Origin of the sequence: Paenibacillus oceani, from assembly GCF_014705615.1 — a bacterium.
Lineage (GTDB): Bacteria > Bacillota > Bacilli > Paenibacillales > NBRC-103111 > Paenibacillus_AB > Paenibacillus_AB oceani.
In genome coordinates, this window is record NZ_JACXJA010000026.1 from 1 (window position 1) to 115,343 (window position 115,343).

Genomic DNA, 115,343 nt, shown 5'->3' on the forward strand with positions numbered 1-115,343 from the left:
TACGGTCTACGTGCTGCAGGCCGCGATCACACCGGACGAAGCACGGTTTCAGGAAGCGCGAAGACGGGCGTCCCGCTTCGTGCTGGCCACCACCTTGCCATCCGAGTGGCGCGGCGAAACGATGGATGGGACGGCGCTTCTCGGTTTGTATAAAGGGCAGATTCACATCGAAATGAATTTCTCCTTTTTGAAGGATCCTGTATACACCGACGAAATTTACCTGAAGAAGCCGGAGCGCGTGAAGGTGCTGGAGTACTTGTTTTTGCTCGCGCTCACGGTTTACCGGGTGTTCCAGCGACGCATCAGGCTGCACATCACCGAGCAAAACCCGATGCACGGGTCGGGAGGCCGGATTCTGCGCAAGCCGACAGCCGCTGCCATCTTCCAAATCTTCAAGTACCGGAAGGTCGTCGTGTTTCGCCTGCCAGACGGGACCCGAACCCGACAATTCGCCCGCCCCTTGAGCAAAGAGGAGAAACGCGTGTTGACCAGTCTCGGTTTGGATGAATCGGTTTACCTCGGCTAATCGAATCGACTTGCTCCAGCGGTGGTTTGCTCCTTGAACCATCGCTACACCCGTTTAACGGCTGGTTGACCCCTAATAATTCCATTCGCTACCACGTGCTAGGGGTGCGGAATGTGAGGGGGTATTTATTGGCTTTCTCATTATTACATACCCGGAATATTGGTTATACGTTTGAATTTACAGAACTTGAGTATCACGATAATATTCTTGTTTCCTTTATTAGCGCTTTAAAATAATAGTGGAACAAAATGGAAGGATTGGAATCATTACTATCGAATATACATGAAGAAAAGGTACAGTCTTTTTCTCTTTCAGTATTGTCAGTAAATGTTCGCACACTTAGAACGAGGTGATGTTTTCGGATGTTTATGGATCTGGATGTACATCCACATTCCAACCGGATGGCGATTCTGCAGCTTCTACCAGACGGCAGTAAAAATATGGTAATATACGATATTTCTGCGAAAAGCACTATCGGCGATGTAGATTCGTATTTTATTCCACAAGGTCCGCGGTTTTCTCCTGACGGTCGTCGGATTTCGTTTTTTTGGAGACGGAAATATTTACATTCATGATATAGAAACGCGATCGACAACTAACATCATCGAGAACACTTCAAATCAACATGCCTCGTTTTGTGAGTGGTCGCCCGACGGGAGATCTCTTGTTTACAATGCGTATCCAGCGAATGATATCGATAAAAAAATACCTCCGAATATTTACTACATCGATCTTTTGAGAAATACAAGGCACCATGTAACCGATAATGATGTGCTCGATCGATTTCCACAATGGTCGCACAACGGTAGATTTGTCGCATTCAACAGGCAATATCTCGATTCTCCAAACCCGCCAAAACAAATAATCATTGCAGATCTTCAGGCCGGGACCGAGTTTGTCGTTCCAAAGGATCAGGGCTGCAGTCACGAAGCAGGGCGCTTTTGTTGGTCGGACGATTCCAGTTCGATTTTGATAAAAGAAGTACAAGCTGGTGGATCCATCGTTCTGAAGGTGCTGCGAGTTGAAGATATGAACCTGACGTGGTTGATCACATCTCCGGATATAATCGGCGGGGCATTTAGACCGGGGATGAATCAAGTGCTGTGCATGTCCAGACAGGAAATCGCTGTTTACTCCTTAAATGAAATGGCGGTGATCAATAGGGTACGCTTGATCGGGTGTTCTCCAACTATGCAAACCCTGCGGGGGCCGGCATGGTATGTGGAGAGGGAGCGCTTGTTTTTCATCGCAAATAGGGGGAATCAAGTGCACCAATGGGATTATGACGAGGACAGTCACTGTATCTTTCAAGCTCAAGAATTGCCAAGACTCGACTATCGGCGCGAAAAATACACGGTAATATCCCGAGACGGAAAAAAGGTACCAGTGCTTCGATTAATTCCCGAGAAGCCGAATCACCTTGCCGTAGAATTCATTTTTGGTGGACCCGCTGCACCGATTGATAGCGAAAACCCGATAATCAGGCAATTATTACATAGGGGGTACGAAATCATTTGTCCAGTGTATCGAGGGCAAATTGGAGCCGGTAAAGAACATCAGGAAGCCAATATAGGAGAAATGGGACGGGCGGATGTATGGGATGTGGTGGAGTGCGGATTGGATTGGAAACGAAGAACAGGGGATGCTCGTCCGATTGCTTTGATCGGTTTCAGCTATGGTGGATTGTTAACTCAATTGGCTCTAGCGGACAATTCAACGTTATGGGTTGCCGGAGTCACGTTATGGGGGGGCACAGGTCTGGATCATCTCGGCTTCTACAAGTCACGAGCGTATCCCTCTGATCCTGAACAGATGGAAGCCGAAAGAAAAAGGAGATCTCCACTTATACAAAGCGAGCAAATCCGAACCCCTTTATTTATGCTTCATGGAGGTCGGGATACCACTTCCACTAACGAGGAGGTTCGAAAGATCCAAAACTCGCTTCAGTCCAACGACATTCCCTGTGAACTTACGATCTTTCAGGACGATACCCATGGTTTGACGCGTCACCGACAGGAAATGTTTGCGAAGCTTTTTGAGTTTTTGCAAAAGTTTGAATGAGCAATCGTATACTAACGAGAGTTTAATAAACAAACCGTCAACCCTCCTACTTGGAGGGTTATTCCATTTATATCCATTCATTTGCACCTGATGTCAGCTACACTGGTACTACCCCAAAGAGTTTAGCATAAATGGTTTCATTGATTTATTGAGAAATTTTTTCGAAAGTGATTTCAGGATATATAAAGTAGAAAGTGAACCAAACTTTTATGCTGAAATATATTGGGATGATTTGATTTTTGTTTGCAACAATAAACAGTTCCTACTTCATTTTGGGAATTATGAATAAGCTATCGGGACACGATAGTGGAACAGGATCTCATGTATGGAGGATCTCGCAAGTATCTTTAAAAAGGTTAGGGAAGAACGGGATCTAAACCGAGTCAAAAGGCGGTACATGAAGCTAACGAAGTCAGAGCTTGTGGAATTGTTAATTCAATCAGAGCAATACATGGCGCAAAACAATAAACTCTTGTTGAAAGTAGAATTCGAAAAGTACCAGTAAACAGCATGATAATCAAAAAGGACCGCAATTCGGCGGTCTCGCTTTCGACGTTTGCGATGATCTCTGCAGCAGCTTGCTTCACTACATGGCTTGGAAAGAAGATGTCTTTTTCTCCCGATATCACAAGTGCAAGTGCATAGTACTGGTTCAATTCGGCTTTTCCGGTGAGCTTTGGCATTTCTTATTCCAGTTTGACATTCATGAAGATATCTCCTATGAGCCGTTTGTCCCTTTCGCTTATGCTGAAGTTTGACATTGTAGCTGCGTTTCGGACGAGGTCGTCTTGTAAAGGATCATAGGCAGAAGTATTTTGCGAATCATGGCGAATTTTGAACCTAACTTTAACCCAGCAGGTGTGGTCAGAACTGAACAAGCAATCTTTTCCGGGTAATAAGCGGCAAGCCTTAATATAATACCCCTGTCATAAGACGGCCCGATAAAGGAGCATTTATCGATTGGATAGTGATCTAATTGAAGGCTTTCCAAATAATCTTCGTAACGCTTTTGAATAATAGCTTTGCCAAATCGAAGTAGCAAGTGGAAGAATCACGAAAGCTGCCTTATATAAACCTCATTTGCAAGCCGATTCAAAAATCGACCAGCTCATTGATTGTTCCGCGAACAGGCTCGCGAACGAACGCCCGATCCTGCTTAACTATTCGCGCAGGCATGCCGTGTACGGGCCGCATCATCAAATTTGGGGATATTTTCGCATTACGGGTGATGCCAATCCGGTATCGTCGAAGAAGAATGGACAAAACGATTTTTAGCTCAACCATGGCAAAATACCAGCCGACACACATATGAGGCCCCGTGCTGAACGGCAAATATTCGAACGGGGAGGGCTTGAAATCGAGCCACCGTTCGGGCTTGAACCGATTCGGCTCGCTGTAAAGCTCAGGGATTCGATGCGTGATGAATTGGCTGAAAAACACATTTGTACTGGCTGGAATCGTAATTCCATTTAATTCACAAGGAACAGCGGTTACCCTGGTTCCTATGCTCGCGGGCGGCAGTAGCCGCAAGCTCTCTTTAATGACACCTTCAAGCAGTGGCAGCTTGTTGATTTTGTCCATCGACACCGTGCCTTGTTGAACCGCCCCGTCCAGCTCTTCTATAAGATTGGAGAGCACATTCGGATGCTGATTAAGCAGGAAAATAGTCCAGGTCAACGCATTGGCTGTCGTTTCATGTCCGGCGACAAACAGGGTAAACGTGTGACCGACCAGTTCCTCGTCGCTTAGCTTGGCGCCGTCTTCATCGTGGGCTTTGACAAGTGAAGCGAGTACATCGGCGGCGTGGGGCTCGGTTCGCTTTTGATCAATCATGGAACGGATATAATCATTTAATTGACCTGCTATACGCAACGCTCGGTGATACGGTGTATACGGAATATCGACAGGGGTCAGCGTGACCCATAACAAGGATTTGGTCAATTGTGAGATAAGCTCGCCAATTTGATCCAGATCCTTATCTTTATACGTGCCCATCAATGTTTTAACCGCTATGCGCTGAGTTATTTTTTTCATTTCCGCGTTCACGTCAATCTCTTGTTTGTGCTGCCATTCATCGCATAGCTGCTCGGTCAAGAGAATCATGTCTTTGCTGTACTGCACGATCTGTTCATGGTGAAAAGAAGGCTGTATAAGGCGCCGGTGCTGCTTATGCTTTTCTCCGGCCATTAAGATCAGGTTGTTATAAAACATTTGTCCCATAACCGTATCTTTAGGTATTTTGACAAGGGCCGTACTCATTTCAAAATAATCGGGATTTGCAACAACCTGGCGATTGAGCTCGGGTCCGAACGCAAAAATCGTTTTCGGCTTATCCGTTGTTCCAAGCGAAACAAGATCACCGTATTGTTCGTACAGCTGCCGCTGAAACCTGAAAGGGCTGCGAAAAAAATGAAGCATGTTCATCCTCCATCCCAGCGCAGGTCGCGGGCCTTGCAATTCAGCTAACGGGGATGCTCCTTTATTGTTGTTCATTTTGGTCCCCTCCACATTATTTATGTTTTAAAATAATATATTTCATATCATTCATAATATATGGTTTTTGCGGCAAATTCAATGTTTTTTTTGTAATTGATGAATTGATATGTTACAAATCATTTTATATAATGTGGTTTGAGGTGACAAAATGAACGGATACCAACAACGAACGGAAAAGAAAAAAGCGCAAATTATGAAAGTAACCTTCGAACTGCTCTGCAAATACGGCATCGACAAAATAAGCATCGCTGAAATATCGAAACTGGCTAACGTATCGCCTGTGACCATTTACAATTATTTCGGTAGCAAGGACGAGTTGGTCAGACAAACGTTTGCCGATTTCATGGACAAGACGTTGGATAAGTACGAGCAACTATTGGAACAGCCGATTCCGTTTCAGACGAAAATGGAACAAATATTGCGTGATCACGACGATATCGTGGATCATATGAATGTAAGCTCTATGGTTCAGGCCAATATTAACGATCCGGTTATTCGGGAGTATATGGAGGATTTTTATACGACCCGGACGCTGCCTTTTTTCGAAAAGCTGATCGATTTAGGCAAACGGGAAGGCTGTATCGAGCTGAGCTTATCCATGGAGGCGATTTTGTTTTATATACAAATGTATAAGGAAGCTTTGGCGCGACCTGCTTTTCTGGCGCAAGCAAGCCCTTCGATGCTGAAAGATTTGGATCGGTTAATGTATTATGGCTTGATGGGGAAGTAGCCATGTTTCGGTGAGGGAATTCCGTGAGGGAGATCTTTCCTCTTGATTGGTGTGGAACATAGCTCCCATATTTATAACGGGGAATCCATTCCGGTGGATCGGCGATACCGTATACGCGGTAATCATTAACGAACACGGTTCCCTAGAAATTACGTTACCAAGTGGGTCGAGGACACGACGATAGCTAAGATTATCCACCTTGTCGAGGAAGCACTGGAGAAAAAAGCGCCTAGGAAGCTTACGCCGATCGCTTCGCCCGGATCTACACGCCGATTGTCGTTCCGCTATAGGATAACGATAGTTAAATAAAGATAACACGACGGCAGCCGGCCAGAAATGACCGGCTGCCTTTGCTCAACTAACGGGCAGAAAAGTTTATTGATAACGATATATTCCCAAGAAAAATTTAGATTTCTATTGTAAGGTTGATGGTGAATTTAGGAAGGCGGGGAACCGTTTGATAGCCTTAAAAGAGATCGACCATCGGAATTGGCAAGAATGTATAAAATTAAAGGTTAAAAAAGAACAAGAGCATTTTGTACCTTCAAATCTTTATTCTCTTGTACAAGCCAAGTACCAAAATACTGAATATTATTCGTTTGTACCGTTTGCGAGTTATTTGGATGAGACTATGGTTGGATTTATAATGTGGGATGATGTTCCAAATAACGGGGTTTATGTAATACCACGATTGATGATCGATGAGCAATATCAAGGAAAAGGGATCGCAAAACGTGTGCTTCAAACAGCCATTGACATTATCAAACAAAAAAAAGATTGTAAGGGAATACAGGTTAGCTATGAACCGGATAATGTTGCTGCACAAAGGCTATACGCAAGTTTAGGGTTTAAGCGAAACGAACTAAAATCAAAGACCGATGGGCCTGTCGTCGAACTTAAGATAAAATAAATTCTTGATCGGGTACATAGAACATTAATTCACACCATGATAAGGCCGTGTGCTAAACGGCAGCTTGTTACGCTAACGGGCAGTAATGTGGAGTAAATTTCCCTTTACAACAGAACGTACATTCGCTATATTTTAGTTGGGTATATTTCCCAGATTAATGAAAGGCCATCTGCTAAGGATGCTTAAAAAAACTTTCCGTTAAAGACAGCGCTGTGAACACTGACACTTGAGGCTGCTACTGGAATAAAAAATACTTGAATGAAAGGTACTGATTAGATTGACACTTCAAAACGAAATTATGTGGGACTTGGTAGAATCGCATACTGGGCTATCCAGAAAGTCGGAAGAAGGTTTAGTATTATATGCGGGTCAGACAGATAATCAAAAAATGCTTTCAGAGGTTAGCTATGTAGTTCCAATAAAGATGGAGGCAGTTGTAAAGACGGACTCAACAAACATTCGGTTGTATTTCGCTCAAAAAGGACGACTGATCTTTAATTGGGATAGTAATCAAGATGAGGTGCGACTTCATAGTCCTATTAAGGGGTATACAGCGGTTAATTTTGAAAGGTTATCTGTTAATGAATGGGCGAAAATCACTTGGATTGTGAATCCGGATCATATGATTGTTCGAGCAAACGATAAGGAAGTTTGTAAGGTGACAGGGGCTTTCAGAGATTTAACAGGCAGAGTAGGAATCGGACCTGCATGGGGATCCCAATTGGTTGTTAAGTCATTCAGAGTTAACGGTGAGTATCGCAAAGCAAGGAAGCTGCCACAGAAAGTCGCAAGTTATGATGAACAAATAATAACCGAATTTATAACTTTAAGAAATCAAACTTTGAGCTTGATGGATCGTATCCCGGAAAATATCTCAGATATTATACCAGAAGGATTCGATTCGAATATTCATTATCACTTCGGTTTTATCTTAGTCGCATGGGATCATGGTATTTTTCCAAAACTTAAACAAAATTATCGCGTTCCCATTAAGTATCACCGGATGTTTCCAATTAGACTAAAACCTAAGGATTGGAAAGAAGCCCCCCCAGGTATGCTCGAGATTAGAAAACATTTGGAAAAACAAAGGGATGAAATTGCAACTATTTCTTCTGGGCAGTTAGATGTCCTAATTAAACATAAACAGACCTTACGAAGACTTTTAAAATATTTTATGCCCTTAGAACGTAGCCATTGTTTAATGATTAATGACATTATGAATTCGATATCCAATGGAGTTGACAAGGGCTGAGTATATACTCATCAGATCGTCCTTGTAGCTGGAGAATAGTATAAAGAGTAAAGTGTTGAGCATTCCGCTAACGGGTACGAGAGTACAGTAATACAACATGGTGAGGCTGCCGGTATGGATGGGCAGCCTCGCTGTGCTAACGGACAGAATAATTCAGTCAAACGACTGAAACTGATTAAGTTGTTTGCTTTTTTCACATGTCCTATTTATTCATGTAAATTTTCACTTCGAGTATTTCCGGAAGCCGAAAACAGAGCTTCGAACTCAGCAATTTCTTGGGGAGTCATACTCCTAACCGTAATGGACGTTCCGGGAGGGATCGACGGATCTTCTTTATGTGTTCTTGTAACGGATACTCCAGGAGGGTACTTTTCATAAGATTCTTTTAATTTCGCGATGCTCCCAGGTGAATAATACCCATCCTCTTTCGTGACCTGGCTTTGATCATCGGGTGTCAGATCTTCAAAAGATACCAGTTCCTTATAACCTTCAAGAGCATATAAGCCCATTACCCCTTTTTCGGTTACGAATTTTTGTTCGTCAGGCGTAAGCGCATTGTATTTCAAAAATTGTACGCCTGTATATAGTCCAGAATCTCCCGCACCTTCACTGGTTTGATGGGTCACCTTGGGTGTTGTTCTGGCTGCCCAGGCGGCTGTAGATGTACCCATTGCTCCAACAGCAAGGACTGCCGCTGCGGCCAGCATGATTGTATGTTTTTTTAGTTTTTGCACACTAAGCATGAGTGATAATCTCCTTTTCAATCGTTTTCCGTCGCCGGATAAGGAAGCGCAAAATCGAACAGGAATACCCCTTGAACCGATCATCACGTTCAGGATGGTTTCACCGTACCGTTTTCGCTCGACATGAGACATTTCTTTCACCACTTCTTCGTCACAAGACAGCTCGCTCCACGTGTGAATGTCATTTCGGAGAATGTGAACGAAGGGATTAAACCAATGCAGGCTGCTCGCTGCCAAGGTGATGGCCTTGACCCATAAGTCTTTTCGTTTCAGGTGAATCAACTCATGCTGCATCACCATGCTCATGTCGATATTTTCTAAATGTTCTATAGGAAGATAAATGGTCGGTTTCCATAGCCCGACAAGAACAGGACTCCGGATCGCTGAGCTATACGTAAGACGGATGTTGCTTCGCATGCCGAGAGCTTTCTTCATCAAGGTAAGCTGTTTGGCCGCTTCGTCGTTCACCGGCACGGGCGAGCGCGTAAACTGCAAATTCTTTATAAACCTCCGGTAACAATAAACCTGCCAGATGGCGAAAGCGATAGCCCCTGTTCCCCAAATACTCAGAAAGACAAGGGCTGCATCAACAGAAAGATTCAGTTCCGAAATGGACTTTTGTTGTATACTCGAAGGCTGACCGGAAATATGGACGGTTGACGTTTGGTATGGATTGAAGAGCGGCAAAAGCCATTGCATAACAAAGGCTACGGGCAGAAGATAAAACCCTATTGCATTTTTCCAATTGTATATAGCCACTGAGCAGGGAAGACTCCTGGTGAAAAGAGCCGTAACAGGAGAATGCAGATAACAACGGTACTTCCCGCAACGGAAAGGGAAACGAGCAGTTCCAGAAGTTTATTCATAGACTACACCTACTTTCCCGAAAACCATTGCTTCAGCTCTGCGATGTCTTCATCCGAAAGTTTGTCGCCGTCATACAAGGCAGCGATTAAGTTTTTAACCGATCCTTGGTATAATCCGTCCAGTACATGTTGCGCTTCCGCTAGTTTGTAATCTTTCGGCAATAGAACAGGGACATACTTGTTCGTTCGGCCGTCCCTTGTCGCTTCTAACACCCCTTTATCGATCAATCTCGATAAAAATGTAGAAATAGTTTGCGCCTTCCATTCTTTACCCCGCCCAGCGAAAATACGCAGTAGTTCGGTTGATGTGACGGGAGGGTCGCATTCCCAGATCACCTCCATGAGTTCCATTTCAGTATCAGACAATCTTTGAACATGTTTCACCGGTGTACACCTCTTTGCACCGTTATGCGTCCATAACAATTTATTACTACACCATGTAGTAATTATAATCTACTACACAGTGTAGTGGGATGTCAAATCAAATACGGTTGACCCTGCATACTTGTCGTTACGAACGGTACGATTGCTCAATTATCTACTCGAACAGAAGCTGATGTCATGGTTCGGCAGCTATGCTACGAACACGAGGATATATGTTCCATTAAGTGGTATGATAAAGGTAAAAAGTGATCGAGAGGAGTGAAAGGACACCATTGAGAAAAGCTGCGAATCCTTTATTATTAGGTGCTTTAACTGGGCTACTGACACTGCTTTGTACGTATATCTTTGGCACGATACATCGTGACTTTTACCTTGCAATTGTAAACTTATCCTGGTGGATAATGTGTTTATCTGTTATCCCCTCGTTATTATTATTGACAATTCTAGCATCTCGCCTTAATAAAAACTTTAGTTATATTCTTACATCGTCCATTACAAGTGGGATCGTATTTATGATAATCGGTTGGCTTGTTTTGGGTTATAAAAAACCTATAATGAAATTATTTTATAACTTCTTCCCCTCAGAAAAGTATCATTCTATGATAGGATATCCCTCCAACGTTTACATATTAAATGGGGGTATTTTTTTAGTAGTCATTATTTTGAGTTATTTGATTATTATTCAAAAAGTACGCTAAATTACTGCATAATTGCACTAACGGGGACGAGAGCTCAAAAAATACATGACGGCAGCCGGCCTGAACGATCGGCTGCCGTTTTCTAAACTAACGGGCAGGATAGTACACCTACTGAGCGGAATTATTAGAAAATGAATCCAATTCTAAGGGGCGATTCCATGAACAAAAATGAACGGTATGCGAACCTATTTCAAAACGCGACATGGGGCAAAATTGAATCGGAATTTATAATGGAGGTACCACACGAGAGTCTTATTTCAAATGTTAATGTCGTGCCGTTTATTAATAATGAATGTATTGTCATTCGTTTAGAAAATGGAGAATGGGAAATACCAGGTGGGACTTTGGAAAAAGATGAAAATTACTTTGCTACAATAAAACGGGAGCTAATAGAGGAAGCTGGAGCAATATTACATTCTTTTGAGCCATTTGGAGCTTGGAAGTGCTTCTCATACCATGCTCATGCATATAAACCACATTTACCACATCCAGAATTTTTTCGACTTGTTGGATATGGGGATGTGGAATTATTTTCGAAACCTCAAATTCCCGATGATGGTGAGAAAGTTGTTGCTGTAGAAAAAATGTCTGTAGAAGAAGCTGCTACTAAATTTTACGAAACTGGAAGACCCGATTTAGCAGAGCTGTACAAGTTAGCAGAAGAACTTCGTAATCAAAAATTACAATATTCGTCGCTACGCTAACGTGTACGATAGTTCAATTGTTGCCTGACGGCAGCCGGTCAATATGTTCGGCTGCCTTGTTATGCTAACGGTAGAATATTTTGATGAGGCAAAGAAAGTTGATAGTAACATGCCGGGACACATTTTTCGCCGATAGACCTGTTAAGCTGAACCATATCTCAAGTAACGTCAAGTTTTTCGGGAGTCGTCTACAGGCTCATCCATTCGTAGCTTGCGAGCATAGCTCCTGAAGATGGCGGGTGACGATCTGCTCAACGGTCACCGGTGTGTAGAGTTCCGGGCGGAGCAGTGCGAGGATCGTCAAGCCTTCGACAATCGCGGCTAATCTGAATGTTTCGAGTTGAATGTCCACCGAAGAGGGGAGAAGCCGCCCCTTAGCTAGAATTTCGAGGACGGCTTGAGTCAGGTAGTGGAGTCCGTCGGTGAGCTCGTCTTTTTTAACTTGTAATGCCAAACTGGTGAGGGATCGGATGGCGAAGATCCACCAGACGCCGACGGAAGTTCGTTTTTCCGCATCCAAAGGGAGCAGTTGTAACAAAATTTCCTTCGCAGCCTCCATCGGAATAGGGCTTATTTCCAGGCGCTCTTCTGCTCGGGCAACTCCTCTTGTCAAATAATAATCCACGATAAATAGCAACAGCTCGTCCTGTGTTGAAAAATAATGACGCAATGCGCCAGGCGACAACCCCGCCGCTGCTGCAACGGCCCGGATTGACGCATGTTCGATCCCTTTTTCTTCAATAATACTCCATGCTGATTCGGCGATCAGTTTTCTTTTTTGTTCGTGGTCCACGACCTTCGGCAACGGTAAACGCCCCTCTTGTCTTATTTAACACACTGTACTAAAATAAATAATACAGTGTGTTATTTAGATTTGATTCAGTTATATCGCGTCGCAGTTATCACGTCAATAGTTGGACTTTGTCGTGATTGACGGGAGGGGATGCAATACAAGAGCAAATCGATGGATTTTTTCGTTTTCACTCCATCTGTTCTAGTTGCAGAAGAGAGTTTTATGTTATTGAAGGGACTCAAGCTTACGACCATGTGAAACGAAATCTCAAAGGAATACATTGCTGCGAAGACTGCAAAACCAGGATCGAGCTTGAAGCACGACTACAGCTCGGAAGACGACTTTTGACCGGCAGAGATTAGGTTCCATGAGTGTGGAGGATATTGAGCGGATGCTTCTGGAAGACGGAGAAGAGCTGATGGCCGAGTTGTTCCGAAATCAGTATCCTCCTAGCCTTACACGCGAACCGAACCAAGTTATTCTTACCCTGAGAGATTCAGGATCAGAAGCGATAGTGGGAATCGCGTTTTATCGAGTTGGAGTGACCTATGGAGGAACACCCAATGAATTTCTTACTGCTTCAGCTATTGGTATCCATATCAGGCCTCAGTACCAGGTTAGTCGAAAAGAGATTAGGAGATTCGTTCAGGGATGCCTGGTAACGATGAAGCAATTGGATTTGCGTCATGTCCATACGAGGCTTACATTGAACCATTTTGATGTGTTTGCCGCTATGGTTTCCGAAGGGTTCCATAATACAAATGCCGAACGATCTAATGCGATTCGTCTTTCCAAGAGATTGTAATGGGAAAACGCCAATGAAGAAATATGTAAATGCTAAACAGATTTTGCCGGAAAGCTTAATTCAAGAAATTCAGAAGTATGTTAAAGGCCAACACATCTACATTCCTCAGACGGACCGCCAGGAGTGGGGCACTTCTACCGGAGTACGCGAAAATATGGAGTAGCGAAATACCGAGATATGCCGGAGCTATTATGGGGGGATAAGCATATCGCAGTTGGCGGAGACTTACAATTTAAGCGAGGAACGGATTCGAGGAATTATTATGAGAGACAGCGTAAGTAGGAGAAAATGTACAAATTCCCGTTAAAAACCTGGAACTCTCCATAGCATGGTACGAAGCCAATCTTGGCTGCCGGTGCAATATATAATAAGCGAAAAGGACACTGGCATCCCGTCAGTGTTCTTTCGTACCTCAACGGGTGATTTTTAACACTGCGGGCATCAAGATGGCCGGGTCCACCTTTCCCCATGGCGTAAACGTCGTTGACAGCACTTAGCGTTTGCCGGACTCTGCCGAACGGTATGCGCCGAACATAATTTCATGAACGTGCGGTTGCTTCCTGGCCGATTGTACAGGCTGCTTTCCAGCGCGAAGGCAGCGGACGAAATGAGTCGTCACGCCTTCATGCGGAAGGATGCGATTGAATCATGCGGTACATGACAATCGGCGGGGGCCGCGCGAGTCCGGTTCGACGGGCCAGATGGGGGCGACGTTAAGCTCCCATGAAAATTAAATCCGCAGTAGCAGGAAAAGGCCGCATTGAAGAAGACGCAGTTCATTCATTTTTTTTTGAAAAGCGTCTGAACGATGGGATATTGAGATGGTTTCGAATTACGAATTAGAAGCAATTGTCACGGAGTAACCTAAGCACTCCAGTCTTCGAACGGCATACTTTACAATAGATTGTTGTTTCTGCCTATCAAAATAGTCTTCACCTAAGTCCACGTACATTTCTTTACGAGTTAGGAGATAGTACGCAATCCTTAACATTGCATGAGCTACATTTATTGCTGCACGTTTTTTACCTTTTCGAGTTGCTGTACGTCTATACATCGCGCCGAGATAGTTCTTAGATGCTGCAACGGAATGGGCTGCTTCTACCAAAGCAGATTTCAAGTACTTGTTCCCATTAGTGGTTTTGGCAGATTTCTTTTTTCCTGCACTTTCATTGTGTCCAGGTACCAATCCAGCCCAAGAGCATAAATGAGCTGCACTGGGAAACTGTTTCTTAATATCTGTTCCGATTTCTGCTAGGATTTGTTCCGCCATTCGAGTGGCTATACCAGGGATTGAATCAAGACGTTCAATATCTTCTTGAACAGATTCTACCCGCGCAGCAACTTCTTGATCGAGGACCACAACTTGTTCGCTTAAAAAATCAATGTGAGTTAAAATGGTCTTGATCATCAGACGCTGGTGAGGGTTTACATAACCTTGAAGAGCCAGTTCGAGTTCATCCTTTTTTCGCTTCAGGGTGCGTCTAGCGAAGCTCGCTAGTTTTTCGGGATCATCTTCGCCATCTGCAATGGCGCGCAGCATGTCACGCGATGAAACACCCATAATGTCAGAGACAACAGAGCCAAGCTTAATATTCGCTCCTTCTAGTACCTTTTGGATGCGATTGTGCTGTCTAGATCTCTCCTCGATGATGCTGCGACGATACCGAACAAGCTCTCGAAGTTCCCGTTGATTTCGGTTTGGAATGAAACTTGCTTTAAGCAGTCCATGACGGAGAAGCTTGGCGATCCATTCCGAGTCCTTGACATCTGTTTTGCGTCCAGGCAATGCCTTCATATGCTGGGCATTCACCACTAAGAATTCAATGCTTTCAGCTTCAAGCAGGTTTACGATAGGTTTCCAAAATACTCCTGTGCTTTCCATTGCAACGTGAGTACATTCATGTTGTTTAATCCAATCAATGAGTTGTAATAGATGCACTGTTTTAGTTGAAAAAGATTGGATCTCCTTTCCCTTAGACGTTCTGCAGTAATATTGTCCTTATGAATGTCCATACCGCATGCTCGTTCAATGACAACTTCCACCTTACATATATCCTCTCTACGGCTAAATTAGGTAAGAGGCTGGTGCAACAATCAGAGTAGGATTAATCTCCCATGAGTGCTTCCCGTAAGGGAGCGACAATCTGTGATGCACCGTGATCGTTGGAGTCAGACTAACGGTTGGGCTCAATGGCACCATAGCTTATCGACCTTCCTCTCCCAGCCATGGTAGAAGTATTGACAGATTCCTCGTCCCATTTTCATCATCTGTGGTGCGGCGCTTGCGCTGCATGTATGGCTAACGGGAAATATAATTTGATAAATTAATACACATTTAGCTTCCTTTATTGTGGTAATATTTACCTAATTGAGGTGATATTCATGAGTCAGGTCACAAAAGAACAATCTGATGTAGAGGAAAGAATGGTTGGCGGGTACAAGCCCACCAGTATTCCAAGTGCATTAAAAGTTGTTAGCGGACAGACAAACCAACTGGAGGTTGTGATCATGTCGGAACAAAATGCGAGCAACAACACAGATGTGCCTGTGATAACGGAGAATAGTAACATTGAAAGAGGACAATTCTTGCTAACGTTTCCAGTACGTATGGTATTGGATGTACAAAAGTCTCAGGCGTGGTATCGGGATGTATTTGATTGTGATGATATTTCTGGTTATGGACATGCAGCACGAAAAGGGATGGGTCTAATATTAAAGAAGGCTGTTTCGGAAAAAGATATTCGTCCAAACGCCGTTTCAAAGAAGAGATCAGCTTATCCAACAGAATGGGATAGTCCAGATTATAGTTGGGATTCACTTATTTATGTGGATTGGAGTAACCTTGAATTTATTGTTGAAAAAGTACGGGAAAAGGGCGGAACAATTGCCGTTGAACCCTTTGAGTACTCACATGGAACTAGGATTTTCAAAAGAGCGCATATCCTAGATTTAGATGGATACAACATGGTTTTAAGTGCGAGAAAGGAAAAGTCAGACGAGCAGAAAGCAACACCTGAAAAACAAGAATTTACATTCAAAAAGACGATACAAGTACGTCTTGTCTCGGATCTGAAAAAGTCTTTGGAATGGTATCGCAATATATTGGGATGTGACGAAGTGAACGAAGAGGGCTATGTAAGACGCGGTGAAATGGAAGTTATCTTGCAAGAGGCGGTATCGCCAGATGAAGTACATCCCAATGCTGTGCCGGCAGACAATGAACAATGGGATACTTTTGTACACGTAGCTTGGGAGGATGTATGGCGCATCACTGAAGAGGTACGCGAAAAAGGCGGTAATATTGGTGTAGAACCGTTTGTGATTACAGCAGATCGTTGGGACTTCTCAAATGCACATATATTAGATCCGGATGGATATAACATCATTTTAGGAGGTATGCGGGATAAACATTAAGGCATTGTTGATTAAACAAACGGAGTACAAGAGCTCAATAAAAATTTTGTAGACGAGTGGCTTTTTACGATCAGCTCCTTGCTAGCAGACAGATTTCTTCTATAAGCAATTGCTATATCTCGATTGTTACCTGACGCAACTGGATAAATGTTCGCTGCCGTCGTTATCGTGGTGTTTTCAATCGATGGGGGCATCTTTTACCTATTTCAGGGTTTGAGTTCATTATAATTAATTCTTCCCTATATTGTGGATGATCTCTATGTTAGGATTGTGGTGCTGTAAAAAATAAATCGTAACGAGGTGAGGACAATGAAAACAAAAAAAACATATACGTCTTATCCTCATATTGCTTTTTAGTTAATTTTTACGAATCCATTAGGCTCTGAGGGTAGGACTCACTCTCAGGGCTTTTATATTTAGGCAGAAGGAACGTTTTTCGCTTTCTTGCCGGTCTATGACAGCCACTTACGGAGTGGCTGTTATTTTTTTAAGGACAAAAGGTTGGTCAAGGCAACAATAGTGGTTTTATTTTAAATTGGTTAGGATTTAATCGTTTGTGTTGCAAATGGATCTGAACTCTATTAGGGGGAATATGTATTGAACTTGAATGACTTAGGAAGGAATTCATTTTTCGAGGAACATTTCAAACCGTATCGGGTTATGTTTGAGCAGGCTCACACCTGGAGAGTAGGGGGCGATCCGTCTCGTCGTTACCTTGTTCCAAAGGATAAGGGGCCCCCCTTCTTGAGATATCGTTTCATTTTCGGCATCGTTTCCCGTTAATCACCGCTTTCCAAAGAAGAAAGGATGATCCTTTATTAAAAGACTCGCTCAATATTTTCGCTCCTTACAATCCGGACAGTCATCGTATAGTATGATTTATGAACCTGACCCAACCTATTGGAATAATGATGTTGCCTATTACATTGAACGAACACATAAACTCACACTGGATAAACCATGCATCACCATAAAAATACCTTTTGACCGTCTCGGCTTAGATGAAAATAGGGATCAAGTAGCTCTCTCCGATTTTGCATTAAGAGAATGGGGTAATCATATTAGGACATTAAATGAATTGATTTATAACCGGTCACGTCCTGATAAAGAAAATGGTGCTTATTATTGTTTTCGTCCAACGAATGTGGTGTTGCAACGTAATGCATCCTTTGTCGAAGTCATCTCGGAAGAATGGTATCTATGCTTAATGATTACAGTTCAACTTCCGTTCAGGAATAATGATAAAGCTATGCGCATGCTCTGCAAAATGCTTCCAAAAGAAGTGGAGAAGTTTATTGCTACGTTTGATCTCATCCAATTAAATGCAGCCTATGGATTGGTAAAAAAACAAAATAGGATTCGCGAATGGCTGAAATCCAGTGATTATTGTGCGTTTATTGCGAATGGCAGCATTTTGCCAAGAAATAAAGACAACAGCGGGCCACTGGAGGGTGCCTTGCCTTTTACATCCCCGGAAGATGTTGAAGTTGAAATTTGTGGTCTGCGAGGAATGGGAATTAAACAAGGTGTGACGGTCATCACCGGCGGTGGTTATTCGGGTAAAAGCACTTTGCTGGATGCACTAAATTCGGGGATTTACAATCACAGCATAGGCGACGGACGAGAATTTGTGATAACCGATCAAAGTGCAATGGAAATATCCGCAGAGGAAGGCCGTTCCATAAAAAATATCAATATTACGCCTTTCATAAAATGGATACCCAATGGTTCGGCTGAACAGTTTTCGACTGACTACGCCTCAGGTTCCACATCTCAAGCCGGAAATATTATGGAGGCAGTCAACGTCGGGTGTAAGCTTCTTCTTATTGATGAAGACAGAAGTGCGACGAATTTTATGATTCAAGACATCAAAATGCGTTCCTTAATCAAGCATGAACCCATTACACCTTTTACGGAACGTGTCAGGGAGCTTTATGAGGCTGCCCACGTATCTTCCGTTCTTGTTATTGGAGGTAGCGGTGAATTTTTAGCCGTTGCCGATCAAATCATCCTGATGGACAATTTTGTGCCAAAAAACGTAACCCAGGAAGCAAAAAAATTATGTGAACACGACAAACCACGCGAACGTATCCCCTTTACAAAATGGGAGATAGAAAGAAAAATAACCACCGATCACTTTTCGAGCTATCCACAGGGCAGTGGTACAGAAAAGCTGATGGTTTCAACCATGGGATACATGATGATAGGTGATGAACAAATTGATATCAGAGGGCTTTACAATATCACATCACACGCCCAGCTTGCAGCTATCGCCTTTTTAATTCGAAAAATCGCTGTAAGAAATCAGGATCGCCTCATCTTTCTTCATGAAAAGATCAAAAAAGCACTCGAAGATATGGAGAGAGAAGGAGTAGATATCGTATTTTCTTCCTTTTTCCCTGATTTCGATAGATGGCTTGAATTACCAAGAATTAATGAAGTGTTAGCTGTCATAAACCGAATGAAACATTTGAATTTTATTCAGCTCGATTCCTCTGAACACCTCTAATCACGACATGAAGAAGGACCGCGAGAGCGGTCCGTAGCTCGAACGCGATTCGCCGCGCGCTCCCTGGTTCCAGTACGCCGCGTACCGCATCTCTTCCGTAACCGGAAAGTGGCGGTGGTAATAGCTTCGCGCCAATTCGCGGAATTGCCGGGGAAGCAGCTAGATCCGATGCGCTTTTCTGAAGGCGGTCGGCGTGACTCCCATATGCTTCTTGAAGATGTAGCTTAAATAATAGGCGTTCTGGTAACCAATGTATTCCGAGATTTGATCAAGTGTCATGGTTGTTTCCAGCAGCAGCTGTCTCGCTTTTTCCAGACGCACTTCGGTCAAAAACCGGATCGGGGTTTGTCCGAAGCTAGCTTTAAACTTCTGGCATAGCCGTGCTGGACTTAGTCGCAATTGGGCAGCAATGTCCTTCAGATCAACAGTCTCAAAGGCATGTTTGCGAATGAGGGCGGAGGCTTCGTTCATGATCGGCTCTGGTTGTTTGCCAGCTTGCCATTCTGCCGGCCAAGGCCATTTGCTGCACTCCCTCCCATATGATAACCAGATGTCCAGCATATAGTGACCGCACAGCCACAGCTTCACTTCCTCACTGAGTCCTTCGGATTGCTTCATCAAGGAATAATTGCTTGCCAACCGCTTCGTGTCGGCGATACTCGTTTTGCCGACAAACCGGGACGGTTCCGCCTGTCCCACTCTCACCAAGTCGTTGATCCGCCATTGAACCCGAATCGCAAAAAAAGTAAGCGGCGAAATAACGACTCTGCGCAGAACCGTATTTGCCGGACAAATGATCAAATCTCCGAATGCGGCAATGCCTTTCTCCTGGTTAAATTCATACTGGAACGACCCGTCTATGACGGCGAAAATGGTCCACTCCTTGCAGGTATCCTCGTAAAACAAAAATTTGTCTTTTCGCTCCCAATATCTACAGTAGGTGAGCTGGGGAATCAGAACATTTCGACCCTCTTCGGTATGCAAGATCGGCTCCTCCGTTCTGCGAGAGTACTTCACTAGCCGTAACATGATCTGAGACTGATTGTATCATACGATTGATTTTTAAGGCAGGACCCAGGAAGATTATCCAGGCGTTGCCTGGCCGACATGTATCCCCTCCCTTCCCAGGAAGGGGACTTCTCTCGGAATTCCGTTAAAATTTATATATAGTCTGGTTTAATTCTCTTTATTTTAAAAGCAATCGGGTTCCACTATGCTGAAAGCAGGATCTGCTTGCTCGTATTGTGTAAACGCTTACCGGTTCTTGAAACCAAAAACCACAGATCGGAGGTCTACTATGAATCAAGAGAAAGAAATCGGCACAAAGGAAGAGGTTGACGATTCGGGAACGGTCAGCGGCAGCAGAAGAAAGCTGCTCGCATCGATTGGCTTGGCAGGCACGGCTTTGGTCGCGGGCAGTCTATGGAGTGCAGCGAATGTCCAGGGGAAACGTGTGACAGAAGCGGTATACGGGGCGGAAGAGGAGGGATGTTGTTGGCCCAAGGTGACGATTGCCGAGCTGCGCACCTTGTCGACGGCTCCTGCGGAACGGTATGAGGTGACAGACCCGGGCCAGGAGGGCGTCTTCCGTTTCGATCCGGCCGACGGGTCGAGCGCGGATGACACCGGTCTAGTAATCGTGTCGGCTACAGGAGCACGGTTCAAGCGCATTTTCCAAGGAGCGTTCAACGTAAAATGGTTTGGAGCGAAAGGCGACAACGCGTCCGACGATACACATTCCATACAAGCGGCTGTAGATGCCGCGCAGAACCGGGGGTCAGTCGTCTACTTTCCGTCTTCGGATTTTTATTTGATCTCAAGCCCGATCCTGATTGATTCCAGTAAGCGAGGGATTCGGCTGATCGGGGACGACTACAACCGACGGGTCCATTCTTCCGTCATTCGTCCGCATGCTTCCGTAACGGTGTCGGCTCCGCTCGAAGCAATCTTTAAGTTTACGGATACCGCGGTGGGGAATCAGTTCGAATTCTCGAATCTCGACATATCCGGGGACAACAAGACGAAGTACGGGATATATTCCAAAAAAATCGCGCATTCGCTGTTCCGCCGGATCTCCATCAAAGGAACGACTTTGGCCGCGCTTGCTATCGGCTACGGCTGGTGCAATGACGTCGAGACATGCGAAATATCTTACAACCGCGGCGATGGCATCCAATTGGTTGATGGTGAAGTGAACGTCTTCAATGTTGTGAATACGAAAATATTCACGAATGACGGCATCGGCATCTATTTGTCCAGAAAAGCGCTTGGCGTCCGGATCAACGGCTGCAATATCGAAGGAAACAAAATATGCGGCGTTTTCGCCCGCAATTCGATCATGCCCTTCGATCTGTCCGACAACTATTTCGAAAATAACGGCTCGGTCGGTTATTCGTTTGCGAATCCGGCGCGGTTGGTGAAAGCGCAGATCATTATAAACGGAACAGTCGCAGCGGCCACGGTCGGCAACACGCAGCCGGTCAGTTCCATCCGGATCGTCAATAATTTCGCCAGTCTACGGGATTCCGACTGTTTGGTAGCTTGCTATTCCGCCAAGCTGGGGCTGGAGATCGGTAACAACAGCATCTCCCGCTCGAGCGCTCCTTTCAAAGCCTACACGCTGCTAAGAACAGGGACGAGCAGGACCGGAATGGGAGCATGGGTCAACAATCTGAAGATATACGGGAACGGCGTCGCTTACGACGAAACGTACGCTTCGCTGGCGAATTTGCAAATCGAGGACTTGGCCGCATCGAAGACACACTTTCATAAGGCTGAAATTCAGGGTGTTACGAGGGTAAACTACTCGCCGGGTCTGGGACAATTCGTTCCCGTCACGACGGGAAGCGGAACGTTTGCTTTGTCGAGCGCCACCTACCGCACCTACGAGGCGTTTGAACTGTCCGGGGCTGCCAATACGAGCGACTGGGGGTTCACGATCGATTTGGCGTTGTACCCGGAGTTAGCGAGCAAGTACGTTTATTTTGCTTTTTATGCGAGAGCTTCGGAGGCTTTGGCGGGTGCTGCGGCCTATTCCAGTCAGTTAGGTCCGAGCACGACAGCCTATTTTGAGATTACGGATTGGCAGCTCGTCTCCTACGTAGACTTATTGCCGTCCTCGGGAACAGTTTCCTTCGGTATACGGAAACTGTCTGTCCATGCAACCAGTCTCGTATATGTCGCCCATCCGGTATTGAGCGAGGTTGGGGTACCGTACGACTGGTACTGAACACGGGATTGCGGGAACTGAAATAGGAGGGACGCGGAAGATGAAACTGGCCTGTATGACATTGCCTTATGCAACCTGTTCCATGGAAAGGGCTTTGGATGGAATCGCGCGCGCGGGGTATCGATATATCGGCATCGGGAATCCTCACGCGGGGATTGAATTACCGGATGCGGACGACATCCGTGCCATCGGCCGATTGACCGGACTGTTTGCCATGTACAACTTGCAGCCGCTGCAGCTCATGTCCAATGCTTTTTTTAAGATCGATCAGCCGATCGAGCGGGCGAGGCAGCGCATGCAACTAGCGAAAGCGCTGGGGATCAAGGAAATACTTACTATCGGGACGCAAAGCTATCGCTCCTTTCCGTCGGATCCTCTGACAGAGGAGGAAATGCAACCGATAAACCGGGCATACATCGAACGGTACAAACAAATTGCCGAGGAAGCGGCCCTACTCGACCTCATCATAACGATCAAACCCCATACCGGCAATACGGCAACCGCCGCGGATATGCAGGAGACTTTGCAGCAAATCGGTTCCCCGCATATTCGGGGGTGCTACGATCCCGGCAATGTGGAGTTTTACGAAGGAATTGATGCCTCTGACGATTTTCCCCAGGTGGCGGAGCACACGCATTCGCTTATCGCCAAAGACCACCGCGGGGAGCGGGGCGCACGCGATTTCCCGATACCCGGTACAGGAGATGTAGATTTCCCGGCTATTTTTACCGTTTTAAAGAGGGGTGGGTTCGAGGGCAATGTATTTTTGGAGCGGGTGGACGGACCGGCTGTACCCGAGCTGATCGATCAGCGAATCGCAGATGCTCGAATGCACCTGGTTCGCATGTTGCAGGAAGCGGGTTTTAGACCAGAATGATGGAAACGCGAGGGTGTCCATATGTTCAAGCAGAGAGCAAGATTGCTAATCCTGTTAGCCGGAATAACCGCTATTGTCGGAGCTTGCAGCGGAGGGGTAAAAGAGGGAGCCGATGTTCCTCAAACGGCTAAAGAAAATCCGGCCAAACGCGTTCCGCTAACCTTAGTGTCCATTTCTCCTATAGAGGAGATGGAAGTGGTTTATTTGGAGCCGCTGCGCAAAAAACACCCTCATCTCGATGTGCGGTACATTCAATCATCGAAGGCTAATGGCACGACGATTCCCGAACTGCTGGCAACCGGCGTCAAGTTCGATTTGTACACCAATTCACGGGGAGGATTCGAGGAGACGCTGCTCGATTACGATCTGAAGTACGATATGAGCGACTTGATCCGCAAGCACAACGTCGATATTGGCCATCTGGAGCCGACAGCCATCGAATCGATGCGGCAGATGTTCGATGGAAAGCTTTATGGCCTTCCGGTTAAGATGAACAGTTTGCTGCTCTACTACAACAAGACGCTTTTCGATACGTTCGGAGTGTCCTATCCGAAAGACGGGATGTCATGGGCGGAAACGCTCGATCTGGCGAACAGAATGACACGGTTTGACGGCAGCGTGCAATATTACGGGATCGGCAGCCATGGTACGGGTGCGATGATCGGCTGGAATCCCTATTCTTTGCCATTGGTGGACGGGACCAAGCGAATACCGACGGTTCATACGAACGCGCAATGGCAGACACTGGTCCAATCTGTGCTATTAAATCCCGTATTCACGAAAGCATACAAAGAAATAGGGAAAATACCGGATTGGTCAACGTTTAGCAAGGACCGCAGGGTTGCCATGCTTTTGTACACGGCGGCCGCTCCGCTTGCACTGACAAAAGAGTTTTCGTCGCTCGATTGGGACATGGTTTCATTTCCGGTATTGCCCGGCTTGGCTGAAGTTGGCTCGCAGGTTTCTCCGAATTATCTCGGCATCACTTCGCTTTCGGAGCATAAAGAGGCGGCCATGGAGGCAATCAAGTTTTGGACTTCGCTCGAATTTTTTGTCGAAAATTCGAAGGGCGGTACATTGATGGCTTCGAGAGCCAAGGAAGTGAGGGAGACGCTTGGATCGGAATCTCCTTTCCCGAGTAAAAATTGGCAGGCGGTCACCTATTATCCTTTCGCGCCGCTTGCAGCGACAACGAACGTCGATTCCAAAGCGAGGAGCATCTATGAGAAGCATCTGAATGCGTTGCTTGCGGGAACGGTCGATCTCAACACAGGCTTGCGTATGATGGCGGAAGAGACACAGAAAATGATAGACGAGCAGCCGAACCCATGAAGCGATTGTTAGTGGGATGCCGAAGTAAAATGAAGGTGGCTCGGCTAACGGAAACGATAGCTTAATCGTTACACCAACGGCAGCCGGCCAAAATGTTCGGCTGCCTCGTTGTGCTAACGGTATTCTTTCAATAAGTCCATTTTCATAAAACATCCCCTCCTCCTCCAAAATATTCAACAACTAAGCCTGCTCAAAAAACCGTTCCATCCAGAAACATACTGGAAGAAGAACGGTTTCTAAGCAGGTCGCTCGGGATGACCCAAATAAATATGCGATCGGTTTATTCGCCTGCCAGCATGAGCTTCTCCAGCTCAAGCGGTTCAACGTACACTCCGTCCTTGTAAGCTCTCATGTTCCCCCCGGAGATTTCATCGATAAGAACAACTTGCCCGTCCTTTTTCAATCGGCCAAATTCCAACTTGATATCATACAGCTCGATGCCCTTCAAGCTGAGCTCGTCCTTCACGACTTGACTGATTTGCTTCGTCAGTTTTTCCAGCGCTTCGTACTCTTCCGCCGACAAAATACGCAGCATTTCAAGAGCAGACTTGCTGATCGGCGGATCTTGACGCGCATCATCCTTTAACGTCACTTCCACAAATGCATCCAGTTGTTGCCCTTCTTCCGCATATAGACCATAACGACGAAGGAAGCTTCCTACCGCACGATAGCGGCATATGACCTCAAGCCCTTTGCCGAATACAGAGGCGGGAGCGACGGTCATCGTTGCTTTCTCGATATCCGCATCGATGTAATGGGTCGGAATGTTCGCAGCATTCAATTTTTCGAAAAAGAACTTCGTTAAGCGGAGTCCTGCCCGCCCGGCGCCTTCCATAACTAACCCGACTGTATTGGCGCCGGGATCGAATACGCCATTCTCTCCTGTTACATCATCCTTAAACTGCAACAGGTAATCCCCATTTTCCAGCTCATATACATCTTTTGTTTTCCCGGTGTACAAACGATTCACAATATGTTTCCCCCTTCTACGACAGTTAGATTTAGCAAATATTTTATATTATAGCATAAGCCCGGCAACTCTCTGTATCGCTATATACGTGAACTGTCGGAACTTGGGATTTACGCTGTTGTGGTTGGGTCTGGTTTGAGAGACTGAAGCGGATAGCCGGGCCAGGATTCTGCACATTAGCAATCTATAAGAAACCGGGCATGTTGTTCGATGATAAAATGTAGACATATAGGGGGCTGCATACGGAACGTGTAATCTTGATGATGAATGTGCAAGAAAACCAGAGAGGAGAGTCAGTGGCATGGCAAAGATCGTTTTCGCATTGAACCAGTCCCTGGACGGGTTTGTCGACCATATGGCATTCCAGCCCGACCCCGTGGTATTCCGTCATTTCATCGACGACATGCGTGGCCTGGCGGGAAGCCTGTACGGGCGCCGCATGTATGAGACCATGCGATATTGGGACGAGGACCATGTGGAATGGGATGCGCCGGAACGGGAATACGCGGCAGCGTGGCAAAGCAAACCGAAGTGGGTGGTGTCCAGGACGTTACAGTCCGTCGGTCCGAACGCTTCTCTGATCGAGGGCGACCTCGCAGCAGCCATACGTAGGCTGAAGGCTGAGCATGAAGGGGAGATTGAAGTTTCCGGGCCGGAGTTGGCGCACAGTCTAACGGAGCTCGGTCTCGTTGATGAGTATCGACTCTATCTCCATCCAGTCGTGCTGGGTCAGGGCAAGCCGTTCTTCGCCGGTCCGCGGCCGCCGCTGCGCCTCGTGGCAAGCGATCGAATTGGCGAGCAGGTGATCAGGTTGACCTATGTTCCCGTTTAGTTGTGCGGTTGACCTAACGGCCTAAAGGAACGTTGCTTTAGGGGATTCGAGGAACAAGAATAGAGGAGTTGCCTTGTTGAGGCGGCTTCTTTTTATTTTTCGGTGAAGTCACTGGCAGTAGAGATCAACTATAACCAATAAATCCCTGTATGCTGCCCCAATGCGATATATGATTAAGAAAACGAATCATTGGCGCCACAGCATGGGGAGCTTTACCTTGTACATAAGCGAGTTAACAAGTGGGGGGATGATCAATTATTTCATGGATAAACGGGCGGAGGCATAAGCCGATGGACAGGCAACATAAGGGTGAAAAAGGAGGGTGCAAGAAATGAGCAATCAGGATGAAAAGTTTGTAAAGCCCGAAATACTGGCGTTTGTTTTGAGTAAAATGCTCGACAAAACAATAATTCGCGCAGAATATCAACTCCAAGAGTTGCAAGGTGGGACAATAGGAAATGTCCGGCTTGTAACAGGCACGGTTGAAACTTCCGATGGTGCAATTTTGCCGTATAAAGTGGTTTGGAAAACACAGAGAAAATTTGACCGTTATGGTGATCCGGATTCATGGCGGAGGGAATACGACCTCTATGCATCGGACTTCAAAACGGTCTTCTTTGATTCGTTCCGTTGGCCGGAGTGTTATCACGCGGAAATAATTGGCGATGAGATTCAACTGTGGATGGAATATATCGAGGGTGTGTCAGGTTTGAATCTGACCTCGGAGATGTATGAACGTATAGCTGAGGAGCTGGGGCGATTTCAAGGCAAGTTGTACACGGAACGACCAAACGTACTGCAGAGTCTGCCCAATTTAAGCAAGGTTGAGTATTTGAAAAACTACTATCTGCGGTATCGGTCGTGGAATGTTCTATATGATTACATACGCTCCGACGACTGCGAAATTCCGAAGCACCTGTGTAAAATGCTCATAGACCTCGATAACAATGCGGACAAAATATTTAATCGCATTGAAAAGCTGCCAATCGTGCTTTGCCACAGAGATTTTTGGGTGGAAAACATATTCTTTTCGGACAGTAAGATCGTAGCTATTGATTGGGATACCGCCGGTTGGGGGTACCTGGGTGAAGATATCGCGAGTTTACTATCGGATGAAGCGGACGTTTGTCATATGATCGAATACTATCAAAAATGCATTCCGGCGTATTACAGGGGTTTTTCGGAATATGCCGATGGGTCTCATCTCTCCGATCTTTGTATCTATGAACTCATCCTTGTTATGTTCGGGTACAGGCTTGTGGAGTGGTATAAATTCGCTGAGTCGCCCGAAGATAAAGTAATGCACCTGAATACCTTGCAAAAAATCCATGAGATAGGCAGATTAACGGATTAAACATTGAATGAATATTTGTATATTATGGTAGAGTATCACAGTATTTAACGCCTAATTTGAAGGGGAATGCCGGTGGAACATCTGATAATGGAACCCTATAAACCCGAAAGGGATAACGCCTCAATTACAGCCATGTTGTGTGGAAATGAACAGTTTAACGTGTTTCAACAGAGTGACAAAATACTCTCTGATGGTATATTTGTTGCTCGTTACAATGACCTAACGGTAGCTTTTCTCTCATTTGATGGTTTTAGGAGAAGATCGTTGACGACAATATTTGTTAACCAAGAATACAGAAGAATGGGCATTGGTGCTGCCCTTATGGCAAAGGCGGATAAAATACTTTTTCAAAACGTGGCAGTAGAACGTTCGATAGGTGTCTGCATAGATGGCGACCGTTGTTCTCTGCAATTTGTATATAAGCATGGTTATTACATAAGTTATTCATCCTTTATGATGGAGCGTGAAGGTGTACCTCTTCCTGAAAGTAATATTTCTGTCAGGCCATATGAAGATGATGATTATGTAATATGCCATAACATTTGCGAAATAGCTTTTTACCAAATGCATGAACGCGTGGGGATTCTTCCGTCTTACTATTATCCTCCTAACGAAACGGAGCGGATGAGATTCGCCAAAGATAAAAACAATAGATTCGTGATGCTTATCGACGGTGAAATAATGGCAGTCGGAATTATTAACGGTTTTGAACTGAGTCATGTATCCGTTCGCCCAGATCTTCAATCACGAGGATACGGCAGAGCTTTTATTTCATTTCTTGTAAATGAAATTATGCGAAGGGGTGGGAAAATCGTGACGCTCGGGGTTGTAAAGGGTAATCCTGCGATAAAATTGTATAAGAGTCTTGGTTTCAAAGAAAAGTCATTAAACCATTGGGTAACAAAATATTACAAACCGGACACTCGATTGAGCAGACCACCAACCGATATTTGAGGGGCATAAAACAGGATGATAGACAATATAAAATGGTTACAGGAATGGTACTTTTCTCAATGCGATGGCGATTGGGAGCATATCCAAGGAGTTAAGATTACGACGATCGATAACCCGGGCTGGTACGTTGAACTGAATGTTACGGAAACGAATCTCGATCGCAAAGTTTTCGAAAACATAAAAATTGAACGTGATGATAGTGATTGGCTTTATTGTAAAGTAGAAAATAATATGTTTGTTGGAACTGGAGGACCATTAAATTTAGATGAGATTATCGTGATCTTTAGAGAATGGGCTTCCTCGTAAAGCATTGAACTAACGGAGAACGATAGTTCAATCACTGGTAGGCCGTCGATCAGTTCGACGGATTTTCTTAAATGCGCTCAGACAGAGCATACTTTTCTGCCGAAACACTTACAGAATGCCCCATCTGTAAAGTGTTTTTAGGATCTGCAAACTGTCCCCCTCCGTCTTGAGGAACGGTATCGTAACCCTTGCCAAAAGTGGTTGGCACATGCCGGCATCGGCGAGCCGGATCGGGAGATGGCGCGTAAGGGACAGGCAGATTTGCGCAGCAAGTACTCTATTATTTTTTGACAACTGCTACCCATAATTCATTTTTATTTTCTTCTGGTGGCAAATAACATTCAATGGCAGGTAAATAAGCGAGGTCATACGCTGAGGCTGGGACCCACTCTGTATACAAGCGTTTCCAAAGCTCGCCTATACCATCTGGCCCACCTTCCGCTTCGAATACAGCCCAAGCAGCTTCCGGAAAATTTCTTTTTATCATTCCTTCTGGTGGTAAATGCTCCGATACAATGGACATAATGTAATGGAACTTCTCATTTTTACCATGATCACCATCCGCGCATACTCCTAAAATCCCCTTCATTTTATGGTCGGTTTCCAGTATTTCCCACAGCTTCTCAAAGAGTCCTTCTTCCTTGGCATTGGCCCATATCCGAGGAACAATATTAAGGGCATCAGTTGTACTAACCTGTTCCTGCACTCCCACAATGGAAAATCCCTTTAATTCTTCAATCCTGTAATTCATTTCCGTGACTCCCTTAATTGAAATTTGGAAGGAGATTCGTGGATAAGTCTTGAGTTTTATACCGACGTTACGTGAGGCAGTCGGTGTGGTGCCATGTAAATTTTGAAATGCGCGGGTGAATGCTTCTGGCGAGTCGTATCCCAGCTTCAGTGCAAGATCAATAACTTTAATATTGCTGTTTTGAAGTTCAAAAGCCGCTAACGTTAATCGTCGACGTCTCACATATTCCGATAATGAAACATCCGTAATAAAAGAGAACATACGTTGAAAATGGTACACCGAGCAACACGCGACTTTTGCTACCTCTTCGTAATCGATATCTCCTGTAAGATGTTCTTCAATATAATTGATTGCTTTATTCATTCTTTCGGCCCAATCCATTCACGATCATCCCTTCCAATTTCAATATATATCAATAAGGATCTCGTGGCCGTGCATTCTGTGCACCAAAATGCAAGGGTGTTTAACCATTTTATCCAGCAACCATCCAAAAGACAAAAATAGCCTAATCCTCCGTCATTGTACAGAAGAAAAGGTTATGGTTTTGTCTGGTCAGCGAAGAGCTGTTCCAGCGCTATAGCGGGCAGCTTATGCAAGCTTGGAGCAAGATTCAGCCCCATATGGACCAACCGGATGTGGAGGATCTGCCTGAGTGGGAACGCTTTTCCGAGGCATTCCAGTGGCAGATTCCATGGGCGGATGCTGCAGAGCAGTTGCGCCTGAACTTACCCGGCACGCTGGACCATTTCCCATCGCTTGCCGCTCCCGTGCATGAGTGGCTAGAAACCTTATCGACTCATGTACAGCGGTATTCTGCTGCCGTTATTTATCTGGAGCTTTCGCAATATTTCTCGTTCACGGGCGATCCCGCTCTTTATCTGAAAGACATTCAAAAATACGTTACCCTCTGGCAGTCGCCGCATCCCTCGCAGGAGAAGGTCTGGCAGGGAGCAGGCGATAACTTCTATATGCTGAATGGGGAGCATTTGCCATGGAGAGAACGTACGGTAGCTCAACCGGAGCAAGCTCCGAAATTCAGCCAGCACAGTCCATTCCTCCAGCATCTGGGAAGCGCCAGCCCAAATGGCGGCAGGAGCTCTACATATGGTTGCTTGCGATTCTGTCCGCAGCCCTCTTTCTTACCGTCTATGTCAAGACCTCCAGTGGTTGGTTGGCGGTGCTCGCATTCCTCATCCCCTCTCTGTTTATCGTTTTGTGGAATGTGATTATCAGTCCTAAAAAAACCTCCCGCCATCGGCTGGAGGCTTGGAGAGGAACAGTACTCCCTCTTATGTTGTGCTCAGGATTGAGTATTTCGATGGGCATTCACCTATTAGGGTGGATGGCATGGAAACCGGCCCTTCGGAGGATAAATCAGTACCGGATCTTATCCCCTGGCTGCAAATCATGCAAGCGAAGGTGCTTTCATCTCATGAGGTTGAGCTCATGATTTCTACTAAAAATCCACCAGTCTCTACCTTACAACTTCATTTGAAGCTGGATGAGCAGCTGGCAGCCATGGATACCGTATCAGCGGTTAATGCCAATGTGTTGGCTCATAAAATGTCCGTTTAACTACAATGACTTCGACCTCAACCAGAAAGCCGTTCTTACGGTAATTGCACCAAGTAACGGGTACGAGAGTTCAAAGAGTTAGAAGGGGAATAATGTTCGAGTTTTCATGGATGGATTGTATTGAGATACCATACACATGATACAAATGGATTCCTTCAAGACCAGGTATACAATAGGTTCATTAACTATTTGAAGCATGTAAAATGAACAAGTACCTTTGGAGAGAGAGGCGGGTATCACTTAGCACGGAATCCCTTGCTTTCAGCGCGGAGAGGTCAATTGTATTCCATAACCCAATATTTTTCGTGCGGATCACCTTCTTCAATGACTTTCTTCCAGCCCTTACTCTCATAAAATTTCATCGCCGCATGATTTTCTGATACGCATTTCAATCTGATCGGTTTTTTCATTTTTTCTATAGAGGCATGGAGCAACAGACCGCCAACACCCTTACCGAAGAAATCGGGGTGGACGAATAAATTATGGATAAAGTTATCCGGCAAATACAGAGAAGCAAATCCAAGGATTTGATTATTCTCCTCTACTAAAAAGATATACTCTCCTTCTGTATGTTTATCAAAATCATCTAAAGCCATTGCTTCTATATCCGCCCAATGAAATTTTTTACGACGGGATTCCAAATATATCTTTCTTAAAACTGAGTAGTCAAATTCATTTGCTACTCTAATATTCACATCTTCACTCTCGCTTCTTTTATATGATATGCACCATGAAAAGAGAAGTGGGGGGATTCTTTTGAACGTAACCACTTTTCTGATTCACTGTGTCATTGTACATTTACGCCTTGTCCAACGAATATTATTATCATAGACGACAAAAGATAATTTGTTCAACTAACGGGTACAAGAGTTGAATAAGTCACCCCGAAGACAGCCGACCAGAACGACCAGCTACCGTTCCTCAACTAACGGGCAGGATAGTTGAATTGGTATGTTCGGTTATACAGCTGTAAAATGTAAATAACTACAACTAGAATGGCAATTGTTTGCCTATCCTCAAAGAATTTGATTACGATAAAATCCTCAATCTCGGAGGTAGCAAATGAGAACAGAATCCGAAGTTATCGATCAACTATTACAATTTGCTCATGCGGATGAGAAGGTAAGGGCCGTTCTTCTGAATGGGTCGCGAGTGAACCCGAATGTGATTAAGGACATCTTTTGCGATTATGATCTTAGATTTGTTGTTACCGAGCCTAGATATTATGTGGATCATCAGGAGTGGATTGGTACTTTTGGCGAACTGATTATGATGCAGCAGAATGATATTAAGACGGACGGTGAGGACGAATACATTTTTCTCATGCTTTTTACGGATGGGGTAAGAATCGATCTTTCATTCCGCAGAGCGGAGACCGTCAACGGGCGCATTGAAGATAGTCTTTCTAAAGTGCTTCTGGACAAGGATAATGTTCTGAAAAAGTTTGCTCCTCCCTCTGAAGCGTCCTATATAACCGTTAAACCTTCGGCCGATGAGTTCCATCGAAACATGAATAATCTCTTATGGTGCTCGACGAATGCGGCCAAAGGTTTGTGGAGAGATGAGCTACCTTACGCAAAGTTTATGCTGGATATCGTTGTCAGACAGAATTTGTTGAAGCTGTTATCCTGGTATGTTGGAGCGGAAAATAACTGGGGCGTCAATCTGGGGTCGGCCTCAAAATGGCTGAAAGACTATCTTCCTGAGCAACTATGGCACTCATTCGAGCGTACTTACAGTGGCCCAGCACTTTCGGAAGTATGGGAATCCCTTTTTGCGATGATTCGACTTGCCAAAGAAGTAGGACAGCCGCTTGCGGAAAAGCTTAACTATGAATACCCTGCTAGTGACCATTGCAACGTGCTAGCCTATTTGGAGAGAGTTCGGGTTCTTCCGAAAGACGCGACGGAAATCTAGAGAGCGAAAGAATGCATGTATCAGTAGTTACACTTGAACCGTGGGCCAAAAGCGGAAACAACGAAATCCAGGCTTATGCAGCGGTGCGAGGTGTGGAAAACCAAGTATTACAGCTTAAAATAACAGCACAGTCGATGCCTTTTGCTGATAATACATTTGATGCTATTATCAGTATTGGGTCGTTTGAGATGATCGGGGATGAGCGCCCGTTAGCGTTATCTGAAATGGTTCGGGTAGCCAAACCAGGTGCCAGAATCGGTATTGCTGAGCCGATGTGCCAGCCAATCCCGATGCCTGCTGAATTGGTTGAACTAGACAATCAATTCAGTTTGGGATTCCAAGCATGCTTTAAAACCTTAGATTGGAACTGCAATTTGTTCGCCGGACAGGGTTTACCGATTACGGACAGCTATTATTTCGATGAAGCCTATCAGTGGTGGTTGAATTATCGCGACCTACGGCGTATTTCGGAAGAAGAGCAACAATTGATAACACTTGATAATGGCCGATGGATTTCACCGGGTTTGGTCGTCGGGGAAAAAAAAGTATAGATCTATTGAATGGGATCACCTGCTAGGTGGTCCTTTTAATGTAATGGCATTGTATTAAAGAAGCATCTTTGTGTATTCGGCTAACGGAGAACGATAGCTCGATCGGTACGCGACGGCAGCCGGCTAAAATGTTTGGCTGCCGTCGTTGGGAACCGGGCAGGATAACGCAATAGCCACATAGAACATGTACAATACTGAAATGGTAGAAGATGGTTGGAAAGGTGAATGAAGAATGCACTCTCGTCAAATTGAGATTTTATGTAATAAATTAGGGCTTGGTGATATAACCGTTGCTCCTACTGCGTTATCAGGCGGCTTATTACATCGTATGTATGCAGTACAAACCACCTCAGGAAGATATGTAGTCAAAGTGTTAAACCCGGAAATTATGGGCAGACCAACGGCCATGCAAAACTTCATTACTTCAGAACTTATTGCGAGTCGTGCTGCAATCTATGTACCTGCTCTACCGGCTAAGAAGTTCAATGGTGCTTCTATCCAGCAAGTTGGAGAGCAATTCTGTCTTGTATTCGAATGGATTGATGGAAAGAGCCTAAATTCTAGCAGCATAAATACGGCTCATTGCAAAATAATGGGTAGCATTCTTTCGTCTCTACATAATGGGGATTTTTCAGACCTGGAGATAGCGAATAATTCTTCTGCTGATCGGCGACTAACTGATTGGAACTTCTATTTGAAAAAAGGGCAACAGAGTAATGCCGAATGGACAAGTTTATTATTTGAAAACAGTGAGATGCTTAACGATTGGAATGCCGAAGCAATTAATTCAGCCAATCCAATTTCTTCGGACATGGTTATCAGTCATGGCGACTTAGACCCCAAGAATGTTTTGTGGGATGTTGAACCAATCCTGATTGATTGGGAATGTTCCGGATATAGAAACCCTAAGCAAGACTTGATTGAAACGGCTATTTATTGGTCTGAAAATGAGTCTGGCGAGATTGACAAAGACAAATTCTTATCTTTCATAGATGGCTATAAGAGAACAACACAAGAACAAATCCATGCAAACTGGAGAATGATTTTGGCAAGTGGATTTTTAGGGAAGTTGGACTGGCTGGAATATAGTCTAAAGCGGTCTTTATGGATTGATTGTACGGATCAAGAAGAACAGAAAGCCGGGACGGAACAGGTTGCAGGAACCTTACTGGCTATCAAGCGTTATGCAGAGAAGATTACTGAAATTGAAGGCTGGCTAAAAGAAATCTAAATTTCTTTGTCGATTGCGCTAACGGAGACGATAGCTCAATCGTTAAACAACGGCAGACGGCTAAATGTTCGGCTGCCGTCGGTGCGAACGGGCAGTTTCGTTCCGAGTACAAGGTTGTTTCTGTCAGTTTGGTTCTTCCTCCCCCCAGCTCTTCGAACGTTACCGTAATCAGGCCGACGGCTGGAACGCCTTCGAATTCGTACGTTTGGACAAGTCGTTCAGGCGATGACACTTCGTGGAAACCCCATTATGTGCGTACTCGTTTCCGGCCGGATCTCGCTGAATGTATCTCCAAATGCCGCCTTTCTTTGCGTTCAAGCTGTCCACGATCTTAGTCATGACGCTAGGCCCCCACCAAAATGAAATGTTGTATCGACTTAAAGTCAACTTACAAAAGCGCACAATGGGACAAACAAAGCGGAAAGTTAACCTTTTACGCCTTTCGAGCATGCAAATGAGCCTTCGGAATGACTCCAAAGGCTGTTCGTTATGATGCTGTTTACTCTTACTCGCGTTTCGCTTTGAAACTTGCCGGAGGGATGCCCCAATATTTGCTGAACGCCTTGGAAAAATTTCCGGCATCCTTGAAGCCGCATCGGGAAGCGGTCTCGTATACTTTATGGCCGGCGCTCAGCAGTTTCTTGGCCTGCGTCATTCGAATCGCCATGACGTAGTCGGAATAGGCGGTTCCTGTTTCTTTCTTGAATAGGCGGCTCAAGTGAAACGGATGCAGGGCGAATCGCCACATCGGAATGATCGCCCCGGAGCGCACGAATAGAGGGCCGCCCGCCCCCGCAGGAACGGTATAGGTGATCCATTGCGAACCGCTGTAACGCTTCCCTGTCCAGTAATCGATCCAGTTCCCTTCAGGCAAGTATACTTGATCGGTGTACACGGCAACGAGCAGGAAATCCCCCAGCATGTATTGTCTGCTTAATTCCCGGCAATTCCGGTCATCGGGGTACAGAAGAGGCATGGCACGGGCAATCGGCATGCCGGTTCGGGCGGCGACATGCGCAGTGGCATACAAGTAGGGAAGGAGACGATAGCGCAGCCGGGCATACCTCTGGAATAGCTCGTGCAGCGGTTGCTCCAGAAAATCCGGATGATGAAAATGATCTTGGCTGTGGATCCGCGACCATGCGAGCAAATAATCGGCATGAATGCCCTCGCGGGTAATCAGGTGCATATTCGTCGACGTGTTGACGTGTCCGGATAGCCCGTAATTCAATACGGCCGTGATCGCATGTCTGGCGTTATAAAACGTACCTGCCGTACTGGCGACAAACTGCTGCATGCCCAAATAGCCTTTCTCCATATGGATGACAGGCCGGGTATTCGTCTGCTGGCGGAAGCCAACATGCATCTGTTTGCCGAGCAGAACCGGATACAAATTGTGAAGCTCCGCGCTCGTCATGCCGTTGCTCCATATCCGGTCGGGATGGCTAAACATCGGGTTTTTCAAGAACAGCACGAAGCCGGAGATGCCGTCATCGACAAACTTGCGCAAATGATCGTACCACACCTCTTCCGAATCGTTGCGCTCCCCGTCCACAATTCCCTCGCTCATCCGTTCTTCAAGCAGGGTTAGATCGTAATCGCAGCCTAGAGTCAGACTAAGCTTGAAACCCTGCTTTTGTAGGATGCCGATAAACGAGACTTGACGGAGAAGGTCGTTCGTGCTAATCGGGAACCGTTCCGGATGTCAGCGTTTGGCGGTCGAATAGACGTTGTCCGTCTCCATCCAATCCGCACTCAATCCGATCAGGTCGCAGGGAGTACCGGACCGGCGAAATTTGATGGCGTCGTCGAGCACATCCCGGGCGCTCGACTGTACTCGCGGGCAGAAATTCAGCCCGTACATCCAGATCGGCAGCAGTTGCGGTTTTCCCGCTACGTCCGTATAGGCTTCGAGCAGCTCGGCGTACCCGGTTCCGACGAAAAGAAACAGATCCAGTTCGCCCGACGGCCCTTCTATTAGAATGTCATCGGTCGCTGCACCGATGTCGAACGTATGCCGCCACGTTGTATTCACCATGACGGCCCATCCTCTGGAGCTCATCAGAAATGGAATGGGCGCGCTCGTCCACAGATCCTTCTGCGCCCACATCGGTACGCACAGGCCTCGTCGATCCAGCTTTTCGGGAACGACGTTGCCGAGCCCGTACAAGGATTCGTCGGCATCCAGCGAGAAGCGTGCTCCAAAACCCGATGCCGAGCCGGACCAGGGCGAGCAGCAGGTGTGCAGCCACTCTTTTCCGTCAGGACCGTACAGGCGAAGCTGCCCATCATTAACGTCGATTTGCAGCGTGGCTCTTCCGGCCCGAACGACCGTGACGTTGCCGACCTCCATAAAGCGGCTTTCGCCTCTCGGTTCGATGGTAGCGTTTACAATTCGGTACCGGATCAAAGGAGATTCCGGGAAATGCCCCGTTTCATTCATCCGAATCCGGAAGGTGGAGTCGGCTATCGCCTCCGCCAAGATCCATCCCCCGTTCCCCAGCGAAATCCGGGTATCCGTCACTCTATCCATCTCCACATCCCCCTGTGATATCCATTGCTTCCATGTAGAATCTCAAGGAATAAAGAAAAAGGGGGAGGAAGCAATGCTGCAGAATTGGGAGCAATTTCGAATCGCCTTTCATGATGTGAAGATCAATTGAGGGACTTCATGTACAGCTCTTACAGCCGTTACAGCGTTCTTTGAAAGCGCTCGCTATCGGAAATCAAGCTCGTGATGCGGTGGCGAATACGGAGCAGTTGGAAGCTCGTCGCCTGCATATGTGTGAGCTGCTGCCCGCCGGAATCGGCGGCCTGCCGCCCGGGACACGCCGCTTCGCCCGGTCGCGACCGGAATTGGCGAAACGACATGTTATTAAATTCCAACAGGGGGTATGTACTCATGTTCAAAAAAACGACGGGAAGTTTGGTTGCGGCTGCCGTGTTAGGTTTGTCTTTGGCAGCTTGCGGCGGCACTGCCGACAAAGGGGCGTCATCCGCCCCGAATAACGAGGCGACGACGCCTCCCAAGCAAGCGGAGCCGGTCAAGCTGGTCATGCTGCAGGACGGCGCAACGATTACGGACGACGAGTTCAAAAACTTGATCGCCGCGCCGATTCACGCCAAATATCCGAACATTACGGTCAAGATGCGCAGAAACACGGCGGGCGATAAAGGAATCCAGGACTTGATCGCGGGGGGAGATTTTCCGGATTTCATTTTTACGACCTACCCGAGAATTACGCTTCACCGGGATTTGGGAACTCCTCATGATTTGACAGAGCTGGTCAAGGCGCACAACATGGATCTCGGCAAATTCGATCCGGCGGCGATGGAAACGTCGAGGGTATACGGCGGCAAGGACAAGCTGTACGCGATTCCGTTCTCGCTTAATTTCTTTGCTCTGTTCTACAACAAGGATTTGTTCGATATGTTCGGCGTCACTTACCCGACAGATGGGATGACTTGGGACGATGTGTACGAAGTAGCCCGAAAATTTTCGCGCGTGGTGGACGGCGTCCAGTACAGGGGTGTGCATCTTCCGGGTCTGCTGGACATGAGCACGCAGCTTACGCTACCCTACGTGAGCCAAACGACTGGCAAAGCGAACGTGGAAACGGACGGCTGAAAATGGAGGAGGGAAAGGAATGGACGATTTAACGATTAGCAGAAGAAAACTGTTGGCTTCGATTGGAACAGCTGGAGCGGTGTTGGCGGCAAGTGGAATCGTAAATGCGGGTGCGCCGGTTGCTTTAGGGCAATCGGACGTGACGGAAAGCGTATACGGTAAAGTCAAAGATGACAAGGGTGACGGCAAGTTCCATTGGAAGGACCTGGACCCGATTGATTTTTGCGTCAAGGTTACGCTTGCAGAGCTTAGGGGCGGCGCCGATGCCCGTCCGGAGGACGCTTACTTTGTAGTTGATGCGGGCCAAGAGGGCTTTTTCCTATACGACGAGACAGACGGCTCTAGTCCGGACAATACCGGTACGATCGTCGTGACTACCGGCGGCAAACGGTTCAAACGGGTGCACGAAGCCGGCATGGTCAATGTAAAGTGGTTCGGGGCGAAGGGCGACGGGGTGACCGACGATACGCAGGCGATCAACAATGCGATCGCCGGCGGGAACGTCACGGCCTACATTCCGCAAGGCGTCTACCTGATCCATGCGGACGCATCGGGGATCGGGGATTTGTCCGCCGGCATCGAGGCGAAGGATAATACGACAATCGTTATAAGCCCGCAAGCCGTGTTAAAAGCAAAACCGACGTCCGCCGGACGGTATTATGTCATCAACATTTTCGGCAAGCAAAATGTAACCATAGAGGGCGGCGGGAAAATTATCGGCGAGCGGGAGGAGCATACAGGGACGACCGGCGAGCACGGGTACGCCATCGGTATCGGCGGCTCGACGCACGTGCGGATTCGCAACCTGTACCTGGCCAATTGCTGGGGGGACGGGGCGGTTGTCGGGCAGGACCACGTAAAAACGGGCAGCAGGGATGTCGCTTTCGTCAACGTACGCTGCGACAACAACCGCAGGCAGGGCGTCAGCGTGACATACGGCGAGGACGTGCTCTTCGACAGCTGCACGTTCGAGAATACGAGAGGTACGCTACCCCAATGCGGGATGGACATCGAGCCCGACACAGGCGGGATTTGCCGAAAAGTGACAATCGTGAACTGCCTGTTCCAAAACAACGCCAATTACGGCTTGAGCTTGAACGGGAGAGTCGGTACGATCGAAAACATCGTCGTTGATTCAAACCGGTTTGCCGGCACGGAAACGGGCGCATTTAACTCGGTTTGGAACGTCAATAACGTTACTTTCAAGAACAACATCGTTGACGTGCTGTATACGTATCAGGGGGCCGTTTACATGTCGATTATTAAAAATCATTTGGTGGAAGGGAATTTGATACGCAACCCGAACGGGGTCGCCATGGATGTGAAAATGTCCTCGGGTGTGCAGGTAGTCAACAACCTGTTTACGAATGTGAAATCGACCAGCGTGCGTATGGCGACGGTTACCCATTGGCAGGTCTTTGGTAACTGCATTGACGAAAGCGGCAATACCGGCGGGGCGGATATATCTTTCGCGACGGCGTCGAGCTTCAACAGCATCCAGGGCAACATCATCCGCAATCGGTTGAAAAATGCGGGCACTGCCACGGCGGGCGGCGTGAATTCGATTACGCTGGCGTCGACGGCGTCCGCGGGATCGGGCGAATATAACGGGATGCTGCTCTTTATCGTGGCGGGAACGGGGATCGGGCAGAAACGAAATGTTGCCTCGTATAACGGCACCACGAAAGTCGCTGTCGTGACTACAGCCTGGACGACCGTTCCGGACGCGACCTCGAAGTATGAAGTCCGCAACGGGTCGGACCATGCGATCAAAGTAAACGCAGCCGTAGACAGCTACAATCGGATTCACGGCAACCAACTGATCTTCGGGACGAGGTTGCAAAGCTCGACCGGCATTGTCGATTCGGGGACCGGCACGGTCGTAAACGACAATACGTATTTCGATCCCGTTTAAGCTTCGCGCGGCTATGAAAGATTTATTTGCGATCATGGAGGCCCCTCGAAAAGGGGGCTTGGTACTGGGACAAGATTATGGTATATGTAACATATTGGAATAAACTCAGCTTTCAGAGAAACAATTTGGAAGAATCGCTTCAAAGCAGGAGGTAACATATGAGTTCCATTCTAAAAGCTATAGAAAAGCTAAAGTTGAACGTCTTGAATATAGAAGATGTTCCAGAGTCCTTTAGTTCCGATGTATACAAACTTATTCTTGCCCGTGGAGAACACGTTTTTGTGAAAATTCCCTTTAACAAGGATAAACTATTCCGTGAATTTCAGATCCTTGAAACATTAAAAGATATAATACCTGTTCCTAAGGTATTGGACATTTGGTATGGGGATGAAACTATTACGGGAGCATTGCTTCTTTCAGCCATCCAAGGTGTGCCTTGTACAGGAGTCATTGATGAGAAACTCTCTTTTCAAATTGGCATGTATCATGCTATGCTCCATGAGGTTAAAGCTCCTGGGTATGGTTACCATCTAACCGATGGTTATCAGTTACTTGAGCAAAATAATTGGAGATTACATATCCAAAGTAATTTTGAAAAGTGGAAAGAGCCATGCAAAGAAATTCTCGACCCGGAATTGTATGAAAGATGTATTCTTCACTTTGATCGAGTGTTCTCTGCTTTACCGGACCCGGACGGACCCTGCATGGTTCACATGGATTTTAGGCCAGGCAATATATTGGTGAATGGTAACGAGGTTGCCGGCATTATTGATTTCGAGAGTGCCCGTGGCGGATCGTCGGAAATCGATTTTACGAAAGTCAATCGATATATTTGGGAAGTCAATCCGAGGACAAAGATACCGTTCATTGAAGGTTATCAATCGATTCGACCTATGTTGGCTCTGGAAAGAGCGCTGCCGCTTTATGATATTTACGATGCTTTCAGCTCCGTTGTTTGGTGTAAAAACAGAGGAATTGAAAAAAATCAGACGTTCCTTCAAGAAAATATCGCTATTTTGAGGAGTTCAGTAGGTTATTGAGCATAGTGGTTTAGAGCATATTAGCGTTTTTAGTATATTGTGAGACAGGAAGGAAGTCTCCACTACTGGATATTAGGCAAAGGGACATTTGTTTTTATCGTTCATTGTCGAGTAAGATGTAGATATATTTAATTTTTATAAATTGCATAATCGAGAACAGGTGTCTGACCGGCGAGCATGCTTGTCGTTCTGACTTAATAGGGAAGTCCGGTGCAATACCGACGCGGTCCCGCCACTGTAACGGAGGAGCAGGCAGCTCAACCAGCCACTGATCTACATGGATCGGGAAGGCCGCTGCCGAGTGACGATTCCGGAGCCAGGAGACCTGCCTGTTCTGACAGCACTGCTGTACCTACGGGAGATAGGGAGGTGTTAGATGAACCGTCATAATGTAGATTATGCAGGCGTCTTTCCCTATGTTTTTTTTCACAGGGAAGACGCCTTTTATTATCTCATTGTTTCTGAATGGATCAAGGAGCATCCGTATAGGGTCTGCCCATGCAGGACAGGTAGCGAGTGGAGTTGCGGATCGGGCAATTGCTCGAACGGGTGAAACGGAGCAAATTCTGGAGTGAAGGGGGATTCCAATGACCTTGCAGCAATTGAAATATATTCTGACCATCGTTAGTTGCGGCTCCATAAGCGAAGCGGCAAAGAGGCTGTTTATTTCGCAGCCGAGCTTGTCCAACGCGGTGAAAGAAATCGAGATGGAAGCGGGTATTGAGATTTTCCTTCGATCGTCCAAGGGAATCGTGCTATCAAGCGACGGAGCGGAGTTTTTATCCTACGCCAGGCAAGTCGTGGAGCAAGCCGAGCTTCTCGAGCAGCGGTATATGAATCGTAAGCCTTCGAAGAAACTGTTCTCGATCTCAACACAGCATTACGCCTTCTCGGTACAGGCTTTCGTCGGTCTGCTGAAGGAGCTTAACGTGGATGAGTACGAGTGTACGCTGCGCGAAACACGCACCTACGAGATTATCGAAGACGTACGGAATATGAAAAGCGAGCTCGGAATCATCTATATGAGCGAATTCAACCGAAAGGTGATTCAGAAGATATTAAAGGACAACGAGCTGCGATTTCATCCGCTGTTCCAAGCGGAAGCGCACGTATTCATCAGTGAGGAGCATCCGCTTGCCTCCAAGTCGCTGCTGGACATCGAAGATTTGGATGACTTCCCGTGCCTGGCCTTTGAGCAAGGCGAATATAATTCCTTTTACTTCGCGGAGGAAATACTCAGCACACGGACGTACAAGAAGAAAATATTGGTCAGTGACCGCGCCACGTTATTCAACCTGCTGATCGGGCTCAATGGTTATACCATTAGCTCGGGCGTACTGAACAAGGATCTGAACGGGGAGCAAATTAAATCCGTACGGCTGCGCACGGACGAGAGCATACAGGTAGGTTATATCGTGAATCCGAAGGCGAGCTTGAGCCAGCTGGCCGCCGCCTACGTTCTGAAGCTCAAAACAGTCATTACGGATTTCGGCTATCCGATCATCAACCAAGAGGATGAGCTCGCTTGAGCCCATCCTCTTGTCCGTTATTACAATGTTGCTCTTACTTCTTTGGCTGCTTGGACAAGGTTCTTCAAGCTGGCCCACGTTTCAGTGACACCGCGGGTTTTAAGTCCGCAGTCCGGGTTAACCCATAGCTTGGAGACCTCGATCTTGTCCAGCATGCGATCGAGTCCTTGTTTCAGCTCTTCGACGCTTGGAATCCGAGGGGAATGGATGTCGTATACGCCTGGGCCGACTTCAGTACGGAAGCCGCACTCGTTGATTGCGTCGATGATGGCCAAGTCGGAGCGCGATGCTTCGAACGTAATGACGTCGGCGTCCATCGCATCGATATCGCGAAGGATATCGTTGAACTGGCTGTAGCACATATGGGTATGAATTTGCGTTTCGGCTTTGACGCCGCTATGCACGAGTCTGAAGGCAGGAATCGCCCAGCTCAAGTACTCGCTCTGCCAGTCCGTATGACGCAGCGGCAGCTTCTCTCTTAATGCGGCTTCATCGATCTGGATAATCTCGATGCCGTTGGCTTCAAGATCGAGTACTTCGTCACGAATCGCAAGACCGATCTGAAGAGCGCTTTCCTTCAGGCTGATATCTTCGCGGGGGAACGACCAGTTCAGGATCGTAACTGGACCCGTCAGCATGCCTTTGACCGGCTTGTGGGTACGGCTCTTCGCGAACGCCGAGTATTCTACAGTAATCGGCTTGCTGCGACTAATGTCGCCCCACACGACCGGCGGTTTGACACAGCGTGTCCCGTAAGACTGCACCCAAGCGTTCTCAGTGAAGATGAAGCCGTCCAAGCATTCGCCAAAGTATTCGACCATGTCGTTGCGTTCGTATTCACCGTGAACAATGACATCAATCCCAATTTCTTCCTGTTGGACAATGCACTCTGCGATACGGTCAAAATTGAATTGCTTGTACTGTTCCTCGGTGATGTTGCCTTTCTTAAAGGCTGCTCGGTTTGCGCGGACGTCAGCTGTCTGAGGGAACGAACCAATCGTCGTCGTAGGTAACGGCGGCAGATTGAATTTCGCTTTCTGAATCGTTTCCCGCTCGGCGAAGGCAGGCAATCTCGTGAAGTCGGCGTCCGTCAACTCCGCCACTCTCTTCTGTACCGAGTTGTCGTTCGCGAGGCGGGATGCGCTGAACAGCTTCTCATTCTCTGTATACAAAGCGGAGGCTTCGGGATTTGCTTGCTCCAGAATCGACTTGAGTTCTGCAAGCTCGCGCAGCTTTTCTTCCGCGAACGCGAAATATTGCTTATTCGCCGCCGTCAGCTTCGTTTCGTGCTTAATCGTGTAGGGGACATGTAGCAGCGAGCATGAAGTGCCGAGCACGACTTGGCTTGCATGCTTGCTAATCTCGCGAACGAGGGCAATCGTCTGCTTGTATTGGTTTTTCCAGATGTTCTTGCCGTTGATTACGCCGGCGAATAGCACCTTGTCGCTTGCGAAGCCATGTTTGCGCACGAGGTCCAAAGACTGCTTGCCCTCGAGGAAATCGATGCCGATCCCGTCAAACGGCAGCGCTTGAAGCAGCTGATAGCAGTCGCGAACGTCTCCAAAATACGTCTGTGCGACAACTTTTACGCTGCCTTTGGCGGACAGAATACCGTTATAAAGCTCCGTGAACAGTGCGATATCTTCCGCAGTCAAGTCCGTTACCAATGCAGGCTCATCCAGTTGAAGCCATGCTGCGCCAAGCGTATTCAATTGGTTCAGGACAGCCGTATAAGCTTCGACAACCGCAGGCACGAAATCCTTCGCTTTCTTCGAGCCGGTGAATTTCGCGAGCTTGAGCAGGGTGAATGCTCCGATCAGCACAGGCTTGGTTGCGATGCCGAGCTGTTTGGCTTCCGTAAATTCGTCGAATAGCTTTGATCCGGCCAAACGGATGCTTGTCGTATCGTCGATTTCGGGCACCATGTAGTGATAATTCGTGTTGAACCATTTTTTCATCGCCAGCGCTTTAACGTCGCCTTTGTCGCCTTGATAGCCTCTCGCCATTGCGAAATACGTCTCCAGCGGGCTTAGGCCGAGCGCTTGGTATCTTTGCGGAACGATCCCGAGCAAGCAAGCTGTGTCGAGCAGTCCGTCGTAGAAGGAGAAATCGTTGGACGGAATGAAATCGATGCCATTCTCCTGCTGAAGCTTCCAGTTGGCCGATCTAAGCTGAACCGCCGTTTGTTGCAGTTCTTCGACGGGAAGCATGCCTTTGAAGTATTTTTCCGATGCGAATTTAAGCTCTCTTAGCGCTCCGACTCGCGGATAACCGATAATGGATGTTTTCAATTGTAACAGCTCCTTGCGTGAATGTTGGCTTTAGTATAGAGCGCGGAAGCTGCTATCGGGAAACACAAAAAAGCTATATCCAGGCATAGTTTTATTCTATGGTCCAAACGGGAAGCTTGTCATATCAATATATTGATGGAAAAGGATCAAAAGGACAATTAACATACTGTATATTGGAATATTGGCGTACGTATGCTATGATGATTGTACTTCATTTAAAATACGAATATCGGTCAGGTGCTGACGCCATGAAGACATAGGATTCTATGTTGGGGTGCGCCGATGGCACAAGGCTCGTTATCTAAAACTAGAGTCGAATGATGTCGGTGGCCGCGCTCTCATCCCCGAGGGTGCTTTTTTATTCGACCAAAACGAAACCGGAGGAGAATCGGTATGAAACTTTATACGAAAACGGTATGTCCGAAATGCATGTGGATCAAATCTGAAATTGCGCGTTCTGGTCTCGCAGTCGAGATCGTCAACATCGATCATGACGAAGAGGCGCGTGAAAGATTACTAGAAGCGGGAGTCACGAGCTTGCCGGTTATGGAAGCTGGCGGCGAGTTTATTTTCGATACGAGCGAAATGGTCAAACTTATGGAGCAGGTGAACGTATGATCGCTTTTGCGAGCCGTACAGGTAATGTCCGGTATATTGTTTCGCGGCTTCGGCTGCCTGCGATCGAAATCGAAGAAGACCGTATGCTTGCGGAGCCTTTTTTGCTGTTTACATATACGGACGGCCTAGGAGAGATCCCGGTTAAGGTGAAGCTGTTTCTCGAGAGGAACGGCAAGCTTTGCCGCGGCGTCATCGTGAGCGGTAACAGCAACTTCGGCCATAACGTGTTCGGCGGAGCCGGCGATTCGATCGCGCGGCAGCTGAATGTCCCGCTCGTGCGCAAGATCGACATGCGCGGCTTCGCGGAAGACTATGAGGCCATTCACGACTATTACGAGCAATGTTTCCGAGAGGAGCACGTCGGATGAAATCCTATTTGAAATTGAACAACGAGATGCTGAATCAATACAGCCGGACGGGAAAGCTGGATCTCGCCAAGGATAAAGAGGCAACGCGCCGCTACTTTTTAGAGCACGTCAACGCGAAGCTGCGTTACTTCATCGATACAAGAGAAAAAATACGTTATCTCGTCGACGAGGGCTATTATGAATCCGAATTTTTGGAGCAGTACGACATGTCGTTTATCGAGCAGCTTTACGACAAGGCTTACGCTTACGGATTTCGGTTTCCTTCGTTCATGAGCGCGAGCAAATTTTATGAAAGCTATGCGATGAAAAGCAGGAATGGCGAGGAAATTCTGGAGAAGTATGAGGATCGAATCGTCATTACCGCGTTGTACTTGGCGCAAGGGGACGAGCATCTGGCGGAGCGCGCGGTAGAGGTCATGATGTCGGCGTATCAGCCGGCAACGCCAACCGCACTCAACAGCGGCAAAAAAGCGCGCGGAGAGCTTGTCAGTTGCTTTAAGCTGACAATGGACGATTCGATGAACAGCATTGCCGAGAATATAGGCTATTGCCTGGAGCTGTCCCGCTTAGGCGGCGGTGTCGGGGTAAACGTGACCGACCTCAGACCTCTCGGCGATCCGATCAAAGAGATACTGAACCGCGCGAGCGGCGTCATGCCAGTCGCGAAGCTGCTCGAGAATTCGTTCTCCTATTCGAACCAATTGGGCCAGCGCAACGGCTCCGGTGTAATTTACCTGAACATTTTCCACGCTGATATCGAGAACTTCATTTCAGCCAAGAAGCCGAACGCCGACGAAAAAATCCGCCTTGCGACGTTGTCAACTGGAATCATCGTTCCAAGCATCTTTTTCGAGCTGATGAAGCGGGACAAGGACATCGTGCTTTTCAGCCCGTACGACATTTACAAGGAATACGGCAAAAGGATGTCCGAAATCAGCATTAGCGACATGTACTATGAGTTCTTAGACAATCCGAACATTCGTAAGATCAAGCGGATCAATGCGCGCAAATTGTACACAGAGGTCAAGAAAGCGCAGTTCGAATCGGGTTATCCGTTCGAGGTGTTCGACGATCATGTGAACGAGAAGCATCCGCTGCGCAATCTAGGACGGGTGAAGATGTCCAACTTGTGTACGGAAATTTTGCAGGTTCAATCGACGAGCGTTATTCATGACCACGGCACGGAGAATGAATACGGCTTAGACGTATCCTGCAACCTGGGTTCCCTTGACATTCATAAAGCGGTGAAAGAGAACGATTTCGAACAATTGATCGACACGTCGATGCGCCTATTGACGAATGTGTCCATGATGACGGAAATCAAGAACGTTCCGTCGGTCGCCAAAGCGAATCGCCTCATGCATTCGGTCGGCCTTGGGCTGATGAACCTGCATGGTCATCTGGTCTCTCAAGGAATATTGTATGGCTCGAAGGAGTCCGTTCAGTTCCTGGACGCATTCATGGAAGCCGTCAACTATTACACGCTGCTTGCGTCCATGCGGATTTCCCAGGAGAAGAAAGCAACGTTCCACGGTTTCGAACAGAGCGACTACGCGAACGGTACTTATTTCGATCCATACGTGTCCAAAGAGGTTATCGAGCTGCCGGAACAAGTGAGAAAGGCGCTTGGCAACGTTCCGGTGATTACGCAAGAGATGTGGTGCGCCTTGAAGGAACAGGTCATGGAACACGGCTTGTTTAATGCCTATCGCCTCGCGATCGCACCGACCGGAAGCATCTCTTACATCCGCAGCAGTACGGCTTCGATCGCGCCATGCACGGAGAAGGTGGAGATTCGCGATTACGCCGACAGCCGCACCATCTATCCGATGCCGTTCTTGAACAACGACAACATCTCCTTATATAAAGAAGCTTATGAGATCGACCAGTATCAAATGATAGACCTATACGCAGCTGCTCAGCGTCACATTGACCAAGGGATATCGATGACCTTATACGTGACCGACCAATGGACGACCGAGCAATTGGCCCGCCTGTACATCTATGCCTGGATGAAAGGGATCAAGACGGTGTACTACGTGCGTCAGCGCCTGCAAACGATCGAGGAGTGTGTTTCATGTTCGATTTAAAAGCATTCGAAGCCGTTAACTGGAACCGCAACCAGCATGAGCTGACCAAAGTGTTCTGGGACCAGCAATGGAAGCAGATCTGGTTCCCGGAAGAAATCGCGGTCAGCAAAGACATCAAGCAATGGCAGGATTTCGCGCATCAGGATACCTATAAGAAGGTGCTCGGCGGGTTAACGCTGCTCGACACCATTCAGACCAATATCGGAATGAACGAAATCGCCCGTTATGAGCCGAATTTGCAAGAGAAAGCTTTGTACACGGTGTTCGCTTCGTTCGAAGCCATTCATGCGAAATCCTACTCCTACATTTTCACAACCTTGTGCACGAACAGCGAGATCGACGCGATTTTCGACTGGGTCAAGCGCAACGAGTATTTGCAATATAAGGCGAAGCGAATCAGCGACGTCTATCTTTCGATCAAAGAAGGCGACGATGTCTCCTTGTGGAAGGCGATGTTCGCGTCGGTCATGCTCGAGTCCTTCTTGTTTTACTCCGGGTTTTTCTTCCCGCTGTACTTGGGTGGACAAGGCGTCCTGCGGAACAGCGCGGAAGTGATATCGCTCATTCTCCGGGACGAGTCCATTCACGGCGTTGCAATCGGGTATTTCGCCCAGCAGCGTTTCAAGCAGTTCACGGCGGAGCAGAAGGAGCAACTGACGGTATGGGCCTACGAGTTCCTGCTCGATCTCTACCACAACGAAGTAAGCTATACGAACGACTTGTACGCGGAAACGGGACTAAGTCCTGATGTCAAAAGCTACGTCCGCTATAATGCGAATAAAGCGCTTATGAATATCGGCTTTGAAGTCATGTTCCCGGACGAGGAAGTGAATCCGATTGTTATGAACGGAATTCGCAATGAGGGCTCGACATATGACTTCTTCTCACAGAAAGGCTCCACATACGCAGTAGCGAAGGTGGCTCCGATCACAGACGATACGTTTCGATTTTAATGCGGGGCACCCTTGTGATGAGGGTGCCTTTTCATTTCGCCGTTACTGCTGGCACAGAATAAATTGGGGCTGAATGTAAATTCAATATCAGGCCATATGAATTTGTCCAGACCTGCCGTATCCCTTCATTTAAAAGTATTGAAACAGTCCGGTTTTATTAAATCCGACAAAAAAGGCGTAGAAAACTACTATGTATTGACGATCCGTGAACCACTTGAACAACTCAAATCGTTAATTACAGCCGTTGAAGATGAATGCACGGGGCACCATGAATACATTTAAACCTGGAGATGAAGTGTACGGAAGACCCCGCAAAAATCGAATCGGCACATTAGCCGAATTTATTGCTGTTCATGAGGATGATATTTGGCTGAAACTAGAGAATCTAACCTTTGAAGAGGCGGCATCGATACCGCTGATCGGACTTACGACTTACCAGGCTTTTGTCGATCTGTTACATCTTCAAAAAGGCCAAAAAGTGTTGATTCACGCAGGCTCGGGAGGCGTAGGAACCTTCGCCATTCAACTGGCCAAGCAGATGGGCGCTTTTGTGGCCACAACCGCAAGTATCACTTCCTTTTTATGAAACCGAGCGGAGAACAATTGAGGGTCTTAAAGGAATTGATTGAAGGAGGTCTCATTAAGCCTATTATCGATAAGGTGTATCCTTTGAAAGACGCCGGGCAAGGATTCGATTACCTGGAAAGCGGAAGGGCCAAGGGAAAAGTAGTCATTAGAATAAAGTAAGAGCGGCCGCCGCGGACGCTCCTGCTTGAGCCGGATCATTTCAATATCTCAATATGTGGTATATTCGATTTATTGATATTCCTAATTGGAGGTGTCTATGAATCCTGCTTATGAAGCTTATATCCAATCGCTGACTGGTCGAGATGTAACTGTCATCGGCGTCGGGGTCAGCAACGCACCGCTGATCCGCATGCTTTGCTCGGCCGGGGCAATCGTCACCGCGCGGGACCGCGACCCGGACCTCCCCCGGGAGGAATGGGACGATCTGGGCGTCAGGCTGCACATAGGGGAAAATTACCTGGACCGCGTTGGCGGCGACCTGGTGTTCCGCACTCCCGGGATGCGGCCAAACCATCCGGCGCTGGAATCGGCCCGTGCGGGCGGCAGTCGGGTGACCAGTGAGATGGAGGAGTTCTTCGCGCTGTGTCCGTGTCCCATCTTCGGTGTGACCGGTTCGGACGGTAAGACTACCACGACTTCGTTGATTGCCGACATGCTGGCCAACGACGGGCGCACGGTGCATCTCGGCGGCAACATAGGCACACCGCTGCTGACGCGCGCTGCAGAGATGTCGCCGCAGGACGTATGCGCGGTCGAACTGTCCAGTTTCCAACTGATGGACATGACGCGCTCTCCCCATGTGGCGGTAATTACCAATCTCTCGCCCAATCATCTCGACTGGCATCACGACATGGATGAATATATCGCCGCCAAGAGCCGGCTGCTGGACTTTCAGAAGGCTGGCGATCTTGCCGTCCTGAACGGCGACAATCCTGCGACCGCCACGCTGCGAGGGCGGGGGCCGACCAAGTACTTCGGCAGACATATGATCCACGATGATGTGATCGACGGGCTGGTACCTGTTCGCGATATTCGTTTGCCAGGGTGGTATAACGTAGAGAACGTCATGGCTGCCATGGCCGCCGTGCGGGGAACCGTGTCGGACGAGGCCATTGTGGAGACGGTGCGCACCTTCGTCGGCGTGGAGCACCGAAACCAATGGGTGGCAACTGTAGACGGTGTACATTATTACAACAACTCCATCGGCTCCAGTCCTGCCCGTACCGTTGCCACGCTGCACGCGCACAGGGGCCGGGTGCTGCTGATCGCTGGCGGGCGAGATAAGAAGGTACCGTTTGATGAGATGGCACGTCTGTTTCCTAACCATGTCAAGGTGTTGCTGTTGATCGGCGAAGCGGCAAGTCAAATTGAGGCTGCCGCACGAGGAGTGCCGAACTGCCCGGCCATTGTTCACTGCGGGGACTTGACCGAGGCAGTGGCACAAGCGCACAAGCTGGCCGTACCGGGAGACACAGTGCTGCTGAGCCCTGCCTGCACCGCATATGACCAATACAGAAACTTTGAAGAGCGCGGACGTCACTTTGTAGAGCTGGTCGGGGCATTGCAGCGGTCAGAGGGGAAGGCTTGAGTAAGAAGAGGTGCTCCTCCAGAATACGTGAAGATACCGAAAAGCAGGGCACGTTGTTGAAATAGTAACGGAGGGTTCGTCGGTACAACAGAAAAGGCAGGGCAGCCTGCGGATTGGTTGTCCGTAATCTGCTCTACCTTTTGTTGAACGCGCTGGAGGCAGCGATATTAGGCTTTGGCAAGCAGCGGAAACAGCGGTCCGCGAATCGGCTCGCCGACAACCAGACCTTGCTCGTTCGTCATCACATGGCTGGCGCCGTTGTATGTCGTACCGTCTTTCATGTAAATGGTGGCGAGTACCCGGCGCGGCTTATCGGTCTGATTGGCGTGAGCATAGTGAAACGTCAATCCGTCGTGAAACGTGCAGCTCCCCGCTTTGAGCGGCACGATGACAGGCCGTTGATTCTCCAGTTCCGTTCCTTTGACATACTCGAAGATGTCGACAGGATCTACCAAGCTTATATTTTTCAGCTTGCCGGCCGTATGCGATTTCGGTATGAACATCATGCAGCCGTTTCGCTCGTCCACGTCGTCAAGGGTTAGCCATATCGAGAGCGCACCTGTTTCGTTCATCGGCCATTTGACCGTATCCTGATGCCAAGGAGTAGGCTTCGAGTCGCCTGGCATTTTCCAAAGCAAATGATCGTGGAACAAACGGATTCCGCTCGCCTCGGTCAAACGCATCGCGATCGACGCAAGCCGCGGGTGGAGCGAATATTTGGCCATTCCGCCGTGGTCCCGCCATACGTTTACTTTTTGGTTCAATACCTTATAGTAAGCGCCCCCATCCTGATCCGTCCTGACGGAATGCTTCGATTCCGTGGTCATCGCTTCAGTGGCATATTCCCGCAGTTCCTCGAGTTCCTCCGCCGTCAGTACGTTGTCGATCTGCACAAAGCCGTTTTCTTTGTAAAATTCCACTTTTTCCTGCGTTACCCACTGATCCGTCTTTTCCGCCAACACGATCGCATCCTTTCATCCATCAAGTCTGGTTTCTGAATCAAACATATCATGCGGCGAAGCGGGCGACTTGGCGAATTTGCTGCAAAACATGGGATATTTTCTACACTATTCCGCGATGCAGGGTGCTACAATAGGAACAAACTCCTTGAACGTTTCGCTGGCGGAGGGATCACGATGATTTACTACACGAAAGAGCATTTTCTGGAAAGCCCGGATTTTCCGTTTCATATTGCGCCTTACGAGTTTCACTCGAACGCAATTGCGCCGCATAAGCATGAATTCATTGAATGCGTTTTCGTTGCCGAAGGCGAGGGCGAGCATATTTACCAGGGGGAAACCTATCCGATCGCCAGAGGCGATTTTTTCGTCATCGAGCCGCAGGCGGAACACGGTTACCGGGTGACGGGCAGTGTGCCGATGGTAGTATACAATATATTGTTTCTGCCGGAGTTGCTTGAAGTTGAGCTTCGCCAGCTGTCGCAGGTCACTCCGTTTATCCGTTTTTTCTATCTGGAGCCGATGATTCGCGTTTCTTCGGAATTTCAATATCACTTGAAGCTGACGGTGAACGAAGGGCTGGAGACGAAGTTTGTGCTCGACAGGATCGTAGGCGAGTATGGAAAAAAAGAATTGGGTTACCGGTTGTGCGTCAAAGCGATGCTGATGGAGTTGTTCATCTCCTTAAGCCGATGGTACGAGAAACGGGTGTCCGAGCCTCTGTCTGCTGTGCGGGACGAAAAATCGGTGATGGCATGGGTGTGCGAGTTCACCAAGCTTCATTATGCGCAGCCGATTATGATGGAGCAAATCTACCAGATGTGCGGCATGAGCGCGGCGGCTTTTACCGCCAAGTTCAAGCAATATGCGGGGAAAACGTTCATGGAATACCGCAACGAGGTGCGAATCGGCATGGCGTGCGAGCTGCTTCGCAGCTCCGGCGATAAAATCATCCATATCGCGCAGGAGGTCGGCTTTAACGATTTGAGCCATTTTAATAAAGCGTTCAAGCAATTGACGGGTAAGACACCGGGGCAGTACCGCTCGAAGGCTCTGACCTCCGGGAACAGGTCTTCCTATCACAACTATTAATTGCCCTGATCGTGCTGTTCCCGCTCAAGTAATGGCAGATATGATTCAAGCAATAATGCGTGTCAGGCCAATATTCAGTTTAATCGGGAGGGGAGATTGTTTGAAAAGAGTTGATGTGGCGAGTGCCCTAATTTTTGACGAAACATCAGAAAGTGTTTTGATGGTACGGAATAAAAGGGGAAGTACCTCCGATTGGAGTTTGCCTGGTGGGGCGGTAGAACCTAGAGAAACATTGGAACATGCCGCTATTAGGGAGACAAAGGAAGAAGCTGGCGTCGATATAGAGGTAACAGGTCTTTACTCGGTAAGAGAAGCATTTTTTACTGGAGTTGGACATCACGCCTTACTATTCACCTTTACGGCATCAATCATTAATGGAGAACTAGGAAGTCTAGACCCCGATCATGAGATTGTAGAAGTAAGGTGGATTGATATTTCAACCGCAAATTTTATTTTTTCAAAGTTATCAGTCCCGATGTTAATTGTGCCCCAGAGTAAACTTCCTTCAATTTATTCTTTTCATGGAAATGTTTAAAGGTTCATATTTCGGCGACAAACAGCTTCACAAACGGGTACGATAACTTGATTGATCCCCGGCGGAAGCCGGTCAAAATTTCTGAATTTAAGGCGGCAGTTGCATCGGCTGGGGCAGTTTGCCCAACCTTAATGTCTTCAAAAAAGCCAGATTTCCACTTGAACCTTACGTAACGTAATGATTTATATTAAATGTAACACAAGAATGAAACGCGAGCCAACGGCTAAAAGAATCGACCCAAATCAATTCGAAATCGGAGGAGAAACGACATGAGAAAACTCGTATTGTTCATGCATGTGTCGCTGGACGGATATGCGTCGGATTCGAACGGAGGACTCGATTGGATTCCGTACAACGAGGAATTAGAGAAATACGCCGAGGAGATCGTAGCCGAAGTCGGAGCTCCCGTTTACGGACGCACGACGTATCACATGATGGAGAGCTACTGGCCCAAGGTGCTGGACAATCCGAATGCGTCGAGGCATGATATGGAGCATGCCAAATGGCTGCAGGATGTTAAGAAGATCGTCATTTCCGGCACGATGGACAAGGTGGAATGGAACAATACAATGCTGATCAAGGATAATATCGCCGAGGAAATCAAGGCACTCAAGGAGCAGCCTGGAAAAAATCTCGTTATCTTCGGCAGTCCGGGAGCGGCGAAGACGCTGCTTAAGCTCGGTCTGATCGACGAATTCCTGCTTACCATTTGTCCGGTCGTCCTGGGCGGAGGAAAATCGGTATTCGACGACGGCGGCGAGAAAATCAGGCTCAAGCTGCTGTCCAGCCGAACGCTCAAGTCGGGCATTATCGCGGCCCGCTATGAGTTGGAGAAATAGCCGCACACAAGGTGTTCCGCTCACGGAGGCTATAGTTAAAATTAAACGCAACGGCAGCCGGCCAGATGATCGGCTGCCGTTTTTATTAAGCTAACGGGTAGACTAGCGTATAAATCATACTTTTTTGGAAGGGGATTACTTTTTCGGAACGAATATAAACACTTGTTATCGTCATTTGGAAACAGGAGGGATAATGTGTATGAGAAGCAAGCCGATTGTGTTAGTGTTGGGTGTTTTCCATTTTCGCTATGTTGAAGACATCCTTGAACCCTATCGTCAGAAAGAAATTCAAGAATTGGTACAGCGAATCACGGAGTTCCGTCCGACGAAAGTTTGTGTGGAGAAAGTTGCCGAGCGAAACGATGAGCTAAATGTAGAATATCGGAAATATCTTTCAGGGGATTTAGAACTGCCAGCAAATGAGATTCAACAACTAGGGTTTCGCATTGCCCACAATCTCGGACACGAGAACATTTATGCAACGGATTGGATGCACCTTGAATAGGCTGATATTGATTTGTTGGAACGCGGCTTTGAAGAAGCAGAAATAAATCAACCTGAGTTAGCCAAAGAAGCAGAAGAACACACGGAACAACTGCGTAAGATGTACAAGCCTGGTACAGTGTTGGAAATGATTCGATCGCACAACGATGAGGAGCTAAATGCTTTTGATCATCAATATTATATTCGATATAGAGCACGCTTGGGTGATTATCCTGATTACATAGGTCCATTTTGGTTGCGTTGGTGGTATCGGAGAAACTTAATCATATTCTCCAACATTGCTAGATTGGCTACGGAAGATGATCGAATTTTGGTTATTTATGGAAGTGGTCATAATTATTTACTTAAGCAATTCATCCATGAGAGCGGATTGTTTGAAGTGGAACACATTGATAAGTATCTTGAATAAGAAAACAGCCTATCTGCCTTACAATTTCGGCATCAATACTTATTCAACTAACGGATACTATAGCTCAATTACACAAGACGGCAACCGGTACTCGATCGGCTGCCGTTTTCTGGTTGAAGTAACGGGCAAGGGATAATTCGAATCTCAGTATAAAAAAAATAAAATGATGTACTCCCTAATTATTGCAACACAACTATGGATATAATTGGCAAGGATGATTCAATGTGAGGAAGTATAGGGGATATCATGGCTTATTGTACAGGTAACCATGAGTCTTTAAAATCAATTACTCGAGGGGGCAGAGGTGAAATGATGATCGAACAATTGGAGAGGACTCTGACAGATTACGAAAAAGAGAGCTTCTTGTGCGGCAATATCCTTATTACACAAGGATATAAGGAATTATTGAATCGATCTTTCGGACAAGCGAGCGTTCAGCTAAGCGTTCCCAATACAGTTGATACCAAATTCCATATTGCATCCGTTACGAAAATGTTCATTTCCGCTGCATCTCTTATGTTAGTCGAGCAAGGGCTTATTGATCTAGATGAGCATCCCGGAACCTATTTCGAACGTTTCAAGGTACTTCATCCGAATATTCGAATCCGTCACTTGCTGAGCAATTCGTCCGGTCTGCATGATATCTATGCAGTCTCGGCTTTACGATTTGAGATGAGTCAATTAATCATAGAAAAAAAAGATTTTATCGATTACCTGGTTCATTTGCCTCAAAATTTTCAACCTGGTGAACGATGGAACTACAGCAGTACGGGATTTATAATGATGGGATATATCTTTGAGATAGTAACAGGAATGTCATTTGAGCAATTGCTTAGAACTCTCTTTTTCTCTCCATTAGGGATGAAAGCAACGGGTGTCGATTACCCCAGGAAGGTGAACCCAGGCCGTGCTTACGGGCATTCCATGGATAACGGCAAAATGATCAATGCCGAAAATGACCGTTTGAGTGAAATCGTAGATGCGCCGGGCGAATTGTATTCCACGACTCGTGATCTGGACAAGTGGTGCGACGCCTTATTCAAAGGAAAATTACTTTCGCAGGAATCATTGCGTAAGTTGTTTACCCCTTACTATACCACGACGTTTGATCCGAATTTACAATATGGACTCGGCTGGTTTCTGGGATCAGATTTTCAATCGATTAGGGGAGGGACACCGGGGTTTCGATCGGAAATCTGGTATTATCCTGCTCTAGATTTACGGATCATCATGCTCTGGAATTTTGAAAAAGTGAACTCTCAACATTTATTTCAAAAGCTAAAACCATCCCTGATAAATATTAAAGCTGTGAATTGAGGTTAGCATTGTATTGCGCCCTCCTACGACGGATACGATTGTGCAACGCTGAAAGGGCTACCGCATGGCGGCCCTTCGCTACGAACGAGTAGGATATTGGAGTAAATGTGTTGAAATACCTTTTACTGGTTATCTAGTATTTCAGCAACTTTATTGATCGATTATACGCGAATTATTCCCAGTCTTATAGGAGGTGATGTTTTCGGATGTTTATCGATCTGGATGTCCATCCCCACTCTAACAGGATGGCAATTTTGCAGCTTCTATCGAACGGCAGTAAAAATATGGTGATTCACGACATCTCTTCGAAAAGCATAGTCAGTGAGGTAGGCCCGCATTTTATTCCTCAAGGTCCACGGTTTTCTCCTGACGGTCATCGAATTTCGTTTTTTGGAGACGGAAATATCTATTTTCATGATGTTGTAATGCGATCGACAACTACTATCGAGAATACTTCAGGCCAACATGCCTCTTTTTGTGAATGGTCGCCTGACGGGAACTCTCTCGTTTACAATGCCTATCCAGCGAACAATACAGATAGAAAAATACCCCCAAATATTTACCACATCGATCTATTGAGAAATATTAGGCATCAGGTAACCGACAATGATGCGGTAGATCGTTTTCCGCAATGGTCGCCCAATGGTAGATTAGTTGTGTTCCACAGGCAATATCTCGACTCTCCAAACCCGCTTAAACAAATAATTATTGCAGACATTCAGAAGGGGACTGAATTTATCGTTCCAGGGGATAGTGGCTGCAGTCACGAATCAGGACGCTTTTGTTGGTCTGATGACTCTAACTCGTTTTTGATCAAAGAAGTGCAAGCTAATGGTTCCGTGGCTCTAAAGATATTACGAGTTGAAGATATGAACCTTTTGTGGTCGATCACATCTCCAGATATAATCGGCGGAGCATTTAGACCGGGGATGAATCAAGTGCTGTGCATGTTCAAGCACGAAATCGCCGTTTACTCCTTAAATGATCAGACGGCGATTCATAAGATAAGCTTGATCGGGTATTCTCCAATAATGCAAACCCTGCGGGGACCGGCATGGTATGTGGAAAGGGAGCGCTTATTTTACATAGCTCATAGAGGAAAGCAAGTGCACCAATGGGATTATGCCGACGACTGTCCCTGTATATTTCAAGCTGAAGAATGGCCAAGACTTAACTACCAGCGCGAAAAATACACGATATTATCCCGAGATGGAAAACAGGTACCAGTGCTTCGTTTAATCCCTGATGAGCCCAAACATCTTGCTGTGGAATTCATTTTTGGTGGTCCTTCTGCACCGATCGATGAGGGAAACCCAATAATCAGGCATCTATTACATAAGGGATACGAAGTCATTTGTCCAGTTTATCGTGGGCAGATTGGAGCTGGTAAAGAACATCAAGAAGCCAACATAGGAGAAATGGGGCGGGCTGATGTATGGGATGTGATGGAGAGCGGCTTGGATTGGAAACGAAGAACTGGGTATCTCCGTCCGCTTGCTCTGATCGGCTATAGCTATGGTGGATTGTTAACTCTATTGGCTCTTGCCGACAATGCAACGTTATGGGTTACAGGAATTACTTTATGGGGGGTCACGGATCTGGATCACCTCGGGTTTTACAAGTCTCGAGCCTATCCCTCTGATCCCGAACAGATGGAAACCGAAAAAAATAGAAGATCTCCACTTATACAAAGCAGCAGAATCCAAAGCCCTTTATTGATGTTTCACGGTGGACAGGATACAACATCCACGAATGAAGAGGTTCAAAAGATCCAAAACTTGATTCGGGCCAACGGCGTCCCCTGTGAGCTTACGATCTTTCATGACGATACCCATGGTTTGAAGCGTCACAGACAGGAAATGTTTTCTCAGTTATTTGAATATTTGCAGAAGTATGAATGAAGATCATTCTTCTTGTTTGGCTTTAAACTAAACATTCCTGTATAGCCTAAGAAATGGGCTTTGTCAAAAAAGCTGAGGAGCTTGCTACGGTTTGTCGCTATTGGTTTGGCTGAGTGAGCGGCGATTCGTGGATTGACGCTGCCGCCGCAGATTTGCAAATGGAGTTTGCAGAAAAGGGAAAATGTCCGTGCCGCTTACCCGTTATCATAAAAGGGAAAAACCTGCTGTATAAGTTCCGCAGGTCTTTTCCCTTTATACGTTATTTTCCAAGTGTGCTAATTTTCTGGTTTGCTGATTCCTCGGCTTCACGCAAAGCGGTATTAATGTCGCTCTTGCCGGCCACTACGTTATCTGAGAAAATGATCCACCTTGCAAAGAAACACCTAATGACTCTCTTTGTGGCTATACGGCTTTTCTTGATTGCTCCTTAAATGGATGATAAGAATACTTTTGAAATTATTGTTTCGCGACTCCAGTTCCCGATGCCTTCTCACGTTGCGCATTGCGATATTCGGTCGGAGTCTGGCCTTTAAGTTCCCGGAACACACGAGCGAATGTGCGGAAGGATTCGAAACCGACCTCGAAGGCAATCTCGGATACCGGCGTATCTGTTATTGCCAATAGATGGGCGGCGGTCTTGATTCTTAGTTTATGCACAAATTGCAGGAAATGCTCTCCGGTATACTCTTTGAACAAGCGGCTGACATACGGTGAACTGAGATGAAAATGCTGCGCAACGATTTCTCTCGTGATGGGCTCCTTATAGTAAACATGAATGTATCGAAGGATTTCCCAGAAAACGGAATTTCCTCTCGTTATCTGCTCTTCTTGCTCCGTGGTTTGTGCGGCTACTAGGCTGCGCAAGAAGATCAGCAAGGCTTCGGTCAGTTTGCATCGAATGTTCGTCTCTCTTCCAAACGTATCGGAAGGCTGTAGAAATTCACTTTGCAACTCATTCAGCAAAACCTGCATCCGGGTGAAGGACTTATCTTCCAGGTAAACATAGGAAGGGTAGCGACTGCCTACCTGATACAAAGTCTTTAGACATTCATCTTCCAGTGCGGAGCTCGTCAGCAATTGGAGATCGAACATGCAGCAATAGACCTTCGGCGGGTTGCGCCGATCATTCTGGCTCTCGTGCACATGATGCGGGAGATAAAGACAGGTCGCTCCGGGCTTCATTAAATGGGAATGTCCATTGATGGTCTTGAATCCGCTTCCACTCATTACAAAGGTAAACTCTGCAAATGCATGGTAGTGAGGTTTGACCCCCCCTGATGAGATACCGGAGCTACCAGTGATTCCGATATAGAACGGAAGCTGTCCACTAGTAAACGGGACAACAGGCTGCTCCTGATACTGTGGCAAGGGAATCTTCGACATGAATGGTGTCCTCCTGGTTTGAACCGGGTTACAAATTGGCAACGGGTAGCCCGTATTTGTCACGATCCTAATCTTAATCTATGTTACCATCTGTTATGCGGTATAACAACGACTTATTAAGGGGGCAGCAACATCCATGAAATTTCTGATCATGACAGATTTGGAAGGAATATGCGGCGTAGATTCCTTCAAGCAGACCCGTACGAATGATAATGCCGACAAGGGTCCGGCGATGAAACAACTGGCTCGGGAGACGAATGCTTGTATAGCTGGTATCCGCAGGGCGCATCCAAACGCAGAAGTAACCGTGATTGATGGACACGGCAGCGGCGGTCTTTTCCCGAAGGACCTGGAGGACGGGGAGTATGTAAGGTATGAGCAGTTTCAACATGATACACTCTCACAGTATAGATCCTTGTTCTATGTAGGCCAGCATGCGATGGAAGGGACAATCAACGCACCGCTGCGTCATACCTTTTCGTCAGTTCGTGTACAGTATTACCGTTTGAATGGGGTGAACATTGGGGAGTTCGGCGCTTTTGCCAATTGGGCAGGGTTGAATGGAGTCCCTACCATCTTCCTGGCTGGAGATGACAAAGCAACATTGGAAGCGCAGATGTTTGTACCCGGGATCGAGACGGTCGTAACCAAGTATGGCAAGGGGCTCGAAGCCGCCGTGCATAGACCATCCGACGAGGTGCTCAGCGACATCGAAGCGGGCGCAGCTCGAGCCATCGAGAGATTGAGCGAAATTCCGCCGTTCGTAGAATTCCAGCCGCCTTTTGTTTTTGAAGCGCGCTATTACAAACCGATTGATTTGGAAGTATGGTCCAAAAAACCGAACATAACCATTATCGACGAACGGACAATCCAGCTACAGACTGCAAGTTACAGGGAACTGCCGTTTTTAAATGTTTAATTTGTTCCTATGCATAATTCAGGGGGAAGATCAGAAGTGAAGATAAACTTCAAGAATACCATTCTAGTTATGATATGTTTGTTAATCCTTCTCAGCGGCTGCTCGTCGAATGGGAAGAAGCCGGATTCTTCATCGGGTAGCCCGGATCCGTCCGCAGGGTATAAAGGTGGTCCCGTAGAGTTGGTTGTCCATGGAAGCGGAATAACGGATGTGTTATTTGAGCAAGTAATAGTACCCGTCATTAGCGCGAAATATCCGGAGATTAAGTTGAAGTTAGTAAAGGGCAACCTTCAAGAATTAATTGCTTCCGGCGTTAAACCGGATTTGATCAGTACCGCGGGAATATCGCTTCTCGATATGGTCAGACTGGATATTCCCTCTGATCTCAGTCCGTTGATTAAACAATTCAATGTCGATCTAACCCGAATTGAACCTGTAATTGTAGAGGAAATGAAAGAAATAGGCGGAAGGCTGGAAAAAGAAGGATCCATTTTAGGCATGCCTTTTTGGATGAGTTACGGAGCTACCATTTATAATAAAGATCTTTTCGATAAGTTTGGCTATCCTTATCCTGATAACGTTTTATCCTGGGATGATATCTTAGATTATACAAAGAAAATGACGCGAGACGAGGGTGGAATCCAATACATCGGAGGCACCATCTGGAGTTCGGTCAATATGTTCAAGCAGTATGGCGCTCCCTATGTAAACTCCAAAAATGAGCCTTACCTCACATCCGATGCGCATGCCCAGGTTGCTCGACTGTTTGAGAAGTTTTTTGATATTCCAAGCTATATCAAAGGTAATACGTATATCCACAGCAGTTTTTTTGATAAGGGGAATATAGCGGTGTATCCGGGTTGGATCTCGGGAATGGCCACTGCATTGGCGAAACCGCCAGCTTTTCAATGGGATCTTACTTCTTTCCCTGTCTATAAGGAACGCCCTGGAATGGGAGCCCCTGTGGATTATCTTGTCCTTATGATCTCCAAGACGAGCAAGCATAAAGATGCTGCATTTTATGTAATTAACGAATTGTTAAAGGATGAGGTGCAAGCGAAAGTCAATCAGGTAGGGAGCTGGATGACGGTCTTAAAAGATGTCCAGATCAAACAATCCTATGCCAAGGAACTTAACGTTTTTGCAGGTAAGAATCTTAAGGCTGTATTCGGGGTAGCTCCAACACCTAATCCTCCATATACCGAATATCGCGTCGAGGTTACTCAAGCGATGAATGATTCTGCGAAAAAAATGGCGTTAGAGAAACTTGACATCAATACCGCTCTCAGAAAGGCCGAAGAAGAAGCAGTTCAGTTGATAAAAAATAATCCAAAGTAACATTCCGTGATTTCCAATGGGTTCTGCTGCTCTATAATGCTGATCTTATTATTCATAATGAATTCCACATTGAAACCACAAGCCATCTTGTTGCCGCAACAAAAGCAAACTCAATCGAATGTAAGCGCTGTTATTTAGATGCCCAATTATTGACAGCATCATTTTGTGAGGAGGATGTATATTTTGAAAAGAGGTTTGCTATTGGTCGGGATTTCAACACTTATGGCGGCGGTAGTCGTAGGTTGCGGCGGCAGTAAGTCCGGAGAAGAAACAGGCAATCAACCTGCCAAGCAGGAGGAACCCGCTGCGGCTGTCAAAGAGCCGGTCGAACTGACGATCCATAACCCTTCAAGCGGTAATACGACGGAATCGTTCATGGAACTATACGGCAATGCGATAGAGAAAAAGCTGCCCAATATCAAATTGAAATTCCTTGCTTCCAAAGACGGTTACAGCATGGATAAAATCCTGATCAATAAGGTCCCGCTCGATATTTTCTACGAGTCCGATTCCTTCTTGCCGGTACGGATCAATCAATACAATTTTCAATACGATATTTCCGATTTGATCAAAAAATACAACTACGACTTGAACCGGATCATACCGCAGAATCTGCAAGGGGTGAGACAGCTTGCCGGTGGCGGGCTCTACGGTTTGCCTGTCAGCACGACCTCGCTGGCTCTTTACTACAATAAGGAGCTGTTCGATAAATTCGGCGTCCCGTATCCGAAGGACGGCATGAACTGGGATGAAGTTTACGATTTGGCCGTGAAGATGACACGGAAGGATGGGGCAACCCAATATCGCGGCCTGATCTACATTTTACCGAACATCGGCAATATGAATCAGTTTTCCGCCAACTATGTCGACCCAAAAACGGGGAAAGCAAGCTTAAGCAACGATCAGTGGAAAAAAGTCCTCGACAACTTCGCCCGTTTCTATCGTATACCCGGAAACGAATTGGAGAGGGAAACGACGGTGAACAACACGGTGCTGCAAAATTACTTCGTCAAAGAACAGACTGCAGCAATGAAGATCGATTTAAGCACGTTGTTGAAATATCATGAGGACAGCGGCATGAACTGGGATATGGTCAGTCTTCCGACGTTCAAGGAATTGCCGGGCGTGGGCCCGCAACTGAGTACGAGCTTCTGGAATATTACGTCCATGAGCAAGCACAAGGATGAGGCTTTCCAGGTTTTGCAGTTTTTGACTTCCGACGAGTTTCAGCTGGAAATGACGAAGAAAAGGATGCTCGTGCCGATCTTGGCCGATCCCGAAATCCGTAGCCATTTCGGTGAAGACGTCGAGTTTACAAAGAAACGGAATGTGAAAGCGGTACTGCCGGAGAGGATAGCCAATCCGATGTACTTATCCATTCACAACGATGCGGTTTCCAAACAGTACATGGAAGCGTTCAAGGATGTCATAACGGGCGTGAAAGATTCGAATACGGCGCTACGGGATGCGGAAGAGAAGGCGAACCAGACGATCAAACAGGCCGAATTGCAGCAAGGCGCGCGAAAATAATCGGGCGTAAAACAGCAGGCTGGTGCATCCGCAATACGTAAAGAGCGCTTACGCAGGAGGTGGTAAGGTTTGGCGAAGTTAAAATACGATTCGTTTTATCGATACGAGGAGTGGACCGGAATCCTGAAACAAATCCAGTCGGAACATCCTTCATTTGTTCGGTTGATATCGCTCACGCAGACGAAACAAGGCAAGCAGCTATGGCTTGCGGAAGTTAACGATCCCTCGACGGGTCCAGCCGAAGCGAAGGGAGCCTATTACGTTCAGGCGGGTCTTCATGCCATCGAGGGAGCGGGAGTGACGGCAGCGCTGCACATCCTCCACTCGTTACTGACGGTGGACAGCTATCGCGATCTGCTGAAGCGTGTTGCTTTCTACATCGTGCCTTGTGTGGACCCAGATGGCACCGATTACGCTTTGTCAGCGCAAGTCGATATTCGCAACCGGTACGAGCCCACTTTCAAGAAGAACGAACTGATGCCCCAAGATATAAACGGGGACGGATACGTGCTGCAGATGCGGTGGCGCGATCCGCTCGGCCTCTACAAGGAGCACCCTGATGAGCCTCGGCTGATGATCCGAAGAGAACCGGGCGATGAGGAAGGGGTTTTCTACCACCTAGTGCAAGAGGGACTGATTCGCGACTACGACGGCACCCTTCCCGTAAACCCGAGGCGCGTCGATTTTAATCGCAGCTACCCGGTTGAATGGAAACCGAGCGCGGTCACATCCGCGTTTCCGTTTTCCGAGCCGGAAATGCGGGCGATCGCCGAATTCCAGGTCTCGCATCCGAATATTTTCGCCGGCGTCGATTTTCATTGCGGAACGCATGCTGTGCTGCGGACCGCGTATAAGCCGGATCAACAATTCCATGCAGGCGATCTGCGGACCACGCTGCAAATTGGCAAGCTGGCGGAGGAAATAATCGGATTCCCGCTCATGTCCACTGACCATTACAATTTTGGCGGCACGCCGGCCCGGTTGAACGGCAATTCGAACGACTGGGCCTATGCCAAGCTCGGAATATCCCATTATGTGATCGAAGTGGGCTTCGGATTGACGAGTATCGGACTGCAGTCGGACGAAATATTACGATCCGACGACAAGACGAGAGAGGAGTATACAAGACGTCTTCTCGCCTTTCATGACGAGCGCGGCAGCCGCATCTTCATGCCCTGGCGGACTTGCGACCATCCGCAGCTGGGCGAAGTGGAAGTCGGCGGAATGATGGTGGGTAACGCGCGGTTCATGTATCCACCCGATATGACGGAGGTCGTCCCCAGAACAACCGGGTTCGTGCTCAAGCACGCTTCAATGGGACCCCGATTGATCATTGCGAATGCGGAGGCTGTACATTTGGGGGCTCGTCTGTTCCGTATCCGCGCAACGATAGGCAATATTGGCGCGCTGTCCACGGATGTCATGCAGGAAGGCGGCAGCCCGGATATGAAACGGCCGGTTACGGTCAAGCTTGTTGCGGGAGGCATCGGCATATTGAACCGTAGCAGCGTGCATCAAACCGATTCGTTGGCGCCCGCAGGCGGCTCCCTGGCGGTGGAATGGTTTATCAGAGCGGAAGAGAGCCGGCATACCGTCGTAATCGAGGCCAGTCACCCGAGAACGGGGACCGTGCGGTGCGATGTCTCGTTGAAGGATAGCTAGAACTTCTTCCATCCGCGTCGTCCCGTTTCTAGCGGGACTAACGGTTCATGAAACGTTTGGCACAGTCGCCGTGTATAAATGCCAGCGTGTTTTCCATAGGCTCGATAGGGGGGAGCGAAGGGAGAGTTACTCCCTGCTGCAAGGCGATAACGAGCCAGCGGTTCAACGTTCCGGACAAAGAGAATCCGTACAAATCCAAAATGCCGTCCCCGTTCGTATCGACCGTAAGCTTCTGGGCGGCTCGGATAAAATCCTCTTTGACCCATTTGCCCTCCGGCTCGGGGACTCCGTATTTTTTGAAAAGAAGCGGGTTGTATACCAAATAAACCGGTGAAAAACCGGCGGGCAGCGCCTTCATGACTTCAAGCGGGGATTATCGAAGTTTCCTGCAATGCGAACATGGTATATCGATACATGTCCTATACTTGATTTGGATCTCTAAGTTCGGAGGAATTCCTATGGATGCCATAACGAACGCGAAAAAGCGAAGCACCCTCTACACAGAGGAAAAGATTGCCAACGCAAGAGCCAATATCCATAAGTTCGATTGGGCAAAGAAGCTTCGGGACGACGCTGTCGCGAAAGCGGACGAGTTCCTGGCGGCAGGCTACGATAATTTGTGGCGATCGGTTCCTCCCCAGACGCTCCCCCGAAGCTATGCCGTCAACCAACAAGCCGGCAGTCCCGTAACCGGCAATAAAATCGACGCCTTCGGAAACTATCCGTATTCGGCCGATCCGCTGACCACCCCTTGGAAAATAAAGGACCCCAGCAGCGGCTTCCTGTTTCCGGCGAACGATTTCGGCGCTTATTACGAAAGCGGACTGGACGTTAACGGCATTTTCAGACCGGAGTTGGCCGACCGCAGCCTGCTGGTGAACCGGCTTTACCCGGACAAGGGCCCGGACTGGTGCGTAGACGACGGGTACGGGTGGACGGATGAGAAGGGGAACCGATTTACGTTTATTGCGCACTATATCCACTGGTTTGTCTGGTACGGGCTGGGAAACAAGGGACTTATCGAAAATGCAATGACCTCGTTCCGCGATGCCTACGTGTTTACCGGCGAAACCAAATACGCGATAGCGGGCACGATCTTGCTTGACCGAATTGCAGACATTTACCCGAGTCTGGATATCGCCGCATTTGACGGGAGTGTATATTTGAACTCTCATGGCGGAACCGGCCAGGGAAAAGCGATTGGCTGCCTGTGGGAGCAGTGGGTCATCGACAACCTGATCATGTCGTATGATGCGTTCTATCCGGCGATGGACGACCCGGAGATTGTCGGCTACTTGAGCGCACAGGCGAGTCGCTTCCAATTGCCTAACCCGAAGACGTCCGGGGCCGCCATCAGAAGGAACATCGAGGACGGCATTGTCCGTCAGGCGTATGAAGGCGTGAAGAAAGCGCAAATTTTCAGCATAAACGGAAGGATCGCCAGCGTGCTTGCCAAGGCGGCCGTCGTGCTGGACTCGTTGCCGGAAACGAAAGAGTGGCTGGACTTCGCATTCCGTGCGGGAGGATTGGAGGTGGGGCCGTGCCGGATTACGGGCGGGAACCTGCTGCCCCGGCTAGTGAACACAGTGGATCGTGACGGCTTTCCGCCTTCGGCGGGAGCGGGCTATAACCGGCTGTGGTTAGAGCAACACCAGGATATCGCGGACGTGCTGGAAGCGTACGACAAGTATCCGACGGCTAATCTGTACCGGAACGTTAAGTTTCGGAAAATGTACGGACAATACCGGCTTATTATGATCGGAGCCTATACCCCTCAGATCGGGGACTCCGGTTCGACGGGAAAGCCCGGTTTCGCGCTAAAGCTGACGGATATGTTGAAAGCGTTTGAACGGTTCGGCGATCCGGTCTATGCGCAGACGGCTTATTTGCTGAACGATAGCAGACTGGAAGGCATCCGCGGGGACGTGTTCTCCGCTGACCCCGAGGTGTTGACCGAGAAGGTGCGATCGGTCATTACGCAATACGGACCGCTTCGGCTGGGAAGCGTCAATCTGACGGGTTACGGCTTCGCCGCCCTCCGGGACGGACAGGAGACTGGGGGACAAGCTTTGCGGGAGCTGTGGATGTATTATGGCCGAACGAGCGGGCACGGGCACCGCGATGCGTTGAACGTCGGGATGCATGCGTTCGGAATCGATCTGGCTCCCGATCTCGGGTATCCCGAATATACCGGCGCCAATCCGAATCGGGTAGAGTGGGTGAGCAACACGGTGAGCCACAACACCGTTGTGGTCGACAAGTCCAAGCAATGCGAGCAATGGGTGGGGATTCCGCGGCATTTCGATGATAGTGACCGGGTAAAGCTGATCGATGTGGAAGCCCCGGGCGTTTATCCGCAAACGGAGCGATACCGCCGGACAACCGTCTATATAAAGACTGACCGCTTACATTCCTACGTGGTCGATTTTTTTCGCGTGAAGGGCGGCTCCGATCATCATTTCAGCTTTCATGGAGCCGGGGAAACCGTATCGACGGAGGGACTGGCCCTCATCAGTCAGCCGATCGGTACGTATGCAGGCCCCCATGTAGCCTTCGGTGAGAAGGAGCGCGACCAGCCGGGCGGCGCAGGCTACAAGGGAAGCGGCTTTCATTATTTGCGTAGAGTGGAGCGGGACGTCAACCCTCCAAGCGCGTTCAGCGTCGAATGGGAAATACAGGACACTTGGAAGGTGCTGCCTGAGGTTGCGGATATACGGTTGCGCCTGACCATGCTGAGCGATGCAGACGAGGTCGCTTTGGCCGACGGGGAGCCTCCGCGCAACAAACCTGGCAATCCGAAGCGCTTGAAATATTTGATCGTCCGCCGGACCGGGGAGCTTCTGGACAGCCAATTCGTTTCGGTTCTCGAGGCGTACGACAGCAGCCGGTTTATCCGTTCCGTCAGCCGGGCGACGCTGAAAGTCGGCGGAAAACCTTTTACCGGAACCAGGGCCGCCGCAGTCCGGGTGGAACTGGGCAGCGGACGAACGGATTACATCGTCAATTCGCTCGATCCCGATACGACTTATATCATCGATGACAAGTATGCGTTCAAAGGCTTCTTCGGTGTAATCTCCGAAGAGAGCGGGATTCCGGCTTACGGTTATATGCATGACGGCACCATGCTAGGTGACATGATCGGGACGGAGCGGGGAGCGTTGACGGGAACCGTCGTCGATTTCACGAAAGAACTCGGCACGGAAAACCATATTATCGTGGAGCTGGATCAATCCTATACGGAGACAGCCTGCTTGACCGGCTCTTATCTGTACATTGAAACAGACGGAGAGCGCAACGGGAGCTACCGGATCGAACGCGTCGAAGAACGGCAGGGGAACCGGATCGTTTTCGGGATCGGGGACGTTACACCGGTACGCGGCTTTGCCGATCCGGAAGATTTCACCAAAGGCTTCGTTTATGATATCCGCGAGGGTGCGGCGTGCAGAATTCCGTTAGCCTTCGAAACCGTTCTCGAAAAATCCGAATGAAGGGAAGATATCTATGTCGGAGGATACCAACAACCACGCCATGAATCGGCCGGAGGACGAATCGCTTGCACTGAACAAACGTATGAGCAGAAGACATTTATTGGCTTCGATCGGAGCGGCAGGCGCGGCGGCCGCCGCAGGCGGGCTATTGGCCGGAGCGTCCAAATCGTACGGCCAGTCTATCCCGGTGGCGAATGCGGTTTACGGGAAAGTCAGGGCCCATTCGGCGATGATGAATACGATGAACGCCGTCGGCTGCGTGGTCGTGACGACTTATGTGCAGCTTCGGGCGAATACGTTGCCCGATGCGAACGTCATTTATTACGTCAAGGACGCCGGGTATGAGGGCCACTTTTATTACGATGCCTCGGACGTTACGGCTCCCGATAATACCGGTCTGGTGCTCGTTTCGACTTCGGGGGCCCGGTTCAAGCGGATTGTGGAGACGGAATCGATCAACGTCAAATGGTTCGGAGCTGCCGGTGATGACGCGACCGATGATGCTGCGGCCATTCAAAAGGCGATCGACCATATACCGGCGAGCGGGGGAGTTCTGTACTTCCCTCCTGGCATCTACCGGGTCGGAACATCGCTGTCGTTATCCTCCAATTTGACTTTGCAAGGCTCCGGCATGTCGGTTACGGTGATCAGGGAGCACAGCAGCTTGACCGCGCGCATTTTTTATATCCTCGGATCGAGTGGCAGCCGCAAATCGAACATCTCGTTTTTCGATCTGACCATCCGCAACGGCACCGCCATTACCTCGGGTAACCCGACGATATCGCGCGACGGCGTTCGGGCGGAATATGTGGACGGACTCACGTTCGTCCGGTGCATGTTTACCGAGATCCAAGGTTTGTACGCGCTGGTCGTCAAGTATTGCACGAACGTTCTTGTCGAAGACTGCACGTTCTATCGCTGGTCTTACGGCGCCATGATGGTCATGGTGGAATGCGAGAACATTATCGTAACCGGGAGCACCTTCGATACGGCCACGACCACTTCGGCCGGAAACGCCTATACGTTTGCGACAGGCGGAGAACGGACGAACGAAGGCTCGTTTCTCGTCAAAAATGTATGGGTGACGAACAATAAATTTTTGAACAATCCCGCCTGGGAAGGGCTGGATACGCATGGCGGGGAAAACATTTGGTTTCTCGACAATTACATCGAGAATTGCAAGACCGGCATCCTTGCTGCAATCGGTGGCAGCTATGTCGCCAACCCGGTGCTCAGAAACGTGGTGATCGAAGGCAACGTGGTCGTTCAGGGAACCGGGGGGAACGGGTATTACGGCATTGTCGTGCAGGGAAAAGATACGAGTCCGGCGGAAGGTATCATTATTAACGGAAACCGGATTACGGGCTTCGGCGGTACGGTGGAGTCGGGCGATACGATTGGAGCGATTTCACTCCATTCTGTCCGAAATTTCAGTATAACGAACAATACGGCCGATGAATACGCTCAAAATGGGATTAATCTATATTATTATACGAACGACGGCGTGATCAGCGGGAACACGCTGCGAAATTGCCGGGGCGGGAAAACCGTTTCGACCGCAGCTATACGTCTTGCCTCCTGGGGGATTTACAACTGCCTGATCGAGAACAATACCGTCAGCCCGACAGATGCTTCCAAAAGACCGAAATTCGGCATCAGAGCCGATTCCCGCTTCCTATCCGTGCAACTGCGGAACAATGCGATCAAGCATTTGGCCGCAGGCGGCTCCGCGTACCTCGGGGCTGCCAACTTGCCCGTACAGTGGTCGGCTGCGCCGACCGATAATTTGACGCAGAAATTCGGCGATATGATCTGCAATGCGTCGGGCAAGCCGGAATGGTATGTCAGCGGGCCTGCAATCGGCTTCGGATCTCTTTACACGGGAGTGGTCGTAACGGCATCAATCAATGCGGGAAGTGCTACTTTGACCGCTTTGAATACTGTCAATGCGGACTACAGGGGCTTGCCGGAAGGGATGAATATAACGGTGGCCGGGGCCGGTGAGGGGGGAGCAGCGTTAAACGCCAGAGTAATCAAAAACAGCAAAACGACGATTGAATTGGACACGGCGGCAAGCACGACCGTTGCCACCGCGAACGTGACCTACCAAGGACTTACCCTAACGAGCTGAGCGTAGAAGGGAAGATGCATCCAACATAATAAAGTATTAGACTGACATGGCCGAGCTAACGGGCAGATTAGCTTCATTTGATACATACGTAAATTGCAAAATATGGCATGATAGTCATGATAGAATTAAATATAGATCCTCCGTGGAATTAGAAGGTTGGTGTGTAAAATGCAACAATTTTTTATAGGCATCGTCCTACCCGACGAATATAAACAACAAGTTATTGTATTTCGAGACCGTTGGGCCAGCAATGGTCTTAGGGAGGTCGTAGAGCCTCATATCACAGTAAAAGCCCAGAGCGGTCTCACCATAGACTTAGCCTGGCTAGATAAAGTTAGACGCACATGTTCAATATTTCCGAGATTCAAACTTTCGCTATCAGAGCCAAAGACCTTTGGGACGGCTGTGGCTTTTCTCAGCGTTGAATCTAAAGAAATATATGATCTCCACAGGTGTCTAATGGATGCAGTCGCGCCTTCTCCAGAACTTGTATTACGTTATGAGTTAGATGGATTCCATCCTCATTTGACTTTGGGACAAACTTTGTTCGGAATGGAAGACTCAGAAATTGAAGAAATGAAGAATCAAGCGAATAATGTCTTAGCTCCTTTCCCAACATTCGATGTGACTTTTGTTCGAGTGTATAAAGAGATTCAACCGAACAAATACCTGCCGTATGAAGATATCCAACTTGCTACTTGATCGTTGTTCCAGCTACATCGCTACGTTAACGGGTAGACCAGTTGACTAAACGACGGGTACGAGAGCTTCATGATCAGGCTGCCATCATCGACAGCCTATTGAGCTATTGGGCAGTAGATAACCGAAGGGAGAGTATAAATGAAAAGAGGGATCCAGTTAGAGATACCGAACGAATGGGGTAGCCATCTTGGAGAGGTACTGGAGCCTTTCAACATAAGTCACTTCGATTGGTACATTGGTGGAGAAGAAGCATATCAGTACACTGAGGGAGACGATTTTAAACCCTTGTTCCAAGGTGAGATATATGGAATGAAGGGGCAGGACCTCAGCGAAATTCTGAAATCAACCAGATATTATATAATCTTCGCAAATTTTAAGGCATATCCAAGGGGTGAAAGTATTGAAGATGTACTCACCTATGAAGAATTCCTAAAAAGCCAATGCCAGTTGGTTCTGATAGTCATCGATTCCTCGTATCTTACAGTTTATTGTAAGGACAACAAAATGCTTGATGATTTATACCTGAATGCCATTAGAAAAGGCTTTGAGAAAGTTGAGTATATTACCGACGAAAATGATTTTAGAACAAGGCTATCTGTGTGGTAAGCATATACGATTTGTTTGAACTAGCGTAGACGATAGTTCAATTGTTACCCGACGGCAGCCGGCCAAAATGTTCGGCTGCCGTCGTTGCGCGTGCGCTTGACAGCGCAACGACTAAGGAGTGAAAGTCTCCAGCACACCGCAAGGTGGCGGAAGTGCATAGATGAAGCCTGAGTCTATTAACCGGCAGTAATATTCAATAAGGAGTAACTCTCCGTTATCATTTAATTATCAGGCAATTGATATTGGCCCTGATTCCAATTTTATGAAATAATTGGTCGTATGAGAGAAGGCTCTGTGCGAAGGGCAGGATAGCCGAACAGAAGAACAAATTTAAAAATAATTGGAGGATTCGATATGACGGCTTGGCTTAACCTGGGAAGCCTCGTGCTTGGAGTAATTGCTTGGATACTTCCAATTATTAGTATATCCAGAAGGGATAAGCGCTCTAGAAATTGGGTTGCTCTTCCTATGGGGAGTCTTAGTGCTTGTTCCATTTCGTTGTTTTTCCAGATTTGCAGTTTCTATGAGCGCGTAAAGGCAAAGGATTGGTCTGCTCTTATGGATACAGTAAGTGTTATCGCATCTGTTCCAGCAATCCTGCTCATCGGTACAATCGTTCTAAATGCAGTTACCTTGTATGTTTATCGTGACAGAGCAGCACAATAGGATGTCCATCTTAGTAGTTTGTAAATATTCCGGAAAAGCAGTCTGTCCCGACCGGGGCGGACTGCTTTTCCTTGTGTGCCGAGCACATTTTAATTATGAAATCCGGTAAAACGCTCTTGACAATATAGAGTAGGGGGGTATAGTATAAGTATCGAACTCCGGTATATTTTGGGTCTAAAACAACCTCGTCACTGGACGGCCGTCGCGAGCGTTTGTTTTGGATTCCGGTATAATCGGGTGATTCGTAATCTGAGGAGGTTTTTACGATGGGGACTCAAGCAGCTCTTTCGCAAGCCGATCCAAGGCGCTGGAAGGCGTTGGCCTTGTTATGTCTTGCGAATTTCATTGTCATTATGGATACATCCATTATCGGGGTGGCGTTGCCGGCCATCAAAGAAGCGCTCGGATACACGCAGGAAAACCTGCAATGGATATTTAATGCTTACGTTATTTTCTTTGGCGGTCTTCTGTTATTGGGTGGACGTTTGTCCGATCTTTTTGGTCAGCGGCGTATATTTATGTGGGGATTTTTGATATTAACTCTGGCTTCTTTACTTGCGGGCCTGGCTTGGAACGAGGAATCGCTGAACGTTGGCCGCGCCCTCCAAGGATTCGGTTCCGCCTTGATTGCACCTTCGGCACTAACGATCGTCATGATGTTGTTTAGCGGCAATCCTAGAGAGCTCGGAAAGGCATTGGGCTTCTGGGGGGCTTCAGCAGCTGCGGGCGGATCGGCGGGGGTGTTCCTCGGAGGTGTTATTACCGAGTGGTTAAGTTGGCAATGGACATTTCTGATCAATGTTCCGGTCGGGATTATTGCCTTGCTAGTGGCCCCCGGTCTTCTGGGTAAAGGGACGCGCAGAGAAGGCAGCATTGATGTTGCAGGCTCTATTTCCGTTACTGCGGCATTGGTTCTGGTTGTGTACGGCATCGTTACTGCAGAACACAACGGCTGGGGATCGCCTTCCACCGTATGGACGTTAGTTATGGGGGCCGCCTTGTTCCTCCTTTTCCTGATTATCCAGGCCGTAAAAAAAGAACCGCTTGTCCCATTACGAATCTTTAAAGCGCCAAACCTGGCTGCCGGCAATATCGCGCTCATCATGCTGTCCGGAGGATGGATACCTCTATGGTACTTCCTCAACCTCTACATGCAGCAAGTCCTGAAATTTTCCGCTTTCGCCGGAGGGGTTGGCTTGCTGCCGATGACGATATTAATTGCCATTTTCATGATATTCATTACAGGTAAATGGATCGGAAAGTTTGGTATTAAAGCAAACTTGGTTATAGGATTGATTGCGCTCGGGGGTTCGATGCTCCTGTTCTCCGGCAACACGCCTGCGGACGGCAATTTCGTCATGAATGTGCTCCCTGCTTCGCTTCTGGGCGCTCTCGGAATGTCTCTTGCCTACATCCCGGCTACAATGGCCGCTATGTCGGGCGTTAAGCCGGAAGAGGCGGGGCTCGCATCGGGGCTTGCTAATACGAGCTACCAGATCGGCTCGGCGATCAGTCTGGCCATCATGGTTGCGATCGCGGCCTCATCGACAGCCGCCCATACAGGAGGCGATCCTGTTGCAGCTCTAAATGATGGATTTCATCAAGCGTTCTTTTGGTCCGGCATCGTAGCTTTTGCCGGTGCGCTATTAGCGCTACTGTTTATCCATTCTCCCAAACAAGGGGCATCAAATGCTCCCACAGCCATGTAAATGGCAACCGGTCCGCAGCCAGACTCCTAGTTGGCTGGATCAGACGGCAGCCAGTAGAATGGCTGCGTTGTCACGGCGGGTACAGTGTCTCAAATCCAGGCAGGCTAGCCAGCATCGGATTGTGGCACCTGTTAAGCTTAACGTGGTCATGCGATTATTGGAGCCTACAGATGAATAACAGCAAGCTTGTTGCGAGTGCTGCATTGACTGCTTTCCTTAAACCTATTATTATGGTATCAAATAGGGAATGGTGGTATATATGCAGTGATGATGATGACTGTGTTCTTGACAGAGGTACAAGGTTAATACATTTAACTAATAACGTACGAGCGTGATTCAAGCACTCTACTATGGCTAGTAGGGATTGATTTGCTATGCAGACGTTCGTGCATACCTCACTTGAACACCATTATCATCACTGCTTCGTAAAGGATGTGCGGAACAAAGATGTATATTTTGTTTCAGCATTCTTGCGTCCAAAAAGTCGTGGGTGAACAATGTTCATCTGCGGCTTTTCTATATCCACTACCTATTTGATTGAGGAATCACGGGATCGAGATTAACTTAATGACATGAAGGGGGATGGAACCATGTCTGCCTATGAAAAACCGAGCTTGGCGATTAGCGAAATTGAAGAAGTGCTGCGGAATCATTTTGGACCGGGTGTGGCTGAAATTACTCCGCTGGCTGGCGGCAACTTGAGTAGCGTGTTTTCATTCGTTTACGAAGATAAAGGGTATTGTGTGAAATTCAGCGATCTGGCCGGCGCATACGAGACGGAATGTTACGTCTCCGACTTGCTATCGGGCCAAGGAATCCCTTTTCCGAAATGTATGGTGCTAGGGAACACCGGCCGATTGGCTTACGTGATCATGGAGCGGATAATCGGACTCAATCTAGGGGATTGCACGGAAGAGGAACAACTCCATCAATTGCCGGAGCTTATCGGCATCTTGGCGAGTCTGGCCGATGTGGAAGTCGGATCAACATCCGGCTACGGATGGATCAGGCCGGACGGTAACGGAACCTACGAATCTTGGAAAGATTTTGTCGTTGCATTCAATGCGGAAGATCAGACGGGGACGTTCTGGGAGAACTGGCACGATCTTTATCGCACGTCTTGCCTGGAGAGAGACGTATTCGAAGAGATCTATAACCGGTTGATGGCCTACGTACCGTATAACGAATCGTACAGAGGGTTTATCCACGGTGATTTTCACCAATGGAACATGTTGTCGGACGGCAAGCGGATTACCGGCATCATCGACGGCAATTGCATGTACGGAGATTGCCTCGTGGACCTTGCCATTCTCGATCGGCATATGCCGAGGAGCGGCGTCATTCAGAGGTATCAAGACTATCTAACGAAGGCCGGCAAGGTGATTCCGGATTTCAAGGAGCGGTTGCTCGGCGCCTATTATTTCAAGGGACTCGATGGACTTCGATTTTACGCGAAGATGGGATGGAAAGACGCCTATTTGGGCACGCGACAATTTCTTTTGAACCTGACTTAAGCGACAGGGAATGGATGGAGGAGTTGAAGGGTGGTCCTAGGTGTCCATTAACTGAAACGGATACCAGCCATCCATGTATTACATGTAGTGGACACTTCATTAAGGGATTGGTACATTATATACATACCCACGTTGTTGCGGCCAGCGTATTTATTCCAACTGTATAAGGAGAGATGATGATGTACACAAGCATGCATGCATTTCTGGAAGATTGCAAGCAAGAGGCAGAGCTAACATTGAAAGTATTGGACAAGCTGACGGACGAATCGTTGAAGCAAGCCGTTTCGGACGCTCAGCCGCGGACGCTGGGCGAACTGGCCTGGCATCTGGTGGGTAGCTACGGAGCTTTTCTTAATTCGGCAGGTCTGAAGATGGAAGGTCCGGACCTTTCGAAGCAACCCGCTTCCGCTGCCGATATCGCCAACAATTATCGCAAGGTTCATGACAGTGCTTTATCGGCATTGAAGGAGCAATGGACGGACGCCAAGCTTCCGGAGAAGGTGGTACTGTTCGGCTTTATCGATACGACACATGCCGGTGTGTTGCAATTTTTGATCCGCCATCAAATCCATCATCGCGGCCAGATGACGATTCTGATGCGTCAAGCGGGACTTGAAGCTCCCGGCATCTACGGACCGAACGAAGAGGAAACCGCAGCTATGCGTGCAGCCCGCGCGAACAAATGATAGATCTATTGAACAGGCAGCGGCGATCCAGACAGCTGTAACCAAGGGCATCGTTGCTGGATATGGAATGATGTAACCTCATAGTAGTAACAAATAAAAGAAGGCAACCTCTATCCAAAAAGGAACGGGGTTGCCTCTGATTGTGCGCCCAGCATAGGTGCTATCTGCAGAGTTCAAGTCTCGAAGCTGCCCCGGCACGTTCCTTCGCATCATTCACCGATAGACCCGTTAAGCTGAACCATACCCAGTTCCGGCAGCTTTTCTGTTCGGACAGTTTAACTTCAATGATACTTCCTCTCGCCTATTTATCCGTGGACGTATAAAGTGATTGTAAGAGCAGAAGAACGGAGAGATAACCGAACAAGGGAGGAGCCGAAGCCGATGAATGAAACAGAGATCCGGTATGAGCGCTTTAGGGAACAGGATGAACAGGCGGTCAGACAATTAATAAGTCTTGACGTCGACGCGGGTGAAGACATGCTTCGTGTGCTTGCCAAAGAACCGAAATGGTTTCTTACCGCACGCATAGGGGATCAGCTTGTTGCGCTGGGCCAAATGAACGAGCCTGCACCCCAGTCCTACATCACGGTGTTTGTTGATCCGCTGCTGCGCAGGCAAGGAATCGGTACGGCTATGGTGAAATATATGGAAAGCGAATTGCGGGCGGGCGGAACTGAGAAAGTCAGGAGTTCCTTTCGTGCTGGTCGTCCATCCTCACTTGCGTTTGCGCAAAAGCTTGGGTTTGACCCGTACTTTTCATCGGCATACATGCAGCGGACCGGCGAGCCCTTTCCCTTGGAGGATATTCCGGCGAGGGTGTACACGGACGAAGACTATATAGCCAGTCAGGCGTTTTATGCGGCAGCTTTCCATGACATGCGCGTCCGTGTCGGCCGCTTTCCCGATTCCGTCATTGCCCCGCCGAGTGAAAAGGAACGCAGACTCTGGAGGGAAGAGGCGGAAGACCGTTTTGTTTACGAAATCAACGGGGAGATCGTCGCGTATAGTCACATTTCCGGTAATGAGCTGAGCAGTATTTCCGTCCGTACGGATGTTCAAGGGCGCGGAATCGGAAGAACATTTACGAGGTATCTATGCAACGAGATCTACCGGCGTGGGCATACGAGTGTCAACTTGTGGTGTGTGGTCGGGAATTATGCGAGGAATCTGTACGACAGCCTGGGCTTTACAGAATCGTATACGATGGATCTGGTGCGGAAAACGCTATAAATCTGCCGGATTAGACGGCGAACTCGTTGGGTAATTCTGAAAATCGTCGGGAGTTGTAAATGGTGGAATCCCTTATTGCACAGGCTCGTGCATTTTTGGCCGACCCGGGTTTCGATTGGTACATCTGTGGTGGGGGCGCAATCGATGTGTTTCTCGGCAAGCCGACAAGAATTCATAAAGATTTGGATATTGCGGTATTTTGGGAGGATCGAAATGCAATCATTGCGTTCATGCTGGCTGCGGGCTGGAGGGTACTGGAAGCTTGTGGCAGGGGAGTAGTCCGCGAGTTGTTTGAGGTGCAGCCGCTTGCTGAGAAACGAAATCTCTTCTGTATTACGTCCAAGGAGGATCGTTGTACCTTAGAGCCGATTGGGGACGGAACGTATCGGTTTGGTTTGGAAAAGAAGGAGCAGCGAGATTTCACCTACATCGAATTTCTTTTTAATCAGAGGGATGATCACGATTTGTATTTGCCGGGAAACGCAAACTTAAAAAGAAAGCTGAATCAGGCTTTACTGGAGTCCGGCGAGGTCCCATATCTGGCTCCTGAAGTTGTACTGTATTATAAAGCGAGGTACTTTGAATATAGTCCGGAACCGTGTGATCATTACCAGGATTTCACTATTTCTTTACCGGTTCTTGATGAGGAGCAGAAGCAATGGTTAAGAAACTCTCTTGAAAGGGAGTATGTCGACGGACACGAATGGCTTGAAAGACTGTAGCCATTCTTTAAGCTAAAAGTGCGGCCGGTTGCTGCCTCTTAAAGGAAGCTCTCAGCCCTCTCGCTACGCTTATGAGTGGATGATAGATTAAAATAGCAATTTATAAGAAATCAGGCTGCCACGGGCATGCTATAATAGGTGCGGGTACAATGTGAGTATGATTTGAGAACATACCGATTAGGAGGTTAATCATGGGAACAAGTAATCCGGTAACGATAACCGTGGAAGCGATCGTTCATTCTCCCATCGAAAGCGTATGGACCAATTGGACGGAACCGAAGCACATCATGCAATGGAACAAAGCTTCAGATGACTGGCACACGCCACATGCCGAGAATGATCTGAGGGTCGGCGGTAAATTCCTCTCGAGGATGGAAGCCAAAGACGGGAGCTTCGGATTCGACTTCAGCGGCGTATACGACGAAGTAAACCTGCACGAGAACATCGCCTATACCATGCCTGACGGTCGTAAAGTGAAAAGTGTATTTACCCGCCAAGGCAACGACACGAAAATTACGACGTTGTTTGACGCCGAGCAGACCAACTCCGTCGAGATGCAGCAAGCCGGATGGCAAGCGATCTTGGACAATTTCAAAACCTATGCGGAAACTGCAAAAGCATAAATCCATAGATTGTCTTTGAAGCGCATGCCGATTGTCGGCATGCGCTTTGCTGTGTCCCGGCAAGGCGGATCCCCGTGGAATTAGTTTCCGGTTATACGGTCAAACAATAATCGAAATGTCAATATAAACAACAATAATATATTTAATATTAGTATTTATTTATTGAATTTCGATAAATTTAGTGGTAAATTCAAATTAATTTCAATGATAAGCGAGGGGCTTTTATGAAACGAGGAACCACATTATTTTTAAAGGCAGCGGTCATCCTTATTGGACTCCCGGTTCTAGTTTTGTGCATATTTGTCGTGCCTGAGATTGCGAATTACACAGCGGGATTGTATCCGGATATGGCTTTTTTGAAATATTTCCTTTTGACCGATTTGTATGCGTCGGCGATTCCTTTTTACTTTGCTCTGTATCAAGCGTTTAAGCTTTTAAATTACATTGACAAGAACAAAGCCTTCTCGGAACGGTCGGTGCAGGCGCTAAAGAATATTAAAAATTGTGCGATCGTAATCAGCGGCTTGTACGTGGCCGGCTTGCCGCTGTTCTTTCTCATGGCGGAGAGGGACGATGCCCCGGGAGTTATCCTAATCGGATTGGTCGTCATTTTTGCCTCCATGGTCATTGCCGTTTTTGCCGCCGTTCTCCAAAGGCTTTTAAAAGAAGCGATTGATATAAAATCTGAAAATGATTTGACGGTCTGAGGTGGATACCATGGCGATTATAATTAATATCGATGTGATGCTGGCCAAAAGGAAAATGAGCGTGACGGAGCTTTCGGAGAGAGTCGGAATTACGATGGCGAACCTTTCCATATTGAAAAACGGAAAGGCGAAAGCGATTCGCCTATCAACGTTAGAAGCGATTTGCAAAGCTTTGGACTGTCAGCCTGGGGATATTTTAGAGTACCAAAGTGATGAAGACGCTCAAGGATCTCATGGATAAAGGAGAATTGCTCATGATGGGACGATTGGCAAAAGCAAGCCTGCGGATGGCGCTGACGCTCCCATGGACCGGCTCCCCGGTCAGAAATTCGTGGTGTGGTGAGAAGCAATGGTGAGGGGATTGCAGCAGTTCGTTCGTTTTGGTTGGGAGCAGGCATGGTCTTGTTTGTTTCCCGTCGTTATTTTCGCATCGCTGGCTCTAACGCAGCTGATCGAGATCCCCGGGCTTCCGAGGTACGATTTGCTGCTGCTCATTTGCCTGGTTATGCAGGTGTGGATGGTTTATTCCGGTCTTGAAACGCGTGATGAACTCAAGGTGATCACCTTGTTTCACTTGATCGGCCTGACCCTGGAGATATTCAAGGTGCATATGGGTTCGTGGTCGTATCCTGAAGAGGCATACTCGAAGGTGCTTGGCGTTCCGTTATACAGCGGATTTATGTACGCGAGTGTGGCGAGTTACCTGTGCCAGGCGTGGCGCCGGTTAAAGGTCGAGCTGGTTCGATGGCCGCCGTTCCCGGTGGTAGTACCGCTTGCGGCTATGATTTATTTAAACTTTTTCACCCACCATTACTGGATCGATGTGCGCTGGTGGCTGTCGGCGCTTGTCCTTCTCGTATTTTGGCGGACCTGGGTCACGTACGAGGTGGGGGGAACGCGATACCGGATGCCGCTTGCGCTTTCTTTTGCGCTGATCGGATTTTTTATTTGGATCGCGGAAAACGTCGCTACGTTTTTCGGAGCGTGGGAATATCCGGATCAGTCTGCATCGTGGCGACTCGTCCATGTGGGCAAGGTGAGCTCATGGCTGCTGCTGGTGATTGTCAGCATCTTGATTGTAGCGACTCTTAAGCTGGTGAAGGAACGGCAGACCCCTGCTTCAAACGATTTTGAATGGGATAGCGGAGCCGATAGTTTCATATCCAAGTAAGACTGGGCTGCCGGTATGGATCGGCAGCCTTTGCTGCCTGACGGGAGTTTAGTCGTTCGGTGAATCAAGACAGCAATCCAAAAGTAATCCAAGCCTGATTGATATGCTACGATTGAAAAAAAAGGAGTTGACCAATGATGGCAGTAATACTTTCCCCTTATTTAAATATGGAAGGAAACGCGAGGGACGCTATTCAGTTTTATGAACAAGCACTTGGTGCCGAAGTTCTCTCGATCCTTACATACGGAGAGATGCCGGAAATGCCGAATACGTTCAATGAGGACCTGAAAAATCTGGTGGCCCATGCTAAGCTGCGAATTGGCGAATCGGAACTTATGCTTTCCGATGCTCCAAGCGGCTCGTCTATTCCGAAGGGTAAACAGGTAACCATTTGCATTTCAACTAACGACGTGGAACAATCAAGACGATTTTTTGAAGCCTTAAGGCAAAACGGTCAAGTGAATATGCCGTTTGGAGAAGAGGTCTTTAGCCCAGGTTTCGGCGATGTAACTGACCAATTCGGGGTGACCTTTCAAATTTATACGGAAGGTTAAAGCGGGTATTGTTATAAGAGCCCCACTAGGAAAGCAGAGGATCAGTATCTTGATCGAATTAGAGTGGTACCACGGGAAAACTTCTCGTCTCTTCGGAGACGGGATTTTTTGTTTTTACAAAAGACGGTGAAGAGGAGCTCTAATTGATCAAGACATCATCTCGCGTAAGCTTTATCGAGGGCCAATTCGAAACCGATGTTATGATGAGTATATTGGAGCATGAATATCGGGAGCTGTTTCAGTAACTTAACGAACGGAACCGCTTCGGTAAACCGGTTCGAAAGGGAGGCGCTTATGAACAGACTGGTTGTTGTAACGGTAGGCAAAACTCATAGCGGAAAGACGACTTTCGCCGCGAAGTTAGAGGCGCAGATGCACAACGCCATTGTCATCGATCAAGACAATCACGCCGCGTTTATCAACACGTACTACAAGTCGCTGCGTCCGAAAGAAGGGCCGAATACCCTCAAATACGCCGTCACGCAAACGATTGTCGATTATGCGGCGGATCAGACCGATTGCCATCTGATCTTGTGCAATTCCAACCTTGCCCGAAAAGGCCGTATAGACGTCTTGAACTATTTTCGCAGCAAAGGGTTTAGGAGTATACTCGTTTATTTGGATATTCCAGATGAAGTGCTCCTGGCGCGCGTGGCCGGAAGTCAGAGAAGCAAAGCGATCTTCCGCAGCGCTTCGACATTCGAAGAGGTGCTTGCCCGGCAACAGTCGGAGTCCCATAAGCCAGAAATGGCGCCGCCGGCAGAAGGCGAAGCTGATCATTTGTTCACGATCAGAACCAGCGAAGAAGTTCCTGCAGTCATTGGAAAAATTTTGAGCATTTCTGGGCGGTCGTAGGGGAGATGATGGAGCTGCAAAGCTATTATGAAATGGAGCGGACTGGATTGCGGGGAGCCCCGTATGCCTTTGCTCCCGATTGCCGAATCGGACGAAAAGCGGGTGGCGCTGCTTCATAAGAAAATCGCCGACTATGTGAAGCTGTGTAATTGAAAGTCTCGTACGCATAAACGGCAGCCAAAGACGTCCATGTCTTCGGCTGCCGTTAGCTGTGACAGGAGTGCAGGTAAAGGTAAGTTACAGGAGCGGGTCGTTGTGCGATGAACCTTAAATGTTGAACGGGCGGGAAGATATGCGTAGTCGTAGAGAGTGCTTTAACACCAGCGAAGGTGTGGTCGGTTGCTTTATTTTTTGCCTAACAGCTGCTTGTCGATCTCTGCTGCAAGATCCGTTAACGAGGCCATAACTTCGGTTTCCGTCGTCGCGGTAAACAGTCGATTATCCGCTATCTTAACCGAGTTGAGTGCAGCATTCCGGAAAACGATCGGTTTGATCCCGTGTTCCAATTCCCCGGCCAGTACGTCCATCCCGGGAACCTGATGCTGTCCCGATTTTTGAAAAGCCGATTTGACGGTCAACAGATCCTCTTTGATCCACTCTTTTTGGAACGGGCTGTCGCCGTTCAGAATGACATCTTTTATAAATTTCCAAGCCAACGCCTTCAGCTTGGAGGACTCGCTTATCGAAAGCAAGCCATCGGAATGCCGAGCAGCTTCCCGTTTACCTTCGCCATCTCGACCATATTCTCGTAAAGATCGTCCGTTGTCATTTTATCCGCTTTAAATAAAGGAATCAGATCGGCGGCAAACGCTCTTTGCTCGTTCAGTACCGGATCAAACGGACCAAAAATAATTTCGATCAAGAGACTCCTCAACTACCGGGGAAGGAGTGATGCCCGGTGCACCGGATCAAAGAAGCCGTCCCGTTCACAGTGACGGAACCGAAGAGGGCCCAGCTAGACGCACAACGACTGAACCAAGCCTATGAAACGCTGCTCCGGACGTTTCCCAGCCTCTACAGCCTCCTGATCGTCAAGGATGCGCAGCTCGTCTTCGAACGATACGCGCCGCAGGTCGAGCCGACCGCTGCCTACAGCATCAAATCCATCACGAAGAGCGTCATGAATGCGCTCGCTGGCATCGCCATTCGGGACGGTCTGATCGCTTCCGTCGATCAGCGTATCTCCGACCTGGTTCCGAAGTTGCCGGAGAAATGGCTGGCGAACATTGACGGAGTTACCGTAAAGCATCTGCTAACGATGACGCATGGCTTACATGTCGAGGAGAACAGCCCGGAGATGTTGGAGGTCTGGAAAAGCAGCAATTGGATCGGCGCCATACTTGACAAGCCGCTCGCCCACTCGCCGGGCGAACGTTTCCTTTACTGCACTTGTTCCACGCATCTGCTATCTGCAATTCTGACACAAGCAGCGAAGGTTCCGCTTGCCTATTACGCCAGCCGGAAGTTATTCCGGCCGCTCGGCATCCAGTTCCGCCGGAAATTATTCGGGTCTCTCGGCATCCAGTTCCCGGTCCCATGGGAGCAAGCTCCTGAGGGGCTCAACTGGGGCGGCAATAATATGTTCCTTACACCCCGCATCCTTGCGCGTTTCGGCCAGTTGTATTTGGCGGACGGCATCTGGAGCGGCCAGCGACTCCTCCCTGCCGGATGGGTCGACCAATCCTTCCAAAAGCAATCTACCGGCTGGTCCGGGTACGCCGCTTACGGCTGCCTGTGGTGGATCGGCTGCGTGGATGGAATAAATTATGCCTTTGCCTCCCGTTACGGCGGGCAGTACGTCTATGTCATCCCTGAGCTGAAGAGCGTTATCGTCCTGACGGCCAACTCCGATGCCAGCATCGCTGAAATGCAGGCGACGACGAATCCTGTCATTAAGGACCCGGCTTGGATTCCGAGGCGGTTTCTGATGGAGAGCTCGCTCACCTAACGGACAGTTTTGTGCAAAAGATAATAAACATATAGGCGATTAACCCTGAAGGAAATCGGATTGAATTGAAGGATTAGTTTTACTCAATTACACAAGACGGCAGCCGGCACTCGATCGGCTGCCGTTTTCTGGTTGAAGTAACGGGCAAGGATAATTCGAATCTCAGTATATTGCTTCAGCCGCTCGTTCAGCCTCCCGCTCTGATTGGTTCGGGCCTCCAGGACGCTGTCGCAGAAAAAGTATACTAATTGAACGAAGGCAGCCGCAAAGGAAGGGAATCGACCATGACATTGTCCGACCTGAAGGGCAATAGTTAATATCGTTAGTTTCACTTGAACAACAACATACAAATTTGTTGTTTAATGCTCACGGGACGACCGAGTGTGGGAGTATCCCCCACACACAAGATTCACACAATAGAAGATATGCAGCATAGTAGTTGAAGATATAAATCCGTTCAGAGCAACCGCTATTGACAAACCAACTACTACGTGTTACTTTGTAGTTGTAGTAAGTAATACTTTATACCAGTTATACAGAATAGCAAGGGGCGATTGTGCTGGAAAATCTAACGGAAATGCTCAAAGGCGTGCTTGAGGGCTGCGTCCTTGAAATTATAAGCCGCGAAGAAACCTACGGCTACGAAATCACGCGGCGGCTAAACGCCCTCGGCTTCACAGATGTTGTGGAGGGAACGGTGTACACCATCCTGATCCGGCTCGAAAAAAACAAGTTGGTGGAGATCACCAAGAAGCCCTCCGACATGGGACCGCCTCGAAAGTTTTTCGCGATCAACGACGCGGGCCGCGAGGAGCTTCGGAAGTTCTGGGAAAAATGGGAGTTCGTATCATCAAAAATTAACGAGTTAAAGGAGAAAAAATAATGAATTTTTGGGAAAAAATAACTGGCAGCGACATGACTAAGGAAATGAAAACTTTTGAATCGAGAGCCAAAAAGCTGCCGGCTGATTATCAAGCGGCATGGGAAAAAATAAGTGCGAATCTTTGGGCGTACTCCGATTTCAGCGGTCGCAACCTCATGCCAATTCTCGACGGCGTTCTTGGCCTGCTCGAAGAAGCGGCGGCTGACGGTCAGAGCGTCCAAGAGGTTTTGGGTGACGATATCCAAGGCTTCTGTTCAGCGCTTGCCGGCGAAGAAGGGGCAAAATCTTATCGCGACAAGTGGCGCGAGCAGCTCAACCATAATATCGCTAAAAAATTGGGTAAATAGGAGGATAAGTATGAGAATACAAGATATCATCCAAGGCAAAAAAGAATGGCGAGCGCACGTGGCGCGTGTCAAAAGGCTCCCACAAGATTATCAGATCGTTTATAAAGAGATTCAAAAATATTTCTTTAAGGTCGGACCCGTTGAACTAACCGAAGGTACGGGTTTGCTATCGGGGATTGTCGATCTTTTTGAAGAGGGCGCGGCCTTGGGGAAAGGCGTGCTCGATGTGACGGGAAGTGACGTAGCGGCTTTTTGCGACGAACTAATCAAAGATTCTAAAACTTACGCTGACATCTATCAAGACTCTGTTAACCAAGAAGTTAGCAAGGCAATGAAAAAGGTTACGGATAAAAAAAAGGAAAAGGGGGGATAACGGGATGGAAAAAGCAATTCAAGTGAAAGGTCTGCGAAAGTCTTTCAAGGACAAAGAAGTCCTAAGGGGCGTCGATTTTGAAGTGAAGCAGGGTGAGATTTTCGCCCTGCTTGGCTCCAACGGCGCAGGCAAGACGACGATTGTCAGAATTCTCGCCACGCTGCTCAAGCAGGACGGAGGCACCGCCACCGTGAACGGATTTGACGTCGCGTCAAGACCCGAGAATGTGCGGCATGCGATCAGCCTGACCGGGCAATTTGCCGCCGTAGACGAGATATTGACCGGGCGGGAAAATCTGATCATGATCGCCAAACTGCGACACCTTAAAAATCCGCGTCATGTCGCAGATGATTTACTGAATCGCTTCGGGTTGAACGACGCCTCCGACCGAAAGGTGTCAACCTATTCGGGCGGTATGCGCCGCAGGCTCGACATTGCCATGAGCCTGATCGGAAAACCGCAGCTTATTTTCCTCGATGAGCCGACCACCGGGCTTGACCCCGAGGCACGCATTGAGGCCTGGAAAATTGTTAAAGAGCTTGCCGACGGTGGAACGACGGTATTCCTGACCACTCAATATTTGGATGAGGCTGAACAACTAGCCGATCGAATTGCCATTTTGCATGAAGGCAGGATTATTGCCAACGGCACGCTTCAGGAACTGAAAAAGCTGTTCCCGCCCGCAAAGGTGGAGTATGTGGAAAAACAACCTTCATTGGAAGAGATTTTCCTCGCAATTATCGGTAAAAAGGAGGCAATGTAAATGGAGACGGTAAAGAGTCACTTTTTTAGCGACATGAGCGTGATGCTTGGACGCTCCATGCGTCATATTTTCCGCAGCATGGACACCATCATCACGGTCTGCATCACTCCGGTTGCGATGATGCTGCTGTTTGTCTATGTGTTTGGCGGCTCAATCCAAACCGGTACGGATAACTATGTGAACTACCTGTTGCCCGGTATCCTGCTGATTGCGATTGCAAGCGGTATATCCTATACGGCTTACCGTCTGTTTATGGATAAGCAGCGGGGCATCATTGAGCGGTTCCACTCCATGCCGATTGCGCGTTCCGCCGTGCTGTGGGGGCACGTGCTGACCTCGCTGGTATCCAACGTCATTTCTCTTGTCGTCATCATTCTCGTAGCGCTCATTATGGGCTTTCGGTCGTCGGCAGGGGTTCTGCCATGGCTCGCCGTAGCCGGTATACTCGTACTGTTTACGCTGGCTTTGACTTGGGTCGCGGCGATTGCCGGTTTGTCCGGAAAAACGGTGGAAGGTGCAAGCGCATTTTCCTATCCGCTTATCTTCCTGCCGTTTATCAGCTCGGCCTTTGTGCCGACCGATTCGATGCCGAAGGTCGTTCGCGCTTTTGCCGATAACCAGCCGGTGACTTCAATCGTGGAGACCATCCGTGCTCTGTTGTCAGGTCAGCCTGTGGGCAACGATATATGGATCGCGCTGGCGTGGTGCGTCGGAATTATGCTCGTGGCTTATATCTTTGCGATGCGCGCGTACAAACGGAAAGCAACTTAATGCTTATAGGCATTAAAAATAATGATAAACATCAAGTAAAGGCCCCCACTTACAATTTGAAGATTAAATTTCAGGATCAAACAACAAAAGCTTTCCATCTTTCATTAGAACTAGCGGAGACGATAGCTCAACCGGTATACAACGGCAGCCGGCCAAAAGTTCGGCTGCCGTCGTTGCGAACGGGCAGATTATTTATATAGGTTACCCATCCGCTGACTAACGGCGTTCATCGGAAGACGTTAATTCGTACAGGCTGCGCACCTCGCACTGAAGCGTATCGGCGATCGAAATCGCGAGCTTAAGAGACATCACTCTTTTATTGTCGATAAAATCACCCAGCCGCTCCCGTCTCACTCGCAGTTCAAGCGCCAGCCGTTCCAGCGGCATTCCTGCTTCCTGAAGTCTTTCTTCCAGCAGGCAACGGCCCAGTTCGTACTTCAATATGCATATGCCCCTCTCAGAAAAAATCGTCCAACGAATTTTATGATTTCCTATCCGCTTTTGCTTCATCCCCGGCTTGGATCTCGGAATTACCATTTTATACGATTCTAAATGCCTTCTCAAAGCCTCTCAGATCGTCTCGGTACGAGGCATCTGTTTACGGAAATCGCTCGGTGTTACACCGTTGCTTTTCTTAAACATGCGGTAGAAGTACGAACTGTTCGTAAATCCGGTCAGTTTGGCGATGTCCGCCACGGAATAATCGGATTCCAGCAACAGCTGCTTAGATTGATTCATGCGCACCTCTTGAATGGCGTCCGTCAGTGTGAAAAAAGTCAGCTGTTTGTACAGGCGGCTTATATAGATCGGCGACATGTCCAGTTCGTCCGCAATCGAGTTCAGGCAAAGGTTCGGATTCGCATATTCCCGATCGATGATCTCATTGATACGTTTGATCAAATCGGTTTGTTTCGAATTTTTCTTCGCCTCTAGCTGTTTGCTTAATTGATCGAATATCCCGAAAAATTGTGTCGTTATTTCTTCGATGACTTCCACCTGGTTCAACGAGGCAAGCGCAGAGTCGAAGTCGGCTTCGACGACGATCGCGTTATTCTTCTGAATCGTTTTCAGGACGTTGATGACGGTGAACGTCAGATGAGAAATCGTCAGTTGGACGACGGTATACGGGTATTCCCCCGTAGCACGCACCATTTCCGAGTAAATGGCCTTGGCTTCTTCGCTTTTCCCCGTCATTAGGCAATCGACCAACTGCTTTTCCCGGTGGACCGGAAACGCGTAATCCTTCAGCTTCAAGTTCATGATGTCTTCCGACCAGATCAGGCAGCCATGGCCGTAAAACAGCCGGTGAAGGGAAGCTTCTTTGACCTGGTTGTACATCAGGATACTTTGGTTGAGGGACGATCGAACCGGGCTTACGGTGACGGAAACGGATACTTTAAGATGTTTCTGAACTTCTTCCTGCATTAATTTCAGCATGCTTATCAATGCGTTTCTATCCGATAGTCCCTGAGGATCGTCGCTTGCGAGCAATAAAAGTACGCGATCGTCGCCAATATCGACACCTTCGGCATGATACGAGGAGGAGCTTATTTCTCCGCAAATGTTCATGATGGCGTATTTTACCAGCTTAAGATGGTCCCGGTAATAATCGGCGCACTCCGCAAAACGGTCCAACTTGAGCAAGATGAGTCTGGAGGGGTGATCCGCCCGGATGGTGAAGCCGAATTCGGTCAACTTATCCTGCAGCGCTTCCGGGCCATAGGCCTCCCTGCGAAGCACAATACTCCGTAAAAAGTGCTGCTTTACGATATGCTGGTTGTTTCTCCGCTCGATTTCAAGCGATTTTAATTGCTTGAGCACTTTATCAATCGGTCCATACAGTTTGCGGGTAGCAGCAACGGACAGCAGTAACCCGAACAGTAGCACCATAAAGCTGAAGGCAATCGTTTTGGTCCTCATACTCGTAATCTCGCGCGTAATCTCCGAATAAGGTGTCGTCCGCACATACCTCCAGCCAAGCGAATCCGGGGCTGTGTAAGAAACGAGCGATTTGACGCCGTCAACGATATCCACGAAATAGTCGGAGGCAGCGCGGTTATCCAGAATGTTCCGAATATAACCTTTCCCGGAGTAATCGGTCAACATCGGATCGTCGCCGCTGCGCGAAAGCAAAATGCCTTGCTCATTCATAATGAACATTCTGGCGCCGAAGTCGGCGGTTAAGCTGCCGAAATCTTTATTGACCCACGACTCGGCAATATTGAGTACGACGGCGGCGCTCGTTTTTTTCTCGAGCATATCAAACGATAAATAGGAGTAGCTGCTTACCTGTTTTCCATCGCCGATTGCATATATTCTCGGTATCGGATAATACGGACGGTATTCCTGAATGTTATGGAAAATGTCTACAATTCCCCGGTCGTCCAATTCCTCCTCCGTTTGGCTTCCGTTTCGGAACGTGTCTGAGCTGATATAGTACATTCCGGAGCTTGCATTGTACACATAGATCGATTCGATAAACGGCATCGATAGCCGGTAGTTGTGCAATTGCTGCATCGCTAGTGTTACATCGTAAATGTCCGGCTTCGGGAAGAAGATCAGCTTGGAGATCGTCAAGTCTCCGTAAATTTGAAACGATAGCGTCTTTGCCGTATCTGTCATCTTCGCCACCTCCCGACTCGTTTGTTTCAGAGAGTTCAAGTCGGAACGGGATACTTGCCGGATGGCGATGTTTTCAAAGTTCATGATGAGCAGCGTGGAAGAAATGAGCAGAGTAATGACTGTACTAACCACAAGGCTGATCAAGATGTTTTTGTACAAGCTCCTATTCTCGCGTTGACTCACCCGCTTCTCATCCCCTCAAAAAGTCATTCCAAAAAAGTATATCTTACATGCCGCCCGTGTTGCCATAGGGAGAGTGAAAAAGTAGAAAGAACACATAAAAGTGCGAATTGTTCACTCCGGGAACAAGCGCGATAAGGGCGAAAACTTCATGTTTATGACGCAATGTGGAGTTTAATTGCGCCTGCTTTCCTTGTACGATGGGGAACGGATGGGCAGGCACGCTATCAGACGTATCTTCCGCCTATCCTATTTATAGCCGGGGAGGACAGATTTCGTGTCGAAGCGAGGATTTTGGAATGAACTGAATAAAAACAAGCTTATGTTTCTAATGCTGCTGCCGACTCTTTTGTTTTTTTTCGTCAATTCGTATGTTCCGATGGTCGGCATCTATTTTGCGTTTACGAGATTCGATTTTCACGGCGGGCTGTTTGGAAGCCCTTTTGTTGGGTTGGACAATTTTAAATTTTTGTGGAAGTCCGGTAAGCTTGCGGAGCTCACACTGAACACGATCGGCTACAATTTGGCTTTTATTGTGCTCAAAAACGTGTTGGCCATCGGCCTGGCGATTTTGCTTAGCGAAATCCACGGGAAGCTGTTCAAAAAAATATCGCAATCGATTTTGTTTTTGCCGTATTTCGTATCGTTCGTCCTGCTGAGCGCCATCTCATACAACATGTTCAACTATGAAACCGGCTTTGCCAATACGTTTCTGAAGTCGCTCGGCATGCAGCCGTTCAACTTTTATGGCGCGCCGTGGGTGTGGGTCATCCTGCTCGTAGTGTTTTACCTGTGGAAGCATATCGGCTACAGCATGATCATTTATTTGGCGTCCATAACTGGAATCAGCGACGAGTATTACGAAGCGGCCCGAATCGACGGAGCTACTTTGCTGCAAAGGATTCGGCATATAACCGTCCCGATGCTGAAGCCGACATTCGTCCTTCTGCTTCTGTTTTCTCTCGGCAGCATCATGAAGGGGCAGTTCGATCTGTTCTATCAACTGATCGGAAACAACGGCCTATTGTTCGGCAGCACCGACATTATCGATACGTACGTGTTCCGGTCACTGAAAGAAACGTTTGATATCGGCATGGCGACCGCGGCGGGACTGTATCAATCCGTATTCGGCTTCATTCTGATCGTGACTGTTAATTACATCATCAAAAAAATAAACGAGGATTACGCCTTGTTTTAACTTGAGGAAGGAGGTTCGGTTATGAACGTGAGAGCTTCGGAGAAATCCGCCGCCTTTAGCGTGCTCGCCTACACGGTCGTCGCGTTGGCAGCAATCGTCTGTCTATTTCCATTTTTGCTCATCTTGTCCGGGTCTTTGACTCTGAACGAATCGATCATCAGGGATGGATACCGGCTGATCCCGAAACAATTTTCGCTCGAGGCCTACAGGACGATTTTCGCTACACCCGGTCCGATTCTGAGGGCCTACGGCGTGACGACTTTCGTGACGGTAGTCGGTACGACGATCGGGCTGTTCATGACGACGATGGCCGGGTACGTCCTGCAGCGCAAAGACTTCAAATACCGCAATAAGGCCATGTTCTTTATTTATTTTACTACGCTGTTCAGCGGAGGGCTCGTACCCTGGTACATCATGATGACCTCGTACTTGCATTTGACGAATACGTACATGGCGCTCATTTTTCCCGGTTTGGCTTCGCCGTTTCTGATCATATTGATGAGAAGCTTCATCAAGTCAATTATTCCCGACGAGGTGATCGAATCCGCGAAAATCGACGGTGCGAACGATTTCGGCATTTATTTCCGCATTGTTCTCCCCCTCGCCATGCCGGGCATCGCCACCATCGGGCTGTTTATGGCTCTCGGGTATTGGAACAGCTGGTTTTCATCGTCGCTGTTCATCAACGACCCTAGCAAATACGAGCTTCAGTTTTACTTGTACAACATCATTAATACGATGTCATTCCTGGCCGATCTGGGGGTAAGCTCCGGGGTCACGCTGTCAAGCGACATTCCGATGGAGTCAACGAAGCTGGCCATGTCGCTCATCGTAACAGGGCCGATTCTGCTGCTCTATCCGTTCGTGCAGCGGTATTTCGTCAAAGGCTTGACCATCGGCGCCGTAAAAGGTTAGACCCGGCTTCAACCGCTTTCTGCGGCACGCCGGCTGACATAGTATGATAAACTTTTAGAAAGTAGAGGGAGGCATCACATGAAAGGAAGGACAATGCACATCTTTGCGCGATTCGTCGTCGTGGCGCTCGCAGTCGTGCTGTTTGCCGGGTGTACCGGCAAAACGCAGAACGCCGGGGAAACCGCGAATACGGCTGGTATGGGCAAAGAACAGGACTTTTCGAAAAGGGTGGAACTGCAATTTTACATGCTGGGGGACCCGCCGAAAGATTTGCCGATCATCGAAGCGAAAATTAACGAGCTAGCTTTGAAAGACTTGAACGCCACGGTAAAATTCAATTACATTTCGTGGACCGACAATACGACCAAGTACAAACTGCTGCTTACGTCCGGCCAGCCCATCGACCTGATCTATACGGCGAACTGGTTCGGTTACCAGCAGTACGCGAAGAAAGGCGCTTTTCTGCCCCTGGACGAGCTGCTGCCCAAGCACGCGCCTAAATTGCACGGATTCGTGCCGCAGGATATGTGGCACACGGCCAGGATCGACGGCAAAATCTACACAGTACCTTCGACGTACAAAGAGTATACGACGGGGGGCTTCATCTACAGGGAAGACTTGAGACAGAAGTTCAATCTGCCGAAGCCGGAATCGATTCCTTCCTTTGAAGCTTATTTGGACGGAATCAAGAAAAACGTTTCGGATTTGTTCCCGCTCGCTTCCGGCTTCAATATGCGCAACTACTTGGAGCTTACCATCGATCCCGCCGGATCGTTCCCTTACGGGATGACGGCTTCCTACGGTAACCCCCGCGAGATGACGGCATATTGGGGTTCGCCGGTCCATCTGGAAGGATTGAAAGTAGCGAAGAGATGGGCGGATAAAGGCTTCTGGTCCAAAAACGTGCTAAACGAAAAAGAACTGGGCAACAATCTGGTCATCGGCGGCAAGTCCGCGGCGCTGTTCTCTCACAATCCGTCCATGTTTAACGACATGAACACGAAGACGCAAGCGGCGCATCCGGACTGGAAGCTGGCATACTCGCCGTTTCCGTTCATCAAAGGATACGCGACGCCGGTTACGCCGATCGGTAACGGTTTCGCCATTCCGAAGAGCAGCCCGAATCCGGAGCGGGCCATCGCCTTCTACGAAAAGCTCGTGACCGATAAAGAGTATAACCGGCTCACCGAATACGGAATCGAAGGGGTCAACTACAAGGTCGATAACGGGTATTACCAAATGATCGGAGACAGTAAATCGAACGGCTTCCCGCGCGAGGCGATGAATGGCTGGTCGTGGCGGAATCCGGAATATATGCTGTTCGACAAAGGGTACGACGGGGTCAAAGCAATATTTGCGCAGCTGGACAAAATCGCCAAGCCTGATATTTATTCCGGATTCGCCGAAGACTATACGGCTTATCAAGCGGAAAGAGCCGCGCTGGAGCAGGTGTCCAAGCAGTATCTTGCGCCGCTCGAAATGGGACTTGTCGAAGATGTGGAAGCGGGTCTGAAGCTGTTTATTGAAAAAGCCAAAGCGGCAGGGCTGGAAAAAATCCAAACTGAATATAAAAAGCAGTGGCTTCAATATTTGGACGAATCCGGCATGAAATGAGAATGGAAATTGCCCGAAACTCCTATACAGAGAGGATGATAAGGTTCATTAAAAAACCGATCGTGTTGTTGGTTGCTGCAGTCAGTATGTTAGCCGGGTGCAGCGGAGGACAAGATAGCAAAACCGGTCAAGCTGCGAACTCCGCGGCGAAGACTTGGGAGACACCGAAGGAGCCCGTTACCATTAGCTTTTATTTGCCATATGCAACCGATACAGCTACGTTCATGGAGCAGTATGGTAACGCAATCGTTAAGAAATTCCCGCATGTTACTTTAAAACTCGTCAATTCCCCGGATACCAACGTGGCGGGCAATCTGTCCAACTTGCTTGCTTCGCAAGAACCAATCGACATTTTCTTGAACGGCGATACCAATCATTACCGATACATAACGCCGTTTAAATTTCAGTACGACATAACGGACATGATCAAGAGAAGCGGCTATGATCTGAAACGTCTCGAGCCTAGTACGCTAGAGGCTGTGAAGGCCCTTCCCCGAATGGCGAAATATATGCATTGCCTTTGCGGATGAATGTAATGTCCCTATTGTACAATAAAGACCTGTTCGACAAATTCGCTGTAGGCAATGCACTATTGGAAGGCAGCTTCGGCGGAATCAACAACCTGTTCTATAGTTCAAAAGTAGCGGCTATGTACGCGGCTTCCATTCCCGGAACAGCGCAACAAGTGAACTGGGATTTGGTCACTTTGCCGGAATTCAGCAATCTTCGCGGTATTGGTTCGCAGGCTTCGCTCAACTTGGCTTATATACCGAGCATCAGTAAGCATAAGGAGCAAGCTTTTGAAATTATCGCTTATATGACCAGTGATGAATATCAGACCGATATTGCCAAAAAAGCTCTGGGACTGCCGGTCATCACAACCCAATCGGCAAAAGATGCGTTCGGTCAAGACAACCCGAATCTTGCAGGGAAAAACCTGAAGGCGCTAACGAAAAATAAACCGGCTGCGCCATTCCAGCAATCGCCTTATCAAGCGATTACGAACAACCAGCTTGAAAAGCTCTGGTATCAGCTCGGTAAAGGTCAGCTTGACATCAATACCACCTTGCGGATGGCGGATGAGAATGCGGTGAAGGAAATTGAAAAATTGAAATCCGGTCAATAATTTAGGGTGAAAAGAAAGGTTTAATGGGGATTCATCCAGACTGTCGAGAAAGTCTCGACGGTCTTTTTATTGTATACTCATGAAAATGGAGATAATCCCTCTCCCTTGCGGCGAGCCCCGCAAATGATACATAAAGACCCTGCAGGATGGTGCAATGGATGTCGGGAAGGGAAATCGCATCTCTGCTATGCTTGGAAGCAACGAGGGGAGGAATCGGATCATGGATATGCTGGCACAGCTGAACGAAGCTTTAAGCTATATCGAAGAGAACTTGACGAATGAGGTGAACTACCAGGAGGCGGCGAAGATTGCCTGCTGTTCGGAATACCACTTTACGCGCATGTTCTCCTTTCTGGCCGGCATCACGCTGTCGGAATACATCCGCCGCAGACGCCTAACCTTGGCGGCACTAGAGCTAAGCCACAGTGATATGAAAATCATCGAAATTGCGCTGAAATACGGATATTCGTCGCCGGATTCCTTTGCCAGAGCTTTCCAGGGTATGCATGGGGTTACTCCTTCGGAAGCCCGGCTTCACGGTCAGTCCCTCAAAGCCTTCCCTCGGATGACGTTTCAATTGACCATCAAAGGAGGAAGTGAAATGAACTACCGTATCGAGGAGAAAGAGGCTTTCCGCATCGTGGGGATCAAGAAACGCGTTCCTATCGTGTTCCAAGGGGTAAACCCGGAGATTGCGTCGATGGTTGAAGGGCTCACTCCAGAATTAATTCAGGAAATTAAAAGCTATTCGAATGTCCAGCCTTCGGGACTGATCAGCGCATCCACGAATTTCACTATGGATACCGATTCAAAAGAAATAAGGATTCGCATCGAACAGGGCTGCCGACATAGATCGACAGCCCTCGTTGCATTCACCGGCATGTTACAGATCCTTCCTGCTAAATGCCCGGCAACCCAACAGGAGCAGAACCGCCGCATACCCGACCGTATACAGAAGGAAGGCGTCCGATGGAACGCTCGGCATGGAGAATGGACCCATGTCGGCCGTGGCAAGACCGGCCCAATCCGCCCCCCCGAGAACCTCGTAGAGGCTTCTCCGGTAAACGGAGTCCGTGGGCAGGAGCAGCCCGGTCAGCAGGAGAAATTTGTCCAGTATAGGGTGGCTTCCTTCATAGATCGTGATCCCTTCGACCAGACCGCTGAAGAGGGCCAATCCGTACAATAAGGCGGCGCAAATCCCGTTCCCCAGCATCGGCAAATAGACGGAACCGAGCATGACCAGGGTGAGGAGAAGAAGCGGCATCCAAGTGAAGAGCACGAGACCCCGCAACAAATCCCCCACAAGCAGGGGAAGTCCGGCCAGGCTGTGGATGGTCCAGACCACGGAAACGAACAAAATGATACTGTACACGGCGATCCAGACGGCATGGCCCAGCCATTTCGCCAGATACAGCCTCCAGCGGGAGATGGGGCGGGCGGCGACAGCCAGCAGCAGACCGTTCTCCTGTTCACCCGTGACGATCCCCATGGCGGAGAAGAGCACGAAAAAGGCCGTTAGAAATTGTGCGAAAAAAAGCCCCAGCACCGTCAGAACCATGCTGTTCAACAGAGATTCGGCAGGGGATACCCGGTTCTGTTCGAGCGTACCGGCCAGCTCCCGAACCCCGAAGGCAAACAGCACCAGAAAGACGAAGGTCAAAATAATCGTGACCAGGAACACCCGCTTACGGGTCAACTCCTTGAAGGTGGCGGCTATGTACATCGTCATAACGGGACACCTCCTTGGCGGGACCGGGCCATCCGGAGGAACCAGGCCTCCAGGCTGTTCGGCTCGGGGCCGGATTCGTAAAGCGTCAGGCCGGTGCGGATGAACAGCGAGCACAGGTAGCCGGCTTGTTCCCGGTCCGTTACGCGCGCGGTCAGGAGGGTGTTGCCGCTCTTGTCGGCCTCGACCAGGCGCAGCAGGGAGGGGGGAGCGCCGCCGACAGCGCTGCTCAATTCCTCCCACGTCTCCGGAAGCCATCCGCCAAGCCGGAAGCGCCAGTTGGCACTGCCGCCCGCGTTATCGCCGGTGCCGCTCAGCAGCTCTTGCAGCGGACCCGATGCCAGCAGCTCGCCGTCATACAGGAAAGCGGCCTCATCGCACAGCTCCTCCACATCTTCGAGCAGATGGGTATTGAGGAAAATCGTCACGCCCCTGCCCCGCAGTTGCTTCAACAGGCTGCGGATCTCGTAACGGCCGATGGGGTCCAAGGCCGAAGCGGGTTCGTCCAGGATGACCAGCTTAGGGTCCAAGAGCAGGGCGGCGGCCAAGCCGAGACGCTGCTGCATCCCTTTGGAGAACCCGCCAACCCGGCGGTCTGCGGCCTCGGACAGGCCGACCAGCTCCAGGGTGTCGCGGACCCGGCTTCGGAAGGCGGATGCCCGCGTCTCCTGCGGGCGCAGCCCTCCCAGTTGACCGTGGAAGCGGAGGACCTCCGCCGGGGTCAGCCAATCCTGGTAGCGGAACAGCTCGGGCAAATAGCCCAGCTCTTGTCTCGCCTCCGCCCGGCCCAAGGGTCGGCCCAGCATGGTGGCCCGCCCGGAGTCGGGGCGGTGGAGGCCGGCCAGCATTTTAACGAAGGTGCTTTTGCCGGCGCCGTTGGGTCCAAGCAAGCCGAAAATGCAGCCCTCCGGCACCTGCAGGGTGATGCCGCGACAGCCGCCGCGGCCGTTGTAGGTTTTGGTCAATTCTTCGGTGTCGATCATCATCATGGCCGGATAAGCTCCTCGGCTGCCCGGCGGAAAGCGGACTCCACAGGAAAATCCTTCATAGAGCCGCTCAGCAACCCCATACGGTCCCCAGCAAGCCAGAGCAGGTAGCGATTCTTTCCGTCTGTCGTCATGACCGCATCGTGTCCGCCTAACTTGAAGTTGATGGTTACGCCGTCGCGGGCCGGCACCGGCAGGGTGCTCTGCCAATCGCCGATGGCCGCCAGCTTGGTCCGCAGGCTATCCGGCAGTACGGGCAGCCCGAGTACCGCCTCCCGGACGGTTGCCGCATCGATGCCGTCCTCCACGGTCAGCTCCGGCTTGCCGAATTGGAGCAGCCTTACCGGCTTGCCCGACAAGGTGCCCTCCGAGGTGATGCCGTCCGGGACGTGTAGCCGGATCGTTTTGCCGTCGGCTTCGACAGGCAGGGTGGTGGTGCCGCCCAAACGGGTGAGCAGCCGGTTGACCGCTTTTACATTCAGATTAAAAGTAAGTGTGGTAGCCGGCTGGAAGACGGGGGAGGCAGGGTTTCCAGGCTGAAGGAGCCCGCCCATCCGTTGCTCCGCTTCGTCCCAAGTGAGAGTATGGGATTCCCCGCCTCCGGATTGGGTCAAGGTGCCGTACTGGGCCAGTGTAAAACTCCGATCTCCTTCGGGCGAGCCGCGCTCCAGAAGGCTGGAGATGGTCGCCATGTCATCCGCCGATATTCCGACTCCGACCATATGCTGAATGCGGAACGTATGCTGCATGGCCGCCAGCGCCCGGTCTCCCAGGGGGGTGGTGAACAGGACGACCGCCATAGCAGCGGCAGCTACCCCGGCGGCCCATCTCCGAAGTCTGCGCTTGGCCGGTCTTTCCGTTCGCCAGGAACCGTTTGCTCTTTTAGCGCTTGTCCCTGTTGCCGCCCTCGGCGTCCCGACAACCGGGGCCCCTTGTTTCCCTTCGAATGCTCGCGTCTGCTTCATCTCCACCGCACCATCCTTATTGTGATCATCTGGATTTTTATCCGATCGGGCGTTGTTTCTTCTTTCATCCGAACATCGGCTCTGCTCCGCATGCCTCCAAAACGCCGGAGCCGGCTCCCGTGCCGCCAGTCTCTCAAACCGGTCCCAAGCCCGGTCCGTATCAAAAATCGGCTCCCCGCCGGTCCGCTTTTCTCCGTCCGCCATCGTGCCGCTCCTCCTCCTGCCCGTATTTCTTCTTCAGCCGTTCCTCTGCACGGGCCAGCAGCGTCCCGACAATCTTCGGGTTGACCTCCAGCCGGAGGGCAATCTCCTCGTAACTGTACCCTTCCTCCCGAAGCAGAAGGGCCGTCCGGTCCCGGTCCGAGAGCTTCTGCAGCACCCGGCGGACCACGTCGATTTCCCACTCCCGGATGACTTCCGTTTCTCCCGAAGGGACGGCGCCTTCCGACCAAGCCGCTACGCGGGCGGTTTCCTTTTCCAACAATGCCTCGCCCGACGACCGGTGCCTTAAATAATCGTACCCCACCCGGGTCAGCACCCGGTGCAGCCAAGCGCCGACGGCTTCCAGCCGGTCGGGAGGGTTCCGGTATAGCCGCAGGAACACCTCTTGGGCCAAATCTTCCGCCGCCGCGTAATCCCCGGTCAACGCATAAAGCTTCCGCGCGACTCCGGGATAATGCTCCCGAAACAAGCGCTGGAACAGCTCGGGTACCTGTGCGCCATCCTCCATGTTGCCGCCGTCCCCCCTTTCATGTACAAGACGGATGCCGGGGCGGTTTTATAGCAGGGTAAAGTCATTTTGTTTCCACATGAATTTATTTGTCGTGGTGGTTACCCTAAGCACTATTTATCCCCATTATGATCCATCCGGATCTTTCAGAGTCAGTTAGTTTCGTTTCGTTTTCCATTTGGGGGTCTGTAAAACTTTTTTCTGTCATTCTAAAGTTACCCATTAGAGCCTGGGAGCTACGTAACCAAAGCGAGCGTTACATGATTTATCGGGCAGAATAACGCAACATTTGTGATGACACATTCGAAAAATGACATTCAGATAACGGGTAACGATAACTCATTTTCCGCAAATAACGAGGCTGCCGACACGAGTGTTCGGCGGCCTTGTCCTTTTTAACGGGTAACGAAGCTTTGGCGTTTCAACCGCAGGTTGATTCGTTAACGAATACTCCATTTCCAAATTATCCATGTTTAAGTATAGTTGGAATCATAATGACGAAAGGGGCAAGGGGATGGAGAACGAACATTCGATGGGCAGAATCATTTTTGAGCTTCGAACGGCGAAAGGATTGACGCAGGAGCAGCTGGGGCAGCGGCTGAACGTTTCGGCGCAAGCCGTTTCCAAATGGGAGAAAGGGGATTCGCTGCCGGACATCTCGTTGATCGTCGATTTGGTAGCGGTTTTAGGCTGCACAACCGATTATTTGCTCGGCAGCTCGGGAAATCTGGAGAGCAAGCTTCCGGATTTTTTGCAGGAACTGGAACAAGCCTCGCGCGATCAGCAGATTCATGTACTTGGTACGATAATGAATACGATCGGTAAAGCCAGCGTCCCCGGAGCCGCTTCCCACCCGTCGATGGAAAGTAACGCAAGCCTTCCATTCATTCGGATTGATGAAAACGGCTTGACTTTATGGGCAAGTCATAAATTTGTGTATATCGCTACAGCTCCGTTTTTGCGTGAAGCCGTCCAGTCCGTTACTCAAGGAGCCGAATTCCCGCTGAATATCGCACCCCCGCATTTTTGGAACATCGTATTGGCCTTGCTTCCGGATACGGACCAATTGTCACCGCACTTTACGGTCGAGGAATCCAAGCTCCGCTCTTTGCTGCCGGAAGAAGTTCCATTTGAAGACATCATGTCGGAATATATAGATCTGGGTTACCTGGAACGCGTACGCGGCGGGTATCGATTAGATAGGAAAGCGGACATATCCGTACGCATGTTTGCCGCCATGTTTGGATAAAGTGGGGATCATTTCGACCAGCTACTCGCCAATGAAGCGATGAGGAGGGAGGGTTTGATCAGACTTCGCTGCAGATTCAGACTCGTGGCTCTCTCCAGTCTGCTGCTCGGATTTCTTTCCGCATGAAGACGTCCTTCGGCTGGCCGGGCGGTTTCCGTTCAAACGAGATCAGGATCAGCTTCTGTACGCCCTGTATAATCCGCTTAGTCCGTCTGCATGGATGCAGGATATCGCCAGAACGAACGGGCTTTCGGCAATTGCCGAGGACGGGACCAAAGTGGTCGTCAACTCCCCTGCCTGGAAAGGGATTTTCCAAACGGTTATCCATGCCTACCGGGAGAAGCAGGTCATCCATCCGGAACCAAATGCGGACAGCAGTACGTTCGAGAGCGTGATCAGGAGGAATCGTTTTCTGATGGGAACGGCGGCCATGACCGTCGATCGCTATTATCTTCTGGCCAATATGACGAATGCCGAGCGTCAAAATATTAATAAATCGCCCAATTGGCAACTGGTGACCGCACCTACGAGCCCGTCCGCTCCGAATGAAACCGAGACGGTTTCGGTACACGACATGTTCGCTATTCATGTACAATCCAAACAGATCGGAGCGGCCTGGGAGCTGGTGAAATTTATTAACGGGGAAAGTACGGCAAAAGCGCTGGGAGCCGGTGGAGGCAGTTCCTTGCTCCTAACCCGGGTGGAACATAACCCGAAGGAAGTGAACGGCCGGTCCGTTGAAGCCTTCCACCGACTGCAGCCAAGCATGAAAGATTGGACGGCCGTTCACAAGAACACTCCAATCGGCTTCCCGGGAACTTTTTCCGGAATTTTGCATACCGAGATCGAAGCGGTTTTGGAGAGAGGGAAATCTGTAGAAGAAGGTCTTGCCGCAATTCAGGAGCAAAGCCAACTGGCATTGGATGCTTTAAAATAAAGGCGGCTAGGAAAGGTAGCGTTCACATGCCTGAACGCTACCTTTCGCCGTTCCTCACACGCTCGAACAGCCTTTCGGCAGACGCCGCCACAGCCATGGCCGTATCCGGCCCCATGGAATTGGTCTCCTCATAGTGGCCTCTTCCGAAGGAGTCCACGCCTTCTTCCAGATAGGGACGGGATGGATGCACCAAGAAGTCGTTGGGAGGGACGATGTAGCCTATCATGTCATTGGCAAGCCCAAAGAGGAGAAGTTCGTCTTTTCCGGCGATCTCCCGCAGCGTCCTCGGATTTGCCGCCGCCGGATTTGCCGCCAACCCTGCTCCCGCAAAGCCCCCTGTCACCAACTCGGGAAAGATTTCCCCGGGTACGAGAAGGATGGGAAGATCCCCGATAGAGAGATAACTGACCTGCGTCGGCAAAGCGAGTCCGAGGGCTCCTGAGCCGGAAACCGTCCTGTGCGAGATGATATCTGCAGCAACGGCTCCAGCGAAGACGATATTTTCAAGAGGAAGAGCAAAGCTGTCGGTAAGGGATACCAGCTTGGGCGCAAGCTCCCGCCCGTGATCGACAGCTAGTGCCGTCTCGGCCAGTATGTGCCCCGTTCTCACCACGTTCTCCTCTACAGGGTATTCCACTCCTTGTTTATCCTTTAGCCGTTCCGTCATAATAAGCCCGCCCAGAGCACCTGGAATAAATACCGTGCTGTCGCCGGTTTCCTCTTGAATTTTCGCAGCCAAATAGGCTGGGAAATCAGCGCTGAGACTCTTGTTCTTGGAGCGGAGGGCCTCGGGATGAGCCGCATAATTGATGATCCGGATTCCCCCGCCGCCGTCCTCAGACACAAATCGTAAACTGTAAAGACTGCGGTCATAAACATAGGGAGGCCGGGAATCCCGCTGCAACGGGCCGGTTTCGGCGCTGCCGTATAACATCCTCCCGTTCTGTCTGTTGGAATAGGCCGTCTCCACAGCCAAAACCGTTCGATCCTCTAGAAGCTGCATATAGGAGGCGGACCGCCCGCTATGTCCTGTAGGCCCCCACAACCCGAGAGTATCGATTCCCGCATGCGTGTGGGTGCTGATAATGTGAATGTCCCTGGCTCCCGCTTCCTTGGAAAACGTGGACAGCCTATTCCGGATTTTTCTAATATCGGTTCCGGATAGACCGATGCAATCAATCACAGCTATGGCGATCCCGCCCCTGCCCGTGTTGTCATCGAGCCAGAGCGCCTTCACATAGGGCGAATCCAGAACACCCTCGATGGTCGTCCCTGTGTTATAGCCGGCTATATAGTATTTCTCCTTCGGAAGATCGTTCGGCACTAATTCCTGCTCCCCGTATCCCATGCTCCAGACTTGGCCGGTTTCTTTATACGTTTTCTCGGAAGTGTAACAACCCGGCACAACCAAAACAGCTAGCAGGATGATGCACAGCATTTTTATACGCACGGTGTATGAACTGCTCCTTTCTGAAGCTTTCCTTGGCGGCAGCACGCTGCCCTTGCTTCTATTGCAGAAACATGGCGATAAAGGAAAAGACCACTTTTACGGGAACCGTGTTTACCTGAGTATAGATAAGGGTCAGGGCGAACACCGGGACAAAACCCGCCCATAATGAAAGGGTGAAGAAGAAGGGGATCGCCCGCTTGGGCTCGGCTTGACGGTTATGGAGCCGCAGTCTCCAGATGAAAAGGCCGATCATCAGCAGCAGAGAGAAAACAACCGGTACTTTCCATGCCGGGCTTACCTCAGCCCTTCCGAGCGATTCCAGAAGCCGGAGACTGGCTTCATCATCGGTGAACAAACCTCCCAGCCTGGGAAGCAGGCGAATAACAACTGTACACAAGCCTCCCGCCAGAATGGTGAACGCCGCGCAGTAGGCCGCACAACGAAGGGCCTGTCCGGTGCCTGGCGGCCAAACAATCGGTTTTGTCAAGGCGATACCCCCTTGTACATTGAAGAGACGCCAGTATAGAAACCATGAGAGTGGGGCATCCCCTTTATATGGAAATTATCGTGTAACCAAAATTTCTACTCACAAGGTACGATGTCCTTCTTTCACTCCCTTTTTCGACAAACCTTTTGAATATCCGCGCTCATAAAAACAGAGGGGTATCATCAAGCGGTTCACGAGATATTCGAATTTAAAAGTCAATTTCAGATTTAAGTATTGATGGAATTTACAAAGATGGCATGGGGGAAGTTGGGGCTCATTTAAATCAACTTGGGTCCATCGCAGCTTGTATTCAGGGGCCGTCTCATGGAATATTGATACAATAGGACTCAGCCGAGTCCGCAAAGTGTTCATTGGGATGGAGGGGATACCGTTGCTGACGATTTTGAAATTTGCGGCTACGTTTCCGCTTTTTCTGGTATCGCTCGTCGTATGCTGGCGGATGTTACATAAAGAGAGATACATTAATTATATTTGGCTATCGTTTCTCGTTCCGGCCATTTTGCAATTCTTGCTCGTATGGATCTCGAAGGAAGGGTCGGAGCTCTGGCTGAAAGTGTTCATGGGCATCCATATTGCCTTTACTGTATTCGCCGCTTTTATCGTTTGGTTTTTGCGCCAATTGGCTAGAGCCTATAAAAATTAGAAGACTAAGACAGAAGGCAGTCGTTCAGAAGGAACGGCTGCCTTTTGCTCGATGACAGGTATGGCGTAATAGGGTAGGGAAAGCCCGACTTGAGGATATATGAGATGGCGGAGGCGAGGGAATGACGATTGTACGATTGGCGACTTTAGACGATGTCGATGAACTTGTTCAAATGCGATGGGACTTCTCTGCAGAAGATTACGGACTTGGTGCGGCTAGCTTTGAAGAGTTTCACCGGATTTGCAGCGAATTTTTGATTAAGGCCCTCGGAAGCGGAGATTGGTATATTTGGGTTGCAGAGGTTGACCGTGCCATCGTTTCGCATATGTATCTGCAGCTTATTCATAAAGTACCGAGGCCAGGTAAATCACCAGACCCTTACTACGGCTATGTGACCAACGTGTACACTCGTCCGGCCTTTAGAAGCCAAGGGCTTGGGACGGAGATTCATCGGGCTATGGAAAAGTGGTCCAAAGAACATGAAGTTGAATTTCTTATCTTGTGGCCCAGCAGCGATAGCACTTCGTTTTACAGGAGAAACGGTTTTTTCCGCTGTGAAGAGGCCATGGAAAAGCATTGGTGACCTGAAACGAGGGGTTCCTATCGAATTAGCCCCCCGGAGTGGTCCGGCAGAGTTTTGAAAGAACGATTGCCTAACTCAGCGGGACATACGAAACAAGGATGCCGACAATAAAATGCGGCATCCTTTTCCATATGTTCCGTTGCCAACTATTTAACGAAAGTACATACCGAATTCGGGACACATTACCGCTTCGCGGTTGTCTCGCTTTTGTGTTCAATAACTTGCAAGACTTTGGGTTCAATAGCTCGTAGCATTTGTTCATGCGAGCGATTGGTTGTAGCAGCATCGCCATGAGGCTCGCCTTGAAGTTGCGTATCAACCTGGGTTTGGGCAATGACATCCATTACTTGCTGTTTGGAGACGTTTTTAGAGGCTGCAACCTCCACCACCGATTTACCCGCAGCTAATTCTTGCTTTAATTGTGTCGGGCCCATGTGAAGTAAAGCAAACAGTTTGGCGTCATTTAGATAGGCATCGGCAAAATAATCAGGCTTGCCATTGGTAGAGAAAAAACCTTCTACATGAATGGTTTCAGGCGTAGCCTCGCCTCCGATCAGAGAAGCACTGACGGTATGGCCCTGAACAAATACTTGGTAGAAAGGTGTCTCGGATCCCTTTTTGATGTAATTCAATATAAACGTTTTTTGATCCGGGTTCTCCATTTGCTCCATAGCAAACTCGTACTCTTCGATGCTGCCATACAAGGTATTCATCAGATAATCCACCTTCGACTTGATATCCTGACCGGTTAGAACCGTGAGCGGCTTCCCGGCAGGCTCCCAATTTTCCTGAATCACATGTTCGATTGCACCCGTCACGCCGTTTGTATGAAGCGTAATCGTTTTGCCGGTTCCTCCTTTTTCCCGCAGGGTGATGCTGGTTTGGACACCTTGAACGGAACTTGCGTCGATAATCTCAAACGATTGGGTTTCGGGAAATGCGCCGTACAGCTTCTCAAGTGCTGCTTGGCCGACCTCGTCCACTCTGACTTGTTCTGCAGTCATTGGCGTTCTGGTCAGCATGTCAATCAGAGTAGGAGCCGCAAAGGCTGCGGTTGGAATCAAAATAGCGGCTGCGACGATTCCGCCGATTAAACGTTTTTTCATGGTTGGTTTGCTCCTTTTTCGTTGCAAGTATTGAGAATAGGATTGTTCGACTCGTTTGGAGAGGGCCGGGGGGCACTCCATCGTTTCTGCTTCCTTGTGCAGATGTTCGCGTAGGTTGCGTTCAATAGTCATGGATCTCTTCCATCCTTTCCGGGGGGAGATTCCCTAAAGTTTTTCGAAGCGTCTGTAGACCTGCATGATATCTGGACTTGACTGTGCCGATTGGGATTCCGAGCAAGGTCGCCATTTCCTCGAGCGTATAGTCGTGAAAAAAGCGGAGGACAATGACCGTTCGTTGTTTGTCAGTCAGTTTTTGCATGGCCTGCGATATCACTTGGCTTGTCCCGTCCATCCATACAGCAGGCTGATCCCAATGAGACTCTTCCCGGGTGAAGGCTCGGATGCGTTCGAAAATCCGGAATCTCCGCCAGCTCTTGACCCGAAATCGCTGTACTTGACGGATGACCAAGCCGTGCAGCCAGAAGCGAAAAGGCCGGTTCGTGGTCCACATTTGGATGTAGATCTCATTCATGACATCCTCCCGATCCTGCTGATGATCCACCAGAAAGGAAACGGTCCGGTAGACATCCTGATAGGTAGCCTCATACAGCGTATGAAAGGCTTCCTGACTACCGCCTTTCATTTTTGTGAGCAAGTGGTACATCGAGTCACTTTGCATGTGGAGGGCCCTCCTGAGTAAGCAGCTTACACCCTATATTGTCTCTTTTTCGAAAAAAGGTTCGGTTTTTTATTTGGCGACTGGTACTATGAGCTTAACATCAACTATATAAGGCTGCCGAAGAATCGGCAGCCTCATGGAGCGGATCAGCTTGTCCAGTAAAGGATCGTCTCTGCCTAATTTGCGTACGATGCGGTCGTCTGGATGAACATCGAATAATTCGTGCAACGGAATCATCCTCTTTGGGCAGATCTGTTATAGATTATGGGGGGCTGTCATGGTCCGGTTCGTTCCATACTTTTGCGCACGGCGAAACGGCGGAAATGTCTGGTCACGGCAACCGGATGGCTGCCTTGCAGAAAGCGATGGTCGCCGACCCGCCATGTATGCGTGCTCTTATTTTTTCTGCGAATATAAACGTAGTTATATGGAGATGTAGCGTATATGGCATAGCCTTTCTCGGAGCAATTCCGCAGAAATTGGACGTCTTCGCCGAGCGAGAGATCGGAGAAACGTACCTTCTTGAGAATTTTTTTGTGAAACAAGAGGGTCCCTCCTTGAATGAATCCGACCCATTTGTTCTTTTCGTGAGGGGACCGGATGATAAGCTTGCGGCTGGCAGCCAGGTAGACCAAACAGGCGTGTTTGCCGAGTACAGGGCTTCCTGTGCGAAGAAGCGCATGGACCTGTTCCTTTAAATAGTGCGGGGAATAATAGTCGTCGTGGTCGAATTTAGCAATCAAAGGATATTTGGCCCGGCAGATGCCGCAATTCAAACATTGGCCCAACGAGATCCGCTCCGGCACTTGATAGACGGTGACATCGGGATACATGGCGGTTTTCTTCCGCCATTCCGTTAAATGGATGTTATCCTTATTCAGGATGATAATCAATTCTTTGCGCTTGTAGCGCTGGGTCCGGTAATTGTTCAAGATGTTCTTGAAAAAACCGGGATGATTCGTGCATGTGATAATGGACACACCAGGTTCGGACAAGAGCTTCCCCTCCACTCGTTTCCCCCACCTAATTCCTATGTCTTATAAAATTCAAATTCGCGGAAGTTTGCTTGGGCGGTCTCCTCCTCCAACTGGTGGATGGTGATCTTATCGATTGAAGAATAACCAGGATTCATTAGGGGAGCGATCGGGTTGAAAATACAGCGTCTGCTTGGCATTACCATGGTTCTGTTATCGAGGCGTACGAATGGAAGAGCTTGACGCACGATGGGGCAATCCGGAGACAGGCCCTTCCGTTGACCTTTTGCTGCATGCTCACCCGCGATTAAGAGTACGGATGGAGGAAGCCTTCGGTCTGGACCAGATCGAGACGCAGGAAGACGGCTCTTTGTTAGTGAGGGCCAGCTATCCGGATAATCATTGGATGTACGGCATGATCCTCAGCTACGGACCGGACGTTCGCGTGCTGGAGCCCTCTTTTGTGGCGGATCAGATTAAAGACCAGGCGGGGCGGATTGCAAATAACTATTAGCGGCCGAGAGGTCCGGGATGCTGATGCCCTGTGCTACAAGTTGCTTTTCTGGGTGGCCGTTTGGGCCTCTTGCCTTGCTTCAAGCAGGGAGAGAACCTAATAGGAGCGGTTTGTACCTCTTATTTTGTCCAAAAACCGGCTTAGACGCAGAATAAGAGCGGTTTGAAGCTGCTAAAATCCGTGAAGTGGGTGCAGACCGGACCAGTGGGCTGAAATAAGGGGTGCAAACCGCTTCTATTCATCTCGATCGTTCCCATGTGTCGAAAATAGAACATGCCAGAGACCCTTATTTTGTGCTGGAGCCGATACGCATTTCGTCTCAGCGAAGCCGGAACACGTTCTGCCCGATGAAACCGTGAACGATTCCTTAAGAGCAGCGAGCACCACCCTCACATAGCAGCAGCGGAAGCCCGGGACCCGTCCCGGAACACTTCCGCTGCTTTTTTGCTGCCGGGTCCGGAAAGCCCCTCTCCCATGCGCACGAAACGAAGGCCCGGCTCCCGCCCAACATTTACGAAATCTCCACCTGCACTTAACGCTCCACTAATACTTGCTTCTTATGATGGAGGTGTGAAGGAAATAAAACATTTCAAGCATGATGAAGGAAATCCTACAACAGGAGATGTGGATGCGAAGATGATTCAGTATTTATGGTTTGACCTCGGGTATACGCTGGTGAGCACGAACCGGGAAGACGTGTATCAGAAAGTGCTGGAGCGTTTCGACGTATTCCGGAACAGGGAAGAGATCGCAATCGCTTATCATAGGGCGGACAAGCTGTTCATGCGGGAATATCCGGGCGTACTCGGCAAAGACAGCCGGGCGTTTTTCCCCTGGTATATCGGGACGCTGAACTATTTTCTGCGGCTGTCGCTGCCGATCGAGGAAGTGCTTGAAGTGCAGCGGGACGTAGCCCGGGAATGTCCGATCCAATGGAAAGCTTTCGACGGAGCGAAGATGACGCTTCGCCATCTGCGGAGCCTCGGATACCGGCTGGGCCTGATCTCGAATTGGGACGAGTCGGCACGGGCGGTGCTCGCTCGCAATGGACTGGACGAGGAACTCGACGAGATTGTGATCTCCTCGGAGGTCGGCATCGAGAAGCCGAATCCGGACATTTTCCGGATGGCCCTGAGCCAGGCAAACGTTACGGCGAGCGAGTCGCTGTACATCGGGGACAACTATTACGACGACGTCGTCGGCTGCCAGAAAGTCGGCATGCACTGCCTCCTCATTAATGCCTACGGCAACCGCGGGGTCGAGGAGCTGTCGTATCACCCGATCATAACTGGCATTCAGGACGTCGCTGCCTACCTGGGACACCCCCGGGTACAGCTGGAGATCAATCGGTAAGGAGATTTGGCGGATGTCGACGATCACGGAGAAAATCGAAGCCCAATTCGATACCTTAAGCGTCGCGCAGAAAAAAGTGGCGCACTACATTCAATCCAATATGCAGGATGCCGTGATGCTGTCGGCGCAAAAGATCGCGGGCAAGTCCGGGGTCAGCGAGGCGACGGTCCACCGTCTGGCGCAGGCTTTGGCTTACCCGAGCTTCTCGGGCATGCTTCAGGATTTGCGCGGTCATGTGCTGAAAGATCAGCGGGCCGTCAAAAATTTCGTATACACGACGAGCCATCAGGAAGATTCCTGGATCGAGAAACATTTCGTGCAGGAAATCGAGAACCTGCGGGAAACGATGGCGTGGACGGATAAGGCGGACGTTCATCAGGCGGCCCGGATGCTGCTGGATGCGGACCGGATCTGGATCGCCGGATGGCGGATGGGCTTGTCGGTCACTTCGTTTTTCAGCTTCGTCCTGAAATATATGCTGGGCAATTGCGAGCTGATTCCCCAGGGAGGTGTTGCGGAGTACGCGGCCTATATCCAACCCGGCGACCTCGTATTCGTGTGCGGGTTCCCCAGGTACTGCTCGCGTACGCTCAAGGTGGCGGCGCTGGCCAAGGAACAGGGAACGAAGGTAATCGCGCTGACCGACTCCGGGCTGTCCCCGTTTGCGAAGCTGGCCCATTTGACGCTGTACGCGGCATGCCGGTCCACCGGATTTCTCGATTCATACACGGCATCGTTATCCGTGGTGAACGCCCTGATCAATGAAATCTCCCATCTGGAGAAGGAACGGGTCAAGATCAATATCGAGAAGATGGAAGTGATGTTCAAGGCGTTTCAGGACAACTTCGAGTGGACGAACCGGTCGAAACCATAATCGCTGCAGGAAAGGATACTCGATGAATCTTACAGTAATCGGCTGTTGGGGGGCATACCCCGAGAAAAACGAAGCGACCTCGGGTTATCTGGTCGAGTGCGAGGGCAGCCATATCCTGCTCGATTGCGGCAGCGGCGTGTTGTCCCGGCTGCAAAACCATTGCGCGCTTGAACAGCTGGACGCCGTCGTCCTTACCCATATGCACGCTGACCATATGGCGGACGTGTACAGCTTGGAGTTTGCCATACTAATTTTGATGCAGATCGGCAGACGGTCGAAGCCGCTCTACCTGTACGTGAACGAGAAGGAGCTGGACAGCCTTGCTTTCGAATACCCGGATTATGTCCGCGTCCATCCCGTCCGGGCAGGCGAGGAACTGACGATCGGCCATGTGCGGCTGCAGTTTTCCGAGACGGTGCACGAGATTCCGTGCCTGGCGGTCAAGCTGACGTCGAGGGAAGGCAGAACGCTCGTGTATTCGGGCGACACGGGGTATTGCCAGGCAATGATCGATTTGGCCCGGTCTGCGGACGTGCTGATGATCGAAAGCAGCTTTTACGACTTTCAGGCGGGCCGGATGAAGGGGCATCTGACGGCGGGCGAAGCGGGCAAAATCGCGGCATTAGCCGGCGTGGGGCAAACGATTCTGACTCACTTTCCCCATTACGGAGATTTGAATCAACTGGTTCTGGAAGCTTCGAGGCATTATGCAGGACAGATCCGTTTGGCTTATGGCGGCATGCAAATCCACATTTGAGGGTGAAAGGGGTTTTTCTCTTGTTGAAGCTTAGAAAATCGTTCGTGGTTGGCTTCTCTTCGCTCATGGTTGCATCGATGGTACTGGCCGGCTGCGGTAGCAGCAACAACAGCAGCAGCAACGGCAGCGGTTCCTCCGCAACCGGGGGAACGGGCGCTTCGGCTCCGGCTTCCACCTCCGGAGGGAAGGTGAAGGGCGGTACGGTGCGCGTAGCGATGGCGACCGAGCCTGACAATCTGGACCCGTACTTGTCCGCGGCGACGGATACCGGCTCGATGATGGACAACGTGTTCGACGGTTTGTTCGAGGGGGGCGAGAACAGCGACCTCGTTCCGGCTGTAGCGGAATCGTACAAGGTGTCCGAGGACGGATTGACGTATACGTTCACCTTGAAGAAAGGCGTCAAGTTCCATGACGGCTCGGATCTGACCTCGGAGGACGTGTACTACTCGTATGCCAAATTAGCCGGTCTGAATGGGAAAAAGCCGCTTTCCTCGAAGTTTGCCGCGATTGAGAAAATCGACGCTCCGGATGACCACACCGTGGTCGTGAAGCTGAAAGCTAAGGATGCGGCGTTTCTGGCGGCCAACATTGTCGGGATCGTCCCGAAAGACTATGAAGGGCACAGTGCGAAACCGATCGGGGCGGGGCCGTTCAAGTTCAACTCGTATACGCCGGGCCAGCAGCTCGTGCTGGAGCGCAACGACAGCTTCTACGACAAGGAGCATGCTCCGACGCTCGACCGGGTGGAATTCAAATTTATGCCGGACGCGAACGCCTCCGTGCTCGCTCTGAAGTCCGGGGATATCGATATGGTGCCGGGTATCTCCGCGCAAGGCGCGCTCCAGCTCGGAAGCGGGTTTCGGATCGTGTCCGGGCCGCAGAATATGGTGCAGCTGCTGGCGCTGAACAACTCGGTCGAGCCGCTGAACAACGTGAAGGTGCGTCAGGCGATCAATCACGCGATCGACAAGGACGTCATCATCAAGACGGTCGCCGAAGGCAACGGCGTCAAGCTCGGCTCCAACATGAGCCCGGCCATGAAGATGTATTACAAGGAAGGTCTCGACAAGCGGTACGAGCCGAACGCCGAGCAAGCGAAGAAGCTGCTGAAGGAAGCCGGCTACGAGAGCGGGATCAAGCTGACGATTACCGTTCCGTCCAACTACAAGTTCCACGTCGACACGGCTCAAGTGATCGCCGAACAGTTGAAAGCCGTCGGCATTCAGGCGACGATCAAGCAGATCGAGTGGAGCAGCTGGCTGGAGGACGTGTACAACAATGCGAAATACGAAGCGACGATCGTCGGTTTGACGGGCAAGCTCGATCCGCACGAGGTACTGGGACGTTATGAGACGACTTATTCGAAAAACTTCTTCAAATTCAGCAACAGCGAATTTGACAATCTGGTCGGCAAAGGCCGTCTGGAAATCAATCCGGACAAGCGGGCCGAATTGTACAAGCAGGCGCAATCGATCCTGACCGAGCAGGCGGCCGCGGTATACATCATGGACCCGAACCGCTCGGTTGCGATGAAGGACAGCCTGCAAGGCTATAAAATGTACCCGATTCAGAAATACGATTTTGCCGCTATGTACTACACGAAGTAACGAGGGAGAGTTTCGGTGAGATTTTACATCCGGAAGCTGCTTACATTAGGTTCGACCGTCCTGCTGGTGTCGGTCATTACGTTTCTTGTCTTTCAAGTGCTGCCGGGGGACCCGGCCGAGATCGTGCTCGGCGTCGATGCGGACCCGCACCAGCTCGCGGAGCTGCGGCAGACGATGGGGCTGGACCGTCCGGCGGCGGAGCGCTACTTGTCCTGGATGAAGGATACGGCTGCCGGAGATTTCGGCCAGTCGCTGCGCTACCATCGCCCGGTGGCGGACATCGTGGCGGAGCGCCTGCCCGTGACCGTATCGGTCGCGCTGATGTCCTTGGGACTCACCCTGCTCTTGGGCGTCCCCCTCGGCATCTATATCGCGCGGAACGACGGCAAGCTGCCGGCGCTGCTGCTGTCGGCCTTCACCCAGCTCGGGCTTGCGGTGCCGTCGTTCTGGCTCGCCTTTATCCTGATACTGGTCTTCTCCGTGACGTTCCGCTGGTTTCCGACCTACGGCTACGTCCCGTGGAGCGAAAATCCGGTGCGGGCGTTCCAGTCGCTGTTCCTGCCCTCGCTCGCTCTCGCCGTACCGGGCATCGCCGTCGTCATCCGGTATTTGCGCAATACGCTGCTTGATCAGCTCCGTATGGATTACGTGCGTACGGCAAGAAGCAAAGGGCTGCGCGAGAAAATTGTCCTGTACCGGCATATTTTGCGCAATTCACTGATCCCGGTGCTCACGATCGTCGGTCTGCTGATCGCGGATACGCTGGGCGGGAGCATCGTCGTGGAAAATGTGTTTGCGCTGCCGGGACTCGGCAACCTGCTGATTACCTCGATCGGCACACGGGACTTGCCGCTGCTGCAAACGATGGTGCTGTACATTGCGGTTATCGTGGTTTGCATCAATTTTGTCGTCGATATGTTGTATAGAGTGATCGATCCGCGCATTCGACTGAAAAGGTGAACATGATGAAATGGAAACAGCTGATCCGAAACAAACCGCTCGCCATCGGCGGCGGCCTGATCGTCCTGCTCCTTGCGCTTATGGTGACGAGCCTGTTCTATACCCCGTACGGTCCGAACGATATGAACACGGCGATGCGGCTCGCTCCTCCGCAGGCCGATTACTGGTGGGGGACGGATAATTTCGGGCGGGATATTTTCAGCCGGATTATGGAGGGAACGCAGACCGCCTTTCTGATCGGCTTCTCGTCCGTAGCGATCGGCTTGTTTTTCGGCTTGATCATCGGAGCGGTCGCCGGTTATGCGGGAGGCTGGGTCGACGAAATTTTGATGCGGATCATCGACGCCAAGCTGGCCTTTCCCGGCATCCTGCTGGCGATTATGCTCGTCACCGTATTCGGTCCCGGGCTGGGCAATACGATTATCGCCCTTGGCGTGATGAGCATCCCCGCGTTCTCCCGGATCGCCCGCAGCGGGTTTATTCAATACAAAGAGTTCACGTTCGTCAAAGCCGCCGTGGCGAGAGGGGCGGGGCCGCTGCGCATTATCTTCCGCCACATTTTGCCGAATATGACGTCGCCGCTTATCGTCGCCGCCTCCTTGCGGTTTTCCGGGTCCATTCTCGCCGAAGCGGGACTGAGCTACCTGGGGCTGGGCGTACAGCCGCCCGATCCGAGCTGGGGGCGGATGCTGAGCGAGGCGCAGCCGTTTATCATCAACGCTCCGTGGTACGTCCTCATTACCGGTGCGGTCATTACGGCGATGGTGCTGGGGTTTAACTTGCTGGGAGACGGGCTAAGAGACGCTTACGACAAACAGGGTTAGGGGGATACCGCTATGGCAAGCGCCTTGCTTGAGCTTCAGGATATG

106 protein-coding genes, 7 pseudogenes and 1 riboswitch (1 of these 114 running past the window's edge) are annotated in these 115,343 nt (G+C 49.1%); of the genes and pseudogenes, 83 read left to right on the plus strand and 30 right to left on the minus strand.

What is annotated here, in order from left to right; all coding sequences use genetic code 11:
- Positions 1-526, plus strand: a pseudogene (locus IDH45_RS18455) (IS1634 family transposase); the annotation flags it as partial.
- A gap of 771 nt (positions 527-1,297) precedes the next feature.
- Complete coding sequence (locus IDH45_RS18460) at positions 1,298-2,587, plus strand: alpha/beta hydrolase family protein (RefSeq protein ID WP_190929609.1); 1,290 nt, start codon at positions 1,298-1,300, stop codon at positions 2,585-2,587.
- Between the two features lie 1,092 nt (positions 2,588-3,679).
- On the opposite strand, the gene IDH45_RS18465 is transcribed toward IDH45_RS18460, so the two are convergent.
- A complete protein-coding gene (locus IDH45_RS18465; protein WP_190929610.1) occupies positions 3,680-5,080 on the minus strand; it encodes a cytochrome P450 in 1,401 nt (466 codons plus the stop codon).
- 151 nt (positions 5,081-5,231) lie between these two features.
- Between IDH45_RS18465 and IDH45_RS18470 the strand changes: the two genes are divergently transcribed.
- The 4 genes and pseudogenes from IDH45_RS18470 (at position 5,232) to IDH45_RS18480 (ending at position 7,975) form a co-directional block, all read left to right on the plus strand.
- Complete coding sequence (locus IDH45_RS18470; protein WP_190929611.1) at positions 5,232-5,813, plus strand: TetR/AcrR family transcriptional regulator; 582 nt, start codon at positions 5,232-5,234, stop codon at positions 5,811-5,813.
- Positions 5,814-5,868: 55 nt separating this feature from the next.
- Positions 5,869-6,100: pseudogene (locus tag IDH45_RS34125) on the plus strand (P-type ATPase); the annotation flags it as partial.
- A 170-nt stretch (positions 6,101-6,270) separates the two neighbouring features.
- A complete protein-coding gene (locus IDH45_RS18475; RefSeq protein ID WP_190929612.1) occupies positions 6,271-6,723 on the plus strand; it encodes a GNAT family N-acetyltransferase in 453 nt (150 codons plus the stop codon).
- Between the two features lie 277 nt (positions 6,724-7,000).
- The gene (locus IDH45_RS18480) at positions 7,001-7,975 is read left to right on the plus strand and encodes a DinB family protein (protein ID WP_190929613.1); all 975 of its coding nucleotides are present in this window, start codon (positions 7,001-7,003) and stop codon (positions 7,973-7,975) included.
- Positions 7,976-8,181: 206 nt separating this feature from the next.
- Here the strand turns inward: IDH45_RS18480 and IDH45_RS18485 are convergent, their stop codons facing one another.
- Both IDH45_RS18485 and IDH45_RS18490 read right to left on the minus strand, forming a co-directional pair.
- Entirely contained in the window at positions 8,182-9,477 is a 1,296-nt protein-coding gene (locus IDH45_RS18485; RefSeq protein ID WP_317891234.1) for a M56 family metallopeptidase, read from the minus strand.
- 116 nt (positions 9,478-9,593) lie between these two features.
- A complete protein-coding gene (locus tag IDH45_RS18490) occupies positions 9,594-9,968 on the minus strand; it encodes a BlaI/MecI/CopY family transcriptional regulator (RefSeq protein WP_190929614.1) in 375 nt (124 codons plus the stop codon).
- Between the two features lie 856 nt (positions 9,969-10,824).
- Between IDH45_RS18490 and IDH45_RS18495 the strand changes: the two genes are divergently transcribed.
- A complete protein-coding gene (locus IDH45_RS18495) occupies positions 10,825-11,370 on the plus strand; it encodes an NUDIX hydrolase (RefSeq protein ID WP_190929615.1) in 546 nt (181 codons plus the stop codon).
- A 196-nt stretch (positions 11,371-11,566) separates the two neighbouring features.
- Here IDH45_RS18495 and IDH45_RS18500 read toward each other — a convergent pair whose 3' ends face one another.
- On the minus strand, positions 11,567-12,175 hold the full coding sequence (locus IDH45_RS18500; protein WP_190929616.1) for a TetR/AcrR family transcriptional regulator: 609 nt from the start codon (positions 12,173-12,175) through the stop codon (positions 11,567-11,569).
- A 355-nt stretch (positions 12,176-12,530) separates the two neighbouring features.
- On the opposite strand from IDH45_RS18500, the gene IDH45_RS18505 reads away from it, so the two are divergent.
- Positions 12,531-12,968 (plus strand): hypothetical protein, encoded by a 438-nt coding sequence (locus IDH45_RS18505; protein ID WP_190929617.1) that lies wholly within the window; start codon positions 12,531-12,533, stop codon positions 12,966-12,968.
- 13 nt (positions 12,969-12,981) lie between these two features.
- Positions 12,982-13,275: pseudogene (locus IDH45_RS18510) on the plus strand (CD3324 family protein).
- Positions 13,276-13,800: 525 nt separating this feature from the next.
- Here IDH45_RS18510 and IDH45_RS18515 read toward each other — a convergent pair.
- Positions 13,801-15,011 (minus strand): annotated as a pseudogene (locus IDH45_RS18515) (IS110 family transposase).
- 339 nt (positions 15,012-15,350) lie between these two features.
- Between IDH45_RS18515 and IDH45_RS18520 the strand changes: the two are divergent.
- Positions 15,351-16,382: a VOC family protein gene (locus tag IDH45_RS18520; RefSeq protein WP_190929618.1), complete on the plus strand. Its 1,032-nt coding sequence runs from the start codon at positions 15,351-15,353 to the stop codon at positions 16,380-16,382.
- Between the two features lie 874 nt (positions 16,383-17,256).
- A complete protein-coding gene (locus IDH45_RS18525) occupies positions 17,257-18,891 on the plus strand; it encodes a P-loop domain-containing protein (protein WP_190929619.1) in 1,635 nt (544 codons plus the stop codon).
- Positions 18,892-19,050: 159 nt separating this feature from the next.
- Here IDH45_RS18525 and IDH45_RS18530 read toward each other — a convergent pair whose 3' ends face one another.
- Complete coding sequence (locus IDH45_RS18530) at positions 19,051-19,875, minus strand: helix-turn-helix domain-containing protein (RefSeq protein ID WP_190929620.1); 825 nt, start codon at positions 19,873-19,875, stop codon at positions 19,051-19,053.
- A gap of 313 nt (positions 19,876-20,188) precedes the next feature.
- On the opposite strand from IDH45_RS18530, the gene IDH45_RS18535 reads away from it, so the two are divergent.
- Genes IDH45_RS18535 through IDH45_RS18545 form a run of 3 tightly spaced genes read left to right on the plus strand, consistent with a single transcriptional unit; the run spans position 20,189 to position 24,329 of the window.
- On the plus strand, positions 20,189-22,120 hold the full coding sequence (locus IDH45_RS18535; RefSeq protein ID WP_190929621.1) for a glycosyl hydrolase family 28-related protein: 1,932 nt from the start codon (positions 20,189-20,191) through the stop codon (positions 22,118-22,120).
- 40 nt (positions 22,121-22,160) lie between these two features.
- Positions 22,161-22,997: a sugar phosphate isomerase/epimerase family protein gene (locus IDH45_RS18540; RefSeq protein WP_190929622.1), complete on the plus strand. Its 837-nt coding sequence runs from the start codon at positions 22,161-22,163 to the stop codon at positions 22,995-22,997.
- A gap of 21 nt (positions 22,998-23,018) precedes the next feature.
- Entirely contained in the window at positions 23,019-24,329 is a 1,311-nt protein-coding gene (locus IDH45_RS18545) for an ABC transporter substrate-binding protein (RefSeq protein WP_190929623.1), read from the plus strand.
- A gap of 280 nt (positions 24,330-24,609) precedes the next feature.
- Here IDH45_RS18545 and IDH45_RS18550 read toward each other — a convergent pair whose 3' ends face one another.
- Positions 24,610-25,299: a phosphoribosylaminoimidazolesuccinocarboxamide synthase gene (locus IDH45_RS18550; RefSeq protein WP_190929624.1), complete on the minus strand. Its 690-nt coding sequence runs from the start codon at positions 25,297-25,299 to the stop codon at positions 24,610-24,612.
- Positions 25,300-25,600: 301 nt separating this feature from the next.
- Here IDH45_RS18550 and IDH45_RS18555 point away from each other — a divergent pair, with 301 nt between their 5' ends.
- From IDH45_RS18555 to IDH45_RS18570, 4 genes are all read left to right on the plus strand, one after another.
- Positions 25,601-26,131: a dihydrofolate reductase family protein gene (locus tag IDH45_RS18555; RefSeq protein ID WP_190929625.1), complete on the plus strand. Its 531-nt coding sequence runs from the start codon at positions 25,601-25,603 to the stop codon at positions 26,129-26,131.
- Between the two features lie 331 nt (positions 26,132-26,462).
- Positions 26,463-27,485, plus strand: a complete 1,023-nt coding sequence (locus IDH45_RS18560; protein WP_190929626.1) for an aminoglycoside phosphotransferase family protein — start codon at positions 26,463-26,465, stop codon at positions 27,483-27,485.
- Between the two features lie 72 nt (positions 27,486-27,557).
- Positions 27,558-28,439 (plus strand): GNAT family N-acetyltransferase, encoded by an 882-nt coding sequence (locus tag IDH45_RS18565; protein WP_190929627.1) that lies wholly within the window; start codon positions 27,558-27,560, stop codon positions 28,437-28,439.
- Positions 28,440-28,454: 15 nt separating this feature from the next.
- Entirely contained in the window at positions 28,455-28,745 is a 291-nt protein-coding gene (locus IDH45_RS18570) for an immunity 53 family protein (RefSeq protein WP_223836777.1), read from the plus strand.
- 280 nt (positions 28,746-29,025) lie between these two features.
- Here the strand turns inward: IDH45_RS18570 and IDH45_RS18575 are convergent, their stop codons facing one another.
- Positions 29,026-29,877: an AraC family transcriptional regulator gene (locus IDH45_RS18575; protein ID WP_190929628.1), complete on the minus strand. Its 852-nt coding sequence runs from the start codon at positions 29,875-29,877 to the stop codon at positions 29,026-29,028.
- 209 nt (positions 29,878-30,086) lie between these two features.
- On the opposite strand from IDH45_RS18575, the gene IDH45_RS34130 reads away from it, so the two are divergent.
- Together IDH45_RS34130 and IDH45_RS34135 are read left to right on the plus strand one after the other, a co-directional pair.
- Complete coding sequence (locus IDH45_RS34130) at positions 30,087-30,722, plus strand: hypothetical protein (protein WP_223836778.1); 636 nt, start codon at positions 30,087-30,089, stop codon at positions 30,720-30,722.
- A 121-nt stretch (positions 30,723-30,843) separates the two neighbouring features.
- On the plus strand, positions 30,844-31,071 hold the full coding sequence (locus tag IDH45_RS34135) for a hypothetical protein (protein WP_223836779.1): 228 nt from the start codon (positions 30,844-30,846) through the stop codon (positions 31,069-31,071).
- Between the two features lie 275 nt (positions 31,072-31,346).
- On the opposite strand, the gene IDH45_RS18585 is transcribed toward IDH45_RS34135, so the two are convergent.
- Positions 31,347-31,766: a GNAT family N-acetyltransferase gene (locus IDH45_RS18585; RefSeq protein ID WP_190929629.1), complete on the minus strand. Its 420-nt coding sequence runs from the start codon at positions 31,764-31,766 to the stop codon at positions 31,347-31,349.
- Positions 31,767-32,133: 367 nt separating this feature from the next.
- On the opposite strand from IDH45_RS18585, the gene IDH45_RS18590 reads away from it, so the two are divergent.
- The 3 genes from IDH45_RS18590 to IDH45_RS18600 all read left to right on the plus strand — a co-directional run bounded on the left by IDH45_RS18590 (position 32,134) and on the right by IDH45_RS18600 (position 34,770).
- Positions 32,134-32,988, plus strand: coding sequence for an aminoglycoside 6-adenylyltransferase (locus tag IDH45_RS18590; protein ID WP_190929630.1), 855 nt, complete (start codon positions 32,134-32,136; stop codon positions 32,986-32,988).
- An 11-nt stretch (positions 32,989-32,999) separates the two neighbouring features.
- Positions 33,000-33,539, plus strand: a complete 540-nt coding sequence (locus IDH45_RS18595) for a class I SAM-dependent methyltransferase (protein ID WP_190929631.1) — start codon at positions 33,000-33,002, stop codon at positions 33,537-33,539.
- 232 nt (positions 33,540-33,771) lie between these two features.
- Positions 33,772-34,770 (plus strand): phosphotransferase, encoded by a 999-nt coding sequence (locus IDH45_RS18600; RefSeq protein ID WP_190929632.1) that lies wholly within the window; start codon positions 33,772-33,774, stop codon positions 34,768-34,770.
- Here the strand turns inward: IDH45_RS18600 and IDH45_RS35305 are convergent.
- From IDH45_RS35305 to IDH45_RS18615, 4 genes are all read right to left on the minus strand, one after another.
- A complete protein-coding gene (locus IDH45_RS35305; protein WP_397327090.1) occupies positions 34,736-35,002 on the minus strand; it encodes a hypothetical protein in 267 nt (88 codons plus the stop codon). The genes IDH45_RS18600 and IDH45_RS35305 overlap by 35 nt on opposite strands.
- Complete coding sequence (locus IDH45_RS34145; RefSeq protein WP_223836780.1) at positions 34,939-35,109, minus strand: SRPBCC family protein; 171 nt, start codon at positions 35,107-35,109, stop codon at positions 34,939-34,941. The genes IDH45_RS35305 and IDH45_RS34145 overlap by 64 nt, the downstream gene beginning before the upstream one ends.
- Positions 35,110-35,275: 166 nt before the next feature.
- Positions 35,276-36,340: a helix-turn-helix domain-containing protein gene (locus tag IDH45_RS18610; protein ID WP_190929633.1), complete on the minus strand. Its 1,065-nt coding sequence runs from the start codon at positions 36,338-36,340 to the stop codon at positions 35,276-35,278.
- 135 nt (positions 36,341-36,475) lie between these two features.
- The gene (locus IDH45_RS18615) at positions 36,476-37,303 is read right to left on the minus strand and encodes a TIM-barrel domain-containing protein (protein WP_190929634.1); all 828 of its coding nucleotides are present in this window, start codon (positions 37,301-37,303) and stop codon (positions 36,476-36,478) included.
- Positions 37,304-37,672: 369 nt separating this feature from the next.
- On the opposite strand from IDH45_RS18615, the gene IDH45_RS18620 reads away from it, so the two are divergent.
- The 4 genes from IDH45_RS18620 to IDH45_RS18635 all read left to right on the plus strand — a co-directional run bounded on the left by IDH45_RS18620 (position 37,673) and on the right by IDH45_RS18635 (position 42,882).
- A complete protein-coding gene (locus IDH45_RS18620) occupies positions 37,673-38,398 on the plus strand; it encodes an ABC transporter substrate-binding protein (RefSeq protein ID WP_190929635.1) in 726 nt (241 codons plus the stop codon).
- A gap of 19 nt (positions 38,399-38,417) precedes the next feature.
- Entirely contained in the window at positions 38,418-40,313 is a 1,896-nt protein-coding gene (locus IDH45_RS18625; protein WP_190929636.1) for a right-handed parallel beta-helix repeat-containing protein, read from the plus strand.
- A gap of 158 nt (positions 40,314-40,471) precedes the next feature.
- The gene (locus IDH45_RS18630; RefSeq protein WP_190929637.1) at positions 40,472-41,353 is read left to right on the plus strand and encodes a phosphotransferase family protein; all 882 of its coding nucleotides are present in this window, start codon (positions 40,472-40,474) and stop codon (positions 41,351-41,353) included.
- A gap of 141 nt (positions 41,354-41,494) precedes the next feature.
- A riboswitch (cobalamin riboswitch) is annotated at positions 41,495-41,700 on the plus strand.
- Positions 41,701-41,940: 240 nt separating this feature from the next.
- Positions 41,941-42,882: a LysR family transcriptional regulator gene (locus IDH45_RS18635; RefSeq protein WP_190929638.1), complete on the plus strand. Its 942-nt coding sequence runs from the start codon at positions 41,941-41,943 to the stop codon at positions 42,880-42,882.
- A gap of 20 nt (positions 42,883-42,902) precedes the next feature.
- Here IDH45_RS18635 and metE read toward each other — a convergent pair whose 3' ends face one another.
- On the minus strand, positions 42,903-45,173 hold the full coding sequence (gene metE, locus IDH45_RS18640; RefSeq protein ID WP_190929639.1) for a 5-methyltetrahydropteroyltriglutamate--homocysteine S-methyltransferase: 2,271 nt from the start codon (positions 45,171-45,173) through the stop codon (positions 42,903-42,905).
- A gap of 393 nt (positions 45,174-45,566) precedes the next feature.
- Between metE and IDH45_RS18645 the strand changes: the two genes are divergently transcribed.
- The 7 genes and pseudogenes from IDH45_RS18645 (at position 45,567) to murD (ending at position 51,378) form a co-directional block, all read left to right on the plus strand.
- Complete coding sequence (locus tag IDH45_RS18645; RefSeq protein WP_190929640.1) at positions 45,567-45,791, plus strand: glutaredoxin family protein; 225 nt, start codon at positions 45,567-45,569, stop codon at positions 45,789-45,791.
- Complete coding sequence (nrdI, locus tag IDH45_RS18650; RefSeq protein ID WP_190929641.1) at positions 45,788-46,159, plus strand: class Ib ribonucleoside-diphosphate reductase assembly flavoprotein NrdI; 372 nt, start codon at positions 45,788-45,790, stop codon at positions 46,157-46,159. The genes IDH45_RS18645 and nrdI overlap by 4 nt, the downstream gene beginning before the upstream one ends.
- Positions 46,156-48,249 (plus strand): class 1b ribonucleoside-diphosphate reductase subunit alpha, encoded by a 2,094-nt coding sequence (gene nrdE / locus IDH45_RS18655; RefSeq protein ID WP_190929642.1) that lies wholly within the window; start codon positions 46,156-46,158, stop codon positions 48,247-48,249. The genes nrdI and nrdE overlap by 4 nt, the downstream gene beginning before the upstream one ends.
- The gene (nrdF, locus tag IDH45_RS18660) at positions 48,237-49,202 is read left to right on the plus strand and encodes a class 1b ribonucleoside-diphosphate reductase subunit beta (RefSeq protein WP_190929643.1); all 966 of its coding nucleotides are present in this window, start codon (positions 48,237-48,239) and stop codon (positions 49,200-49,202) included. The genes nrdE and nrdF overlap by 13 nt, the downstream gene beginning before the upstream one ends.
- A gap of 48 nt (positions 49,203-49,250) precedes the next feature.
- Positions 49,251-49,484, plus strand: coding sequence for an ArsR/SmtB family transcription factor (locus IDH45_RS18665; protein WP_223836792.1), 234 nt, complete (start codon positions 49,251-49,253; stop codon positions 49,482-49,484).
- Positions 49,485-49,488: 4 nt separating this feature from the next.
- Positions 49,489-49,949, plus strand: a pseudogene (locus IDH45_RS18670) (NADP-dependent oxidoreductase); the annotation flags it as partial.
- A gap of 97 nt (positions 49,950-50,046) precedes the next feature.
- Positions 50,047-51,378, plus strand: a complete 1,332-nt coding sequence (murD, locus tag IDH45_RS18675) for a UDP-N-acetylmuramoyl-L-alanine--D-glutamate ligase (protein ID WP_190929644.1) — start codon at positions 50,047-50,049, stop codon at positions 51,376-51,378.
- Positions 51,379-51,545: 167 nt separating this feature from the next.
- On the opposite strand, the gene IDH45_RS18680 is transcribed toward murD, so the two are convergent.
- Complete coding sequence (locus tag IDH45_RS18680; RefSeq protein WP_190929645.1) at positions 51,546-52,337, minus strand: phytanoyl-CoA dioxygenase family protein; 792 nt, start codon at positions 52,335-52,337, stop codon at positions 51,546-51,548.
- A gap of 177 nt (positions 52,338-52,514) precedes the next feature.
- Between IDH45_RS18680 and IDH45_RS18685 the strand changes: the two genes are divergently transcribed.
- The 6 genes and pseudogenes from IDH45_RS18685 (at position 52,515) to IDH45_RS18715 (ending at position 58,934) form a co-directional block, all read left to right on the plus strand.
- A complete protein-coding gene (locus IDH45_RS18685) occupies positions 52,515-53,429 on the plus strand; it encodes an AraC family transcriptional regulator (RefSeq protein ID WP_190929646.1) in 915 nt (304 codons plus the stop codon).
- A gap of 100 nt (positions 53,430-53,529) precedes the next feature.
- Positions 53,530-53,964 (plus strand): NUDIX hydrolase, encoded by a 435-nt coding sequence (locus IDH45_RS18690; RefSeq protein WP_223836781.1) that lies wholly within the window; start codon positions 53,530-53,532, stop codon positions 53,962-53,964.
- Between the two features lie 269 nt (positions 53,965-54,233).
- On the plus strand, positions 54,234-54,803 hold the full coding sequence (locus IDH45_RS18695; protein WP_190929647.1) for a dihydrofolate reductase family protein: 570 nt from the start codon (positions 54,234-54,236) through the stop codon (positions 54,801-54,803).
- Positions 54,804-55,002: 199 nt separating this feature from the next.
- Positions 55,003-55,716 (plus strand): annotated as a pseudogene (locus IDH45_RS34150) (DUF5694 domain-containing protein).
- A 309-nt stretch (positions 55,717-56,025) separates the two neighbouring features.
- Positions 56,026-57,033: a serine hydrolase domain-containing protein gene (locus IDH45_RS18710; RefSeq protein WP_223836782.1), complete on the plus strand. Its 1,008-nt coding sequence runs from the start codon at positions 56,026-56,028 to the stop codon at positions 57,031-57,033.
- A 206-nt stretch (positions 57,034-57,239) separates the two neighbouring features.
- On the plus strand, positions 57,240-58,934 hold the full coding sequence (locus tag IDH45_RS18715) for a S9 family peptidase (RefSeq protein WP_190929650.1): 1,695 nt from the start codon (positions 57,240-57,242) through the stop codon (positions 58,932-58,934).
- A 456-nt stretch (positions 58,935-59,390) separates the two neighbouring features.
- On the opposite strand, the gene IDH45_RS18720 is transcribed toward IDH45_RS18715, so the two are convergent.
- Positions 59,391-60,317 (minus strand): helix-turn-helix transcriptional regulator, encoded by a 927-nt coding sequence (locus IDH45_RS18720; protein ID WP_190929651.1) that lies wholly within the window; start codon positions 60,315-60,317, stop codon positions 59,391-59,393.
- 136 nt (positions 60,318-60,453) lie between these two features.
- Here IDH45_RS18720 and IDH45_RS18725 point away from each other — a divergent pair, with 136 nt between their 5' ends.
- The 4 genes from IDH45_RS18725 (at position 60,454) to IDH45_RS18740 (ending at position 65,766) form a co-directional block, all read left to right on the plus strand.
- Entirely contained in the window at positions 60,454-61,236 is a 783-nt protein-coding gene (locus tag IDH45_RS18725; protein ID WP_190929652.1) for a M55 family metallopeptidase, read from the plus strand.
- A gap of 36 nt (positions 61,237-61,272) precedes the next feature.
- A complete protein-coding gene (locus tag IDH45_RS18730) occupies positions 61,273-62,574 on the plus strand; it encodes an ABC transporter substrate-binding protein (protein WP_190929653.1) in 1,302 nt (433 codons plus the stop codon).
- 183 nt (positions 62,575-62,757) lie between these two features.
- Positions 62,758-64,104, plus strand: coding sequence for an ABC transporter substrate-binding protein (locus IDH45_RS18735; RefSeq protein WP_190929654.1), 1,347 nt, complete (start codon positions 62,758-62,760; stop codon positions 64,102-64,104).
- A gap of 69 nt (positions 64,105-64,173) precedes the next feature.
- A complete protein-coding gene (locus IDH45_RS18740) occupies positions 64,174-65,766 on the plus strand; it encodes a M14 family metallopeptidase (RefSeq protein ID WP_190929655.1) in 1,593 nt (530 codons plus the stop codon).
- 37 nt (positions 65,767-65,803) lie between these two features.
- Here the strand turns inward: IDH45_RS18740 and IDH45_RS18745 are convergent, their stop codons facing one another.
- Positions 65,804-66,124 (minus strand): extracellular solute-binding protein, encoded by a 321-nt coding sequence (locus IDH45_RS18745; protein ID WP_190929656.1) that lies wholly within the window; start codon positions 66,122-66,124, stop codon positions 65,804-65,806.
- A 100-nt stretch (positions 66,125-66,224) separates the two neighbouring features.
- Here IDH45_RS18745 and IDH45_RS18750 point away from each other — a divergent pair, with 100 nt between their 5' ends.
- The 16 genes from IDH45_RS18750 (at position 66,225) to IDH45_RS34700 (ending at position 83,283) form a co-directional block, all read left to right on the plus strand.
- Positions 66,225-69,254, plus strand: a complete 3,030-nt coding sequence (locus IDH45_RS18750) for a heparinase II/III domain-containing protein (protein WP_190929657.1) — start codon at positions 66,225-66,227, stop codon at positions 69,252-69,254.
- A gap of 13 nt (positions 69,255-69,267) precedes the next feature.
- Positions 69,268-71,385 (plus strand): right-handed parallel beta-helix repeat-containing protein, encoded by a 2,118-nt coding sequence (locus tag IDH45_RS18755; protein WP_190929658.1) that lies wholly within the window; start codon positions 69,268-69,270, stop codon positions 71,383-71,385.
- Positions 71,386-71,553: 168 nt separating this feature from the next.
- Complete coding sequence (locus tag IDH45_RS18760) at positions 71,554-72,087, plus strand: 2'-5' RNA ligase family protein (RefSeq protein WP_190929659.1); 534 nt, start codon at positions 71,554-71,556, stop codon at positions 72,085-72,087.
- A 138-nt stretch (positions 72,088-72,225) separates the two neighbouring features.
- The gene (locus IDH45_RS18765) at positions 72,226-72,693 is read left to right on the plus strand and encodes a DUF2691 family protein (RefSeq protein ID WP_190929660.1); all 468 of its coding nucleotides are present in this window, start codon (positions 72,226-72,228) and stop codon (positions 72,691-72,693) included.
- Between the two features lie 932 nt (positions 72,694-73,625).
- Complete coding sequence (locus IDH45_RS18770; RefSeq protein WP_190929661.1) at positions 73,626-75,068, plus strand: MFS transporter; 1,443 nt, start codon at positions 73,626-73,628, stop codon at positions 75,066-75,068.
- 590 nt (positions 75,069-75,658) lie between these two features.
- Complete coding sequence (locus tag IDH45_RS18775; RefSeq protein ID WP_190929662.1) at positions 75,659-76,582, plus strand: phosphotransferase family protein; 924 nt, start codon at positions 75,659-75,661, stop codon at positions 76,580-76,582.
- Positions 76,583-76,761: 179 nt separating this feature from the next.
- Positions 76,762-77,268, plus strand: coding sequence for a DinB family protein (locus tag IDH45_RS18780; RefSeq protein ID WP_190929663.1), 507 nt, complete (start codon positions 76,762-76,764; stop codon positions 77,266-77,268).
- A 381-nt stretch (positions 77,269-77,649) separates the two neighbouring features.
- On the plus strand, positions 77,650-78,498 hold the full coding sequence (locus tag IDH45_RS18785) for a GNAT family N-acetyltransferase (protein WP_190929664.1): 849 nt from the start codon (positions 77,650-77,652) through the stop codon (positions 78,496-78,498).
- 59 nt (positions 78,499-78,557) lie between these two features.
- Positions 78,558-79,220: a nucleotidyltransferase domain-containing protein gene (locus tag IDH45_RS18790; protein ID WP_190929665.1), complete on the plus strand. Its 663-nt coding sequence runs from the start codon at positions 78,558-78,560 to the stop codon at positions 79,218-79,220.
- A 191-nt stretch (positions 79,221-79,411) separates the two neighbouring features.
- Positions 79,412-79,843: an SRPBCC family protein gene (locus tag IDH45_RS18795; RefSeq protein WP_190929666.1), complete on the plus strand. Its 432-nt coding sequence runs from the start codon at positions 79,412-79,414 to the stop codon at positions 79,841-79,843.
- Positions 79,844-80,067: 224 nt separating this feature from the next.
- Entirely contained in the window at positions 80,068-80,550 is a 483-nt protein-coding gene (locus IDH45_RS18800) for a DUF2975 domain-containing protein (protein ID WP_190929667.1), read from the plus strand.
- A gap of 10 nt (positions 80,551-80,560) precedes the next feature.
- The gene (locus IDH45_RS18805; RefSeq protein ID WP_190929668.1) at positions 80,561-80,791 is read left to right on the plus strand and encodes a helix-turn-helix domain-containing protein; all 231 of its coding nucleotides are present in this window, start codon (positions 80,561-80,563) and stop codon (positions 80,789-80,791) included.
- Positions 80,792-80,902: 111 nt separating this feature from the next.
- On the plus strand, positions 80,903-81,721 hold the full coding sequence (locus IDH45_RS18810; RefSeq protein ID WP_190929727.1) for a DUF817 domain-containing protein: 819 nt from the start codon (positions 80,903-80,905) through the stop codon (positions 81,719-81,721).
- Between the two features lie 137 nt (positions 81,722-81,858).
- Positions 81,859-82,275, plus strand: coding sequence for a VOC family protein (locus IDH45_RS18815; protein ID WP_190929728.1), 417 nt, complete (start codon positions 81,859-81,861; stop codon positions 82,273-82,275).
- Positions 82,276-82,569: 294 nt separating this feature from the next.
- Entirely contained in the window at positions 82,570-83,130 is a 561-nt protein-coding gene (locus IDH45_RS18820; RefSeq protein WP_190929669.1) for an ATP-binding protein, read from the plus strand.
- Positions 83,131-83,157: 27 nt separating this feature from the next.
- Positions 83,158-83,283, plus strand: a complete 126-nt coding sequence (locus tag IDH45_RS34700; RefSeq protein ID WP_263364834.1) for a hypothetical protein — start codon at positions 83,158-83,160, stop codon at positions 83,281-83,283.
- 191 nt (positions 83,284-83,474) lie between these two features.
- On the opposite strand, the gene IDH45_RS18825 is transcribed toward IDH45_RS34700, so the two are convergent.
- Positions 83,475-83,786 (minus strand): hypothetical protein, encoded by a 312-nt coding sequence (locus IDH45_RS18825; RefSeq protein ID WP_190929670.1) that lies wholly within the window; start codon positions 83,784-83,786, stop codon positions 83,475-83,477.
- A gap of 23 nt (positions 83,787-83,809) precedes the next feature.
- Positions 83,810-83,992, minus strand: coding sequence for a hypothetical protein (locus tag IDH45_RS18830; RefSeq protein WP_190929671.1), 183 nt, complete (start codon positions 83,990-83,992; stop codon positions 83,810-83,812).
- A gap of 36 nt (positions 83,993-84,028) precedes the next feature.
- Here IDH45_RS18830 and IDH45_RS18835 point away from each other — a divergent pair, with 36 nt between their 5' ends.
- From IDH45_RS18835 to IDH45_RS18860, 6 genes are all read left to right on the plus strand, one after another.
- Positions 84,029-85,078, plus strand: a complete 1,050-nt coding sequence (locus IDH45_RS18835) for a serine hydrolase domain-containing protein (protein ID WP_190929672.1) — start codon at positions 84,029-84,031, stop codon at positions 85,076-85,078.
- Positions 85,079-85,655: 577 nt separating this feature from the next.
- Positions 85,656-85,961, plus strand: coding sequence for a PadR family transcriptional regulator (locus IDH45_RS18840; RefSeq protein WP_317891237.1), 306 nt, complete (start codon positions 85,656-85,658; stop codon positions 85,959-85,961).
- Positions 85,961-86,308 (plus strand): DUF1048 domain-containing protein, encoded by a 348-nt coding sequence (locus IDH45_RS18845; protein WP_190929673.1) that lies wholly within the window; start codon positions 85,961-85,963, stop codon positions 86,306-86,308. The genes IDH45_RS18840 and IDH45_RS18845 overlap by 1 nt, the downstream gene beginning before the upstream one ends.
- A 10-nt stretch (positions 86,309-86,318) precedes the next feature.
- The gene (locus IDH45_RS18850) at positions 86,319-86,681 is read left to right on the plus strand and encodes a DUF1048 domain-containing protein (protein WP_190929674.1); all 363 of its coding nucleotides are present in this window, start codon (positions 86,319-86,321) and stop codon (positions 86,679-86,681) included.
- A 4-nt stretch (positions 86,682-86,685) separates the two neighbouring features.
- The gene (locus tag IDH45_RS18855; RefSeq protein WP_190929675.1) at positions 86,686-87,444 is read left to right on the plus strand and encodes an ABC transporter ATP-binding protein; all 759 of its coding nucleotides are present in this window, start codon (positions 86,686-86,688) and stop codon (positions 87,442-87,444) included.
- Entirely contained in the window at positions 87,445-88,215 is a 771-nt protein-coding gene (locus tag IDH45_RS18860; RefSeq protein ID WP_190929676.1) for an ABC transporter permease, read from the plus strand. It begins immediately after the preceding gene.
- A gap of 216 nt (positions 88,216-88,431) precedes the next feature.
- On the opposite strand, the gene IDH45_RS18865 is transcribed toward IDH45_RS18860, so the two are convergent.
- A complete protein-coding gene (locus IDH45_RS18865; RefSeq protein ID WP_190929677.1) occupies positions 88,432-88,656 on the minus strand; it encodes a helix-turn-helix domain-containing protein in 225 nt (74 codons plus the stop codon).
- 129 nt (positions 88,657-88,785) lie between these two features.
- Positions 88,786-91,020, minus strand: coding sequence for an AraC family transcriptional regulator (locus IDH45_RS35005; RefSeq protein WP_190929678.1), 2,235 nt, complete (start codon positions 91,018-91,020; stop codon positions 88,786-88,788).
- 319 nt (positions 91,021-91,339) lie between these two features.
- Here IDH45_RS35005 and IDH45_RS18875 point away from each other — a divergent pair, with 319 nt between their 5' ends.
- From IDH45_RS18875 to IDH45_RS18895, 5 genes and pseudogenes are all read left to right on the plus strand, one after another.
- A complete protein-coding gene (locus IDH45_RS18875) occupies positions 91,340-92,215 on the plus strand; it encodes an ABC transporter permease (RefSeq protein WP_190929730.1) in 876 nt (291 codons plus the stop codon).
- 21 nt (positions 92,216-92,236) lie between these two features.
- Positions 92,237-93,130 carry a carbohydrate ABC transporter permease gene (locus IDH45_RS18880; RefSeq protein WP_190929679.1) on the plus strand — a complete coding sequence of 298 codons (894 nt, stop codon included), beginning with the start codon at positions 92,237-92,239 and terminating at the stop codon, positions 93,128-93,130.
- A gap of 78 nt (positions 93,131-93,208) precedes the next feature.
- Positions 93,209-94,744, plus strand: coding sequence for an extracellular solute-binding protein (locus tag IDH45_RS18885; RefSeq protein ID WP_190929680.1), 1,536 nt, complete (start codon positions 93,209-93,211; stop codon positions 94,742-94,744).
- Positions 94,745-95,279: 535 nt separating this feature from the next.
- A complete protein-coding gene (locus IDH45_RS18890) occupies positions 95,280-95,870 on the plus strand; it encodes an extracellular solute-binding protein (RefSeq protein WP_190929681.1) in 591 nt (196 codons plus the stop codon).
- A gap of 220 nt (positions 95,871-96,090) precedes the next feature.
- Positions 96,091-96,690, plus strand: a pseudogene (locus tag IDH45_RS18895) (AraC family transcriptional regulator); the annotation flags it as partial.
- A gap of 63 nt (positions 96,691-96,753) precedes the next feature.
- On the opposite strand, the gene IDH45_RS18900 reads toward IDH45_RS18895, so the two are convergent.
- Genes IDH45_RS18900 through IDH45_RS18915 form a run of 4 tightly spaced genes read right to left on the minus strand, consistent with a single transcriptional unit; the run spans position 96,754 to position 100,277 of the window.
- Entirely contained in the window at positions 96,754-97,599 is an 846-nt protein-coding gene (locus IDH45_RS18900) for an ABC transporter permease subunit (protein ID WP_190929682.1), read from the minus strand.
- Entirely contained in the window at positions 97,596-98,585 is a 990-nt protein-coding gene (locus IDH45_RS18905) for an ABC transporter ATP-binding protein (protein ID WP_190929683.1), read from the minus strand. The genes IDH45_RS18900 and IDH45_RS18905 overlap by 4 nt, the downstream gene beginning before the upstream one ends.
- Positions 98,582-99,751 carry a hypothetical protein gene (locus tag IDH45_RS18910; protein WP_190929684.1) on the minus strand — a complete coding sequence of 390 codons (1,170 nt, stop codon included), beginning with the start codon at positions 99,749-99,751 and terminating at the stop codon, positions 98,582-98,584. The genes IDH45_RS18905 and IDH45_RS18910 overlap by 4 nt, the downstream gene beginning before the upstream one ends.
- Complete coding sequence (locus tag IDH45_RS18915) at positions 99,708-100,277, minus strand: sigma-70 family RNA polymerase sigma factor (RefSeq protein ID WP_190929685.1); 570 nt, start codon at positions 100,275-100,277, stop codon at positions 99,708-99,710. Before IDH45_RS18915 ends, IDH45_RS18910 begins: the two co-directional genes overlap by 44 nt.
- 514 nt (positions 100,278-100,791) lie before the next feature.
- On the opposite strand from IDH45_RS18915, the gene IDH45_RS18920 reads away from it, so the two are divergent.
- Positions 100,792-101,526, plus strand: a complete 735-nt coding sequence (locus IDH45_RS18920; protein ID WP_190929686.1) for a helix-turn-helix domain-containing protein — start codon at positions 100,792-100,794, stop codon at positions 101,524-101,526.
- A 277-nt stretch (positions 101,527-101,803) separates the two neighbouring features.
- On the plus strand, positions 101,804-102,463 hold the full coding sequence (locus tag IDH45_RS18925; protein ID WP_190929687.1) for a type 2 periplasmic-binding domain-containing protein: 660 nt from the start codon (positions 101,804-101,806) through the stop codon (positions 102,461-102,463).
- A gap of 37 nt (positions 102,464-102,500) precedes the next feature.
- Here IDH45_RS18925 and IDH45_RS18930 read toward each other — a convergent pair whose 3' ends face one another.
- The gene (locus IDH45_RS18930) at positions 102,501-103,958 is read right to left on the minus strand and encodes a hypothetical protein (protein WP_190929688.1); all 1,458 of its coding nucleotides are present in this window, start codon (positions 103,956-103,958) and stop codon (positions 102,501-102,503) included.
- Between the two features lie 13 nt (positions 103,959-103,971).
- Positions 103,972-104,400, minus strand: a complete 429-nt coding sequence (locus IDH45_RS18935; RefSeq protein WP_190929689.1) for a hypothetical protein — start codon at positions 104,398-104,400, stop codon at positions 103,972-103,974.
- Positions 104,401-104,791: 391 nt separating this feature from the next.
- Between IDH45_RS18935 and IDH45_RS18940 the strand changes: the two genes are divergently transcribed.
- Positions 104,792-105,064 (plus strand): hypothetical protein, encoded by a 273-nt coding sequence (locus tag IDH45_RS18940; protein WP_190929690.1) that lies wholly within the window; start codon positions 104,792-104,794, stop codon positions 105,062-105,064.
- A 121-nt stretch (positions 105,065-105,185) separates the two neighbouring features.
- Positions 105,186-105,647, plus strand: coding sequence for a GNAT family N-acetyltransferase (locus IDH45_RS18945; RefSeq protein ID WP_190929691.1), 462 nt, complete (start codon positions 105,186-105,188; stop codon positions 105,645-105,647).
- Between the two features lie 182 nt (positions 105,648-105,829).
- On the opposite strand, the gene IDH45_RS18950 is transcribed toward IDH45_RS18945, so the two are convergent.
- The 3 genes from IDH45_RS18950 to IDH45_RS18960 form a co-directional block, all read right to left on the minus strand.
- The gene (locus IDH45_RS18950) at positions 105,830-106,885 is read right to left on the minus strand and encodes a hypothetical protein (RefSeq protein ID WP_190929692.1); all 1,056 of its coding nucleotides are present in this window, start codon (positions 106,883-106,885) and stop codon (positions 105,830-105,832) included.
- The gene (locus IDH45_RS18955) at positions 106,875-107,432 is read right to left on the minus strand and encodes a sigma-70 family RNA polymerase sigma factor (protein ID WP_190929693.1); all 558 of its coding nucleotides are present in this window, start codon (positions 107,430-107,432) and stop codon (positions 106,875-106,877) included. The genes IDH45_RS18950 and IDH45_RS18955 overlap by 11 nt, the downstream gene beginning before the upstream one ends.
- Positions 107,433-107,707: 275 nt before the next feature.
- Positions 107,708-108,427 (minus strand): glycosyltransferase family 2 protein, encoded by a 720-nt coding sequence (locus tag IDH45_RS18960; protein ID WP_223836784.1) that lies wholly within the window; start codon positions 108,425-108,427, stop codon positions 107,708-107,710.
- A 208-nt stretch (positions 108,428-108,635) separates the two neighbouring features.
- On the opposite strand from IDH45_RS18960, the gene IDH45_RS18965 reads away from it, so the two are divergent.
- The 8 genes from IDH45_RS18965 to IDH45_RS19000 form a co-directional block, all read left to right on the plus strand.
- Positions 108,636-108,920, plus strand: coding sequence for a helix-turn-helix transcriptional regulator (locus IDH45_RS18965; RefSeq protein WP_190929695.1), 285 nt, complete (start codon positions 108,636-108,638; stop codon positions 108,918-108,920).
- A gap of 636 nt (positions 108,921-109,556) precedes the next feature.
- Positions 109,557-110,273, plus strand: coding sequence for an HAD family hydrolase (locus tag IDH45_RS18970; RefSeq protein ID WP_190929696.1), 717 nt, complete (start codon positions 109,557-109,559; stop codon positions 110,271-110,273).
- Positions 110,274-110,286: 13 nt separating this feature from the next.
- Positions 110,287-111,147, plus strand: a complete 861-nt coding sequence (locus IDH45_RS18975; RefSeq protein WP_190929697.1) for a MurR/RpiR family transcriptional regulator — start codon at positions 110,287-110,289, stop codon at positions 111,145-111,147.
- Between the two features lie 22 nt (positions 111,148-111,169).
- Positions 111,170-111,904, plus strand: a complete 735-nt coding sequence (locus tag IDH45_RS18980; RefSeq protein ID WP_190929698.1) for an MBL fold metallo-hydrolase — start codon at positions 111,170-111,172, stop codon at positions 111,902-111,904.
- Between the two features lie 23 nt (positions 111,905-111,927).
- Complete coding sequence (locus tag IDH45_RS18985; protein WP_223836785.1) at positions 111,928-113,514, plus strand: ABC transporter substrate-binding protein; 1,587 nt, start codon at positions 111,928-111,930, stop codon at positions 113,512-113,514.
- Between the two features lie 15 nt (positions 113,515-113,529).
- A complete protein-coding gene (locus IDH45_RS18990; RefSeq protein WP_190929700.1) occupies positions 113,530-114,474 on the plus strand; it encodes an ABC transporter permease in 945 nt (314 codons plus the stop codon).
- A 5-nt stretch (positions 114,475-114,479) separates the two neighbouring features.
- Positions 114,480-115,298: an ABC transporter permease gene (locus tag IDH45_RS18995; protein WP_190929731.1), complete on the plus strand. Its 819-nt coding sequence runs from the start codon at positions 114,480-114,482 to the stop codon at positions 115,296-115,298.
- A gap of 12 nt (positions 115,299-115,310) precedes the next feature.
- Positions 115,311-115,343, plus strand: the beginning of a protein-coding gene (locus IDH45_RS19000; RefSeq protein ID WP_190929701.1) for an ABC transporter ATP-binding protein. Its footprint extends 951 nt past the window's final position; only the first 33 of its 984 coding nucleotides appear in the window; the start codon lies at positions 115,311-115,313; its stop codon lies off the right edge, out of view.

Excerpts from the sequence above, each read along its gene's own strand:
- IDH45_RS18875 (WP_190929730.1), top strand. The coding sequence starts at position 91,340 with ATGTTTCTAATGCTGCTGCCGACTCTTTTGTTTTTTTTCGTCAATTCG.
- nrdE (WP_190929642.1), top strand. The coding sequence starts at position 46,156 with ATGAAATCCTATTTGAAATTGAACAACGAGATGCTGAATCAATACAGC.
- IDH45_RS18790 (WP_190929665.1), top strand. The coding sequence starts at position 78,558 with ATGGTGGAATCCCTTATTGCACAGGCTCGTGCATTTTTGGCCGACCCG.
- IDH45_RS18880 (WP_190929679.1), top strand. The coding sequence starts at position 92,237 with ATGAACGTGAGAGCTTCGGAGAAATCCGCCGCCTTTAGCGTGCTCGCC.
- IDH45_RS18920 (WP_190929686.1), top strand. The coding sequence starts at position 100,792 with ATGGAGAACGAACATTCGATGGGCAGAATCATTTTTGAGCTTCGAACG.
- IDH45_RS18945 (WP_190929691.1), top strand. The coding sequence starts at position 105,186 with ATGACGATTGTACGATTGGCGACTTTAGACGATGTCGATGAACTTGTT.
- IDH45_RS18890 (WP_190929681.1), top strand. The coding sequence starts at position 95,280 with ATGTCCCTATTGTACAATAAAGACCTGTTCGACAAATTCGCTGTAGGC.
- IDH45_RS18575 (WP_190929628.1), bottom strand. The coding sequence starts at position 29,877 with ATGGATTGGGCCGAAAGAATGAATAAAGCAATCAATTATATTGAAGAA.
- IDH45_RS18900 (WP_190929682.1), bottom strand. The coding sequence starts at position 97,599 with ATGACGATGTACATAGCCGCCACCTTCAAGGAGTTGACCCGTAAGCGG.
- IDH45_RS18965 (WP_190929695.1), top strand. The coding sequence starts at position 108,636 with ATGGAAGAGCTTGACGCACGATGGGGCAATCCGGAGACAGGCCCTTCC.
- IDH45_RS18910 (WP_190929684.1), bottom strand. The coding sequence starts at position 99,751 with ATGGCGGACGGAGAAAAGCGGACCGGCGGGGAGCCGATTTTTGATACG.
- IDH45_RS18695 (WP_190929647.1), top strand. The coding sequence starts at position 54,234 with ATGAGAAAACTCGTATTGTTCATGCATGTGTCGCTGGACGGATATGCG.
- IDH45_RS18950 (WP_190929692.1), bottom strand. The coding sequence starts at position 106,885 with ATGACTATTGAACGCAACCTACGCGAACATCTGCACAAGGAAGCAGAA.
- IDH45_RS18720 (WP_190929651.1), bottom strand. The coding sequence starts at position 60,317 with ATGTCGAAGATTCCCTTGCCACAGTATCAGGAGCAGCCTGTTGTCCCG.
- IDH45_RS18600 (WP_190929632.1), top strand. The coding sequence starts at position 33,772 with ATGCACTCTCGTCAAATTGAGATTTTATGTAATAAATTAGGGCTTGGT.
- IDH45_RS18955 (WP_190929693.1), bottom strand. The coding sequence starts at position 107,432 with ATGCAAAGTGACTCGATGTACCACTTGCTCACAAAAATGAAAGGCGGT.
- IDH45_RS18620 (WP_190929635.1), top strand. The coding sequence starts at position 37,673 with ATGTTCAAAAAAACGACGGGAAGTTTGGTTGCGGCTGCCGTGTTAGGT.
- IDH45_RS18520 (WP_190929618.1), top strand. The coding sequence starts at position 15,351 with ATGAGTCAGGTCACAAAAGAACAATCTGATGTAGAGGAAAGAATGGTT.
- IDH45_RS18815 (WP_190929728.1), top strand. The coding sequence starts at position 81,859 with ATGGCAGTAATACTTTCCCCTTATTTAAATATGGAAGGAAACGCGAGG.
- IDH45_RS18855 (WP_190929675.1), top strand. The coding sequence starts at position 86,686 with ATGGAAAAAGCAATTCAAGTGAAAGGTCTGCGAAAGTCTTTCAAGGAC.
- IDH45_RS18645 (WP_190929640.1), top strand. The coding sequence starts at position 45,567 with ATGAAACTTTATACGAAAACGGTATGTCCGAAATGCATGTGGATCAAA.
- IDH45_RS18780 (WP_190929663.1), top strand. The coding sequence starts at position 76,762 with ATGTACACAAGCATGCATGCATTTCTGGAAGATTGCAAGCAAGAGGCA.
- IDH45_RS18535 (WP_190929621.1), top strand. The coding sequence starts at position 20,189 with ATGAATCAAGAGAAAGAAATCGGCACAAAGGAAGAGGTTGACGATTCG.
- IDH45_RS18540 (WP_190929622.1), top strand. The coding sequence starts at position 22,161 with ATGAAACTGGCCTGTATGACATTGCCTTATGCAACCTGTTCCATGGAA.
- nrdF (WP_190929643.1), top strand. The coding sequence starts at position 48,237 with ATGTTCGATTTAAAAGCATTCGAAGCCGTTAACTGGAACCGCAACCAG.
- IDH45_RS18885 (WP_190929680.1), top strand. The coding sequence starts at position 93,209 with ATGAAAGGAAGGACAATGCACATCTTTGCGCGATTCGTCGTCGTGGCG.
- IDH45_RS18845 (WP_190929673.1), top strand. The coding sequence starts at position 85,961 with ATGAATTTTTGGGAAAAAATAACTGGCAGCGACATGACTAAGGAAATG.
- nrdI (WP_190929641.1), top strand. The coding sequence starts at position 45,788 with ATGATCGCTTTTGCGAGCCGTACAGGTAATGTCCGGTATATTGTTTCG.
- IDH45_RS18805 (WP_190929668.1), top strand. The coding sequence starts at position 80,561 with ATGGCGATTATAATTAATATCGATGTGATGCTGGCCAAAAGGAAAATG.
- IDH45_RS18590 (WP_190929630.1), top strand. The coding sequence starts at position 32,134 with ATGAGAACAGAATCCGAAGTTATCGATCAACTATTACAATTTGCTCAT.
- murD (WP_190929644.1), top strand. The coding sequence starts at position 50,047 with ATGAATCCTGCTTATGAAGCTTATATCCAATCGCTGACTGGTCGAGAT.
- IDH45_RS18715 (WP_190929650.1), top strand. The coding sequence starts at position 57,240 with ATGTTTATCGATCTGGATGTCCATCCCCACTCTAACAGGATGGCAATT.
- IDH45_RS18505 (WP_190929617.1), top strand. The coding sequence starts at position 12,531 with ATGAGTGTGGAGGATATTGAGCGGATGCTTCTGGAAGACGGAGAAGAG.
- IDH45_RS18820 (WP_190929669.1), top strand. The coding sequence starts at position 82,570 with ATGAACAGACTGGTTGTTGTAACGGTAGGCAAAACTCATAGCGGAAAG.
- IDH45_RS18725 (WP_190929652.1), top strand. The coding sequence starts at position 60,454 with ATGAAATTTCTGATCATGACAGATTTGGAAGGAATATGCGGCGTAGAT.
- IDH45_RS18465 (WP_190929610.1), bottom strand. The coding sequence starts at position 5,080 with ATGAACAACAATAAAGGAGCATCCCCGTTAGCTGAATTGCAAGGCCCG.
- IDH45_RS18745 (WP_190929656.1), bottom strand. The coding sequence starts at position 66,124 with ATGAAGGCGCTGCCCGCCGGTTTTTCACCGGTTTATTTGGTATACAAC.
- IDH45_RS18495 (WP_190929615.1), top strand. The coding sequence starts at position 10,825 with ATGAACAAAAATGAACGGTATGCGAACCTATTTCAAAACGCGACATGG.
- IDH45_RS18980 (WP_190929698.1), top strand. The coding sequence starts at position 111,170 with ATGAATCTTACAGTAATCGGCTGTTGGGGGGCATACCCCGAGAAAAAC.
- IDH45_RS18995 (WP_190929731.1), top strand. The coding sequence starts at position 114,480 with ATGAAATGGAAACAGCTGATCCGAAACAAACCGCTCGCCATCGGCGGC.
- IDH45_RS18630 (WP_190929637.1), top strand. The coding sequence starts at position 40,472 with ATGAGTTCCATTCTAAAAGCTATAGAAAAGCTAAAGTTGAACGTCTTG.
- IDH45_RS18710 (WP_223836782.1), top strand. The coding sequence starts at position 56,026 with ATGATGATCGAACAATTGGAGAGGACTCTGACAGATTACGAAAAAGAG.
- IDH45_RS18850 (WP_190929674.1), top strand. The coding sequence starts at position 86,319 with ATGAGAATACAAGATATCATCCAAGGCAAAAAAGAATGGCGAGCGCAC.
- IDH45_RS18800 (WP_190929667.1), top strand. The coding sequence starts at position 80,068 with ATGAAACGAGGAACCACATTATTTTTAAAGGCAGCGGTCATCCTTATT.
- IDH45_RS18785 (WP_190929664.1), top strand. The coding sequence starts at position 77,650 with ATGAATGAAACAGAGATCCGGTATGAGCGCTTTAGGGAACAGGATGAA.
- IDH45_RS18635 (WP_190929638.1), top strand. The coding sequence starts at position 41,941 with ATGACCTTGCAGCAATTGAAATATATTCTGACCATCGTTAGTTGCGGC.
- IDH45_RS18975 (WP_190929697.1), top strand. The coding sequence starts at position 110,287 with ATGTCGACGATCACGGAGAAAATCGAAGCCCAATTCGATACCTTAAGC.
- IDH45_RS34700 (WP_263364834.1), top strand. The coding sequence starts at position 83,158 with ATGAAATGGAGCGGACTGGATTGCGGGGAGCCCCGTATGCCTTTGCTC.
- IDH45_RS18795 (WP_190929666.1), top strand. The coding sequence starts at position 79,412 with ATGGGAACAAGTAATCCGGTAACGATAACCGTGGAAGCGATCGTTCAT.
- IDH45_RS34145 (WP_223836780.1), bottom strand. The coding sequence starts at position 35,109 with ATGACTAAGATCGTGGACAGCTTGAACGCAAAGAAAGGCGGCATTTGG.
- IDH45_RS18545 (WP_190929623.1), top strand. The coding sequence starts at position 23,019 with ATGTTCAAGCAGAGAGCAAGATTGCTAATCCTGTTAGCCGGAATAACC.
- IDH45_RS34130 (WP_223836778.1), top strand. The coding sequence starts at position 30,087 with ATGCAAGCTTGGAGCAAGATTCAGCCCCATATGGACCAACCGGATGTG.
- IDH45_RS18915 (WP_190929685.1), bottom strand. The coding sequence starts at position 100,277 with ATGGAGGATGGCGCACAGGTACCCGAGCTGTTCCAGCGCTTGTTTCGG.
- IDH45_RS18775 (WP_190929662.1), top strand. The coding sequence starts at position 75,659 with ATGTCTGCCTATGAAAAACCGAGCTTGGCGATTAGCGAAATTGAAGAA.
- IDH45_RS18840 (WP_317891237.1), top strand. The coding sequence starts at position 85,656 with ATGCTCAAAGGCGTGCTTGAGGGCTGCGTCCTTGAAATTATAAGCCGC.
- IDH45_RS18685 (WP_190929646.1), top strand. The coding sequence starts at position 52,515 with ATGATTTACTACACGAAAGAGCATTTTCTGGAAAGCCCGGATTTTCCG.
- IDH45_RS18625 (WP_190929636.1), top strand. The coding sequence starts at position 38,418 with ATGGACGATTTAACGATTAGCAGAAGAAAACTGTTGGCTTCGATTGGA.
- IDH45_RS18525 (WP_190929619.1), top strand. The coding sequence starts at position 17,257 with ATGATTTATGAACCTGACCCAACCTATTGGAATAATGATGTTGCCTAT.
- IDH45_RS18755 (WP_190929658.1), top strand. The coding sequence starts at position 69,268 with ATGTCGGAGGATACCAACAACCACGCCATGAATCGGCCGGAGGACGAA.
- IDH45_RS18470 (WP_190929611.1), top strand. The coding sequence starts at position 5,232 with ATGAACGGATACCAACAACGAACGGAAAAGAAAAAAGCGCAAATTATG.
- IDH45_RS18610 (WP_190929633.1), bottom strand. The coding sequence starts at position 36,340 with ATGAGCGAGGGAATTGTGGACGGGGAGCGCAACGATTCGGAAGAGGTG.
- IDH45_RS18770 (WP_190929661.1), top strand. The coding sequence starts at position 73,626 with ATGGGGACTCAAGCAGCTCTTTCGCAAGCCGATCCAAGGCGCTGGAAG.
- IDH45_RS18750 (WP_190929657.1), top strand. The coding sequence starts at position 66,225 with ATGGATGCCATAACGAACGCGAAAAAGCGAAGCACCCTCTACACAGAG.
- IDH45_RS18595 (WP_190929631.1), top strand. The coding sequence starts at position 33,000 with ATGCATGTATCAGTAGTTACACTTGAACCGTGGGCCAAAAGCGGAAAC.
- IDH45_RS18970 (WP_190929696.1), top strand. The coding sequence starts at position 109,557 with ATGATTCAGTATTTATGGTTTGACCTCGGGTATACGCTGGTGAGCACG.
- IDH45_RS18765 (WP_190929660.1), top strand. The coding sequence starts at position 72,226 with ATGAAAAGAGGGATCCAGTTAGAGATACCGAACGAATGGGGTAGCCAT.
- IDH45_RS18570 (WP_223836777.1), top strand. The coding sequence starts at position 28,455 with ATGATAGACAATATAAAATGGTTACAGGAATGGTACTTTTCTCAATGC.
- IDH45_RS18555 (WP_190929625.1), top strand. The coding sequence starts at position 25,601 with ATGGCAAAGATCGTTTTCGCATTGAACCAGTCCCTGGACGGGTTTGTC.
- IDH45_RS18615 (WP_190929634.1), bottom strand. The coding sequence starts at position 37,303 with ATGGATAGAGTGACGGATACCCGGATTTCGCTGGGGAACGGGGGATGG.
- IDH45_RS18760 (WP_190929659.1), top strand. The coding sequence starts at position 71,554 with ATGCAACAATTTTTTATAGGCATCGTCCTACCCGACGAATATAAACAA.
- IDH45_RS18905 (WP_190929683.1), bottom strand. The coding sequence starts at position 98,585 with ATGATGATGATCGACACCGAAGAATTGACCAAAACCTACAACGGCCGC.
- IDH45_RS34135 (WP_223836779.1), top strand. The coding sequence starts at position 30,844 with ATGGAAACCGGCCCTTCGGAGGATAAATCAGTACCGGATCTTATCCCC.
- IDH45_RS18560 (WP_190929626.1), top strand. The coding sequence starts at position 26,463 with ATGAGCAATCAGGATGAAAAGTTTGTAAAGCCCGAAATACTGGCGTTT.
- IDH45_RS18860 (WP_190929676.1), top strand. The coding sequence starts at position 87,445 with ATGGAGACGGTAAAGAGTCACTTTTTTAGCGACATGAGCGTGATGCTT.